This is a genomic window from Cohnella sp. CFH 77786 (genome assembly GCF_019400745.1).
Lineage (GTDB): Bacteria > Bacillota > Bacilli > Paenibacillales > Paenibacillaceae > Cohnella.
The window spans coordinates 1-115,343 of sequence record NZ_WJIB01000011.1; the positions used below are offsets into that span (position 1 = coordinate 1).

Annotated in this window: 91 protein-coding genes (1 of these 91 running past the window's edge); 64 read left to right on the plus strand and 27 right to left on the minus strand. The window is 56.1% G+C overall.

Translation table 11 applies throughout. From position 1 onward, the window contains the following. Positions 1–295: 295 nt before the first annotated feature. Together GE107_RS16740 and GE107_RS16745 are read right to left on the minus strand one after the other, a co-directional pair. Positions 296–1,069, minus strand: a complete 774-nt coding sequence (locus GE107_RS16740; RefSeq protein WP_219641140.1) for a hypothetical protein — start codon at positions 1,067–1,069, stop codon at positions 296–298. Positions 1,070–1,136: 67 nt separating this feature from the next. Further along, positions 1,137–2,021, minus strand: a complete 885-nt coding sequence (locus tag GE107_RS16745) for a LysR family transcriptional regulator (protein WP_219641141.1) — start codon at positions 2,019–2,021, stop codon at positions 1,137–1,139. A gap of 107 nt (positions 2,022–2,128) precedes the next feature. On the opposite strand from GE107_RS16745, the gene GE107_RS16750 reads away from it, so the two are divergent. The 12 genes from GE107_RS16750 (at position 2,129) to GE107_RS16805 (ending at position 13,252) form a co-directional block, all read left to right on the plus strand. After that, entirely contained in the window at positions 2,129–2,869 is a 741-nt protein-coding gene (locus GE107_RS16750) for an SDR family NAD(P)-dependent oxidoreductase (RefSeq protein ID WP_219641142.1), read from the plus strand. Positions 2,870–3,016: 147 nt separating this feature from the next. Beyond that, positions 3,017–4,255, plus strand: a complete 1,239-nt coding sequence (locus GE107_RS16755; RefSeq protein WP_255570557.1) for an MFS transporter — start codon at positions 3,017–3,019, stop codon at positions 4,253–4,255. Positions 4,256–4,335: 80 nt separating this feature from the next. Continuing rightward, positions 4,336–5,214, plus strand: a complete 879-nt coding sequence (locus tag GE107_RS16760) for an ROK family protein (protein WP_219641143.1) — start codon at positions 4,336–4,338, stop codon at positions 5,212–5,214. Between the two features lie 750 nt (positions 5,215–5,964). Further along, positions 5,965–6,654: a hypothetical protein gene (locus GE107_RS16765; RefSeq protein WP_219641144.1), complete on the plus strand. Its 690-nt coding sequence runs from the start codon at positions 5,965–5,967 to the stop codon at positions 6,652–6,654. A gap of 121 nt (positions 6,655–6,775) precedes the next feature. After that, positions 6,776–7,051, plus strand: coding sequence for a GNAT family N-acetyltransferase (locus tag GE107_RS27210; protein ID WP_219641145.1), 276 nt, complete (start codon positions 6,776–6,778; stop codon positions 7,049–7,051). 77 nt (positions 7,052–7,128) lie between these two features. After that, a complete protein-coding gene (locus tag GE107_RS16775; RefSeq protein WP_219641146.1) occupies positions 7,129–7,908 on the plus strand; it encodes a phosphotransferase in 780 nt (259 codons plus the stop codon). Positions 7,909–7,953: 45 nt separating this feature from the next. Beyond that, the gene (locus GE107_RS16780) at positions 7,954–8,316 is read left to right on the plus strand and encodes a hypothetical protein (RefSeq protein WP_219641147.1); all 363 of its coding nucleotides are present in this window, start codon (positions 7,954–7,956) and stop codon (positions 8,314–8,316) included. A gap of 139 nt (positions 8,317–8,455) precedes the next feature. After that, positions 8,456–8,731: a hypothetical protein gene (locus GE107_RS16785; protein ID WP_219641364.1), complete on the plus strand. Its 276-nt coding sequence runs from the start codon at positions 8,456–8,458 to the stop codon at positions 8,729–8,731. Positions 8,732–8,805: 74 nt separating this feature from the next. After that, a complete protein-coding gene (locus GE107_RS16790; RefSeq protein ID WP_219641148.1) occupies positions 8,806–10,053 on the plus strand; it encodes an ATP-binding protein in 1,248 nt (415 codons plus the stop codon). Between the two features lie 114 nt (positions 10,054–10,167). Next, positions 10,168–10,953 carry an alpha/beta fold hydrolase gene (locus tag GE107_RS16795; RefSeq protein ID WP_219641149.1) on the plus strand — a complete coding sequence of 262 codons (786 nt, stop codon included), beginning with the start codon at positions 10,168–10,170 and terminating at the stop codon, positions 10,951–10,953. An 87-nt stretch (positions 10,954–11,040) separates the two neighbouring features. Next, the gene (locus GE107_RS16800; RefSeq protein WP_219641150.1) at positions 11,041–11,973 is read left to right on the plus strand and encodes an S-layer homology domain-containing protein; all 933 of its coding nucleotides are present in this window, start codon (positions 11,041–11,043) and stop codon (positions 11,971–11,973) included. A 169-nt stretch (positions 11,974–12,142) separates the two neighbouring features. After that, on the plus strand, positions 12,143–13,252 hold the full coding sequence (locus tag GE107_RS16805) for an S-layer homology domain-containing protein (RefSeq protein ID WP_219641151.1): 1,110 nt from the start codon (positions 12,143–12,145) through the stop codon (positions 13,250–13,252). A gap of 135 nt (positions 13,253–13,387) precedes the next feature. Here the strand turns inward: GE107_RS16805 and GE107_RS16810 are convergent, their stop codons facing one another. Next, positions 13,388–14,287, minus strand: coding sequence for an AraC family transcriptional regulator (locus GE107_RS16810; protein WP_219641152.1), 900 nt, complete (start codon positions 14,285–14,287; stop codon positions 13,388–13,390). 175 nt (positions 14,288–14,462) lie between these two features. Here GE107_RS16810 and GE107_RS16815 point away from each other — a divergent pair, with 175 nt between their 5' ends. The 3 genes from GE107_RS16815 (at position 14,463) to GE107_RS16825 (ending at position 19,913) form a co-directional block, all read left to right on the plus strand. After that, complete coding sequence (locus GE107_RS16815; protein ID WP_219641153.1) at positions 14,463–16,589, plus strand: glycoside hydrolase family 52 protein; 2,127 nt, start codon at positions 14,463–14,465, stop codon at positions 16,587–16,589. Positions 16,590–16,651: 62 nt separating this feature from the next. Then, entirely contained in the window at positions 16,652–17,653 is a 1,002-nt protein-coding gene (locus GE107_RS16820) for an endo-1,4-beta-xylanase (RefSeq protein ID WP_219641154.1), read from the plus strand. 508 nt (positions 17,654–18,161) lie between these two features. Continuing rightward, complete coding sequence (locus tag GE107_RS16825) at positions 18,162–19,913, plus strand: AAA family ATPase (RefSeq protein ID WP_219641155.1); 1,752 nt, start codon at positions 18,162–18,164, stop codon at positions 19,911–19,913. A 23-nt stretch (positions 19,914–19,936) separates the two neighbouring features. Here the strand turns inward: GE107_RS16825 and nikE are convergent, their stop codons facing one another. The 6 genes from nikE to nikA are packed head-to-tail and all read right to left on the minus strand — an operon-like array spanning position 19,937 to position 26,225. Then, positions 19,937–20,758 carry a nickel import ATP-binding protein NikE gene (nikE, locus tag GE107_RS16830; protein ID WP_219641156.1) on the minus strand — a complete coding sequence of 274 codons (822 nt, stop codon included), beginning with the start codon at positions 20,756–20,758 and terminating at the stop codon, positions 19,937–19,939. After that, positions 20,758–21,957 carry a staphylopine family metallophore export MFS transporter CntE gene (gene cntE / locus GE107_RS16835; protein WP_219641157.1) on the minus strand — a complete coding sequence of 400 codons (1,200 nt, stop codon included), beginning with the start codon at positions 21,955–21,957 and terminating at the stop codon, positions 20,758–20,760. Before cntE (GE107_RS16835) ends, nikE begins: the two co-directional genes overlap by 1 nt. Next, on the minus strand, positions 21,954–22,787 hold the full coding sequence (locus tag GE107_RS16840; RefSeq protein ID WP_219641158.1) for an ABC transporter ATP-binding protein: 834 nt from the start codon (positions 22,785–22,787) through the stop codon (positions 21,954–21,956). Before GE107_RS16840 ends, cntE (GE107_RS16835) begins: the two co-directional genes overlap by 4 nt. Continuing rightward, complete coding sequence (gene nikC, locus GE107_RS16845) at positions 22,750–23,622, minus strand: nickel ABC transporter permease subunit NikC (protein ID WP_219641343.1); 873 nt, start codon at positions 23,620–23,622, stop codon at positions 22,750–22,752. Before nikC ends, GE107_RS16840 begins: the two co-directional genes overlap by 38 nt. An 11-nt stretch (positions 23,623–23,633) precedes the next feature. Then, positions 23,634–24,578 (minus strand): nickel ABC transporter permease subunit NikB, encoded by a 945-nt coding sequence (gene nikB / locus GE107_RS16850; protein WP_219641159.1) that lies wholly within the window; start codon positions 24,576–24,578, stop codon positions 23,634–23,636. 18 nt (positions 24,579–24,596) lie between these two features. Next, positions 24,597–26,225: a nickel ABC transporter substrate-binding protein gene (gene nikA / locus GE107_RS16855; RefSeq protein WP_219641160.1), complete on the minus strand. Its 1,629-nt coding sequence runs from the start codon at positions 26,223–26,225 to the stop codon at positions 24,597–24,599. Positions 26,226–26,362: 137 nt separating this feature from the next. On the opposite strand from nikA, the gene cntE (GE107_RS16860) reads away from it, so the two are divergent. The 6 genes from cntE (GE107_RS16860) (at position 26,363) to GE107_RS16885 (ending at position 30,858) form a co-directional block, all read left to right on the plus strand. Continuing rightward, positions 26,363–27,559: a staphylopine family metallophore export MFS transporter CntE gene (gene cntE / locus GE107_RS16860; RefSeq protein ID WP_219641161.1), complete on the plus strand. Its 1,197-nt coding sequence runs from the start codon at positions 26,363–26,365 to the stop codon at positions 27,557–27,559. 136 nt (positions 27,560–27,695) lie between these two features. Next, entirely contained in the window at positions 27,696–28,457 is a 762-nt protein-coding gene (locus tag GE107_RS16865; protein ID WP_219641162.1) for a YheC/YheD family protein, read from the plus strand. Next, entirely contained in the window at positions 28,454–28,774 is a 321-nt protein-coding gene (locus GE107_RS16870; RefSeq protein ID WP_219641163.1) for a cyclic-phosphate processing receiver domain-containing protein, read from the plus strand. Before GE107_RS16865 ends, GE107_RS16870 begins: the two co-directional genes overlap by 4 nt. 128 nt (positions 28,775–28,902) lie before the next feature. Beyond that, entirely contained in the window at positions 28,903–29,832 is a 930-nt protein-coding gene (locus GE107_RS16875; RefSeq protein WP_219641164.1) for a nucleoside hydrolase, read from the plus strand. A 156-nt stretch (positions 29,833–29,988) separates the two neighbouring features. Continuing rightward, on the plus strand, positions 29,989–30,327 hold the full coding sequence (locus GE107_RS16880) for an ArsR/SmtB family transcription factor (RefSeq protein ID WP_219641165.1): 339 nt from the start codon (positions 29,989–29,991) through the stop codon (positions 30,325–30,327). 21 nt (positions 30,328–30,348) lie between these two features. After that, positions 30,349–30,858, plus strand: a complete 510-nt coding sequence (locus GE107_RS16885; protein ID WP_219641166.1) for an SRPBCC domain-containing protein — start codon at positions 30,349–30,351, stop codon at positions 30,856–30,858. Positions 30,859–30,928: 70 nt separating this feature from the next. Here the strand turns inward: GE107_RS16885 and GE107_RS16890 are convergent, their stop codons facing one another. Both GE107_RS16890 and GE107_RS16895 read right to left on the minus strand, forming a co-directional pair. Further along, on the minus strand, positions 30,929–31,348 hold the full coding sequence (locus tag GE107_RS16890; protein ID WP_219641167.1) for an exosporium protein C: 420 nt from the start codon (positions 31,346–31,348) through the stop codon (positions 30,929–30,931). Positions 31,349–31,606: 258 nt separating this feature from the next. Beyond that, complete coding sequence (locus GE107_RS16895) at positions 31,607–32,971, minus strand: hypothetical protein (protein WP_219641168.1); 1,365 nt, start codon at positions 32,969–32,971, stop codon at positions 31,607–31,609. A gap of 216 nt (positions 32,972–33,187) precedes the next feature. Between GE107_RS16895 and rpoZ the strand changes: the two genes are divergently transcribed. Continuing rightward, a complete protein-coding gene (rpoZ, locus tag GE107_RS16900; RefSeq protein WP_219641169.1) occupies positions 33,188–33,382 on the plus strand; it encodes a DNA-directed RNA polymerase subunit omega in 195 nt (64 codons plus the stop codon). A gap of 83 nt (positions 33,383–33,465) precedes the next feature. Here rpoZ and GE107_RS16905 read toward each other — a convergent pair whose 3' ends face one another. Then, entirely contained in the window at positions 33,466–33,753 is a 288-nt protein-coding gene (locus GE107_RS16905; protein WP_219641344.1) for a hypothetical protein, read from the minus strand. A gap of 233 nt (positions 33,754–33,986) precedes the next feature. Here GE107_RS16905 and GE107_RS16910 point away from each other — a divergent pair, with 233 nt between their 5' ends. Next, positions 33,987–34,187: a cold-shock protein gene (locus tag GE107_RS16910; RefSeq protein ID WP_219641170.1), complete on the plus strand. Its 201-nt coding sequence runs from the start codon at positions 33,987–33,989 to the stop codon at positions 34,185–34,187. 62 nt (positions 34,188–34,249) lie between these two features. Further along, on the plus strand, positions 34,250–34,480 hold the full coding sequence (locus tag GE107_RS16915) for a cold-shock protein (RefSeq protein WP_219641171.1): 231 nt from the start codon (positions 34,250–34,252) through the stop codon (positions 34,478–34,480). Between the two features lie 232 nt (positions 34,481–34,712). Here GE107_RS16915 and GE107_RS16920 read toward each other — a convergent pair whose 3' ends face one another. Beyond that, positions 34,713–35,609, minus strand: a complete 897-nt coding sequence (locus GE107_RS16920; RefSeq protein ID WP_219641172.1) for an AraC family transcriptional regulator — start codon at positions 35,607–35,609, stop codon at positions 34,713–34,715. Positions 35,610–35,782: 173 nt separating this feature from the next. Between GE107_RS16920 and GE107_RS16925 the strand changes: the two genes are divergently transcribed. From GE107_RS16925 to GE107_RS16990, 14 genes are all read left to right on the plus strand, one after another. Beyond that, a complete protein-coding gene (locus tag GE107_RS16925; protein ID WP_219641173.1) occupies positions 35,783–36,640 on the plus strand; it encodes a sugar phosphate isomerase/epimerase family protein in 858 nt (285 codons plus the stop codon). Further along, positions 36,637–37,638, plus strand: a complete 1,002-nt coding sequence (locus GE107_RS16930) for a hydroxyacid dehydrogenase (RefSeq protein WP_219641174.1) — start codon at positions 36,637–36,639, stop codon at positions 37,636–37,638. The genes GE107_RS16925 and GE107_RS16930 overlap by 4 nt, the downstream gene beginning before the upstream one ends. 80 nt (positions 37,639–37,718) lie before the next feature. After that, positions 37,719–39,932 carry a helix-turn-helix domain-containing protein gene (locus GE107_RS16935; protein ID WP_219641175.1) on the plus strand — a complete coding sequence of 738 codons (2,214 nt, stop codon included), beginning with the start codon at positions 37,719–37,721 and terminating at the stop codon, positions 39,930–39,932. Then, the gene (locus GE107_RS16940; RefSeq protein WP_255570560.1) at positions 39,929–43,051 is read left to right on the plus strand and encodes a glycosyl hydrolase; all 3,123 of its coding nucleotides are present in this window, start codon (positions 39,929–39,931) and stop codon (positions 43,049–43,051) included. The genes GE107_RS16935 and GE107_RS16940 overlap by 4 nt, the downstream gene beginning before the upstream one ends. 38 nt (positions 43,052–43,089) lie before the next feature. Further along, entirely contained in the window at positions 43,090–44,049 is a 960-nt protein-coding gene (locus GE107_RS16945) for a PLP-dependent cysteine synthase family protein (protein WP_219641176.1), read from the plus strand. 1,348 nt (positions 44,050–45,397) lie between these two features. Next, a complete protein-coding gene (locus GE107_RS16950; RefSeq protein ID WP_219641177.1) occupies positions 45,398–49,903 on the plus strand; it encodes a DUF4962 domain-containing protein in 4,506 nt (1,501 codons plus the stop codon). A 299-nt stretch (positions 49,904–50,202) separates the two neighbouring features. After that, entirely contained in the window at positions 50,203–55,788 is a 5,586-nt protein-coding gene (locus GE107_RS16955) for a DUF4962 domain-containing protein (RefSeq protein ID WP_219641178.1), read from the plus strand. Positions 55,789–56,001: 213 nt separating this feature from the next. Beyond that, complete coding sequence (locus tag GE107_RS16960; RefSeq protein WP_219641179.1) at positions 56,002–57,582, plus strand: extracellular solute-binding protein; 1,581 nt, start codon at positions 56,002–56,004, stop codon at positions 57,580–57,582. 71 nt (positions 57,583–57,653) lie between these two features. After that, the gene (locus GE107_RS16965) at positions 57,654–58,562 is read left to right on the plus strand and encodes an ABC transporter permease (protein WP_255570561.1); all 909 of its coding nucleotides are present in this window, start codon (positions 57,654–57,656) and stop codon (positions 58,560–58,562) included. Positions 58,563–58,577: 15 nt separating this feature from the next. Further along, complete coding sequence (locus tag GE107_RS16970; RefSeq protein WP_255570562.1) at positions 58,578–59,444, plus strand: carbohydrate ABC transporter permease; 867 nt, start codon at positions 58,578–58,580, stop codon at positions 59,442–59,444. A 30-nt stretch (positions 59,445–59,474) separates the two neighbouring features. Then, entirely contained in the window at positions 59,475–60,488 is a 1,014-nt protein-coding gene (locus GE107_RS16975) for a M14 family zinc carboxypeptidase (RefSeq protein ID WP_219641180.1), read from the plus strand. 126 nt (positions 60,489–60,614) lie between these two features. Continuing rightward, positions 60,615–61,808: a glycine C-acetyltransferase gene (locus tag GE107_RS16980; RefSeq protein ID WP_219641181.1), complete on the plus strand. Its 1,194-nt coding sequence runs from the start codon at positions 60,615–60,617 to the stop codon at positions 61,806–61,808. A gap of 78 nt (positions 61,809–61,886) precedes the next feature. Then, the gene (locus GE107_RS16985) at positions 61,887–62,858 is read left to right on the plus strand and encodes an NAD-dependent epimerase/dehydratase family protein (protein ID WP_219641182.1); all 972 of its coding nucleotides are present in this window, start codon (positions 61,887–61,889) and stop codon (positions 62,856–62,858) included. Positions 62,859–63,129: 271 nt separating this feature from the next. Then, a complete protein-coding gene (locus GE107_RS16990) occupies positions 63,130–64,875 on the plus strand; it encodes a DUF4091 domain-containing protein (protein ID WP_219641183.1) in 1,746 nt (581 codons plus the stop codon). 513 nt (positions 64,876–65,388) lie between these two features. Here the strand turns inward: GE107_RS16990 and GE107_RS16995 are convergent. Next, positions 65,389–66,270 (minus strand): AraC family transcriptional regulator, encoded by an 882-nt coding sequence (locus GE107_RS16995; RefSeq protein WP_219641184.1) that lies wholly within the window; start codon positions 66,268–66,270, stop codon positions 65,389–65,391. Positions 66,271–66,421: 151 nt separating this feature from the next. On the opposite strand from GE107_RS16995, the gene GE107_RS17000 reads away from it, so the two are divergent. Next, on the plus strand, positions 66,422–69,076 hold the full coding sequence (locus GE107_RS17000) for a glycoside hydrolase family 78 protein (RefSeq protein WP_219641185.1): 2,655 nt from the start codon (positions 66,422–66,424) through the stop codon (positions 69,074–69,076). Positions 69,077–69,099: 23 nt separating this feature from the next. Here the strand turns inward: GE107_RS17000 and GE107_RS17005 are convergent, their stop codons facing one another. From GE107_RS17005 to GE107_RS17015, 3 genes are read right to left on the minus strand one after another with little or no spacing between them, the layout of a single operon-like run. Continuing rightward, positions 69,100–69,954 (minus strand): SDR family oxidoreductase, encoded by an 855-nt coding sequence (locus GE107_RS17005; protein WP_219641186.1) that lies wholly within the window; start codon positions 69,952–69,954, stop codon positions 69,100–69,102. A gap of 15 nt (positions 69,955–69,969) precedes the next feature. Further along, positions 69,970–71,046: a mannonate dehydratase gene (gene uxuA, locus GE107_RS17010; protein WP_219641187.1), complete on the minus strand. Its 1,077-nt coding sequence runs from the start codon at positions 71,044–71,046 to the stop codon at positions 69,970–69,972. Between the two features lie 14 nt (positions 71,047–71,060). Then, entirely contained in the window at positions 71,061–71,741 is a 681-nt protein-coding gene (locus GE107_RS17015) for a GntR family transcriptional regulator (protein WP_219641188.1), read from the minus strand. 219 nt (positions 71,742–71,960) lie between these two features. Between GE107_RS17015 and GE107_RS17020 the strand changes: the two genes are divergently transcribed. Then, entirely contained in the window at positions 71,961–72,908 is a 948-nt protein-coding gene (locus GE107_RS17020; protein WP_219641189.1) for a cell wall hydrolase, read from the plus strand. Between the two features lie 65 nt (positions 72,909–72,973). Here GE107_RS17020 and GE107_RS17025 read toward each other — a convergent pair whose 3' ends face one another. Then, positions 72,974–73,615, minus strand: coding sequence for a hypothetical protein (locus tag GE107_RS17025; RefSeq protein WP_219641190.1), 642 nt, complete (start codon positions 73,613–73,615; stop codon positions 72,974–72,976). Positions 73,616–73,794: 179 nt separating this feature from the next. Here GE107_RS17025 and GE107_RS17030 point away from each other — a divergent pair, with 179 nt between their 5' ends. The 11 genes from GE107_RS17030 (at position 73,795) to GE107_RS17080 (ending at position 91,841) form a co-directional block, all read left to right on the plus strand. Then, a complete protein-coding gene (locus GE107_RS17030; protein ID WP_219641191.1) occupies positions 73,795–74,841 on the plus strand; it encodes a LacI family DNA-binding transcriptional regulator in 1,047 nt (348 codons plus the stop codon). Between the two features lie 224 nt (positions 74,842–75,065). After that, positions 75,066–77,876 (plus strand): beta-galactosidase, encoded by a 2,811-nt coding sequence (locus tag GE107_RS17035; RefSeq protein WP_219641192.1) that lies wholly within the window; start codon positions 75,066–75,068, stop codon positions 77,874–77,876. Between the two features lie 114 nt (positions 77,877–77,990). Beyond that, positions 77,991–78,860 carry an ABC transporter permease gene (locus tag GE107_RS17040; protein WP_255570580.1) on the plus strand — a complete coding sequence of 290 codons (870 nt, stop codon included), beginning with the start codon at positions 77,991–77,993 and terminating at the stop codon, positions 78,858–78,860. A gap of 32 nt (positions 78,861–78,892) precedes the next feature. Continuing rightward, positions 78,893–79,789 carry a carbohydrate ABC transporter permease gene (locus GE107_RS17045; RefSeq protein WP_219641348.1) on the plus strand — a complete coding sequence of 299 codons (897 nt, stop codon included), beginning with the start codon at positions 78,893–78,895 and terminating at the stop codon, positions 79,787–79,789. A 73-nt stretch (positions 79,790–79,862) separates the two neighbouring features. Continuing rightward, complete coding sequence (locus tag GE107_RS17050) at positions 79,863–81,470, plus strand: ABC transporter substrate-binding protein (protein WP_219641194.1); 1,608 nt, start codon at positions 79,863–79,865, stop codon at positions 81,468–81,470. Between the two features lie 90 nt (positions 81,471–81,560). Continuing rightward, entirely contained in the window at positions 81,561–85,250 is a 3,690-nt protein-coding gene (locus GE107_RS17055) for a glycoside hydrolase (RefSeq protein ID WP_255570563.1), read from the plus strand. Between the two features lie 188 nt (positions 85,251–85,438). Continuing rightward, positions 85,439–86,122, plus strand: a complete 684-nt coding sequence (locus tag GE107_RS17060; RefSeq protein WP_219641195.1) for a serine/threonine protein kinase — start codon at positions 85,439–85,441, stop codon at positions 86,120–86,122. A 239-nt stretch (positions 86,123–86,361) separates the two neighbouring features. Next, positions 86,362–87,072, plus strand: coding sequence for a response regulator transcription factor (locus GE107_RS17065; protein ID WP_219641196.1), 711 nt, complete (start codon positions 86,362–86,364; stop codon positions 87,070–87,072). A gap of 19 nt (positions 87,073–87,091) precedes the next feature. After that, positions 87,092–88,546, plus strand: a complete 1,455-nt coding sequence (locus GE107_RS27215) for a sensor histidine kinase (RefSeq protein ID WP_219641197.1) — start codon at positions 87,092–87,094, stop codon at positions 88,544–88,546. Between the two features lie 104 nt (positions 88,547–88,650). Continuing rightward, positions 88,651–89,421 carry an ABC transporter ATP-binding protein gene (locus GE107_RS17075; RefSeq protein ID WP_219641198.1) on the plus strand — a complete coding sequence of 257 codons (771 nt, stop codon included), beginning with the start codon at positions 88,651–88,653 and terminating at the stop codon, positions 89,419–89,421. Continuing rightward, complete coding sequence (locus GE107_RS17080; protein ID WP_219641199.1) at positions 89,418–91,841, plus strand: ABC transporter permease; 2,424 nt, start codon at positions 89,418–89,420, stop codon at positions 91,839–91,841. Before GE107_RS17075 ends, GE107_RS17080 begins: the two co-directional genes overlap by 4 nt. Positions 91,842–91,942: 101 nt before the next feature. Here the strand turns inward: GE107_RS17080 and GE107_RS17085 are convergent, their stop codons facing one another. Together GE107_RS17085 and yhbH are read right to left on the minus strand one after the other, a co-directional pair. Continuing rightward, the gene (locus GE107_RS17085) at positions 91,943–92,122 is read right to left on the minus strand and encodes a hypothetical protein (protein WP_219641200.1); all 180 of its coding nucleotides are present in this window, start codon (positions 92,120–92,122) and stop codon (positions 91,943–91,945) included. Between the two features lie 63 nt (positions 92,123–92,185). After that, a complete protein-coding gene (gene yhbH / locus GE107_RS17090) occupies positions 92,186–93,328 on the minus strand; it encodes a sporulation protein YhbH (protein WP_219641201.1) in 1,143 nt (380 codons plus the stop codon). 287 nt (positions 93,329–93,615) lie between these two features. Between yhbH and GE107_RS17095 the strand changes: the two genes are divergently transcribed. Together GE107_RS17095 and GE107_RS17100 are read left to right on the plus strand one after the other, a co-directional pair. Beyond that, a complete protein-coding gene (locus tag GE107_RS17095; RefSeq protein ID WP_219641202.1) occupies positions 93,616–93,909 on the plus strand; it encodes a hypothetical protein in 294 nt (97 codons plus the stop codon). 769 nt (positions 93,910–94,678) lie between these two features. Then, positions 94,679–95,053, plus strand: a complete 375-nt coding sequence (locus tag GE107_RS17100; RefSeq protein ID WP_219641203.1) for a DUF423 domain-containing protein — start codon at positions 94,679–94,681, stop codon at positions 95,051–95,053. A gap of 142 nt (positions 95,054–95,195) precedes the next feature. Here GE107_RS17100 and GE107_RS17105 read toward each other — a convergent pair whose 3' ends face one another. After that, complete coding sequence (locus GE107_RS17105; RefSeq protein WP_219641204.1) at positions 95,196–95,744, minus strand: hypothetical protein; 549 nt, start codon at positions 95,742–95,744, stop codon at positions 95,196–95,198. 173 nt (positions 95,745–95,917) lie between these two features. Here GE107_RS17105 and GE107_RS17110 point away from each other — a divergent pair, with 173 nt between their 5' ends. After that, positions 95,918–96,238, plus strand: coding sequence for a YunC family protein (locus GE107_RS17110; RefSeq protein WP_219641205.1), 321 nt, complete (start codon positions 95,918–95,920; stop codon positions 96,236–96,238). A gap of 2 nt (positions 96,239–96,240) precedes the next feature. On the opposite strand, the gene mtnA is transcribed toward GE107_RS17110, so the two are convergent. The 4 genes from mtnA to GE107_RS17130 form a co-directional block, all read right to left on the minus strand. Continuing rightward, a complete protein-coding gene (mtnA, locus tag GE107_RS17115) occupies positions 96,241–97,314 on the minus strand; it encodes an S-methyl-5-thioribose-1-phosphate isomerase (protein WP_219641206.1) in 1,074 nt (357 codons plus the stop codon). A 21-nt stretch (positions 97,315–97,335) separates the two neighbouring features. Further along, the gene (mtnK, locus tag GE107_RS17120; RefSeq protein WP_219641207.1) at positions 97,336–98,553 is read right to left on the minus strand and encodes an S-methyl-5-thioribose kinase; all 1,218 of its coding nucleotides are present in this window, start codon (positions 98,551–98,553) and stop codon (positions 97,336–97,338) included. A gap of 174 nt (positions 98,554–98,727) precedes the next feature. After that, positions 98,728–100,710, minus strand: a complete 1,983-nt coding sequence (locus GE107_RS17125; protein WP_219641208.1) for a glycoside hydrolase family 15 protein — start codon at positions 100,708–100,710, stop codon at positions 98,728–98,730. A gap of 5 nt (positions 100,711–100,715) precedes the next feature. Continuing rightward, positions 100,716–101,744, minus strand: coding sequence for a LacI family DNA-binding transcriptional regulator (locus tag GE107_RS17130; RefSeq protein ID WP_219641209.1), 1,029 nt, complete (start codon positions 101,742–101,744; stop codon positions 100,716–100,718). Positions 101,745–102,160: 416 nt separating this feature from the next. Between GE107_RS17130 and GE107_RS17135 the strand changes: the two genes are divergently transcribed. The 4 genes from GE107_RS17135 to GE107_RS17150 all read left to right on the plus strand — a co-directional run bounded on the left by GE107_RS17135 (position 102,161) and on the right by GE107_RS17150 (position 107,399). Next, positions 102,161–103,501 (plus strand): sugar ABC transporter substrate-binding protein, encoded by a 1,341-nt coding sequence (locus GE107_RS17135; RefSeq protein WP_219641210.1) that lies wholly within the window; start codon positions 102,161–102,163, stop codon positions 103,499–103,501. Between the two features lie 84 nt (positions 103,502–103,585). Next, complete coding sequence (locus GE107_RS17140; RefSeq protein WP_219641211.1) at positions 103,586–104,896, plus strand: carbohydrate ABC transporter permease; 1,311 nt, start codon at positions 103,586–103,588, stop codon at positions 104,894–104,896. Continuing rightward, complete coding sequence (locus tag GE107_RS17145; RefSeq protein WP_219641212.1) at positions 104,893–105,729, plus strand: sugar ABC transporter permease; 837 nt, start codon at positions 104,893–104,895, stop codon at positions 105,727–105,729. Before GE107_RS17140 ends, GE107_RS17145 begins: the two co-directional genes overlap by 4 nt. Continuing rightward, on the plus strand, positions 105,726–107,399 hold the full coding sequence (locus GE107_RS17150) for an alpha-amylase family glycosyl hydrolase (RefSeq protein ID WP_219641213.1): 1,674 nt from the start codon (positions 105,726–105,728) through the stop codon (positions 107,397–107,399). The genes GE107_RS17145 and GE107_RS17150 overlap by 4 nt, the downstream gene beginning before the upstream one ends. Before the next feature lie 377 nt (positions 107,400–107,776). Here the strand turns inward: GE107_RS17150 and GE107_RS17155 are convergent, their stop codons facing one another. Together GE107_RS17155 and GE107_RS17160 are read right to left on the minus strand one after the other, a co-directional pair. Further along, positions 107,777–108,082: a hypothetical protein gene (locus GE107_RS17155; protein WP_219641214.1), complete on the minus strand. Its 306-nt coding sequence runs from the start codon at positions 108,080–108,082 to the stop codon at positions 107,777–107,779. 18 nt (positions 108,083–108,100) lie between these two features. Beyond that, complete coding sequence (locus GE107_RS17160; protein ID WP_219641215.1) at positions 108,101–109,843, minus strand: alpha-glycosidase; 1,743 nt, start codon at positions 109,841–109,843, stop codon at positions 108,101–108,103. A gap of 215 nt (positions 109,844–110,058) precedes the next feature. Between GE107_RS17160 and GE107_RS17165 the strand changes: the two genes are divergently transcribed. The 6 genes from GE107_RS17165 to GE107_RS17190 all read left to right on the plus strand — a co-directional run. After that, complete coding sequence (locus tag GE107_RS17165) at positions 110,059–110,598, plus strand: sigma-70 family RNA polymerase sigma factor (protein ID WP_219641216.1); 540 nt, start codon at positions 110,059–110,061, stop codon at positions 110,596–110,598. Continuing rightward, entirely contained in the window at positions 110,585–111,919 is a 1,335-nt protein-coding gene (locus tag GE107_RS17170; protein WP_219641217.1) for a DUF4179 domain-containing protein, read from the plus strand. Before GE107_RS17165 ends, GE107_RS17170 begins: the two co-directional genes overlap by 14 nt. 47 nt (positions 111,920–111,966) lie before the next feature. Then, on the plus strand, positions 111,967–112,545 hold the full coding sequence (locus GE107_RS17175; RefSeq protein ID WP_219641218.1) for a DUF1802 family protein: 579 nt from the start codon (positions 111,967–111,969) through the stop codon (positions 112,543–112,545). Positions 112,546–112,756: 211 nt separating this feature from the next. Then, a complete protein-coding gene (sufC, locus tag GE107_RS17180; protein ID WP_219641219.1) occupies positions 112,757–113,536 on the plus strand; it encodes a Fe-S cluster assembly ATPase SufC in 780 nt (259 codons plus the stop codon). Between the two features lie 24 nt (positions 113,537–113,560). Next, positions 113,561–114,865: a Fe-S cluster assembly protein SufD gene (gene sufD, locus GE107_RS17185; RefSeq protein ID WP_219641220.1), complete on the plus strand. Its 1,305-nt coding sequence runs from the start codon at positions 113,561–113,563 to the stop codon at positions 114,863–114,865. 1 nt (position 114,866) lies between these two features. Beyond that, positions 114,867–115,343, plus strand: partial view of a cysteine desulfurase gene (locus GE107_RS17190; RefSeq protein WP_219641221.1) — the 5' portion only. The gene runs 738 nt beyond the window's last position; 477 of the gene's 1,215 nt are visible here — the first part of the coding sequence; its start codon is at positions 114,867–114,869; its stop codon lies beyond the right edge, outside the window.

The following is a 115,343-nucleotide window of genomic DNA, read 5'->3' on the forward strand; positions in this document are numbered from 1 at the left end:
AGAAGAAGTACATTGAAATGAACGACTACTACGAACAAAAGAGAGCTAAGGAAAAACAAACCAGCAAGGTTGTATCTATCCGTTAGACAACCCGCCGGGGATTTTACACACAATATTGGACTTGACCGAAACGGGAGAAGCTAAGTGTATTCTTGCCATTAGATGTCGAATATGACTTGGATTTTAGGGGAATGAATTGTACTTTTGCTGTTAGATTCCGGAGACCCAGGGGCAAGCACACCCGATTTGTGCGTTGAAATCATGCCATTCAACGAACAAAGAATCCCGACCATCGTCAGGATTCTTTCTGTATTTTCGAAGGGTTATTGATCTTGTAAGGGACGGGATGCTTGGTGAGCTTCTTGGCGACGATCTTGCCTTCGAACCGGATCTTGTCCCCGATCTGAAGCTCCAGCTTCTTGAGCGTGGCGCTATGGCTCGACCAGGCGTCACCGACTTCGGTTTCCGGATCCTCGATCCAGACGGCTTCGTAGACGATCACTTCGTCTTCCGTTTCGGTAAAGTGGTTCGGCACCGTGGCGAATTCCTTCACGGTCGCGCGCATTCTCACTTTATCCTCGGGCAGCTGCAGCTTCGCGGTTTTTCCCTTCTTGGCGGGCTCCTTCGGCGGCGTTGCCGCCTTGACCGGCTCGGGTTCCGGTTTCTCTGCGGGCGGATCGGCGGGTTCGTTCCCGATTTCCGGCGGCGTCGACGCTGACGTATCCGAAGTTGACGGTTCCGCGTTGTCCGCATGCGGAGCTTCAGAGTCGGAGGTTTCTTCCGCCCCCGTTAACGTCTTCTGGCCGTAGGAGGAAGCCTGCATTTCTTTCAGGTAAGAGGGATGAATGCAGTGGCGCTGCCCGTTGTCGAATTCGATGACGGAGGTCATCCGGTCGACGTATCCGACGATGCTGCAGGGCAGATTCATGCCGTTTCCTTTGTAATAGAACGTTTTGGCTTTGGACGCTTTCTCCGAAAGCAGTCCCCATTCCTTGCATTTGCCGATCATCTCCGCCTCGTCATCGAACGCGCGAAAGCTTTCCGGCTGAATGGTGAACGAATACGTCATGGACGGGTCCGCCTTTCCTGGGACAGGGATCGTTATGAAAATACGATAACAAGAATGTCCGGCCGATTCAACCGCTTAGCTCTCTTTTCAGATGTTCGTACAGCTTCGCTCCGGCCGCCTGCAGGGGGAATTCCGACGCTTTGCAGAGAAGGCCGACGGTCATGTCGACGTCTGCGTGCTTCAGGATCCGGACCGCGGTTCCGGGAGGTTCCGGTTGCAGCGCGATCCTAGGAACGAGCGCGATGCCGAGACCCTGAGCCGCATAATAAGGCAGGGCGGTCATGCTGCCGATTTCCATCGTCTCCACCTCTGCGCACGCCGTTTCCTGCAGGATCGTGCCCAATTTTCTCCGATACGGACAGCCCGCCGCCGTCACCAGCAACCGGTGGCCCGGCAAGTCTGCCGGCGCGATGTCCGGTTTGGCCGCCAAGGGGTGCGATTCCGGCATCAGCACGACGAACTCCTCGGCATAGACCGGGTGAAAGTACAATTCGCTCGTCCACTCCGGAGCGGAGCTTAGCGCCACATCCAATTCGCCCCGGAGAATCCGGTCCCCGAGCGTAGGGGTATTGGCGATTTCGATCGATACCCGGACATTCGGAAGCCGCCGTTTGAAACGTTCCAGAATGGCCGGCAAACGGTGACTGGCCACCGGCTCAATCGCGCCAAGCCGGACGGATCCGGCTTCCCCGGCTTTCGTATCGGCCATGCTCGATTGCAGGCGTTCGATGTCTTGGACGATCCTCAGGCTCCGTTCCCGAAACAGCCTGCCCGCTTCCGTCAGCCGTACCGATTTGTGCGCCCGCTCGAACAACGGAACGCCGAGCTCGGACTCCAGTTTTTGGATTTGCATCGTAACCGTGGATTGCGCGTAGTTCAATTGCTCGGCCGCCCGGATGAAGCTGCCCGAGTCGACAATTCGATGGAACGTTCGGACGGCTTTGATGTCCATGCCGGCACCTCCGATCCGTGATTCAAAAATATTGAATGTTCTGTTCTATTCATTCAATTATACACGAATGCTAAAAGGCGGTAACCTGAAAAGAGGAGGGATTCAGAATGAACTTGAACGATAAGGTTGCGCTTGTCACGGGCGGAGGTACGGGAATCGGAAGAGCGGTTTCTCTCGCTTTGGCGGACAAGGGAGCGGCGGTTGCGGTGAATTATTCCCGTTCGCGGGACGAGGCGGAGGAAACCGTGCGGTGCATCGCGGAAAAAGGGGGGCGAGCCGTCGCCATCCAAGCGGACGTTTCCAAAGACGCCGAAGTGCGGAAGATGGTTGGCTCGGTCGCGGAACGGTTCGGAACCGTGGACCTTCTCGTCAACAATGCGAGCATCACGCGCCACATTCCCCTTGGGGATTTGGAAGCCGCCGAGGAAGTCGTATGGGACGAGCTGTTCGCGGTGAACGTGAAGGGAATGTTCCACTGCGCCAGAGCCGTGGCCCCTTGGATGAAGCGGAACAAAGGCGGAGCGATCATTAACTTGGGGAGTATCGCGGGCATTACGGGCGTGGGCTCCTCGCTCCCCTACGCCGTTTCCAAAGCCGCTGTTCACGGCCTCACGAGATCGCTGGCGCACGCTCTTGCGCCGGAAATCCGCGTCAGCGGCGTGGCGCCCGGAGCCGTCGCGACGAGATGGTGGGCGGGGAGGGAGGAGCAGATGGAGCGGCTGAGCCCGAATTTGCCGCTTCGGAGGGTCTCGACGCCGGAGGATATCGCGCATCTGATTTGCGCAGTGTTGGAGCAAGAAGCCCTGACGGGTCAGACGATCACGGTCGATTCCGGCCAAACCTTGTGACCGCAAGCATATCACCCGGGTTCCGAGACCGAACCGAATGGCAAAGTGAAGGTCATAACGTTTTTTTTGCAAACGAAAAGAATCCACTAATAATAAATTATGCTACAATAGGGTGTGGTTTCCAATCGATAAGGAGTGTTGACAATCTTGACTACGCAATCGAGCGCCGTGAAAGCCCCCAGCTTGTTCGGCAACCGGTTTCTCCAAACGATCTTGATGTCCAACGTACTGCTGCAGATTGGGATCTGGGTCCGCAATTTCGCGATTCTTCTCTACGTAGCGGACGTGACGGACAAAGATCCGTATGCGATCTCGCTTATCAGCGTCGCGGAATTTGCCCCCATTTTCGTCTTCTCGTTCATCGGGGGGACGTTCGCGGACCGCTGGAGGCCGAAGCGGACGATGATCTGGTGCGACTTGCTGTCCGCGGTATCGGTGTTCGTCGTGCTGCTGACGATCCATTACGGATCATGGCAATCGGTTTATCTGGTCACGTTCATCTCGGCCATTCTGTCTCAGTTCTCTCAGCCTTCCGGTATGCGGCTGTTCAAGCAGCACGTGCCCGAAGCGCAGCTGCAGCAGGGAATGGCGATGTTCCAGTCGCTGATGGCGATCTTCATGGTACTTGGGCCGATGCTCGGCACGTTCGCCTTCAGCACGTTCGGACTCGAAATCTCCATCGCTGTCATGGGCGTCGCGTTCCTGCTATCCGCTCTGGTGCTGGTTCGTCTGCCTAAGGATAAAGAAGAGCCGCGGCCGGCTGCGGAGAAGGGCCAATTTCGCAAAGAGCTATCAGAGGGATTTCGCTACGTATGGAAAAGTCCCGTACTGCGGACGCTCGGAGCGGTATTCATGCTGGCAGGACTCGCGGTCGGCATCGCTCAGGCGCTCGGCTTGTTCATCGTTACGGATCGGCTCGGAAAGCCGGAGGACTTCCTTCAGTACATCCTTATGGTGAACGGAGCGGCCATGCTGGTCGGCGGAGGCCTCGTCGCCGCATTCGCGAAGAAGGTGCCGGCACCGCTTTTGCTGGCGATCGGCATGCTGGTGAGCGCCCTCTGCACGGTCATCGTCGGTTACTCGACGAACGTTCCGCTTACCCTCGTCGTCCAATTTTTGAATGGGCTCGTCTTCCCTTGCATCCATATCGGGATCAGCACGATGATGTTGAAATGGTCGGACCCGTCCATCGTCGGGAGGGTAAACGGGGTGATGAGTCCTATGTTCGCCGGCATGATGGTCATTTCCATGTCGTTTGCCGGCGCGCTGAAGGACGCGTTCTCTCTTGTTTCGATCTATACCGGCTCTGGAGTCCTGTTCCTGATCGGGGCGCTGGCCATGCTGCCGACCATGCGGCATAGAGCGCCCGAGTTGGCGCAAAGCTAACGAGACAGGAAGGAAGAAGAGCGGCACTTGCCGAATAAGTAGAGGGCAACAGTTATTATCGCGGATAGGGAGTAGACGAAATGAGAATTGGCGCAATCGAAGCCGGCGGAACGAAGTTCGTTTGCGGAATCGGCAATGAGAAAGGCGAGATCGCGGAGAGAATCAGTTTCCCGACGGAACAACCGGAGCCGACGCTCCGCCAAGCTGTCGACTTTTTCCGGGATAAAGGCGTGGAAGCGATCGGGGTCGGCTCTTTCGGCCCGCTTGATATCGATCCGGCAAGTCCAACCTACGGGTACGTCACGACGACCCCGAAACCGGGCTGGTCCGGCTACTCGTTCTTGGGAGCTCTTCGGGAAGCGTTCGACGTTCCGTTCGGGTGGGATACGGACGTTAACGCGGCGGCGTTGGGAGAAGCCACGTGGGGCGCGGCGAAGGGCCTCGACAGCTGCGTCTATTACACGATCGGCACCGGCGTTGGCGTAGGTGTCTACGCGGAGGGGAAACTCGTGCACGGACTCGTGCACCCGGAAGGCGGCCACGTCCTGACCCGGCGTCACGCCAAAGATGATTTCGCGGGCTGCTGCCCCTACCACGGGGATTGCCTGGAAGGCATGGCGGCAGGACCGGCCATCGAGAAGAGATGGGGCAAGAAAGGAAGCGAGCTTCCTTCCGACCATCCCGCATGGGAAATCGAAGCCTTCTACATCGGTCAGGCTCTCGCGGGCACGATTCTCCTGCTCTCTCCGAAGAAAGTGATCCTGGGTGGAGGCGTCATGCACCAGAAGCAGCTATTCCCGCTGATCCATGCCGAAGTGAAGAAGAATTTAAACGGATATGTCAATTCGAAAACGGTGCTGGAGCAGATCGAAGATTATATCGTGCCGCCCGGACTGGGAGACAATGCCGGTTTGGCCGGCTCGCTGGCGCTTGGCCTGGCCGCGCTGCAAAGAGGATAACTAACGAACGCAAAAAACAAAACGATAAACCCGCAATCATGCCGCTGATTGTGGGTTTATTGTTTCATTCATGGTGGAATGTGCCGGTGTTGTTTTGCGTTAGAGGGAAATATAGGATAAATAGCGAATTCGTTTTAGAAGCCGAAAATGGTATTATCAAGAAGCATGTTCGTGAAATAGACGTTAGATGAAATCCTTGTAAAAAGTTAAAAGGATGATAAAACCTGAAAATAACATACGAGATCAAATCATATAAGGAATTCAAAGGACTACCGCGGATGAGTAAGTTCGGTCTTGTTATTTCTGTATTAAGTGCTCTTTGCTTTATTGGTTCTATAATATCTTATGGCTCGGAGACATACTTCATTAAGAAAGAAGTTATGAAGGCAGTACCGTATTATTCAATTGGAACCTTTATCTTAGGATTCATTACAACAATTATTTTTGATAAGAATCGAAAAGAACGAACTAAGATAGGACCATTAAAGGGGCATTAAAGAACTGCCTTGGAATGATTTTGTAGGGAATATGAGAAGACAAGGACTTCATCTAAACATCACATTCACGCATCGCAGCCTTAAGGCTGCTCAGTCCGCTTGAGGATTTCGATGAAGCCGGTGCCAGGCGGACAACCCTGCGCACCTAACCGCGTCGCGGCGGCTTCCGAAGCCTTAAGGTTCCCGGGTTCGTGAATCCGAGAGACGGTAGACGAAATGGATGTTAACACCATGAGAGAAAAGAGGACATAGCATGGACAACCTGGTCATGTTCTTAGTGTTTTTAGCATTCTTTTTTATTTACTTCTTTTATATTCGAACAAAGAATAAGGGGAACGTTATAAGGCTGCTTAAGAAGAAAGAACCTACAGCGTTAATTAACGTCTTTTCAAAAGAATTAAAACGAATAAAGAATAAAAATGTGAGAGAAGCATTCACGGCTTACAACACCGTATTAGTTCTTATTCTTTATGGGCGATTAAATGAAGCAAAGTCTACAATTTCTCGAATGGAATGGGCTAACTCAGAACCTTTATGCCAAGCACTAAACTTTAGCGCTCAAAGTTTAATTTACTATTTTGAAGGAAACATTGTTGAGGGGTTGGCAATGGCAAGGAAAGCAAGAGCCGTTCAAAGTTACTCTACTCCCATCCAAGGAGTGAGAGTTGATGAGAATGTGTTGAATGCATATGTTGACATCGGTGAATTATTATATGGACAAAATAGCAATGAAAAAATTAGCAAGCTGAGAACTGTATTTCGAGGCTTCCCTATCATTGTTCAATTGTTTGTGGCCTGGGCATTAATGAAAGGTTACCACGAGATAAACAACATGGAAAAATATGAAGAAATGAAACAGTTTTGTATGAAGAACGCTCCTAATTTTTTGCTGCAAATTGAGGATAACAAGTCAACACGACAGACCTTAAAATCGTATGTTTAATCGCTTGACATTTCGAGCAGACGTTGACTTCCGGTAACCTTTATCAAGGGGGGGAGTTTGATGAAGAAAATAAAAGAAATATTCTCATCCAAATTAGTCCTGTTCGGTTTAGGGCTCTTTAATGCAGAGTGGTCCGTACGTAAACCCAGACAACACGGATTATGTAGTAAACTCTTTTTTCATTTTAAAGAAATACCGTCGAAGAGGATTAGGCAAAGAGGCATGTAAAGAGCTTTTTCGCAAACTGCCTGGTCGATATGCTATCGGTCAATTATCTAACAATGTTCCAGCCATTCAGTTTTGGAAGAATTTATACCACTCTTTCAAAATAGATTTCGATGAGAGAGAAAATATCGAAGACCATCAAATCATATTATATCAATACTTTAAGGTTTAGCTTGAACACGGATAGGTGTATGGCAAAATCATCCTATGTTCACGCGGCGAGCCGGCTGGCGGAAGAGGAGAAACCCAATGGACGTACAAGACATTCCAGTCGAAATCGTGGATCAAATAGGAGCGATTCAGAACCTCTCATTCCCTCGACAAGGGTATACTTCGCTTGTTGCAAAAATCCAAACTCGTGATCATCAGTTCATTATTAAAAAGACTGAGCATGCGTTATTTAATGAATGGTTATCCGAGGAATACCTAGCGTTACAATATCTTTCGACTACCGGACTACCGGTTCCAAAGCCATATGCTTTCCATATTCAGGACAGATCGAGATGGCTGCTGATGGATTACATAGATGGAATTAGTTTGAGACATTACTTGGGGAGCAAACCTGATCTTAGGGATAGAGAAAAAGTGATCTCTCATTACGGTTTATGTTTAAAGAAAATCCATGAAAGCCAATGCCCTGTTGAATTGCGCAAGAATGATCAATCTTGGTTAGATACGATGCTTATGAAGGCAAGCCGCAATCTTACAAATTATCATGTGGAAGGCACTGAAGAATTACTTATACGACTGAAAAATAATAGGCCCAAACCGATCGAGAATACTCTGATCCATGGCGATTTTCACACGAATAACGTATTGGTTAACAACAATAAAGTAATAGGCATTATTGATTGGCCCAGAGCTGCGTTCGGTGACCCTCGATTTGATATTGCGCTGGCTATCAGACCTAAGCAAGATGTTTTTGATCAAGAAGGGGATCAAGACGTATTCTTTGAATCCTATGGCAGAGTTAGGATAACGGATGAAGAATACAGGTATTTCCAAGAAGGCTTATATAAGTTCTTTTAAGCATCACTTTGAGCGATATCTAAATTAGCCAAGGCGGGAAATCCAATGGATATTCGGCATACCATTGAAATAATCGAGAAAGAAATAACGATAACACTTGATGAATATAACAAATGGTTCGTAGTTGATAAAAATCTTATGAATTTTTCACCACAATATGGATGGAGAATCGATCAAATTCTCGAACATGTTACTTTGACTAACCATTTCTTATTGATATTAATTCGTAAAGGCAAGAGAACAGCGATCGAGCTCTCTTCAAAGAAGAATTTAGGGAAAGAGCTTGAGAATTATCAGTTTAACTTAGACAAACTTCATGATATTTCAAAGCATAAGTCGTTTGCATGGATTCGGCCAGAGCATATGGAGCCAAAAGGTGAAGCAGGTTTGTCCGAAATACAAACATGATTAGAATCTCAATTCAACGAATGCAAAGCCATACTAAAAGAACTGTAATGACCCGCCTCACATACAGACACGCGCCTCCAACTTTCAAAATCAAATTTTCAATGGAAAGGATGCGTTCCCCATAGAGTCGTCTCCATCCATGTCGACAGTCGAAATCTTCTCCATCTTCGCGCTTATTGGCAACGGCTTGTTGTGGCTGCTCGGCATCTACAGCCTGTATTTGTTCATTAAACTTGCGCACCGAGGCATTCAAGCGCTGGACAATTTACTTGGACGAAAAGAGAAACGGCCGCCGATGAAACCCCGTGCATTTAAAAGAGACATACTGGGGCGCCACCATGACGCTGGAAGGGGAAAACGGGACGCCGTTGATCCGCAAAATCGCAAAGTTTATCGAGAGATACCGTTAACCTAGAGGAATTTGCCGTTCATCGACGAATTAACCAATGGATGTAATCCTACATCTCGATGAATAGCAGAGGTCGTAGCATGCTCAACGATTACAAGGATTTTCTGCTGAACATGTTCTTTGTCGCCTCTCCCCTCGTTTTTTACCCCTACATTCTCAAAACCAAGAACAAGCCGTTGCTTTACGGCCTGTTCCTGTACCTCGTATTAGCCGTTTCGCTCATCTGCACGATGTCTTTTTCCGTCCAAATCGAAGGATTGTCTTACGATTTCCGATCCGTTCTGCTGACGGTCAGCTTCATCTACGCGGGGCCGTTCGTCTCGTTATTGCTCTACTTCACCCTGATCGTTTGCCGTTTCGCGTTGGGCAATCCCAACAATTTGCTATATGCGGTTTCCTTGCTGCCTTCCGTTATCTTGTTTTTGCTGCTCCGGAAGCATTACGCCAGCGTCAGCGCCAAAAGAAAAACGTTTTCGGCGGCATTGATCTGCACCTTCATCAAATTTCTGACCATATTCGCCTATCTCGGATTCCTCGGGGATTTGGTGCTGTGGTTCAAATCTCCGCTAGACACGCTCGGGACTTACCTCGTTCAAGCACTTACCGCCGCCGCATTCGTCTGTCTCATGGAACTCGCGAACAAATACTTCGTGATGCAGGAAGAAATCGTCGCCAGCGAAAAAATGAAAATCGTAAGCGATATCGCGGCCTCGGTCGCCCACGAAATCCGGAATCCGCTAACCTCGGTGAGAGGGTTCATCCAACTGCTGGGAAACGGCGATTTGCCGCTCCAGCGACGGGAGTATTACCGGAATATTTGCCTGGACGAGCTGGATCGGGCACAAAATATCATCTCCGATTATCTGACGTTGGCGAAACCGGATCCGGAAGTCGTGGAACGGATCGATCTGAAGGAGGAAGTGGAGTATGTCTCTCAAATTCTGCTGGCCTACGCCAATTACAATAACGTGGTCATCCAAACCCAGTTATGCGACGAAGCTTACGCCGAAGGAGATCGGCACAAGCTGCGGCAGGCGTTGATCAACATCGGTAAAAACGTGATCGAAGCGATGCCGGGCGGCGGACAATTGCTGTTCGCGTTGAAGAAGACAAACGGAGGGGTGGTCTTGACCGTGAGCGATACGGGAGTCGGGATGACCCCGGAGCAAATCAGCCGGCTCGGAACGCCGTACTATTCCACGAAAGAGAAAGGGACCGGGCTCGGGACGATGGTGTCATTCGGGATCATCAAGAAGATGCACGGAAAAATCGAAATCAAAAGCGAGCTCGGCGTGGGAACGGAGTATCATATTATCTTTGCCGCATAGTTGCACAGCCGATTTCCGACAGGGGGCCGGCTTTCGCGTTTTCTAGGCTTTCACCTAAGGGTTCCTCCGTGAGTATCCTATCGTATCACTCATGGAATAGATGGAGGAAACGTGATGGGGTATTTCGTTGGCGTAGAGCCGGGGGTCAATCTGTACGTAGAGGACCTGAATCCCGGGGGCGGCAAGACGATCGTGTTTATCCACGGCTGGCCATTAAACCATAAGCAGTTCGAGTATCAATTCGACGTCCTTCCGGCCATGGGATACCGCTGCATCGGCATCGACTGGAGAGGATTCGGCAAGTCGGACAAACCGGCGGGCGGCTACAACTATGACCGCTTGGCGGATGACCTCCGCGTCGTCATCGGCGCGCTTGGGCTGAACGACTTCACGCTCGCGGGGCACTCTACGGGCGGCGCCATCGCGATCCGTTATATGGCCCGTCACCAAGGCTTCGGCGTATCCAAGCTAGTTCTCATCAGCGCTGCGGCACCCGCCGGCTTTACCCCCGAGACCGCGGGCAGGCTGCTGTCCGAAACGTTTAACGACCGTCCCAACATGATGCGGGGCGTAACGGACGAATTTTTCTTCCGGTCCGTATCCCGCCCGTTTGCGGACTGGTTCCGGCTTTTGGGGCTCGAAGCGGCGGGCTGGTCTACGGCGGCGGTCATCGTCATGCTCAGGGACGAGAAGCTGGATGCCGATCTGCCCCGGATCGCCAGTCCGACCTTAATCGTTCACGGCATTCACGACCAAGTGATCCCTTTCACGCAGGCGCAGGTTCTGAACGAGAAAATCAGAAATTCCCGGCTTGTCCCCTTTCCCTACAGCGGCCATGGTCCCTTCTGGGAAGAACGCGACCGCTTTAATCGGTTGTTGGCGCAATTCGTCGGACGCTAAGGATTCGTCTCTCTACAATCCCGGATGAAATCTGCCGATAGCAATGGATAAAGGGACTTTATTCCTAATCCAACGGGAGGGGCATACGTGAAGGCGAGAGCGATCTGGAAATGGGTGATACCGGCCATCGTGCTGGCGGCCGTCTTCCTACCGTACACGGTATCGGCAAACAATGGCATCGACAAGAACGAGCAGCAGGAAGCGGCGAAGAGAATGCAGGGTTTACAGTTGATTGCGGGTAGGAAAGACGGCGATCTGGCGCTGGATGCCAATATCACCCGCGCCGAATTGGTGACGATCATCGTTCGCGCATTCGGGAATGACACCGAAGCTAAGCTATTGAAAGGAGCGCCTTCTTTCCCGGACGTCGGATCCCACTGGGCAAGCGGCTACATCGCGGTAGCCAAAAATCTGGCCAAGCAAACCGGAGAGGTGTTGGGACGGCCGGACGGCACCTTCAACCCGGACGGCAACGTCACGCAGGCCGAGGCGCTGGCTTTCGTCATGAAGTTTATGGGCATCAAACCGGAAGAAGGCTCCAAATGGCCGGATAATTATATCAATGGTGCCGTCAACGCGGGGCTGATCACAGAGGAGGATGGGAAGGCCGTTTCGGCGGGCAAGAATACGGCTGCCAATCGCGGCTTGGTATTCTACCTTGCGGACTCGGGATTCTCCACCTATAAGCTTGCGAACGGCAAAACGGTCTACACGACTTATGTCGACTCGAAGCCGCCCAGCCTGACGGTCGAAACGCCTCCGTCCGAATCGGCGGAGAATCAAGTCGCGCTCAAAGGTACTGCCGAAGGCGCCGCTTTCGTCACGCTTGACGGCAAGAAGGTAAGCGTGGGCGCGGACGGCAAATGGACGGGAACGCTGGAGCTGGGCACTTGCGGCGATACCTATCCGATCGTGGCGTCCGATTTGGCGGGCAATACCGTTACGAAAGAAGTCACGATCAAATGGAAGGGAGCGCCCAAAGGCGTGTCCAAAGACGTGTACGCGTGCAAGGCGAACTAATTCGCGGATTCCTTGATGCGCCGGCGCGATTCCTCGTGGGATTCATCGCCGCTATCGTCGTTGCTTTTTAAGGTAGCCGTTCTTCCATGATTTATACATTTACTCTATGCCCATTCCTGATAGAATCAGGGATTGAAGTGCTTCTATTAGGAAGGGGAATAGGAAGAAAGTGAAGAAGTTGATCATCGCGGCGGTCGCATTTGCGTTCATGGCCGCAGGGTTTGCGGGGAGCGCATGGGCGGCCGACCAGCAGAAACGCGAGTTGTTCGAGTATTTTGTGGAAGACAGCTTGGATCATTGGGCAAGCGCGGATTTGGCGGATTTCATTCAGGCTGACATTCTTGCCGGATATCAGGAAGACGGGGCTGTTTCGATCAAACCGCAAGGCAACGTGACCCGTGCCGAGTTCGTGGCGATCCTGCTGCGCGCGGCCGATGTTCCCGTCCAATCCGGCGAATCGAAATTTACCGACGTCAGCGAGAAAGATTGGTTCCATGACACGGTCGTGACAGCCAGTTCCATGAACCTGATTTATGGTCAGAAGGCTGACGTTTTTGCGCCGAACGCGAAAATCACGCGTGCGGAAATCGCCGCCATTCTGAACCGTTTCTTCCAAGCTACGCTTGCGTTTGACGGGCAAGCCAAAACGTTCACGGACATCGAAGGCCACTGGGCGAAAGCCGATATCGAGAAGATCAGTGAGGCCGGTGTCGTCGCGGGTTATGGCAATGAATTCAAGCCGAACAAAAACGCGACGAGAGCGGAAGCGGCCAGCATGGTGCGCAGAGCTCTCCATCAGGAAACGAAGGCAGCGCCGGCCGAGCAGGATTTGATCCAAGTCGTGAAGGACTACAACGATAAGGGCAACGAGTTGATGCAGGCGCTGAAGTTTGACGAACTGGCGGCTCTGAATAACGAGAAATCGGTCGGTTTTGAACAAGCGTTTGTCCTTGCGTCCGTCGATTCCTTGAAACAAGCCTTGGAGCAGATTCAAGCGACGGGAGCGACTTTCGAAATCAAAGTGAACGGCGATGCGAATTATCAAGTGAAGTTTGCCAGCGATCGTTATGCGGCCGTTGCCGTTACGGGTCAAACGGGCGAAATCATCTTCGCCAAAGACGGCCAATCCCATTCCGAGAAAGTGAGCTCCGACGAGACCTATCTCCTGCGCAAGATCGGCGGGACCTGGAAGATCTACGGCGGGGAAACGTCGTACCAGGATTTCATCGGAATGATCCTGAATCCGGACGGCGCAAGTTCGGAAGCAAGCGCAAACTGATTTCAACACCGAAAAAGCGATCATTCTCCCATTCGGGGAATGGTCGCTTTGTCGATTCAATTGTCCGGCTGTAAATCCATGATCGCTCCGGTATATGGCGAGGCGGTCCAGGAAGCGTTGCCCGCTTGACCGTCTTTATTGCTCGTGCGACAGCTGCCGGTAGGCCGAAGGAGACAGACCCAGCCAGCGCTTGAACTGCTTGCTGAATTGGGAGACGTCGCGGTAGCCGAGCGCCTCGGATACTTGCTCCACCGTCAAGGAACGGTCCAGCAGAAGCTCCTTCGCCCGGCGCTGCTTCAGCGATGTCAAATATTGGCGCGGCGAAATGCCGAAAACATGCCGGAATATCCGGGTGCAGGACGCCGGCGTGTAGCCCATTTCTTTAGCCAGCGCCACAAGGCCTCGTTTGTCGTCCGCTCCCGCGTCTTGCCGGACGAGACGCTCGATCGCGGCGGCAAGTCTCGCGGCGACCGGATCGGCGGCGCCCGGGCCTGCCGCGTCCGTCGCGTCCGTCGCGTTGCCATGGGCGTACCCGAGCAGTCGGGCGAACAACTCGAACCCCGTCATCAGCGTATCGGTCCGGCTTTCATCGCCGGAGCCTTCCCGGGCGTTGCGGACGAAACGGTCCAGTACCGGCTTCAGGGCGCGCACAAGCTCCGAATCCGCGCGGTACAATGCGGAACCGAGTCCGTTCAGCTTCTTCCGCAAGCCCAAATCGCCGACCTCGAAATGCAGGCAGAAGTACTCCATCGCGGCGCCGTCCGCCGAGCCCATGCTCTCGTGCCGGACGCCCGGCTGCACCCAGACAAGGTCGCCGAGACGCTGAGTCCACACTTTCCCCGCCGCCTTGATCCGCTGGGCCCCTTCCGTCACCCAGTTGATCTCGTAAAGCGAATGCTCGTGTTCCGGATAGGACCACCGAGCATCCACCTTCCGCAAATGAACCCCGAACAATCGGAACGCGAAGTCGGCATCCGGCATCGTCCGGTTTTCGATGACGTTCTCCGTTCCCGCTGGCAGCACCGTTTTCGGCACCTTTGCCTTCCTCCTTCTCCTTATTCCGCCCGTTCTCCCATTATAGCATAGGACCCTCGGACCTCTGTTCGTTTTGCCCAAAAGCGGGAGCGGTTTGCCCATGTCGGCCCTTCAGCGTCCGGGCTATGATGAAGCTGATCGGAACAGCAAATCGCAAAGGAGTCGGTACGAGAACATGGTCCAACCCTTTTTCAACGCGCATCATTCTCCCATCGGGGCATTCGCGAGCTTCACGTTGGGATTTCCGGGGGGAAGCGGCGGCTTCGACCTGGAGCTGGGGCGTCCTCCGAGACAAAGCGTCTATATCGGCTTGGAATCGGAAACGGGCGGGTACGAGGCGCTTCCGTTCTTCACGGGAGGGGATGACGAGAGCAAACGCTACGACGTCGAGAATGCCGCGGGGGCTCAGCCGGCCGAAGCCGTATCGGGACCGCGGGTCGTCTCCTTCGCGCGCGACCGCGTCAAGCGCGATTTCCGATTGTCAACGGATACCTGGCAGGCCGGGGACCTCACTTTCACGCTCTACTCGCCGGTCCAGCCGGTTCCCGACCCGACCGGGGCGAACGAAGCGGAGTTGAAGCAAGCGCTCGCCCCCGCGATCGCGGCTGAGCTGACCGTCGACAATACCGCGGGCCGCAAGGCGCGCAGAGCCTTCTTCGGCTATCAGGGAGGCGATCCGTATAGCTCGCTGCGGCGGATGGACGATACGATGAACGGCTCTTCGGGCGTCGGCCAAGGCCGGCTGACGGCGATCGTAACGAAGGATCCGGACGTTCGTTCGGCCCTTCATTTCAGCATCGAAGATATCCTGAACAACCCGCTCGAGGAGAACTGGACGTTCGGCCTTGGCACGGTCGGCGCCCTCGTCATGGACGTGCCGGCTGGGGAGAAGCGAACGTACCGGTTCGCGCTATGCTTCCATCGGGCGGGTACGGTCACGGCGGGGATGGACGCATCTTATCTGTACACGCGCTGGTTCCCGAGCCTGGAATCGGTCGCCGAGTACGCGCTGGAAAGATGGGACTCCTGGGCGGCCAGGTCGCGCGAAGCGAACCGGATGATCGACGAAACCGCGTTAAGCGAGGACCAGAAATTCATGATGGCCCACGCGATCCGAAGCTATTACGGCTCCACGCAGCTGCTGGAGGCGGACGGCGAGCCCGCATGGATCGTGAACGAGGGCGAGTACCGGATGATGAACACGTTCGACCTGACCGTCGACCAGCTGTTCTACGAGCTGAAGATGAACCCATGGACGGTGCGGGCCGAGCTCGACCTGTTCACCCGCCGCTACAGCTACCGCGACCGCGTTCGTTTCCCGGGCGAGGAGAAGGAATACGAAGGCGGCATCAGCTTCACGCACGACATGGGCGTCGCGAACACGTTTTCCCGGCCCGGCTATTCCGCCTATGAGCTTTACGGGCTGAAGGGCTGTTTCTCGCACATGACGCATGAGCAGCTGGTCAACTGGATCCTGTGCGCCTCCGTATACGTGGAGCAGATTGGAGACCGCGCCTGGCTGAGCCGCAACCTGGGCGTGCTGCAGGAGTGTCTGGCCAGCATGCTGAACCGCGACCATCCGGACCCGGACAAGCGGAACGGCATGATGGGGCTCGACAGCACGCGCACGATGGGCGGCGCCGAGATCACGACGTACGACAGTCTCGACGTGTCGCTGGGCCAGGCGCGCAACAACATTTATTTGGCCGGGAAATGCTGGGCGGCGTACTTGGCGATGGAGAAGCTGTTCCGCGAGGAAGGTTTGACGGAGCTGTCCGTTACGGCGGGTGAGCAAGCGGAGCGATGCGCCCGCACGATCGCGGCGCATGTCACGGAGGAAGGGTACGTTCCCGCCGTTATCGGCGAGGGCAACGATTCCCGCATCATTCCCGCGATCGAGGGGCTCGTATTCCCTTATTATACGAACTGCCGGGACGCGCTGAGTCCGGACGGCCGCTTCGGCGATTACATCCGCGTACTGAAACGCCATTTGGACACGGTGCTGAAAGAAGGCGTCTGCCTGTTCCCGGACGGCGGCTGGAAAATCTCGTCCACGAGCAACAACTCCTGGCTCAGCAAAATTTATCTGTGCCAGTTCATCGCGCGCCATCTTCTTGGTTGCGAATGGGATGAACGGGGGCGCGCCGCGGACGCCGCGCACGCCGCCTGGCTGACGCATCCGACGCTTTCGATCTGGAGCTGGAGCGACCAGATCCTCGCCGGCGAAATCATCGGCAGCAAGTACTATCCGCGGGGCGTGACCAGCATTCTCTGGCTGGAAGAAGCGATTGCGCGGGGATAGAAAGATAGAGAAGCGAAAGAGAAGCGAAAGAGAAGCGAAAGAGAAGCGAGGAGGATGGCAGCATGACCGAAAAACCGGATGAGGCGCCTTCGCTGTGCCGGGTTTACGAGGATCGGTTCCGCATCGGCGCGGCCGTGAATCCCTGGACGCTGGCAAAGCAACAAGCTTTGCTGCGCCGGCATTTCAACAGCCTGACCGCCGAGAACGAAATGAAATTCGAACGCATCCATCCGCTGGAGGATAGGTACGACTTCACCGCGGCGGATGCTCTGATGGCCTTCGCGGAAGAAGGCGGAATGGCCGTCCGCGGGCATACGCTCGTCTGGCATAACCAGACGCCGGCTTGGGTCTTCAAGGGACCGGACGGGGAGCCCGTCGACCGGACGACGCTGCTGGGGAGAATGCGATCTCATATCCACGCCGTCGTCGGCCGTTACAAGGGCAGGATTTACGCCTGGGATGCCGTCAACGAAGCGGTTGCGGACGAAGGCGACGATCTGCTCCGGGAGTCTCCCTGGCGGTCGATCGCCGGCGACGATTACATCGGCAAAGCGTTCGAATACGCGCACGAAGCCGATCCCGATTGCAGGCTGTTCTACAACGATTACAACGAATCGTTTCCCGCCAAGCGGGAGAAGATTTACCGGTTGGTCGAAGAATTGAAGCGGGACAACGTTCCCATTCACGGCGTCGGGATGCAAGCGCATTGGAATCTCTTCTCGCCGGGGTTGGACGACATCCGGGAGGCGATCGAACGGTATGCCTCATTGGGCTTGGAGATCCACATCACCGAGCTGGACATGTCCGTCTTCGCCTTCGAAGACCGGCGGACCGATCTGCAGCGGCCGACGGAGGAAATGCAGCGGCTGCAGGAAGAACGTTACGCTTCCGTTTTCGCGTTGTTCAGAGAGTACGCTGCCTATATCAAGAGCGTCACCTTCTGGGGGGCGGCGGACGATTATACGTGGCTGGACGGCTTCCCGGTCAAAGGAAGGAAGAACTGGCCGTTCCTGTTCGACGAGTTGCACCGGCCCAAAGGGGCTTTTTGGGACGTATTGCCGTGAACGGCATGCCATGCCGCCAGCGAGAAGGAGCTGTACCGAACGCCAACCTGATGGCGGAAGGGCCAGCTCCTTTCGCCACGTGCGCGCCCGTTAAGCCTGCGTCGCAAGCTTAACTCCACCCCCGCGCCACTGTGCCGTCCGTTAAGCCTGCGTCGCAAGCTTAACTTCACCCCCGCGCCACTGTGCCGTCCGTTAAGCCTGCGTCGCAAGCTTAACTTCACCCCCGCGCCTCTATGCCATCCGTTACGCCTGCGCCGCAAGCTTAACTCCACCCCCGCGCCTCTATGCCGTCCGTTAAGCCCGTCCCGCAGTCTTATTACTCCGCTGTTCCCTAGCCATGCCCGATTGAACACGCTAGCGTTCCGAGTCTCCGCGAAGGCCATGTTGCGGCCGAATGACAAACGCGTTACAGTTCGGCAACTAAATTCTCCGGCCCCGCAGAGCAGGCAACTCTCCCGCCAACGGCTCATACAATATCTTCACATCTCTCGCAAAGGAAGTGCGGGCCGTGAGGAGATACCATTGGATCAGGTGGAGAAGGTTCCTCCTCAGGTTCGCCGTCGTCGCGACGCTCGGCGTACTGCTCTGGCGGGGCGGACCGCAAGCCTGGTCGATTGCGCTGAGCGTGCTCGGCCTCTTGCTGCAGCTGCTGTTCGCGGTCCTGTTCATCATCATCCAGTTCGTCGCCCTCTTCTGGTTTCTCGCGAGGGGAAGAACCTATTGGATCCTGCCCGGCGAGACCGGAGCGACTTGGGAGGATTACCGCGGGAACCCCGAAATCGTGGAAAACGCGAAACGGATCGTCACGCTGCTGAAGGGCGTCAAAGCGTTCAAGGCAATGGGCGGCGAAGCGATCCGCGGGCTGCTGCTCTGCGGTCCTCCGGGAACGGGGAAATCGTATTTGGCGCAAGTCATCGCCAACGAGGCGCAGGTGCCGTTCGCGTACGCGTCGGCTCCCAGCTTCCAGAACATGTTCTTCGGAGTCGGCAACCTGAAGGTGATGCGGATCTACAAGAAAGCCCGCAAGCTGGCCAGGGTATACGGCGCCTGCATCATTTTCATCGACGAGATCGACGCCATCGGCATGAAGCGGCAGGCGGGAGGGGGCGGCGGGTTCGGAATGTTCAATATGGGCGGCTCCGGGCTGCTCAACGAGCTGCTCCTGCAGATGGATCCGCCGAACATCGACGGTTCCCGTATCCACAAGCTGCTACGCCTGCTCGGTCTGCGGCGCCGCAAAGCCGACCGGCCGGCCGTGCTTACGGTCGCGGCGACGAACCTCCCCGACGTGCTTGATTCGGCGCTGCTGCGGCCGGGACGGTTCGACCGGCAGCTGTGGGTCGACTCCCCGGATTACGACGGGCGGGTGGACGTGTTCCGTTATTACCTGCGGAAAGTGAAGAAGGACGATACGCTGACCCCGGAGAAAGCCGCGCTCGATACGGTCGGTTACAGTCCGGCGCAGATCAAGCATATTGTCAACGAGGCGGTCGTCATCGCACACCAGCGGGGCGCTCCGCTTGCCGGCTACGAGGATTTCCGCGCCGCCATGGAGACGTACGAGTGGGGACTGAAGCAGCCGCTCCGCTCGATGAGCGAGGACGAGAAGCGGAACGTCGCTTACCATGAAGCCGGACACGCGGTGGCCCAGTATATGCTCAAGCCGCACGAACGGGTCTGGAAGGTGACGATCGTCCGACGGGGAGGCGCGCTGGGCCTTGCCGCGACGAAGCCGGTGAACGAGCGGTACAACCGGAGCGACAGCGAGATTCTGGCGGAAATCCAGGTCTGCCTGGCGGCTCGGGCGGCGGAAGAAGCGTTCCTGGGCAAGAAACTGAACGGCGTCACCTCCGACCTGCAGCAAGCCACGGCGCTCGCCGGAGCCTACCTCGGCCTGGTCGGCATGGGTGACGAGCTGTTCAGCTGGCGGGCCGCGGGATCAACCGGCGAAGGGCTCAAAACGCTCCGGCCCAAAATCAACGAGCTGCTGAAGGACCAGATGTCCCAGGTGAAGCAGCTGCTGCGGGAGCATGCCGATTTCGTGCACGTGATCGCGGAGGAGCTTCTCGAACGGGAGGATCTGACCGGCGAGGAGATCGAGCATATCCACATCCGGTTGTACGGCCATGGACGGCCCAAACCGCCGGCCATCCGGTCCTCGGCGTTTCCCGATGCGCCCGTTCAGGCAGATCCGGACGATGAGCAGCCGGATGCGGCGGTTAAGGATGAGGGGCATTCCGAATCGAACGGGGATCGCTAACGGATGCCCGCTTCCCCGGGAGGTCAGGAAGGATTTGACGAGGAGGCGAGCGACCGGTAACGGGGATGCTCGGAAAGAACGGATGAAATCAGTTTGTTGACGACGGGGTGCGGCGAGGAGAACAATTGATCTTTATCGCCGCACCTCTCGATTAACGCTCCTTTCTCCATCACGGCCAAAGCGTCGGAAATGGAATAAGCCGCTTTCACGTCATGCGTGATAAAAAGATAAGACAGGCCGAATATCGATTTTAAATCGCCCAGAAGCGCCAATATGTTCGTCTGATTCACCATGTCCAAGCTGCTGACCGCCTCGTCCAGCACGATCAGCTTCGGCTTTAAGGCAATCGCCCTGGCGATGCTGATTCTTTGGAGCTGGCCCCCGCTGAATTGATGCGGGTACTTCCGCGCATCCTCCGCCTTCAGCCCGACCCTCTCCAGCAGTTCCCCCACGGTTCGATGAAGCTCTCGCGCGGAAAGACGCTCGTAGTTTTCCAGCGGTTCCCCTACGATTTGCCCGGCCGTCATTCGAGGGTTCACCGAAGAAGTATAGTCCTGAAACACCGCTTGAAGGTCTCGGCGAAGTTGTCGGCGCGTACTCGCGTCGGCTCGGTACAGATCTTGCCCTTGAAAGAGGACTTGACCTTGCCGCGGTCTTTCCAGCCCGAGGATCACTCTTCCCAGCGTGCTTTTTCCCGCCCCGCTCGCGCCCAGAAGTCCCAGCCCCATCCCCTGCTCGATGGATAACGACACGCCCGTCAGCACCGGTGTTTGCCTGCCGGCCCGACGGAAAAGCCGGGAACCGGCATAGGTATGGGTGACGCCTATAACCTCCAGCAAGCTCATCACGCCACCCCCCGTTTCTTGGACCCTAGTAAAATAAGCAGAGCCGCTGCTCCAATCCAGATGCAGCCGGCAAACATCGCATGATAGGAATAGGCGTCCGCGACGAGACTCAGCGCCCATGTGCCGACCGACGTTCCGAAATCGGCCGCCGCGATGAACAGTCCGATGCCTCTGCCCCGGAAGCGTTCCGGCACGATAAACGAAACATAAGTGACCAGTGTCGGATACAGCATCGACAACGCCAAACCGTTGCAAACGGCTGCCGTCAATAGAATAGGCAAAGAGTCCGCCGAACGGATCAGCATGACGGCTGCCGTCATGAGAACCAGCAGAACGGCCGCCGTGCCCGCCGGAAACCGCCCGTCCGTCGGAACGAACTTCCGCCCGAAGAAGCGGACGGTGACGAGAACGGCGGTCTCGGTCATAAAGTACAAGCCTGCGTAAGGAAGCCCCCGCTTCTCCAGGTACAGAGGAAGAAAAGAAGCGACCGTGCCGATGATCGCCGATGCCAGCAACATGATCACGGAAGGGAAAATCAGCTTCCGATCCTTCCACCACCGGTAAGTCTCCCCTCCGTAAACGCTCCCTTCCGGGGGACGGTCCGCCGCAGGCCGTTCGGGAGGCTTAACGGTCAAGCCGATGAGAAGCGTGGCCAAACCGACCGGAATTAACGCCGCGAACAGGTACGGCATCGGCACGCGATCCGCAAAATACAGAGCAAGGAACGGCCCGTAGGTGTACGGGAGCATGGACGAAAGCGAGAAAAGGGACAGCCCTTGCCCGCGGGATTTGTCCGGCAGCGCTTCGATGATCATGAGATGCGCGACCATGGAGAAGAAGGACAGGATCACCCCCTGCGCCATTCGCAGCAGGGCGAAAACCCAGAGCTCGCGGATGAGGTACAAGGATAAGACCGCGACATGAAGCACGAGAACCGTCGTGAAGACCCGCGACGTGCCGAACTTGTCGACGATTCTGCCCGCAACGGGACGCAGAAACATCGACGTAAACATGTACGCGCCCATAATCAAACCGATCTGCGATGGGCTCGCCCCCAGCGCATTCGCGTTCAGCGGAAGCAGGACGAGAAGAATATGGCTGGCGGTATAAAATAAGAGAGATAATAAATAAATCCGGATCGATTTCGCTCCGATCGGACGGTCCTGCGAAACCGCTGCAGGCTGCTGGACGGCATTCATGAGGATAACCGCTCCTTGGTCCGCGGGCCGGCAGGGAAGGCGGGTCTGGCCTGAAGGAGCTGTTTTGTATACTCCTGCTGCGGATGATCGAACAGCCGGTATACGTCCGCTTTTTCTACGATCCGTCCGTGCTGCATGACGGCGACCTCGTCCGCCATTTCCGCAATGACCCCCAAGTCGTGGGAAATGAGCAAGATCGCCGTGCCGTATTCGCGGCGGAGGCGGTCCAGTTGGCGGAGTACCTGCAGTTGGTTGACCGCGTCCAGGGCCGTGGTCGGTTCATCCGCGATGAGCACGGAAGGACGAAGGCACATGGAAACGGCGATCATGACCCGTTGAAGCATGCCCCCGCTCAGTTGAAACGGATAGCGCCGCATCAGTTCGGAAGCGTTCGGCAAATTCACGCCCTCCAGAGAGGCGGCTGCCAGCTCGGCCGCTTGTTTCTTGGTGAGATCCGTGTGGGTGCGGATCGACTCGACGAATTGATCGCCGATCGTGAACACGGGAGAGAAAGCGTTCATCGGATTTTGCATGATGAGGGCGATTTCTTTCCCCCGAAGGCGACGCATCTCCTCGGCCCGGATCCCGTTCAGCTCGCGGCCGTTTAATCGGATGCTGCCTTCCACGGAAGTCGTTTTCCGGTTCAGCAGCTGCAGGAGGGACAAGCTGGTCACCGTTTTGCCGCAGCCGCTTTCCCCCACAAGTCCGAGCACCTCGCCGGGCTTCAGTTCGAAATCGAGATGACGGACAAGGGAAGCCGTTCCCTCCGCCGACTTTACTTGTACATGCAGGTCACTTACCCGCAATGCGCTGCGCGGTTTTTCCGTCATGAATCCTTCCCCTTTCAAAAGCGCCGTTTACGCCGTACCGATCCGCCAACGCCTCACCCAGGATATTGAACGTCACGACCACCAGCAGAATCATCAATCCCGGATACAGCATGAGCTCCGGATGGCTCCGGATATATCCCTTGCCTTCGTGGATCATGGCTCCCCACTCCGGCATGGGCGGCTGGATGCCGAGACCGAGAAACGACATGGCGGCGATGTCCATGATCGCCCAGCCGATTTCGAGCGTGCCCATCACGACGATCGGGGGCAGCACGTTCGGAATGATGTGGCGTCTGATGATTTTCCAAGTCGAAGATCCGCTTATTTTGGCCGCCGTAATAAAGTTCCGTTCCTTCAGATCGAGAACCATGCCCCGGAACATCCGGGCGTAGTACACCCATTGCACCATCACCATGGCCAGGACGACCTGCGCCAGTCCGGGGCCGAAGATCCCGACGAGCCCGAGAACGAGCACGAGGGACGGAAACGCCATGACCCCCTCGCAGAACCGCATCAGCACGGAATCTACGATGCCTCCTTTATACCCGGCAACCGTTCCGATAAGCAGGCCGATCCCCAGAGCCGAAAGGAAAATCAGGGACGCAAAGCCGAGCGAATACCGAGCACCATACAACAAACGGGAAAGCGTATCGCGGCCCAAATGATCGGTTCCGAGCGGGTGTTCCCAGGAAGGAGGCTGCAGCTTGTGCGCCAGATTCACTTGAATCGGATCATGAGGAGCGATCCATGGGGCCAGAACGGTCACCAGAATAAAAAAGCCTAGAACGACCGTGACTGCCAGTGCGGTCTTCCGGCTCTTCAGGCCGATCCGCATCCTTCTCGCGATCAAGATTCGGTTCTTCCTTTCCAGGAAATTCGAGGGTTCAGATACATCTGCAGAAGATCGACGATCAGATTGCACAAAATGAAGAGACAGGCGGAAAGCAGCACATAACACTGGATGACCGGAATATCCCGATTAAAAATCGCTTCGATGAAATACCTTCCGAACCCCGGCCAGGAAAAAACCTCCTCGACGATGATCGTCCCGGCCAGCAATTTTCCCATGTTCATTCCCAATCCGGTGAGCATCGGGGAAAAGGCGATTTTGAGCACGTGCTTGCCCATGATGAGCTTCTCCTTCAACCCTCTTGTTCTGGCATACAAGACATAAGGCTCCCGCAATTGTTCCAACACGCTGGTGCGCAGAAGGCGGGAATAGACGGCGATCAGTCCCATGGCGAGCGTGAGCGACGGAAGCACGAGATTCGCCAAGGTTCCTTTTCCCTGAACGGGAAGCAGATCGAGTTTGACGGCGAAGAAATAAATCAATAGGTAGCCGAGCCAGAACTGCGGAATGGAAGCCCCGAAGAAAGCGAGCAGCCGGCTGATTTGATCGATGACGCCGTTCTTGTACAACGCCGACAAGAACCCGAGCGGCACGCTGACGATTACGGCCAGCAGGAGGCTGCTGAAAGCGAGCTGGATCGTGGCGGGCATCCGAAGCATCACCTCGTCCCAAACCGGTTGATTCGAAATATAAGATGTGCCGAAGTCCAGCCGGCACATCTTCATCAAGGCTTGGGCGTATTGTACGAGCAGCGGCTGATCCAGGCCGAATTCCTGTCTTTTCTGGGCGATCAGCTCCTCGGTCGGCTGGATATGCGACGCGGCCAAATAGGCTTCGGCGGGGTCGACCGGCGAGAGATGGATCAGCAAGAACGTGAGGAACGTAGCGAAAAGAAAGATAGGGAGGACGGCGAGAAGCCGTCTCCCGATATAGCTGCCCATGACATGCCTCCCAGCCTGTTACCTTGCGATGTCGAGACTGTTGAACGGATGTTCTTCCCGGTTCGCCGGGAACTGAAACCCGCTTACGTTTTTGTGATAGACAACCGTCTTTTTGATGTAGGAAATCGGTACGAGCGACGCTTGCTCCTGCAGCGTAGTCAGGATGGAAGCGTACAATTCCGCGCGCTTCTTCTCGTCCGTGGAGGAGAGAGCGTCCTGGATTTGCTTCACGAGATGATCTTTCTCCGGCAAGTTCGACAGCGCCGCCGAGAAACCGAAGTCATTCTCGGCAACGACGTGGATGAACGAGTGCGGATCGTACGGAGCTCCGTAGTTGCTGGAGAAGTTCAAGTCGAACTCCTTGGCGCGGAACCGTTTGATTTGCTCGGTCAAATCGAGGCCGGTAATGGTCAGCTTCACGCCGATGGCCGCCCACTCGGCTTGCAGCGTTTCCGCCATCGGCTTCAAAATTTGGTCCGATTTCTCGTAGATCAATTCCAGTTCAAGAGGTTTGCCTTCTTTCTCGCGGACCGTTTTTCCGTCCGGCAGCTTCCAGCCGGCCTCGTCGAGATAAGCTTTCGCTTTCTCCACGTCATAGCCGATCGGCGTGACGCTGATATCGGTGTAAGGGAAGTTCGTGGAGAGAATGTTGTCCGCTTTCTCTTCCAAGCCTGCGGTTACGCCGTCAACCATGGCCTGTTTGTTGAAGCCATGCTGCAGGGCCAGACGCACCCGCAAGTCCGAGAGCGCTGCGTTCGCCGTATTCATCACCATCAGCCTGGTGCCGACCGGCTCGGACACACCCGTTTCGTATTTGCCCGAATCTTTCAATTGCTGGAACGCATCCATGCTGATGACGCCTTCGCCGTAGATCAGATCCAAGTCGCCTTTCTCGAAGGCGAGCACGCGCGTCTCTCCGTCCGGGATCACCTTGATGACGATTTTGTCGGCTTTCGGCTGTTCTCCCCAGTAATTCGGATTGCGGGTGAACTCGGCGTATTCGTCCTTCTTGTAATCCGCGAGCATCCACGGTCCGGTGCCGACGGGCTTCTTCACGCCTTTGGACGTATCCCCGTCGTCCGGAAACCCGGCTTCGCCTAGAAACCGCACCGGACGGACGACCGCAAGTTCTTGCAAGGTCGGATAATAAGCTTGCTTCAACGTCAGTTTGAACGTATATTCGTCAACCGCTTCCGTTTTGTCCAGCGCGGCGATAAACCCAAGCCAGCTGTGATTCTCGGCTTTCCTCATGATCGCATCGAAATTCTTTTTGACGATGGCCGCGTTAAACGCCGTTCCGTCCGAAAACTTGACGTTTTGGCGAAGCTTGAACGTGTATGCTTTGCCGTCCGGGGAAATCGTCCACGATTCCGCCAGATGGGGCTCCAGCTTACCTCCGTCCGCGTACCGGACCAGAGGTTCGTATATCATCGATTGGGCGATCAGTTGCGACGGATTGTAGACATGCGGGTTCATCTCTCCGATATCGCGCGCCCAGGAGAAAGTAATGACCTTATCGCCCTGACCCGCTGCTTGGCTGGAAGCCGGTGCGGAGTCCGAGTTGGACGAACAAGCCGACAGAATGGCGGAAAGAATCAGTAAAAGTGCGGAAATCCAAGCGATGGCTTTACCTTTTGCTGCAAACATAACGAAAGCGGTCCCCTCTCGGCCAATTTGGTGCAAATGATATTCATTCTCAACGAAATGATAAGAGAAGGACTGAGAAAAGTCAACCTTTAATTTTCATTTAGGAGGTTGTCGATTCCATGTGATAAGATGGCGCTATGAAAACCGATCATCCTCTATCGCGATCTTTCATCCGATTATATCTGCTGTCTTTTTGTTTCTTCAGCGCGAATTCCATTCTTACCGTGATTCTTCCGCTGCGAAGCGATGCGCAGGGAATCGGCGAAACGGAAATCGGGCTGATGATGGGGGCGTACATGCTCACTTGCTTGCTCCTCCGTCCTTGGGCAGGCCAAACGGTCGCCAAATACGGAGCGCTCCAGGCGATGCGGACGCTTCTCCTCCTTCATGCAGCCGTGCTTATCCTCTATGCGGTTTCCGGCGTCGAAACCTACTTGCCCCTTCGCGCGCTTCAAGGAGCCGTTACGGCATTTTTCTCGATGGCCATGCAGATCGGTCTTGTCGACACGCTTCCGGAGAGAGAGCGGGCGCAGGGATTATCGCTGTATACGTTATCCACCATGCTTCCTCAGCTTTTCGGTCCCATGACCGCCTTGTATATATGGGAGCAGGGGCAGCCGCAAATCTTCACGGCAGGGATGATCTTCCTCGCCATCTTTACATGGCTGTGCGGCTTGTCGGTACCGCTTCCGTCTTCCTCCACTAAGGGTCAATCGTACACCTTCATCGACTTGATGAAATCGGGGAAACAGTTGTGGACCCATCGCGCTCTGAGGATTTGTTCCGCGGTCATGCTGCTCGGAGCCGCCGTGTTCGGGTCGATCATGACCTTTCTTCCTTTGTATTTGGAAAGGGAAGACAGGGGGAATGCCGGACTTTATTTGATGATTCAGGGAGCGGTCGTCGTACTTTGCCGGTTTGCTCTCCGCAAGAAAATACCGTCCGACGGCCGCTGGAACGCGTCGCTCATTGCAGGACTTCTGCTGCTTTTCGCAGCGGGCTCGCAGGCGCTCGCATGGCTGCCCGTTACGGATTACGGCCTCTATCCGGCAGCCGTTTGCAATGGGATCGCCATCGCACTGCTTTATCCGACGCTGCTCACTTATTTGACCTTTGTTTTGCCGGCGGAATCCCGCAATCTATTGATCGGCCTCTTCATTTCTTCGTACGATCTCGGTTTTTCGCTCGGCGGATTTCTGATGGGAGCATTGGCGGACTTGTTCTCCTATTCGGCGATCTACGTTTGCTGCACGTTCCTCAGTATCGCGGCTTTCGCGATGGTGATCGGCAACCGGAACGGAATGCCGACGACGGATGAAACGGATAAGGGGTAGCCTACGACCCGACAAATACGCGTTTGGACCAGTCGGGCCTCCGAGTCTTCCCGTATGATGTAGCAATCTTTCCCGGCAAACCGCCATGCATGGCGGTCATCCCCCGGGGCCATACGCCGACAAGGAGTGATGAGGCTTGAAAGGTGCCGGCTCGCGGCATGTCAGCAGCAAGCTGTTGAAAACGAAGGCGCTGCTGAATAATAAGCGGCTGATCCCCCATATCCCGCGCACGAAACGGTTCAACCGGAAGACGCTGCAAAGAATGCTGCGCCGATACCGAATGGTCTATCTGAAGCCCGTGCACGGTCTCAAAGGAATCGGCATTATGAAAGCGGAGAAACGAGGGAAGAAATGGGAGCTCCGGCACGAGACGAAGGCGGACTTATTTAAGGACGTTCCGGCGTTATACCGGTCCATTCGCAGGCGGATCCGCAAGAAGGCTTATTTGGTCCAAAAAGGGATCCGGACGCTTCGGTATCAAGGTCGTCCGTTCGATTTCCGGATCATGGTGCAGAAGAACGAGCAGCGCGAATGGGAGGTGACCGGGATCGTCGGGCGGGTCGCGCCGCCGAACCGGATCGTAACGAACCGGAGCCAGGGCGGGACGTGTATGCCGGCGCGCAAGGTGCTGCGTCCGTCGATGAAGAAATCCGAAATCGGGCCGTACGTGGATCATCTGTACCGGCTGAGCAGGAGAATCGGGCGGCAGTTCCGGAAGTCCTACCCGAACGTATGGCAGCTGGGCGTCGACATCGCGGTCAGCCGCAAGTTAAAGCCTTGGATTCTGGAGGTCAACACGAGCCCGGCCGTTACGCCTTTCCTGATGCTGAGCAACCGGAGCATGTACCGCCGGATTGCCCGTCTGGTCCAGTGGAACAGGAGTCGAAACGCAAAATGAGGACGGCAGGGAAGCTTTTTCTGGACGACAGACGCCCTGCCCCGGGCGGGTTCCGGTTGGTCACGTCCGCCAAGCAGTGCATCGAATGGATGGATCGGCATCGTTTCCGGGTCGTTTCGCTGGACTATAACCTGGGGCTGGGGAAACCGACCGGGTACCAAGTCGTTCGGCACATGGTCAGGCGGAACCGGTTTCCCGATCAAATCATCATCCACAGCAACAGCCGACTCGGCAGAGAGAAGATGTACCGGCTGCTGCTCCGCCGCAAGCCCGAACAGGTTCGCGTACGGATTCGGCCCTTGCCGGCCCCGCGTTGAATCGTGCAACGCTCAACATGCAGATGCCCTCACCTCAGGTACCAGGTGGGGGCTATTTTACGCCAATACGGAATGTTCCCAGTCTATCCTACATACGCATACTAAAAAATAGACTAGAGGATGATGGAATGAGAAAAAAAGTTCTTGTTTTCTGCGATGCAGGTATAGATGATGCCATTGCCCTTATCTATGCGCATTATTCAGGTCAAATAGAGCTTGTAGGAATTGTTTCTGATTATGGAAATGTTCCTGGGGATTATGTGCTTCGAAATGTGCATTATCTTCTTTCTATTCTTGGATTACAACATGTGTTGGTTTTTGAGGGAGCAAAGCGACCCATGACGGGAATTGAACCTGCTTTTTCCTTTGATATTATGGGTTCTCATGGTCTAGGCCCCATTGTTCCACCTGAAATGCCTATGGTCAAAACGTATCGCTTTTGTGAAATTCATAAGTTGATTGAGCACTACAAGCATGACTTATCTATTATTTGTACGGGCCCTTTAACCTCTTTGGCCTCCTTATTTTTATTTCATGGGGAGGTTGCTGATTTAGTTAATGGATTTCATGTGATGGGGGGAGCCTTTATGGTTCCCGGAAATAGTAGTCCAGCAGCGGAAGCCAATTTCTTCAACGATCCCTATGCAGTCAACCTCGTTTTTCGCTATGCGAAAAAGCTGACCCTTTTTCCTTTGAACGTAACGATGAGGGCCCTCGTTACACCTGAAATGACAGAGTCTATTCATTTCAAGGGTAAGTCCAGATTAATCAAACCTTTATTAGAGCATTACTATAGCTACCATAAAAAAGTCAATCCTGCGATTACGGGAATCCCTATACATGACCTTCCGCCATTTATGGCGTTGATCCATCCACAGATGTTTTCCTATATGACATTACCTGTAGAAATGGTCGTAGATAAAGGAGTTGCTTTTGGGCAAAGTATAGCTGATTTTAGGGTGCCCAAGGGTGAAAAGAAAGAGGAGCATTTCGCTACAATCGCGTTGAATATGGATAAGGAATTATTTGATAAGGATTTTATGAGGGTCATGACTTAAAATATTCGTTGACAGGAATATTCCTTAGATGGTATATTTAATTTGCGAGTAGGGGAAGCCCGATGGAATCGAGGTGAGAAAGATGACCGAAACAGGTGAAAACATCCGCCCCGTACCGGAGGCAAACATTCGACTCGACAGAGGAACATCGGGATTATGGACATAACGACTTTCAGCGCTTTGGCCGAACCCAACCGCATGCGCATCGTGGATCTTCTGCTGGACGGTCCGCTGACCGTAGGGGAGATCGCCGAGCGGGTGGGGATGCGCCAGCCCCAAGCGTCGAAACATCTTCGCGTTCTGCTGGAGGCCGGGCTCGTGGAGGTGCAGGCAATCGCCAACCGCCGGAATTACAAGCTCCGCTTGGAACCCTTTCAACAGCTGGACGCATGGCTCGAAACGTACCGCGACATTTGGGACGAACGGTTCGACGCTTTGGAGAGTTACTTGCAGAAACTGAGGGCCAAGGAAAACAAGCAAGACCCATCCGATTGACCATTTGAGGAGGAACGATTCATGACGAACAAAATGTTGACCAAGGTAGAGGGCAATGTCCTGATTTTGGAACGGGTATTCGATGCGCCGCGCGAGCTGGTTTTCGAAGCGTTCACCAAGCCCGAGCATCTGAAGCGCTGGTGGGGGCCCCGCGGATGGACGCTGACGGTTTGCGAAGTCGATTTCCGTCCGGGCGGCGTCTGGCACTACTGCATGAAGTGCGAAGACGAGAAGCAGGGGGATTTCTACGGCATGGAATCTTGGGGCAAGGGAATCTACCATGAGATTGAGGCACCCGGGATGTTCACTTATACCGACTATTTCTCCGATGCGGAAGGCAACGAAAATACGGCCATGCCGTCCACCGAAGTCACGAATTCGTTCCTCGAGCAAGACGGCAAGACGAAGCTCGTCAGCCGGGCCGAATACGCTTCCGAGGAAGCGCTCAAAACCGTCCTGTCGATGGGCATGGAACAAGGCATCACGGAAACGTGGGACCGTCTGGCCGAGCATCTGCAGTCGATTCGATAACGGCGGCATCATCACAACAAAAGCGATCGCGCTCTTCGGAGCACGATCGCTTTTTTGGCGCGGCGCCCGCTCAGATTTGAACGGCCAACGCGCTGAAGGAAACGGGGCCCACGACGTCCACTCGGGTATTCGCGGTAAGGTTCGACGCCAATACCTGGTAAACGTGGCGCCCGGTTGCCACGTTGCGGTCGATTGCCTGAAAGGTGATTACGTAGTTTTGCTCCGAACCGCTCGATTCGACGCCTTGCACCGTGCTGAAAATCTCCATGCCGTCCCGGGTAACCTGAAACAGCACTTGAGCGATTCCGGTAACGCCTCTGACACCGACCGTGGCGACCAATTCGACCCGATTCGGCTGTGCGTTGGCGGGAATCGTGAGCACTAAACTGGCAACCAGAGAAGTGTTGGGGGACCGCCGGATCGTATAAGCGGTTGTCAGGTCGAAGGCGCGCCGGGGTTCCACGGCGCTTTTGTTGAGAAGACGAGCCATTGCCTACATCTCCCTTCTTTTTGAAGTCATGAACAAGTTATGACCGGGAGACGGAATAAGCGTGGACGACTTGTCCCTGTTCGGAAAATCAGGCCAAAGACTTGCAGTAGACGTCCCGTAATAAGTAAAAACGACTTCGTCGTCCTCCAGGAACGGAGGATGTCGTTTTTATCGAAGATCATTCGAAAATGCTTATAAGTTCCGAATGATAGAAAAAGCTTTGCCAGGAGGAGTTCCTCCGGGCAAAGCCTCTCTTGGTTACTTGCTGTCTCCGTTCAAGTAGTTGAAGAAGGGAACGTCCGTCCAGAAATCGTAATGTTCGACTTCTACTTTCGGATCGACTTTCTTGAACCCGTCGATAACGGCCTGCGATTGTTCCTTCAACGAGAAGGACTGCGCGTAGTAATGGCCGGCCGTGATTTTGTTGTTCGTGATCTGCTTATAATCCGGCAACTCGGTCAGCGAGTAGTACAGCGGTTGCCACCACGAGCCCGCGATCAGGCCGGGTTGGTCTTCGCTGTTCTTCTTGGCGTAAGCGAGAATGATTTGATTAAACCGTTCTTTGTCCGCCGCGTTACGGAATTCGAAGGCGAGGTCGTACTCTTTGGCGTATTCGATATAATTGCCGTTGGCGATTTGGCGCACTTCGAAGAGATCGGACGTTCCCGGGTCGCCCCAGTCTTTCAAATAAACGAAGGCGGACGTTTTCGGTTCGAATTGCACTTTGGCGTCGATGCCTTCGCTGCGCAGCAAGCCGATGAGCTGCAGCGCGTGTTTCCAGTCCGAATGGCCGTAGACGAGCGACAGGGATTCGACGAAGTTGGCGTCGTAACGGGCGTCCTTCAGGTTGTAGCCCGTAACCAGGTTCTGCTCCAGCGCGGCGTCTACGACTTTCTGAAGGGAATCCGACCGGATGATGTCCGAAGCGGTGTACGCGTCAGTCAGCTTGTTGTAGATATCCGGATCGCTGACGTATCCGACGTAATGCTTATAAAGTCCTTTCAGCGAGAGGACTTTCCCGATCAGGACGACGGACAGCGGCTCGGACGCGGCTAGCTTCCCTCTCAATTCGCCGTAGTATTCGGCGGGCAGAAGGCCGGTGTCCGCCGCCGCCGCGATGACTTGGGCCGACCGCGGGGTGAAGCGGACCGGGTTCAGTTTCAATTTGGCGAACGCTTGCTCCACCTTAGCGGCTGGATAGGTATCGGCAAGTTCCTGCAAGCCGGCCGCCTTGACGGCGATTTGGACGGCGTTCTCCGCGGTCAGGCGCACGGAGGCTTGGACGTTCTCCGTCGTGATGATGCCGTGCTGGAACAGCGCCTTCGCGTCGTCGAAGTAAGGGCTCGAGGCCGGGAGGTCCTTGAAAGCGACAGGCTCAGCGGTCGGTTCGATCCGCAGGGCGTCCGCCAGCGCGGCGAGGAAGTCGCCTTTTTTAGGCTCTTCGGGAAGGTCGATGCCGAGTTTTTCTTTCAGGAAAAGGCCGTACTCGTTCGATGTCTCCGCTGGCGCCACGGCGGCGGATCGGGACGGATCGGCGGCCTGGGCGACGCTCGCGGATACGGTTACGGCGCCTAGCGCTCCGACGAGCAGCAGCTTGGCGAGAATGATGGGCTTTTTTTTCATAGGCAGAATCTCTCCTTCTAAATATTCATATTAATCCTGTCGGATTTAATAAATTTGTGGAAAATGTTAACACCTCTCTATGGGCGTGTCAATCGTTTTGAAGAAAATCGCAGGCAGATGAGCATGCTTCAGTGTGAATTTAGCAACTTTTATTCACATGGGAGAAATAAAATGGTAAGGTAAATGGACGTCTTCACTTGAAGGAGGTATAGAGCCATGCTATATCCGTCGATCGATGAATTGGCGCACAAGGTGGACAGCAAATATACGCTGGTCGTCGCCGCATCTTTAAGAGCACGGGACCTAAGGACCGGCAAGAAATCCGAAATGATGGCTCCGCAATCGTCGAAAGCGGTCGGGATCGCTTTGGAAGAGATCTACCGCGACTATATTGCCATCGAACGCCTTTGATCCCGAAACGGCTGAAAAGCATGAAAAAAACGATCGCTCCCCATCCTGGGGTTCGATCGTTTTGGTATCATGACGCCTTTCGGTTATCCGGCCGCATGTTCGGCATGCGCTTGATTGAGCATCGATTTCCAATCGCGAAAATCGGTTTCCCTATTCACGTGCCGGTCGAACAGTTCGTCGGGAATATTGTCGATGTCCGCTTGGGTTTTCACGTCAAAGTTCCCTTTTCGGAGAAACTCCTCGAAGCTTTTGAAGGAAGACCAGCGCCGCATGAAGGTTTCATCGAATAACGTCTCCAAGGAAATAGGGTCTTGCGTGCCTTCGTTTGCCTTTTGGCCCTGCAGCTCCCTAAGCAGTTCGTCGAAGGAAATCGGCTTGTTTTTTCTTTTCAGTTCCATCACTCCTGAAACATTTGATCCCTTATGATAACATAATCGTTTGCTTCGTGCTTGCCGATATGGTATGCTTGGTCTCCAAACCGATAAAAAACCTTGAAATCACCTATTGAAGAGGGTTCGCATTATCCAATGGTACCTTTCTCAATATGTGATTTTTGTTTATAACAGAAAAAACATGTTAATCTATTTCAGGAGGCATATCGATTATGCAAACGGGAACGGTAAAATGGTTTAACGCGGACAAAGGTTTCGGATTTATCGAAGTGGAAGGCGGAAGCGACGTATTCGTCCATTTCTCCGCCATTCAAGGCGACGGTTTCAAATCGCTCGACGAAGGCCAGCGCGTTCAGTTCAATATCGTGCAAGGAAATCGCGGGCCCCAAGCGGAAGGCGTTATCAAACTGTAAACGAACGAAACTGCCCTTAACGTCAGGTTAAGGGCAGTTTTTATGGGAAGAAGGGTGTTGCCTTGGCCTATCGAGGGAAACCGGTTGAAGAACTCCCCTTGGAAGAGACGGTGATTTGGACCTGCGGGAACGAGGATTGCAATGTGTGGATCAGGGATAATTTCTCGTTCGCCACGGTGCCCGTTTGCCATCGATGTCACTCTCCGATGATCAGCGGGGTCAAGATGCTTCCGCCGCTGATGAACACGAACAAAGACATGAAGTCCATCAAAGAAGGCATTCGAATCTTGTAGTCGCGCGCTCGCGCGGCTTTTTTTCTACCGTTGACCAATCATGCAACAGCAAGGTCAACCCTTATTGGATTGATCCCCTATCTAGATTCGGCAACTTTTGCTCCCGTTCCCTCGTCAGCACTCCATTCTGGCTCGAATGGCAAGATTCTGTCGGCCAATTCCGTCGCCACAGCCCTCGGGCAACGTCACGTCATTGAGCCGAAACGCCTCATTGCGCTCCGTGAGGCTGCCATTATGCGTGATGCTTGCGGAAGTCTCCCGGCGTGACTCCAGTGTGCTTCTTGAACGTCCGGTTGAAATGGCTGATATGGTTATAGCCTACCCGCGTCGCGATCTCGGTCACGCTAAGATCCGTTGCCCCGAGCAGTTCCATCGAGGCTTGAATGCGTATGGCCGATAGGTACTCGATATAGGACTTCCCTCTCACCAGCCTCAACATGTGGCTGAAATAGGAAGGAGCCATCAGCGCTTTGGCCGCTACCTCCTCCAAATGCAGATCCTCCTGATAATGCGATTCCATGTAAGCGATCGCTTCGTAGAAGGCTTCCCGGTGCAGCGCGACCTTCTGATGCTCTTGCCGGCTTTGCGTCCCTGCATAACGTTTGTACTGTCGGCTGGTAATGACGAGAAGCTTGAGCAGATCGGCCTTGATGGCCAGCCGGTAGCCTTCCTCTTGCTCCTCCCATTCGGAGAGGATGGCGTTCAGCAAATGCTCGACCTCGGTCTGGACGGAGGAGGGAAGCGCCATTTTGGGCAGCAGATCGGCTTCGGAAATGAGCGGACGGATATACGCGAAATCGACGAACGTCTGCATCCTCCCCAGGTCCCGGAAGCCTTCGTTGATCGCATGAGGCATGAAATCGACTTGGATCAGGGTGAAATCCATCGAATCGCGGGGACCGAGGCGATGCTCCTGAAAAGGAGGGATCGAGAAGAGATCGCCTTTGGTCAGCACGTACTGCCGGCCCGCCGCCCAATGAAAACAGCTGCCGGACTTCATGTAGCAGAGCTGCAGGTGCTCGTGCGCGTGCACGGACCGATTCATGTTGAGGGGCGTCCGGACCTCGATTTTGAACGGGAAATCCTCGTCCAGTACCTCTTTGTACGCATAAACCGGATATTCGGGCATGACGTCCTCCTCTTTTCGGGGCTCGTTCGCGCCTTGTTCTCTTAAGACAAGGTTACAAGGATTCTCGGAAATGTGCAAAAAAAACGCGGAAAAGGGAAAGCGTGACCGGAAACCCCTTGCCATAATAGGAAGCAAGCCTGAGCAGCCCGCGCGAGGAGGAGGGGAAAAGAGGCATGAACCGTCTGGCATTCAGCACGCTGCCTTGCGAGGGTTGGACCTTGGAGGAGATGGCGGCGATCGCGAAGGCATGCGGTTATGGCGGAATCGAGCTGAGAGAAGGGGAGGCCTGGGGGATATCCGCCGGGATGACGCCCCAAGAACGGGAAGCCGCGCTTCGCGTTTTCGAGGAACAAGGCATCCGCGTTACGAATATCGGCTCAAGCGTAAGCTTTACGGGCGGCGAAGGGGACGAAGCGGAATTCGGCCATTTCCGGAATGCCGTCCTGCTGGCACGGGATTTGAAGGCTGCCGGGGTTCGGATTTTTCTCGGTTATTTCAATACCCGGAAGAACAACCCGATGCCGGACATTCCCTATCCCGCGATCGTGGCCCGGATCCGAACCGCATGCGATTTTGCCGCCGCCCGCGGCGTGCAAGTGTGGATCGAAACGCATAACGAATTCGCCGCCGGCCGTTCGCTTCGCCAGCTGCTGGATGACGTAGAGAAGCCGAATTGCGCGGTCATCTACGATGTCATCCACCCGCTCGAAGAAGGAGAAACGCCGGAAGAGACGATCGCGCTGCTCGGCTCGCAGTGCGTTCATGTGCATGTCAAAGATGGCGTTCCTCATGAGGATCCGCTGGAGGCGAGCTGGAAATATACGAAGGTCGGAGCGGGGCGGGTACCCATCTCCTCCATCGTCCGCCTCTTGGAACAAACGGGTTATGCCGGTTATTACTCTCTCGAGTGGGAAACCAAATGGCGGACGGAGCTGAGGGTGTGCGGCGCGGAGCCGGCGGTCGTTATTCCCCGGTATGTCGAATACATGAAGGACGTGTTCCGCTCTGACGAAATGAGGATTCCACGGTGAAAACATTGGTTGCGATCGCGAACGCGGATTTGCGGGAATTGTTTTGGCGAAAGCTTACGATTCATAAGCTGGCCGGCATTTCCGAGACGGATTTCATCCCCTTGAATGAGCCGTTCTCGAGCCGGGATCTCGCCGAACGGATCGGCGATTACGACGCCTGCATCACATCGTGGGGATCCCCGGTCTTTACCCCCGAGGTGCTGGCGCGCGCCGGAAAATTGAAGTTCATCGGTCACGGAGCGGGCAGCGTGGCGTCCATCGTGAACGAGGACGTGTTCGATACCGCCATTGCCGTCACGTCGGCCAACAAAGTGCTCGCGCTCTCGACCGCCGAATGTGCGGTCGCCCTGATGCTGGCGGGAGCATGGCGCATGAAGGAGTACAGCGCAAGGATCGCGAGGGGGGAGTGGAGCAACAACAATCGGGAAACGGTTCTCGGCGTAACGAGAAGGGTGATCGGTCTCGTAGGATATGGCGAAATCTCCAAGCAAGTCATCCGGATGCTTCGCCCTTTCAACGCGACCGTCCTGCTGTACTCCGGTTACTGCACGCAAGAGGAAGCGGCCGCGCGCGGCGTGGAGCTGTGCGGGCTCGACGAGCTGTTCGAGCGCTGCGACATCGTCTCGCTGCATAATACGTGGACGCCCCGAACGGAAGGAATGATCGGAGCCGAACAATTGAAGCGGCTTCGCGACGGCGCGCTCTTCGTGAATACGGCGCGAGGTCCGATCGTGCAGGAGCGGGCGCTGTTGGAGGAGCTCCGCACGGGACGTTTCCATGCTGCCCTCGACGTTTACGACCGGGAGCCGCTGCCCTCGGACCATGAGCTTTCGGAGATGCCGAACGTCCTGTGTCTGCCGCATATCGGCGGGTTTCACGGCTTGCTGAAGCGCGAGCTTTGCGATTTTATCGTCGACGAGCTGTACCGTTTCGCGAAAGGCGAAAGCTTGCTCGGAAAAGTTACGGTTGAACACTACCGCAGGTTGACGCCGAGATAATCTATACACGGCTTCGCCGGCTTTGATAAGATATGGAAAACCGGCGACAGCCGGTAAGCCATACCGGAGGCGGGGACGGCATGAGGAAGATACAACCGATTCTTTTCATCCGAAACGGAATGAATTCCCTGTTCGCAAGGCTCATAGCGGGGTTTTTGTTCATCGTGCTGCTGCTGGCTTCCCTTACTTTGTATTCCGTCTCCGTATCGAAAAACGACTTGAAGCAAGAGATCGTCAAGTACAACACGAACCTGCTCGACCATTCGAAGGACAGCTATGAAAAGCATCTGAATCTCGTTAAGCAGCAGATGCTTCTTTTTTTTACGAGCGAAGAGATAATCAGGCTGCAGAAGAAACCCGATAACGTGGACTATCCGCTCATCGTCCGGGAAATCGCGCGATGGACGACCGTTCCTTACTTGTACATCAACAATATCGTTTTCTATTCGAAGAAGGACGACCTTGTGTTGGAGAAAGGGACGAGCACGAATGCGGAATCGATGTTCGAAGTCTTCTCCTCAAGCAAGGAATACCCGTTGGCATTCTGGAGGCGGCAATTCGCGGAGTCCTACACGTACCGGATCTTTCCGTCCGCGGTGATGGCCAATACGATGTTTCGCGACAGTCCGCAGCTGCTCGGCGAGCTCAAGCCGATCGTGATCAAGAGCATCGACAACCCGGATTTCTATATGGTCGTATTGCTAGATGCCGGCAAAATGTACGACGCGTTCCACCAGAGCGTGTATAAGGACTTCATGATCTACGACGATCATGGTCAGCCGATATTCGCCAGAACGGGACAGGAGCCTTTCCTTGATTTCGAACAATTGCGCGAGCTCGGTGCGGGAGGCGCGTTCATCCGGGACGGGAAGTATTACTTTCTGAATCAGGGCGAACAAACCGGGTTTACCTACGTCTCCCGCGTGCCCGCCGACCGGATCGCCGCCCAGACGAGGATCAACATCACGCTCCTGGTCATTATCCTGGCGGCCATCGCGCTCAGCGTCCTGTTCTCGTTCCTCTTCGCGGCGCGAATCAACAACCCGCTGAAGAAAGTGATCGAGTCGATCCGGAGGATGAACGACGAACCGCCTTACCGATCGAAAATCAAGGAGTTCAACATCATCAGCGGCCAAATCCACGGCAACCGGATGTTATACCGGCAGCTGTCCTTCATCAACCACCTGAAGGCCATCCGCGGCCATGAGTCCGATGCTCCGGAGCTCGATTTCAAGGGCAAGCCGTTCGTATTCGTTCTCTTCCAAGTCCAGCCCGACCGCAGCGAGCTCCATTCGCCGGAAGTCGTGCAGAACTGGCTTTATTATTTGAGGATATTCATAGACAGTAAACTGAAGCCGGGTTTCCCGGACGCTTTGACGTTCCAGATCGAACGGGATCAGATTCTTAGCCTTGTGTTCACGGAACGGTCGGAGGAAGTCATCGAGCAGCTGAGCCAAATAAAGCACGTGTTCGATCAGGACTTGGAGCACGGCGTCGTTACGATGGCCGTCACGTCAGCGTATTCGGCATCGGATCAATTGACCGCGGCCTATGAGGAGGCCCAGGAGCTGGCGGGCGAACGGCTGATGACGGGCGAGACGCAAATCATCCTTCGCCGCGGCGAAGCGCCCGTCGCGCTCGGCTTTTCGCCGGATCAGGAGAAGGAGCTGGAAGCGAACCTGAAAGCGGGGAATGCCCCCCAGCTTGCCGCCTTGGTGGAACAACACTTCGCCAGGTGGCATCGCGACGTTCCGACGGCGGCATCGCTGGCGAGGTTTGCCGAATCCGCCGCCGGAAAAATCCGCAACGCGGTAACGCCTTTCCCCCTGGAGCCCGAGGAAGCCGATGCCTTGTTGGGCAAAACGGGGGAGCGGATCGGGCGATGCCGAACGGTGAAGGAATTGGAGAGGGTATTGGTCGAATGGGTGACGAAGTCGGCGGAAGCCGTAAGGGAGAAGAAGGAAGAGAAACATCCGATTACGTCCCAAGTCGTCGATTACATTCACGAACATTTGGCGGACGAGATCTACCTGGACGTACTGTCGGCCAAGCTCAAGATGAGCAGCGGTTATTTGTCTTCCTATTTCAAGGCCAAAACCGGAATCAATATCGTGGATTATATCAACGAAACCCGGATCGCGAAGGCGGCAAGCCTGCTCGACGACGACCGCCTCAAAATCCGGGACGCCGCGCAGGCCGTCGGTTACCGGAACATCACTTCGTTTAACCGGATGTTCAAGAAATACACGGGGCTGACGCCAAGCGAATACCGAAAAAGGAACGAATCGAATTGAACAAGCCGGGATTGACGTATGAGGGGCTCCTTGACAAATTCGCGAATCCTCCCGCGGCGTTTCGCTCCGTGCCGTTCTGGTCTTGGAACGGCAAGCTGGAGCAGGAAGAACTGAATGCCCAAATCGAAGGCTTCAGGGAGCAGGGAATGGGCGGGTTCATGATGCATGTCCGGGAAGGGCTCGAGACGCCTTATTTGGGCGATGAATTCATGGAACGCGTCAAGGATACGGTCGCCAAAGCGAAAGCCGAGGGGATGCATGCGTGGTTATACGATGAAGACAAGTATTCCTCCGGCATGGGAGGCGGCATGGTGCCCCGCATCGGCGGAGACGCGGTGCGCGCCAAAGCGTTGTCGCTGACAGTATGTCGGCGCTTCGAGCAGGCAGACGAGTCGGTGCTGGCCGTCTATCTCGCGAGAATAAGCGCGGACGGAAATGAGCTGCTGAGCTGCGTGCGGTTGAAGGAAGCGGATGCCGACGATCGAGGTGTTCAAGACGATGAAGTCTATTTGGTTATGCGCCGGCATGTCGCTTCCCCGAACGAGTGGTGCCATGGCGACACGTATCCGGACCACTTGAACCCCGAATCGACCGCGATTTTTCTGGAGACGACTTACGAGCGGTATAAGTCGGCCGTCGGCGAAGAATTCGGACGGACGATTCCCGGGATCTTCACCGACGAGCCCAGCATTCTCGGGTTCAAGGAAGGGCTGGATCAGCCGGAGATGACTTGGATCCCCTGGTCGGACGTGCTGCCCGGGGTATTCGCCGATAAGCGCGGCTATGAAATATGGGATCGTCTTCCGTATTTCTTCTTCCATGGCCGGCCTTCGTCCAAAATCCGCTTCGATTTCTGGAAGACCGTCACCGAGCAGTTCTGCGAAAGTTATTCGAAAGCAATCGGCGACTGGTGCCGGGAGAATGGGCTTGCTTTCGCCGGCCACTATTGCGAAGTTGACGTAGTAGGGGCGACCCGGCATTGCGGTGCCGTCATGCCGAATTACCGCTATTTGGATATTCCCGGCATCGATACGCTGTGCGAGCAGACGGACGAAAGCTTGACGGTCAAGCAGGTGTCGAGCGTAGCGAACCAATACGGGAAGAAGAGAGTCATCTCGGAAACCTACGGCGTGACGGGCTGGGATTTTTCATTCGAAAGCCGCAAATGGATCGGGGATTGGCAGTTCGCGCTCGGGGTGAACCTTCTCACCTACCACCTCGCGTTATACTCCCTTCGCGGATGCCGCAAGCGGGACTATCCGCCTTCGTTCAATTACAACGTGAACTGGTGGGAGCATAACCGCGTCATGGAAGATTATTTCGCCCGGCTTGGCACGGTATTGAGCGAAGGGAACGTCGTCCGGGACGTGTTGGTCCTTCACCGGGCGACGTCGGTCTGGGCCCTGCTCGGCCAGGATGTGAAGGCGAAGGATTGGCTTGGTCAAGGCGGGAATAACGAAGCGCTTGGCCGGTACGATCAAGAATTTAACGATTTCGTCCGCCGGCTGCTGGGCGAACATTACGATTTCGATTTGGGAGACGAGCTGATCCTGCAGGAGATCGGAAACGTCGATGGCGGGCGGTTGCGGGTCGGCGAAGCCGAATACCGGGTGGTCGTGCTGCCTTCTCTCGTGAATCTGCTGGGATCTACGCTCGAATTGCTGCTTGAGTATCTGAACTCGGGCGGGCGAGTGCTGTCGTACGGCCAGGTTCCGACGATGATGGAAGGAGAACCGGCCGAAGCGCGGCTGCGGGAAATGCTCCGGCATCCGCGCTTGAAGCACTTTCGGTCCGTGGACGGCCTTGTCGCGGAATTGGAAGCCGGCTTATCCCGTTCCGTCAGCTTGACGCTGCCGGACGGACGGCAGGCGGACCGGCTGCTGTATATGCGCCGGGAGCTGCGCGATTGCACGGTCGTGTTCGTCGTCAACAACGACAGGGAGAATGCGCATGACGTCGAAGTCCGGTTACAGGGCGGCGGCCGTCTGGAAGCGTGGGATCCGTTGACGGGCGGGAAGGCCGAAGTGCCGGTCGTGTCAAAGGACGACAGCGTCTTGTTCCGGGAACGGTTCGGTCCGGCGGAATCCAAGCTCTACGTCTTGTCCGGCGACGAGGCGGGGCATACGGGAACGATTCGGCGAGACCCCGGAGCTCTTACGCAATCCGCGTATTTCGCTGTGGGACTCGGAGAGCCGGTCTCGTTCGCGCGGACGGCACCGAACGCCCTCGTACTGGACCGGTGCCAATACCGGTTTGAGGGAGAAGCCTGGTCGGAGACGATGGACGTTTGGCGTGCCCAGAAGGAAATCCGCGCGAGGTTGGGCATGAGACAGGTGTACGCGAACGGCAAGCTCCAGCGGTACTTCTGGGTGCACGAGCCGCACGGGAATGACGGGAAGCCGGTCGACTTCCGTTTCGTCTTCCACGTGCAGGACATTCCCCCGACGGATACGTTCGTCGCGTTCGAGCAGGCGGAACGGTTCCGGTTCCGGCTGAACGGCGAGCCGATCGTCGAGGGGCCGCAAGGGTGGTACCTCGACCGCTGCATGTCGACCGTCAAGCTGCCGGTGCCGGTGTCCGGAGAGAACGTGCTCGAAATCGGCTGCGAATACATTCACGATATGGAAATCGAGGACGCTTTCCTGATCGGCGATTTCGCGGTTGACGGCAGCCGCCGGTTGGTCCGGGAGCCCGGGAATCTTCGTCTCGGAGACTGGTGCCCGCAAGGGTATCCGCATTACTGCGGCAGCATGGTCTATCGTTTCGAATTCGAGGCGGATCTGTCGGCGGGGAACCCGATCGTGATGGAAATGGGCGCCTATGAGGCGGTTACGTTGAATCTGACCGTAAACGGACGGCACGGTAAGGCGATCCCTTGGCGTGCGGCGGGAACCGTCGAGCTGACGGAATGGCTTGTCCCGGGGAAGAACCGGATCGAGGTCGAGGTCGTCGGGAGCCCCCGCAACCTGCTTGGCCCTCTGCACGTGAACAGGCCGGACGGTGCCTGGCTCGATTGGTGGTCGTTCCATCCGACGGAGCGGGAGTATACGGGGGAATACGTGCTGCGTCCTTACGGCTTGATGGGGGAGATTCGGCTTTACCGTATAGAGAGCAATTGATTCCTCAAACAGAGGATTTCGAGGAGGAAGAAACGGCGATGTATGACAAAGCGCTGAATCATGCTTACGAAACCATAGGGAATACGCCTATGGTTCGCTTATCGCGAATGACGGAAGGTCTTGATGGCCATATTTACGCGAAGTTGGAATACTTGAATCCGGGATTCAGCAAGAAGGATCGGGCCGCTTTGCAGATGATCATCGAGGGCGAGCAAAGCGGGGCATTGGTTCCCGGACAAACGGTGATCGAGCTGACGAGCGGGAATACCGGAACCGGCTTAGCCATCGTTTGTGCAGGGAAAGGGTATCCTTTCATCGCGGTCATGTCGAAGGGGAATTCGCCGGAAAGAGCCAGTATGATGAAAGCCTTGGGTGCGGAGGTCGTGCTGGTCGATCAGGCTCCCGGATCCGTCCCCGGCCAAGTATCGGGTCAAGATCTTGCGTTAGTGGAGGAGACGGTGCGGCGATTAACGGTGGAAAGACAAGCTTTTCGCGCGGATCAGTTCAACCGTTGGGGAAATGTGCATGCCCATCAGTTTTTTACGGCGGAAGAAATGTGGAATCAAACGGAAGGGAACATCGATGTATTCGTCGATTTCGCCGGCAGCGGAGGGACATTCGCCGGATGTGCCAAAGGCTTGAAAAAGCATAAGCCGTCTATTCGATGTTATCTGGTCGAACCGGAAACCGCGCCGTATCTGGCCGGCAAACCCGTGACGAATCCCGGCCATCGCATTCAAGGCGCAGGGTACTCCATGGATTTGCCCTTTCTTCGGGAACCGGAACTGATCGAAGATTACTTGCAGGTTTCCGACGGAGAAGCGATTCAAGCGGCGAGGGATCTGGCGAGGAAAGAAGGCATCTTCGCCGGTTTCTCATCGGGAGCCAACGTGGCCGCCGCTTTGAAATTGTTGCAAGGCAAGGAACGCGGCTCGAACATCGTGCTGACGATCAACGATTCCGGCTTGAAATATTTGAGTACGGATCTGTTCGAATAGCGAAAGAGGAATGGGTGACGAAAAAACGTCCTATTCTGCTCCGAGGAGTGGAGTTAGGACGTTTTTCTTTTGAACATCCAGAATTTATAAATATCTGCTATTCATTTCTGATTGATCTCGATCAAACGTTTATCCGCCCGAAAAAGGACGACGTAGCCGTTTTACTTTTGAAATGATAGAGGTTATAAGTTTTCGGGGTGAAGGTAATGGTCGTGATTGTTTGCGGGAGGAGCTTAACGTGGGGCGCGGGTGTACCGGGGATGAGATAAGCTCGCGAGAGAAACTTAACGTAGGGGCGCGGGAGTGCCTGGGGATGAGATAAGCTCGCGAGAGGAGTTTAACGTGGGGCGCGGGTGTACCGGGGATAAGATAAGCTCGCGAGAGGAGCTTAACGTGGGGCGCGGGTGTACCGGGGATAAGATAAGCTCGCGAGAGAAACTTAATGTAGGAGTAGAGAGGTACCAGGGGGCAGGAGAAACGGATACGAAGGATGTGTTTGGGGTAATGTGGAACGAACGCTATCCAGGGTAAAGGACTATTCTCGCTCCCGCGCCTTCGCTTGGACTACGCCCTCAAGCAGAACGAAATAAAATCGGGCGTTGAGCAGCGAGAGGGAGCTGGTTACGGTATTGGCGCTCCTGTTCATGCTCTCTTCATCTTGTGAAGCGGATTTTGTGACTCGTACTCATTTAAGTGGATAGATGTATCTGGTCTCGGTAGTCTCCGGTCTGGGTGCCTAAGAGGGGGCGGGTGCCGTGCAGTCAAGGCGATGAAAGGGAAAACTTCCCTCTATTTATGCGTATTGGCCACAAGCGTGTGATTAGAAGGAAAACCTCCCACTAATTCCGGCTATATACCCTCAATTGAAGTTTTTCACCGATATTAGTGGGAGGTTTTCCCACTAAACATCCCAAATCCGAGAAATTATCTAAATTAATGGGGGGTTTTCCTTCTAAAGCTGAGAGGCGGGGCGAATCCGGCATACGGTTTCGAGAAACGGCCATATGCGGACGGTATCCCAACCAAGGTATGCTGTCGCAAAGACCTTTCTAGGAATTCATGATTTGGCGGAACGTGTTGCGGTACCCTCACCGTTTACACGCATAGCGGTTTAGGACGCCGTCAGGCGTTTTTCTTTTTGATAGAAGCGTATACTGAGCACTTTTCAAGAAAGTGATTATATTTTTATTTTTCTGAAATTTGTAGCCATTTTGTCGTATTTGTTCATTTCCATTCAAACTCGAATTCGGTTCCATGAAGAAGAAGGGGACTTACGCAGACAAGATTCGGAAAGGAGAGACTTTGAGCGCTAACATTCAGGGAGAACGCTCCCGGAGAGAGGTGTACGATGATAAAGGCGGTATTGTGGCGCAAACCGGCGGTTCTGATTTTGATCCTCGCGCTTATATTCGGCTTGTCGCCCCTAAGTTTCAAGGAACGGGTCGCGCAAGCGGCGATCTGGCCTTACGGGACGGAATTGGTGGCTAACGGCAATTTCGAAAAAATTGTAAACGGTTTCCCCGTGAACTGGACACCTATGAATGCCGTACCGGAAGGCTCTTTGACGATGATAGAGGATAATTCCGCAGCAGCCTCCGGCATAAAAACATTAAAGATTTTCGATAACGGCGAGGGAGGAGCCCGCGAGGTCGGCGTGAAATCGGATCCGATCTCGATCGTCTACGGCCAAACGTACACGGCGAAGGTGAAGGCCAAAGTGAGTCTAGGAAGGGTCCATCTGTTGGTTCGAACTTATGACTCAAACGGAAACCCGAGCACGCAGCAATATATTGCCGATTCCACATCGACCGCAGGCGTGTGGGAAACGTTGTCGGTTACCTTTTCCCCTCCGCAAAGTCACAGCGCGACCGCCGTCATTCACGTGTACGAAAGAACGACGACGGCGTACACCACGGCGACGATCGATGATGTCACGATGAGCCTTTCGGGCAATCTGGTGCCGAACGGGGGCTTCGAGATCGATCCCGGGCCGACCGACAACTTTCCGGTCGGCTGGCTTCCGATGGCCGAGGCGAAAAAATCCTTCGTAACGACGGAGACCTCTTTGGCTAACGTCAGCGCCGGCAAACGGAGCGTGAAGTTCACCGATGACATCAACAATATTTCCGCGGTCGGTCAGATCGGCATTCAGACCGGTTTCATTTCCATTCGGCCCGGCGAAACATTCGACATTCAAGTAAAGGTTAAGGTTCCGCAAGGGAAAGTCGGGGTAATGGCCCGATCCTTCGACAGCAACGGCAATTGGGTTCAGCACCTGGTCGAAACCCCATTCGAGTCATCCGACGAATGGCAGAAGATTTCGTTCTCGTATACGCCGAAAGCTCCGTATACGTCTACCTTTCGCCTGATGATTTACGAGCGAAGCGAAATGAAGGCGACAACCGCTTACGTCGACGAAGTTTCCGTCACGAGCAGCGAGCTGCTCTTTAACCCCAGCTTCGAGTCCGGAACGGGAACCGCAATCGAAGGATGGACCGTTGTCCCTGCCGGAGGCGTAACTTGGGTAACCGCCCAGACAGATCCGATCGATCAAGGCAGCAAGGCGGTCAAATTCACGAATACAGCGTCGGCGCTGCAAAGCATTCCCGTCAGGCACGAACGCGGCTACGCCTTTACCGCATCGGTGAAGGCATACGTGACTTCAGGGAAGGCGAAACTGACCCTTCAATCCTTGAACTGGGCGGGAGCCCCCCTGCCGGATTCTGTCGCGACCGTTCAATCCGATACCGGACAATCGGGCTGGCAAACCTTGAAGGTAACGCTAGCGCCGCCCAACTGGGCTGCGAAGGTAAGGGTCGTCCTTACCACCGACTCCGCTTCCGACACGGTGGTTTTCGATTCGGCCCAGCTGCGGTTCGGTTGGCCGATCACTTCGCCCGGGGATCAAACGATGCCATTCCGACCCGCCGATCGGGCGGCCTCCGAGCAGAATCCGCCGGATTTCTCTTGGACCTATGTGGACGGAGCCGATCAGTACGAGCTTCAGATTGCTTCGGACGCTTCCTTCGCTACGATCGTTTACTCGAAGGATGGGATTCCCGTCAATTTATTCAACCTCCCGAGCACATTAACCGCAGGCACGAGCTATTATTGGCGCGTGCGCTATCACTACCCGCAAGGCTGGTCGGCATGGAGCGATACGCGGCAGTTCCGGATCAAGCAGGGCGCAGTCGCTTTTACGGTTCCCGATATCGAGACTTTGATAAACAGCGTACTGGACGTACGTCCACGAATATTAACCACCCCGAGTACGCTGAATGTATTCAAAGTCTTGAAGGATAATGAAGGAAAGCCGATTTACGATTTTGCCAAATCCAGGGTGGACGACATAATCGCAAGCCCATCCTCTCACCCCATTCAAGAGCCGTCAGCAGGGGACTCGGTCGCTGCGGTGAACGATGTCGTCCTCAGAGAGATGACGAACATTCTGTCCGGCGCGTTGGTGTACATGATTACGGACGACGCGCAATACAAAGTCTCGATACTCGATGTCACGAAACCGCGCCTCATGGCGATTGCCGGTTGGAACCCGAACGGTTCTACGAGCTATCAGACTGCGGACCAAGCGTCCCGTGATATCGCATTGCTCATGGCCGTCGCTTACGACTGGTTGAAGGTTCCAAGTAATGGAGCGTTCTCCGATACCGAAAGACAGACTCTGGTTTCGGCCATTCATGCGAGGACCAAAACGATCTACGACGACATTTTGGATGCCGCTTCCTCCGCATACTTGTATAAAGATCCCTATCACTCCCACGGCTGGACGGCGGCCGGCTACGTTGCGATCATCGCGACGGCGATGATGCACGAGCCGAAAACCGTTAACGGCGTCGCCATGGCCGAGCATGCGAAAAAATGGTTCCGACAGGCGGTTCCCGTCCGAATCAACATGTATCCTCCGATCGGAGGAGAAGAGGGAGGCTGGGCGACCGGGACCGGCTATTGGGAAGTTTCGCACCTGGCGGACAAACGAGTGGCGGATGTCCTGAAGGAGGCCACCCAAGTGAACTTATACCAAAAGGCGTTCTCCAGAAACGAACATAATATGGTGACTTATTTCATGCCGGTCGGGTCGCCCGGCGGTCAATTCGGGGACGGCTCGGAAAAACCGATGAAGCAAGAAACCGTCAATCTGCTGAGACGTCAAGCGCAGGTGTACGACCCTAACCCGATTTCCCAGTGGGCCAAGTGGTCCGAGGCGGCAGCTCCGGTTTCCCTTGATCCTTACAAGTTGTTCAGTTACGGCTATGGCAAAAATTCCGTTCGGCCGCGGCCGCCGTTCGAGCTTCCTTCGGCCCGCTGGCAGAAGGACGTCGGCTGGGTGGCCATGCATTCCAGCCTGTACGATCCCGAGCGGATCTCGTTGTACTTCAAATCCAGCGGATACGGCAGCTACAATCATAGCCATGCCGACCAGAACAGCTTCACGATCAATGCCTTCGGCGAAAAACTGGCGATCGACGCCGGATATTTCGACGGATACGAGACTCCATTTCACAATCAATACTACCGGACGACACTGGCCCACAATGCCATCACGTACGTCGACAATACAACAGGCCAGAAAATAGGCCAGAAAATCAACCATATGAAAGCGTCCGGACGTATCGCCGGGTTCGCGTCCATCGGAGCGTTCGATGGAACCGTAGGTGACGCGACGCAGGCGTACAACCAGGATTCCGCGCTCCCGGGCTTGGACTTGGCTAGACGGGGGATCATCTACGTCAAACCGAACGCCTTCGTCGTCATCGACAAGCTCGATGCCAAAGGAGCGGCCAGCGTACCATTCGAGTACTTGCTTCATTCGGACAGCTACAGCAGCATAATGATCGATGGGCATAAGCAAGAAGCGACGATCCGGAAGAATCAAGCGGCCATGAAAGTCCAAATTCAATATCCTGCTGTCTTAAACGCAACAAAAGACGACAAATTCAGGACGGTGTCGGACACGGAGATTTCGCCTAATCCGGACCCGTCAACGCCAATGCCATTGCAGTGGCACGCCAAGTTTACGTTCCCATCCGCTCAGGAGCAGACGATTATCTCCACCTACCAGCCGTATCGGCAATCGACGCCTTCTGCGATTACGACTCAAACGGATACGAATAAGACTTATCAGAGCCTTGCTTTCGCCGATGGGACTATGGTCTATGTGCGCTTGGCGGGCAGCGGTCTCGTCACGGTGAACAGCAACTTCAAATTCGACGGCATGGCCGCCGTCGTCCGCGGGAGCGACGTCCTGCTCCTGGACGGAGTTCGTCTGGAGAAAAACGGAGTTACCTTGATTCAATCGATGGATCATATCCCTGCGACCATCGCGCTCAGCGGATCGGAGGTCTCCATCTCCGGCGATACGCCCGAGCTGGGGGTCCAAGTCAACACCGCGGCAACGAAACTCTATGACGAGACGTACGCCAAAGTAACTTCCGGCGGAACGGCGGCGGCTGGCATGGGCGCGAGAGGCGTTTATTGGACCAAGACCGGCAACGTGATGACCATCCAGTCGGAATCGGGCCGCCGATTCATGCTCCGTGGCGCCAACGACCCAGCGCCGACGGCGCCGGGCTCACAGGGTACCGTGAACCTCACCGTCAAACTGAACAACACGGTAATTGACACGTATTCGTTGGCGGGTCATGGTACCTATGCCGGCGGTACGGCCAGCTATGGCCAATTAACCGGCTTGCAGGCAGGCACCTACACCATCGTCAGCGCGCCTGCAGGGCTTAAATTCGAAAAAGGAGGAGCGGCGACACCAGGGTTGAAGACGCTCGGCGCATCACCCTGGGTCATCTTGGACGGAGGCGGCGGAACGCTCGAATTGACGAACTGATCCAAGATGCCGCAGCAGCAGTGAAGCTTCGGCAATAAAGAATCGCCTTTCCGCTTGCTAAGCACGCAAGCTGAAGGGCGATTATGGTTTCGGGCTACTCCTTACATTGCAGCGCATGGAATATGCATTCCTAGTCGTTTTTGCGAAAGTTGATATTAATATCCGAAAATCGCAAGGGAGTTTCAATCGAATCATTTGTGCTGATTTCCCGTATTCTCGGGATGCCTTATGATGAGGGCGTTTCCAGGCGTCGCGTTTTTGTAAGCGGATTCATTTTCGATGAAAAAAGGAGCTGGTCGATGGTGTGGGTGGACAGGAAAACGAATGCGAAAACGCGTAAAAGTTTGATCTGGGTAATGGCGGTGGTGCTGGCGTTCGGATGTTTCGGCGGGTTGCCCTTCTCCCGGCTTCCCGCGGCCCACGCCGCGCCGGCATGGCCGGCCTCATCGCTCACGGGACTGAATATTCCGTTCGGGCCGGCAGACGGGCTCGTCACGACGCAAAACCCGCCCGATTTCCACTGGCCGGCGATCGCCGGAGCGGATCAATACGATCTTCAAGTCAGCCGCAGCAGCACCGTGACCGACGTCGTCTATGAGAACGATTCGTTGACCGCGAACTATTACAACTTTCCCCATGTGTTCGATGCCGGCACCTGGTACTGGCGCGTGAAGTATCACAAGTCCGCGGAGGGCTGGTCGGAGTGGAGCGCCGTCCGGAAATTCCGCATCGAGGAGCAGAACGTTCCGTTCCCCGTTCCTCCCGTCGAAGACATCATGGGCAGCATCAGCTCGGCCCATCCGCGGATCTGGACGACGTCCGATACGCTCGACGATTTCCAGGGTCTGGCCCAGACGACGGGGAGGACGATTTACGAATCCAAACTGGCGTCGGTTACGGCGAACTTGAACGCCGCGCTGCCGCCCGAGCCCGACTTTCCCTATGACCCTTCGCATCCTCGCGATAAAGAATACATGGACGCGCTGACCAAACTGCGCGCGGAATCCGACCGTGCCGTCAACATGATGGCGGACGCCGCCTTCCTGTATCTCGTGACGGGCAAGGAGAAATACGGTAGAGAGGCGAGAAGACGCCTGAACAGCATCGCCGCCTGGAATCCGGACGGCGATACGGGTTACGTGATCAACGATCAGGTCCACCGCTACATTGCGCTCAGGTCCGCCATGGCCTACGACTGGATTTACGATTTCCCCGAGCTGACGGATGGAGAAAAAACGTCGATCCGAAACATGATCGTGTCCCGAACGAACACGATGGTGACGGATCTGACCAGCGCGCATAAGATCTGGGAAAATCCTTACGACTCGCACGGTTGGACCAATTTCGGGTACATCGGCATCATCGCGATCGCGCTGCTTCACGACGCGCCCGCTGCCGAGAATTGGTTCCGCTCCATCGTTCCCGCCTATATCAACATCATGCCTCCCTGGGGCGGAGAGGATGGCGGCTGGTCGCAGGGAACGGGGTATTGGCAATGGTCCTCCTTGTTCGGCAAGGAGTTTACCGATGTTCTGCTGAGCGCCAGCGGCTTTAACCTATACGATAAAGCCTACTCGCGCAACGAAGGATCGTTCCCGCTCTATATGTTCCCACACGGGAGTCCGGGCGGCGCGTTCGGGGACGGAAGCGAAGATTCTCCCGGCCGTCCCAGCGTGTCCATTTATAACCGCTTGGCCCAGATGTACGGCGATCCCAGGTTCAAATGGGCGGCCGAAGCGATCGGATCGGGGCCGGGCGACGAGCCGGCTAATTACTTCTACGGAGACGCCGGCCTTGCCGTCCGGCCGCCGGTGGACTTGCCGGACAGCCGGTGGTTCCGGGATACGGGAATGGTCGCCATGCATTCCAAGCTGTACGATCCCGACCGCGTCTCCCTGTATTTCAAGTCCAGTCCGTACGGCAGCTTCAACCACAGCCACGCGGACCAGAACAGCTTCGTCGTCAAAGCGTTCGGCGAGTCGCTTGCCGTCGAGAGCGGGTTCTATGATGAATATTTCACGGATCACGATAAGTTTTACGGCAAGCAAACGTTCGCCTCCAACGCGATTACGTTCGACGGGAAGCAGGGGCAGCCGATCAACAACATCGACGCGGACGGCCGGATCACCGGGTTCGTCACGCATCCCGATTTCGACGCGACGAGCGGCGACGCTTCTGCCGCCTACATGGGCGCGTTGACGCGAGCCGACCGGAAAATCATTTACGTGCGGCCGCAGGTGTTCGTGGTGATCGACCAGCTGGCTTCGGCGAATCCGGCGGGCTCGGAATTCGAATGGCGGCTGCACGCGGATAACGAGCTGGATCTCGACGGGGACAATGCGGGCGCGACGATCCTGAAGGGGGACGCGGCCTTGAAGGTACGGCTCCATTCTCCGGCAGGACTGCGGACAACCTATGAGGACAAGTTTCTCGATCAGAACGGAATCGAACGGCCGCCCGGCGGCAAATTTGCAGGCAAAGCGCAGAAGCATGCGGCTTTCATCACGCCCAAGACGACGGCAACGACGATCGTGTCGACGATGGAAGCTTACAAGCGGGACGGCGTTCCCCAGCAAGCGGCGGCGGAAAACCACGGCGACTACATGAAACTCCCGTTTGCGGACGGTTCCGTCGTGTATGTCCGGATGGGAACGAGCGGAGTCGTCAACGCGGATGGTCTTACGTTCGACGGAGCGGCCGTGGCCGTTAAGGGAGATACGGTGCTGCTCGTGGACGGCAAGAAGGTCGTGAAGGAAGGCGTCACGCTGATCGATAGCAGCCAGACCGCGACGATCGTATACGGCAAAGACCGGCTCTCGGTGTCGAGCCAAGCGGATACGGAGGTAGCCGTCCATGCGCCGGGGCTGACGCGGGTGCGCGAGGACGACAGCGGCGCGGACATCCCGCAAGGCGGAACGGCCGCAGAAGCGATGGCGTCGCGCGGCGCGTATTGGACCGTTACGGGTGACACGCTTAACCTTCAAGTGGAGCAAGGCCAGCGAGCCTTCAAGTTGAATAACGCCCCGGTGCCGGAGCCGATGGGACCCGTCACCCTGCAAACCGAAATCGACGGGGTTCCCGGAACGATCACGCTGCAGCGGCATAGCGACACGGAGGGCAACCCCGTCGCCTGGGGCAAGCTCGGCAACGCATCCGGCCTGTACCAGGTGCTGGAAGCGCCGCCCGGATTTCTGTTCGCGACCCATGGGAAACCGGACAGTGTCTACCTCGAAGCCGACGCCCCCATCCTTCTGCAAGGAGCTCCCGGCATCGTGAAGCTGAGGAAGATGGGCGCGGACACTCCTTCGCAAACGGTGCTGTGGGAAAATCCGGACGAGATGAGGGAAACGACGCCGACCGTTTGGCAGGAAGCGGAAGCTTACACGGCATCGGGTGATCAATCGTTTACCGTCTATACGACCCGGAAGTTCCTGTCGGGAGGCGCCGGCATCGCGAACTGGGTGACCGAAGGATCTTGGGGCAAGTGGCAAATCAACGTTCCGAAGGCGGGAACCTACGATCTCGTGTTGAAATACGTATCGGGTTGGGGACTGCCTCAAGGGGAGCTGACCAGCCGGCTCGCCATGATCGGCGACAAGCCCTATTACTTCGAGACGCCGACGACCGTCGATTGGGGTACGGTTCCCGAAAATTGGCGAGGGATTCGGGTGAAAACCGGCCAGCAGCTGAACGCGGGTCCGATCGATATTACGTTATGGACGGCTCTAGGCCCGATGAATATGGACTGGATCGGCCTCATCGAGGTGAAGGATGACGAGGTGTTGCCGAGCATTCCCGGCAATGTGCAGCTCGTTGGCCAGACGGATACGACCGCAACGATCTCTTGGACGGCTTCGACGGACAATGTTGAGGTGAAGGAATACGCCGTTTATGTGAATGGCGTACAGAATACGGTTGTGCCAAGCGGCAGCCTGACCGCGACGGTCACCGGCTTGACGACCGGACAGACGTATGCCATCACCTTAAGGGCGGTGGATTCGAGCGGCAACCGTTCGCAGGCCAGTGCGGCCGTAAGCGTGACGATGCGGGACGTGACGGCGCCCGTGTGGGGCGACGCGGTTTCGGTCCGGATCGTCCATCTGTTTCCCAAAATCGCGAAGCTGACGTGGGACTCCGCAACCGATAATTCCGGAACGGCAGCCGTCTATAAACTGTATCGGTCGGATCAACCGGGCCAAGCGGTCGAAGTGTCTGGCAATGCCTACGACGTAACGGGGCTGACGCCGGGTGCGACTTATGCGTTCAAAGTGGAGGCCAAGGATGCTCTCGGCAACGAATCGACGGACGGTCCGACCCTGACGCTAACCATGCCGTCCGCCGGCATCGCCGGCGAGTATTACGAGACGTTCGATAATTGGCCGAAGGAAGCGGCAAACGGAGACGGTTGGTCGTTCACCCGGAATTTCGGTACGATCGTCGAGACCGTGCCGCTGCCGGATCCGGCGAGCAGAGCGTTGAAGGTACTGGACAATTACGCCGATCCGAGCAACGAGTGGGCGGTCAGTCCGATCGTACAGAAAACCACCGCGCCTCTAAGCGGCAAAGTGACGTTCGAGACCCGATTCATCGCGAACAAGGTCGGTTTCTTCGAGCTCATGATCGGCGGCGCCGGAACGGATCTGATCCGTTTCACGGCTTACTCCGACGGAACGTTCGGCTATTGGAGGAATAATACGCCGATGAGAATTCCGAACCCCGGCGCCAAGCTTCCGACCGATCAGTGGATGACGCTTCGCTTCGATGCGGATATGGACGCGAAAAGGTACGACATTACCATGCAGACGGATGCTTTCAAGAACCTCGCCGGAGAGGCGGACTTCCCCGGAAATTTGGATAAGACGGCCGGCATCTACAAGATCAGCGGACTGAAGTTTTACAATGACAACGAGAGCGTCTCCACGCTGAATTCGTTCGTCTTCCGGCCGAGCCGCTACACGGGCCAATACCTCTTCGACTACGTGACCATGTACAAGACCAATATCGATGCCGTCGCCCCGACGACGACGGACAATGCACCGGCGGGCTGGGTCGGCGAGGATGTCACGGTAACGCTCACCCCCAGCGATAACGAAGGCGGTTCCGGCGTCGCTGCCACCTATTACAAGGTAGACGGAGGTCCGCAGCAAACCGGCACATCCGTGAACCTGACGTTGGAAGGCGTACACACGCTGACCTATTGGAGTACGGACCGGGCAGGGAACAAGGAAGCCGAACGCACGGTCGCCGTCAAGGTGGATAAGACTTCTCCGGTTACCGTTGCCTTTTTGAATCCCGGTGAACCGAACGGCGGCAACGGCTGGTATACGTCGGACGTAACGCTAAGCTTGTCGGCAAGCGACGACGGCGGCTCCGGCGCGGCGAAAACCGAGTACCGGGTGAACGAGGGGGACTGGATTCCCTACACCGGTTCCATTCCCTCGTTCGGCGGCGGGATCTACAAAGTCGATTACCGCAGCACGGATGTAACGGGCCATACGGAAGAGATTCATTCCACCGAATTCAAAATCGACAAAACGGCTCCGACGCTCACCGTCGAATTGGATCCAACGTCGATCTGGCCGCCAAATGGCCAAATGGTAACCGTGCATGCCGCGTTGCAATCGAAGGATGAAGGTTCCGGCGTGGCGTCCGTGGTTCTGACATCCATTACGAGCAATGAGCCGGACAGCGAACAGCACGATATCCAAGCCGATATCGGTACGGAGGCCGCTTCCTTCGGTTTGCGGGCCGAAAGATCGGGCGAAGGAACGGGACGAATTTACACGGTAACTTATACGGCTACGGATAAAGCAGGCAACCAAACGATCCTTTCCGCAACCGTCGAGGTGCCTCACGATCCGTCAGGCCAGCAGGATCCGGCATAATACGATAGGCGTTTTCTCGAAAACTGTTATGATTTTAAGAAAACCGCAAAGGAGTTGCAGCCGCGTCGGAACCGCCGATTTACCGACGCTCCCCTTGTGCCGTATGATCGCGGTATCAAGGGGGCTGCAACGTTTGTAAGCGAATTCACGAACCTTGATAATCGCCGGCAACGCAGAATCCAAAAATCGAAAAGGGACGGTGCATTCATTTTGATGCAGAAAAAGAAGACCGGAAACAGAGTTACGGCGTTCACCCTGTTAGCGGCGATCATGCTGCTAACCACGGTGCTTGCGGGGTGCTCGGGCAAAAATAACGGAGCGGAAGCCGAAACCCAATCCGCTTCGCCCAGCCCGAGCGCAAGCGGGAGCGCGTCCGCCAGCGCATCGGCGTCGTCCGATCTGCCTGAACCGGCGACTCTCCGGCTGTTGGTCGAGCTTTCCCCGATCGCGCCGGCCAACAATGATTGGGCCGTATGGAAGTGGATCAAGGAGAAAACGAATATCACGATCAAGGAGGAGACCCTGACGGGTGACCGCGATCCGTCTTTGGCGCTCGCCATCTCTTCCGGCGACATGCCGGATTTGATGGCCGTGTTCCCTCCCGAAGCCCAGAAGTACGGGGCGCAGGGCGCTTTCCTGGATTTGTCCCCGCATCTGGACCAAATGCCCCATCTGAAAGCTTTTTTGCAGGCCAGACCCGATGTCGCCCAAAGAATGACGTCGCCGGGCGGAGAAATCTACCAGGTGGTGAACGACGGCATGGGCGCGGGCAATCAGACCGTGTTTTTCTACCGGGACGACGTTTTCGCGAAGCATTCGCTCCAGGAGCCGAAAACCTGGGATGAGCTGTACGAAACGGCGAAGAAGTTGAAAGAGCTGTATCCGGACAGCTATCCTTTCGTTTTCCGCCACGGCATCAATACCTTGAAATATTTCGGTCCGTCGTTCGGCGTCTATCCGGAATTTTACGAGGATAAGGATACCGGCAAGATCAAGCACGGGGTGACCGATCCCGGCTTTAAGAAACTGGTCGAATATTTGAACAAGTTCTACAAGGAAGGCCTGACGCCGCCGGATTGGCTCTCGATGGACTATAAGGCGTGGACGCAATTCATCACCACGGGCAAATCGTTCATGACGATCCAATTTATCGGACAAATCGAAGTGATGAACGCGCAGCTTCAGAACGGCGCCCATTTGAAATTCATGGCGCCTCCGACCGGAACCGGGAGCAAAGGCTATATCCCGAACACGAACTACGAGGAATACGGTTTCGCCGTTTCTTCCAAAACGAAGAATTTGGACGCCGTGCTGCGTTATCTCGACTTCCTCTACTCCGACGAAGGCAAAGAGCTTCTCAGCTGGGGCAAAGAAGGGGAATCGTACACGGTCGTAGACGGCAAACGGAAGTTCCTGCCGCAGTTCAAAGAGCCGAACGATCTTCGCAAACAGCTGGGAATGTTTACGACGGGCGCGTACGGCGTAGCCGACTTCGAAGCGTCGAAATCGCTCAGCAACGAGAATGAGCAATATGCGTATACCGAAGCCGCCAAATATCAATTCCCCAGCATCAACGCGCTGCCTCCGCTGACCAGCGAAGAGAAAAGCGCCATCGCGAACACGGAAGAGCAGGTTAAAAAATATTACGATACGTCCGTCGCCAAGTTCATCATGGGCCAAACGCCGATGACGGAATGGGACGCGTTCCTGGCCGAGCTGAAGAACCTGGGCTCGCAGAAGATCATCGACGCCTACCAAGTCGGATTGGACCGCCTGAAAAAGAACATGAAGTAAAGAGAATCGCGACAGGGCTGGACGCCTCTTGACGACGTTCAGCCTTGTCTTTTCGGGAAGGAGAACCGGCATTGAAGCCATCTATCATAGGGCAACTGAAACGCGACCGCATCTTTCTGCTGCTGCTGGCACCCGTCCTGGTCTACTACGTTCTGTTCAAGTACGTTCCCATGTTCGGAATCGTGATCTCATTCATGGACTACAACTTGTTTAAGGGCCTTGCGGGAAGTCCGTGGGTGGGTCTTAAATATTACAGGCAGTTCTTCGAAAACCGCGATGCCTTCGTCATCATCAAAAATACGGTGCTCCTCGGAGGATACAAGCTTCTGTTCGGATTTCCGGCGCCCATCATTCTCGCCCTGATGCTCAATGAACTGAAGGGCAAGATCTTTAAACGGTTCGTGCAGTCGGTCAGCTACCTGCCTTACTTCCTGTCCACCGTCGTGGTCTCGAGCATGATCGTGATGCTGTTGTCGCCCAGCACCGGCTGGCTCAACCATATGATTCAACGGATGGGGTTTCCGGCGATCAACTTCCTGCAGGAAGCCGAATGGTTCCGGACGATTTACGTCAGCTCGGAAATCTGGCAGCAGGCGGGCTGGAGTTCCATTATCTTTCTGGCGGCCATCACGACCATCGATCCGCAGCTGTACGAGGCGGCGACGGTGGACGGCGCTGGAAGGCTGAAACAGATCTGGCACGTGACGCTGCCCGGGATCGCGACGACCGTCGTCATCATGTTCATTCTACAGATCGGACAGGTGCTGGAAATCGGCTTCGAAAAGGTATTTTTACTGTCCAACGTGGCCACTTACGACACGTCGGACATTATCTCGACTTATGTGTACCGGGTGGGCCTTCTGCAAGGGGGATACAGCTACGGCACGGCGATCGATTTGTTCATGGGAGTCATCGGATTCGTGCTCGTCTATGCGAGCAACAAGCTCAGCCGCAGATATGGGGAAACGAGTCTATGGTAAGGGAGTGCATGCGGATTGAAAAAGCATACGGGTCTTTTCGACGTCGTTAACGTTCTGCTGCTGGGCATCTTCGCTTGCGCCATGCTGTTTCCCTTCGTCCACATGGCAGCGGTCTCGGTAAGCTCCGCCGAATATGTGGTCGGTAACCAGGTCGGTCTTTGGCCCAAAGGGATCAATTTCGATGCCTATACCGCCGTTTTTCAAGATCGCCGCATTCTGGTCGGTTACCAAAATACGCTCGTTTACGTCGCGTTGGGGACCACTCTATCGCTTATCTTCACGACCATGGGAGCCTATTCGTTGTCGAGGAGGAACCTCGTCTTCGGCAGAACGTTCATGCTGATGATCGTTTTCACTATGCTGTTCACGGGCGGGCTCATCCCGACTTATCTCGTGGTGCGGAGCTACGGTTTGCTGGATACGATCTGGGCCATGGTGCTGCCGGGGCTCGTTTCCTCGTGGTACCTGATCATCATGCGCACGTTCTTTCAAGGCATTCCGCGGGAGCTCGAGGAGTCCGGCACAATCGACGGGTTATCCGATCTGGGCATCCTGCTGAGAATCGTGCTTCCCCTGTCGAAGCCCGTGATTTTAACGATCTCGTTGTTCTACGCGGTGCAAATTTGGGGCAACTTCTTCTACGCGCTTATTTTCATTCGGGATGCCGGCTTGATGCCGCTTCAAGTGATCATTCGGAACATCGTCATGATCGGTCAGTACTCGGACACGACCGTTAGCTCTGCCATCGGCGACAAGAACGTGATATTGGAATCTTTGAAGTATGCGGTGATACTCGTCGGCACGCTGCCGATCATGCTGGTGTATCCGTTCATTCAGAAACATTTCGTCAAAGGCGCCATGATGGGGTCGGTAAAAGGATGATAGACGTCTGCATGGGAGGAGGGACCGCTTTTGGCCGCATCGTTCTGGAAAAGCAATTTGACGGAAATCGCGGAAGGCATGTCGAAGGTCGCGCGGGGACGAGCCGGAATCCTGGCTTCTTCGGCCGGAGGGCGGGACATCTGGATGGCCGAATACGGCGAGAAGGAGGACTTCGGCCGGAGAGCCAATTACAATTCGGCATGCGGCGCGGGAAATCCGGAATTTTACGCACGCAAAGGCGAAGACGCCAAACCCGTTCTGCTGCTCGTCGGAGGCGTACACGGCGGGGAGCTCGAGGGGATTGCCGCCGTCATGAACCTCATCCGTTTGCTTGAAACCGGAACGGATTATCGGGGGAGACGGCACGATTACGTATATGATTATGCCCATCGATTCCGGCTGCTCCTCATCCCCTGCCTGAATCCCGACGGCCGGGCCAGGCTGCCGGTCGATACGCTGATCGATGCCCCTTACGAGAAATTCGTTTATTGGATGCAAGGGACGTGGAAAGACGGAACGCTCTGCGCGTGGCCGGACTGCAAGGCGGTTCATCCGATCAAGGATGCTTCCGGTTTTCTGGGATCCTACTTCAACGATGACGGGGTCAACTTCATGCATGACAACTTCTTCGCTCCCATGGCGCGGGAAACGGCAGCGCTGCTTGAATTGTCGGAGCGGGAAGCGGTCGATTTCCACGTCTCGCTGCACGGAGGAGCGAACTCGCCGATTCATTTTCCGGCGATTCCTTACTTGCCCGCGTCCGTCAAACGGAAGCACCAGGCGTTCAACGAGCGGATGGAAGCGGCTTGCCGGAGGAGGGGCCTTCCGTTCGCCCTGGTGGATCAAGCCGCGGCGGACGGAGCGGGTCGCCCGTTTCCGTCCTTCAATTTGACGTCGGCGGTCCATCATACCTGCGGCGGAATGAGCATGACTTTCGAGTCCAATATGGGGCTTGACGCGCCGGGAGACAAATTGACGGAGGAAGAGATTTTGGACAGTCATTTCGTTTTGTTCGAAGAGATGTTCCGGTTTGCCTTGCGGTAGTCCATGGGGGAGTGTCGCTACCGGGTAACGTATTTATGTATACGATAACATATGTATGTGATGGCGTAATTTCATGCGTTTTATTGCACGACCCACGTCAATGAATCTAGCGCGGGAGGAACCGCCATGGCAAACCAAACGTTATCCGCTTTACTGCGGGCTCAATTAAAAGAGCTGAAAGACCGCGGGCTTTACAATAAGATCGAACCGCTGGACAGTCCGAACGGCCCCGTCGTCCGCATGAACGGCCGGGAGTTCGTGAACCTGTCTTCCAACAACTATTTGGGCTTGGCTGCGGACAAGAGGCTGGTGGACGCCGCGATCGAGGCGACGATTCGGTTCGGGGTGGGAAGCGGAGCCGTTCGAACCATTAACGGGACGCTCTCTTTGCATGTCGCATTGGAAGAGAAACTGGCCGCTTTCAAAGGAACAGAAGCCGCCGTAACCTATCAATCGGGCTTTAACTGCAACATGGCGGCCATCTCCGCGGTGATGGGCGAGGGAGATGCCATCCTGTCGGATGAGCTGAATCACGCTTCCATTATCGACGGCTGCCGGTTGACGAAAGCCAAAGTCATTCGATACCGCCACTCCGACATGGACGACTTGCGGGAGAAGGCGAAGGAAGCCAGGGAATCCGGCTCGTTCCGGAAAATCATGGTCATCACGGACGGCGTATTCTCGATGGACGGCGACATCGCGAAGCTTCCTGAAATCGTGGGCATCGCGGAGGAGTTTGATCTGATTACCTACGTGGACGATGCGCACGGTTCCGGGGTGCTCGGAGGCGGAGCGGGCACCGCCAAGCATTTTGGCCTGTCGGGAAAGATCGATTTTCAAATCGGTACGTTATCGAAGGCCGTCGGCGTCGTAGGGGGTTACGTGGCGGGAACGCGCGAAGTCGTCGAGTGGCTCAAGGCGCGCAGCCGTCCATTCCTCTTCTCGACCGCGCTGCCGCCGGGGACGGTCGCGGCATGCATCGCGGCGATCGACGTCCTGAAAGCAAGCAAGCAGCTTCAAGACCGCCTTTGGGCAAACGCCGCGTACCTGCAAACGGGACTCCGGGCGCTCGGCTTCTCTACGGGTCAAACCGCCACGCCGATTACCCCTTGTCTCATCGGCGACGAGGAGACCACTCAGCGCTTCAGCAAGCGATTGTACGAGGAAGGCATTAACGCGAAAGCGATCGTCTTCCCGACCGTGCCGAAGGGGACCGGAAGAATCCGGAACATGCCTACCGCCGAGCATACGACGGAGATGCTGGATCGCGCGCTGGCCGCTTACGGGAAAATCGGCCGCGAGCTCGGCATCATACGATAATGTAAGGAGAGACTTTGAGCTTTGCTCAAAGATCCCTATGTAGTGCTCAAAGATCCCTATGTCAGGAGGGAAATCAACATGAGGCGGATTCTCGTGACCGGCGCGCTTGGCCAGATCGGGCGGGATTTGACGGCCCGGCTGCGCGGAATATACGGCCATGATGCGGTTTTGGCGAGCGACATCCGCGGCGATCATGGCGAGGCTTCGTCCGGACCGTTCCGGCTGGTGGACGTTGCCGACGGCGATGCACTCTGCGAAGCGGCCAAAGATCACGGAGCCGATACGATCATCCATCTGGCGGCTTTGCTGTCCGCAACGGCGGAATCGAAGCCGATGCTCGCCTGGCAGTTGAACATAGGGGGACTGTTGAACGCGTTGGAAGCGGCAAGAGTTCTCGGCTGCCGGCTCTTTACGCCGAGTTCGATCGCCGCCTTCGGAGCCGGTACGCCCAAAAAAGGCACGCCGCAGGATACGCTCCAGCGCCCCTCCACGATGTACGGCATTAGCAAAGTGTCGGGCGAGCTGCTCTGCGATTACTATTTTCATAAATACGGAGTGGACACGAGAGGCCTTCGCTTTCCCGGGTTGATCTCGCACGCCGCTCCCCCGGGAGGCGGGACGACCGATTATGCCGTGGACATGTACGTTAGCGCCGTGAAGTCCGGCCAATATAGGTCATACCTCGGTCCAGGGACCTTTCTCGACATGATGTACATGCCGGATGCGGTCGAATCGGTTATCCGGCTCATGGAAGCGGACGCTACCCGGCTGAAGCATCGGAACGCCTTTAACGTAACGGCGATGAGCGTCGATCCGGAAGCAATCGCGTCCAGCATCCGCAGACGCATCCCGGATTTCCGGCTCGAATACGACATCGATCCGGTTCGTCAGGCCATCGCGGACGGGTGGCCAGACGCGCTTGACGCGTCGGCGGCGCGGGAAGAGTGGGGGTTTCGGGCGAAATACGATTTGGACGGCATGACCGACGACATGCTGTCGAACCTGTCCGGAAAGCCGTTATACGGCGGTAATGAGGCGATTTTGCAATGATACGCTTAACGGTCAAGGAGAATGCTGCAAAACCCGGTGTTATGGCGTATCGTAAACGGGCTGCGCATCTCGTTCGCCACGCTGATCGAAGAGGCGGATTCGAAGTGACGGTTGCGAAGCCCGACGAGCTGGAGCCGTTCTTGGAAGAACAAGTCGGTTATCGCGCCTATCCGTGCTGGCGCCAGTCTGCGAGCACGGCTCCTAGCCGCATCATGACGGGGTGGCTGAACGCTCGATTTCGTTTGCCAATTCGGGTTTCGGAGGCGATAAGATGTCAATCGTTGCAGGACTGGAGCATGAAAGCTATAAATACGTTTTCGGCGTCTATCAACGCTTCGGGGTTCCGTTCGACGAGAAGAAAGAGATTTCCCTCGTGTGCGGGAGGAACGACCGTGCCGCGGTCCAGCTTCTTCTGTATTCGGAAGAGGAAATGCTCGTATCCGTGAACGGGGAGGCTTGCTTCCATGAGCGCGGTCCCATCGACATCGTGCGCGTAGAGGTCGAAGTCCCGGGACTTGCGAACGGCCGAATCCAAGCGAACCTGATCGGTCTCGTAGAAGACGACGACCGGCAATGGAAGTCGGATATGATCTTGCAGCAGCCATACGTTCACGTGGAGAGAAGAAAGGTGCAGCCGGTATGGATCGAAGCGGAGCTCGGCGCCGACGTGGAACCCGGTGCCTATTATCCGCGGATTCGCGTATTCCGGCATCGAATGTTCGAGGATGAGACCCTGGTTCGCACGCTGACCTTCGAATTGAAGGTGATGGACGTCGCCTTAAGCGATCCGCGGGATCATCGGTTTTATCTCGATTTGTGGCAGCATAACGCCAATATCGCCCGCAAATACGACGTGGAGCTGTGGAGCGAGCCGCATTTCGCCATCCTGGAGAACTACGTTTCCTCGTTGGCCGATCTCGGGCAGAAAGCGATCACGGTCGTCGTCTCCGAGATTCCGTGGTCCGGGCAGGCTTCCTGCTACGACCGGGTCGATCCCGCCAACCTGTTCGAGTACAGCATCGTGAATGTAACGCATCACGGGAATGACGAATGGACGTACGACTTCCGCTCCTTGAACCGGTACGTGGGGCTGTGCATGAAATACGGAATCGATTCGGAAATCGAAGTGTTCGGGCTGCTCAACATTTGGGTGCTCGAGGACGCGGGCTACGGCGGCGTCATCCGGGACCATGACGATGCCATCCGGATCCGATATTATGACGAAAGGAGCCAGACCTACAAGTACATCCGGGAAAAACGGCATCTGGAGCGGTACGTGGCCGCATTGGAGAAGAACTTCATCGAACGGGGATGGGCGGATAAAGTCCGAATCGCGGCGGATGAACCCGCGGACATCGAACGGTTCCGAAACCGCCTGAAATCGCTGCAAGCGATGGCGCCATCTTTCCAGTACAAGGTCGCGATCAACCATGCCGCGTTTATCGCGGAGGAAGGGCTCCTGGATCATGTGCCCAATCTGGACTGCGTCGCCCAAGAATACGATCGGATCGCCGCCCTGATGCCGGAGAAGAGAGGAAAAACGCTCTATTACGTCGCTTGCGAGAATCCGTATCCCAACACCTTTATCGGCTCTCATCTATTGGAAAGCAGGCTCATCCCCTGGCTGGCATGGTTCTGGAATCTGGACGGATTTCTACGCTGGAACTATACGGTTTGGCCGAACGATCCGCTTCATCGAATCTCCTATCATTATCCGCTGTTTCCGGCCGGAGACACGAATTTCGTGTACCCGGGCCGGGACGGGAAGCCGATGCTGACTCTCCGCTACAAGATGCTGCGCAAAGGAATCCGCGACTTCGGAATCATGGAGCGCTATGTCGGTTTGGGCGGGGATCGGGAGAAGCTCGCCGAGCGCATGCGCAAAGTTTTTCTGTGGACCGACGAGAAGGAGCTTCACCGGAACGCGAGACGGAAAAGGGAAGAGCTCTTCTCGCTCGATCATCAAGAATACGAAGCCATCATCGAAGAAATCCTGTCCGAACTGGAAAAGCCGTAAAGTTATAGATTGGATGATACTCGAAGATGCTGTTGAATCCGTTTAAATCTTTGAATCCGGGGCTTTTCCGATCACTGGGGAAGCCCGTTCTGCTGTTTGGCTGGCAGACGGCCCGGGGCATGATGACGTGCGCCCGGGCCGTTTGTGTTTACATTTGTTACATGTTAGAGAGTATAAGTTTCCAGAGAGTGGTTTTGGGGAAGCAAAGTACAACCCGGAGGTTCGGAGCATGCCCGAAGTCGCACGCATAAGCGTCATGTTTCTGATTTCGGCAAGCTGCGACTAGGTAACCGATATTAGCGGGAGCTTTTCCCTCTAAATCTCCCAAATCCTTGAAATGATCGGATTTAGAGGGAGGTTTTTCCTCTAAAGTTGACCGGCGCGGCGAATCCGGCATACCGTTTCGAGAAACTGCCTATCCGCACGGAATCCCAACAAAGGTATCCTATCGTGAAGACCTTCCAGGAGATCGATAACTTACCTTTCAAACTTACCGTTCCGGAAACTCAGCCTTTAATCGAAACCGTTTCTTTTTCGGAATTCGCCCGGCGTCTTTCCGACGCAGCGTTTGAAGAGGGCGGTGAAGGTATCGATGTCCCGATAACCTACCTGCTCCGCGACGGTCCCGATTTTCAGATCCGTGTTCCGGAGGAGCACGCAGCTCTTCTCGATCCGCAGGTTTTGCCGGTAACGTTGAAGGGATTGCCCGGTATGCATGTGGAACAACCGCCGCAGATGGCGTTCGCTGTACCCGCTCACCTGCGCCAGCCTGCTCATCGTCAACTCTTCCTCGATATGCTGGTCCAAATATTGGAGCACGCGGATAAAAGGCGCCGGGTGCGGTTCTTGCGTTCCTTCCACCGAGGGTTCGGCGAGAATCAAGCGGTGGACCGTAATGAGAAGCTGTATGACCAAGGCGTTCAGGTAGTCGACGGAACCTTGCCGCCGGAGCGTATATTCGCGGTGCAAAGCTTGAAACAGCTTGTCCAGCTCGTCCCCCGGGTCTTGCAAGGAATATCCCGGACAATCATCCCGATCGAGGGAGCGAATGAAGTCCCCGAAGGTCTCATCCTTGATGTTTGGATGGATTTGATGCAGCAGCCGCGGGGAAATGACGCAGTTGTAGACGGCCAGAGGATGCTTGGCCGCGTCGGCGGCGGAAGGCCGGAACACATGGGGAACGCCGATGGGAATGACGAACAGCTCGCCTTTGGCGACTCGGCAGACGCGTTCGCCGATGTGGTGAAAGCCCGATCCTTCGGTCACGAAGGCGATTTCCACGAAATCATGGTCGTGCAGCGGAACGGCGAAATTCTCGTCGGCCCGGTTCACGTAAACGGACAAATCGTGCCGAAAAAACAGCTCGTCCCCATGAAAGGTTGCTATTGTACGCATAAGCGACACCTCGGCCGTCGGTGGATGTCCGTTCATCCGGGTACGCGAGTCCGTTCTCCCGGGCAAACATTTTCTGGCGCTCTTTATAATTATAAACGAACGGAATGCCGGCGTGCGTTCCGATATGGACCATCGATCGGAGGAATCGGAATTGTTTCGTGTAACGGGACTGAGCTGCGAGTACAAGATCAACCCGGTCGGCATCGACGTGGCCCGGCCGCGAATCGGATGGCGCCTGGAAGCGGACGAGAGAGCCGCGGTTCAAACGGCCTGCCGGATTCAGGTTGCCGATGATCCGCTATTCCAACGGATCGTCTGGGATTCGGGTAAAGTCGCGTCGGACCGAAGCGTGCACGTGGAATTGGGGGATTTCGCCTCCCCGTCGCGAAAGCGATTCCACTACCGCGTGATGGCATGGAACGGGCAGGATCGTCCATCCGGATGGTCCGAGCCGGGGTACTGGGAAACGGGGCTTCTGGACGCCTCGGAATGGTCGGCATCCTGGATCTCTCCGCCGGCGGAGCTGTCTTCCCGGGATCCGGACCGTTGTCCGATGCTCCGCAAATCGTTCCGCGTCGATGGGCGCATCCGGGAGGCGAGAATGTACGCCACCGCTCTCGGATTGTACGAATTGACGCTAAACGGAATCCGGGTAGGCGACCGCTATTTCACGCCGGGCTGGACGAGTTACCGGCAACGGCTTCAGTATCAGACCTACGACGTGACTTCTTTGTTGCGCAAAGGGGAGAACGTGGTGGGTTGCATGCTTGGCAAGGGCTGGTACAAAGGCGAAATCGGCTGGGAAGGAGAAAGCGGCAAATACGGCGATCGGCTCGCCTTGCTGCTGCAGATGCACATTACGCTGGAGGACGGCACGGAATGGACGCTGGAGACGGACGGCACGTGGAAAGCGGCGCCCAGTCCGATTCTGATGTCCGAAATCTACCATGGGGAAACTTACGATGCCAGGTTGGAGCAACCGGGCTGGAACGCCCCGGGATTCGATGACGGCAGCTGGAGCTTCGCGGAAATCATCGAGCATCCGAAAAGCATCTTGACGGCGCAGGAGAACGAGCCGGTTCAGGCCGTGGAGTCGATCGCCCCGATCGCCTTGATCACGACGCCCGAAGGGGACTCGGTGCTGGACTTCGGACAAAACATGGTCGGATGGGTGCGGTTTGCCGTAAGCGGAGAATCGGGCGACGAAGTGACGCTGCAGCACGCCGAGGTACTGGACCAGGACGGGAACTTCTACACGGATAACCTGCGCAAGGCGAAGCAAACCGTCCGGTACGCGCTCAGAGGCGGCGGCCGCGAAACGTTCGAGCCCCATTTTACGTTCCAGGGATTCCGTTATGTCCGTCTGACGGGCTTCCGGGCACCGATCTCGTTAGACGATTTCGAAGGCATCGTCCTGCACTCCCATATGAATCCGACCGGCCGTTTCGAATGCTCCGATCCGATGATCAACCAGCTGCAGCACAACATTTTGTGGGGATTAAAAGGGAATTTCCTGGACGTGCCCACGGACTGCCCCCAGAGGGACGAGCGGCTGGGCTGGACGGGAGACGCCCAAATGTTCATCCGAACGGCCGCGTATCTGGTGAACGTGAACCCGTTCTTCACCAAGTGGCTGCGGGATTTGAAAGCCGATCAGGCGCCCGACGGCGGGGTTCCGTTCGTCGTTCCCCACGTGCTGAAGCCGACCAGCCATTCCTCCGCCGCCTGGGGGGACGCGGCCGTCATTTGCCCGTGGACGTTGTACCTGGTCTACGGCGACACGCGGATCTTGGAGGAACAATACGACAGCATGAAGGCATGGGTGGAATACATCCGGCGGTCCGGAGACGACGAATGCCTCTGGAATACCGGCTTCCACTTCGGAGACTGGCTCGGGCTGGACGCGAAGCCGGACTCCTATATCGGAGCCACGGATAAAGACTACATCGCCACGGCCTTCTACGCGCACTCGGTCTCGCTTCTTCAGAAGACGGCCGCCGTATTGAACGAACAGGCGGACGCCGAAGCCTACTCCGTCTTGCGGGACCGGATCCAAGACGCCTTCGAACGCGAGTTCGTGACGCCTTCCGGACGGTTGTCCGTGCCGACCCAGACGGCTCAGGTCCTCGGTCTGACGTTCGGCTTGCTTCGCGGCAAGGCGAAGGAGAGAGCGGTTCGGAAGCTGACGGAATTGCTGGAGGAAAGCAAGTTTCACCTGACGACCGGCTTTGTCGGCACGCCGTATTTGAACCATGCGCTGAGCGAGAATGGCCTGACGGAAGCGGCTTACAAGCTGTTGTTCCAGCAAGATTATCCCTCGTGGCTGTACCAGGTGACCAAGGGAGCGACGACGATCTGGGAGCATTGGGACGGCATCCGGGAGGACGGAAGCTTCTGGAGCCGCGACATGAATTCATTTAACCACTATGCCTATGGAGCCATAGGCGACTGGTTGTACCGCTGCGTGGCGGGGATCGATACGGACGAGAGTTGCCCCGGCTACAAAAAAATCCGGATCCGTCCGCAGCCGCCCGCGCAAGGGTTGGACTGGGCCGACGGCCGGCTGGATACGATGTACGGAACGGTCCGATCGGCGTGGCGCAGGCGGGAGGACGGGAAGATGGAACTGCAGGCCACCATCCCGCCGAACACGACGGCCGAGATCCGGCTGCCCGGAGCCGCGGCGGCAACGGCAACCGAATCGGGCAAGCCGATTCGGTCGGCTGCCGGAATCTCCTCGGCTTGGGAGAGCGGCTGCGATTTGATTCTGGCGGCGGGCTCCGGAAGTTATGAGTTCGTTTGGTAAAGTGGTAAATCTTATCGCCGCGGCTACACCCCGGAATAAGCCAGAAATCCGCCGTCGACCGGAATCGTCGCGCCCGTCACGAAGCCGGACGCCGTCTCGTCCGCCAGCCACAGCAGCGTGCCGAGCAGGTCCTCCGGCTTGCCGAAACGCCTCATCGGCGTATGGGTCAAGATTTTATGCGACCGCTCCGTCAGGGAACCGTCTTCGTTCGTCAGCAGGCTCCGGTTCTGCTCCGTCAGGAAGAAGCCGGGCGCGATCGCGTTGACCCGGATGCCGGCTTCGGCCAGATGGACCGCGAGCCATTGCGTGAAGTTGACGATCGCCGCTTTGGCCGCGCTGTACGCGGGCACCTTCGTCATCGGGGAAGGGGCGCTCATGGAGGCCAGATTGATGATGACGGCTCCGGGGCGTCCGGCCATCGATTTGGCGAACGTCTGCGTCGGAATCAGCGTGCCGATCATGTTCAGATCGAGTACGCTGCGAAATCCTTGGACGCTGAGATCGAAGAAGGTCGTGACGTCCGGATTCTCCAAATCCTCCGGGCGGAAGATCTCGCGGGTCGTATTCGCGCTCGGATGGTTGCCGCCGGCCCCGTTGATCAGGATGTCGCAAGGACCCAGACGTTCGCGAACGATCCGTTCGGCTTCCGACACGCTTTCCGGCAGCGTCACGTCGCACGCTGCCGCGATCGCTTCGCCTCCGGCGTCGCGGATCGAGCGGGCGAGCTCTTCCCCCTTCTCCAGCGTCCGGTTCAAAATGGCGATTTTCGCGCCTTGACGGGCGAGCTCTCCGGCCATCACGCGGCAGAGCACGCCGGATCCGCCGGTCACGACGGCTACTTTCCCCTGCAGCGCGGGATGCTTCGGCAATTCGGTCATGGAGATCACCTGTCCTTATTTTACGATCGGTTGGCTCCCGCGGCTGTACGCGTCCCACAGTCCCCATAAATACATGATGCCTAGCGCCCTGTCGTACAGACCGTATCCCGGCCGGCATTGCTCGCCCCACAGATGCCGGCCGTGGTCGGGCCTGACGTATCCCCGGAACCCGATCTCCCGGTAGGCTTCAACGATGCCGGCTATATCCACGGTACCGTCCTGCGTACGGTGCGAAGTTTCGATGAAATCGCCGTTCTCGTACACGCGGACGTTGCGGATGTGGGCGAACGGAATCCGGTCCGCGAATTCCCGGATCATCGAAACGATGTCGTTATCCGGACTCGCGCCCAGCGAACCGCTGCAGAGCGTGATTCCGTTCGCCGGGTCGTCGTGCAGCGAGAGGAGCCTTCGCAGGCTGGCCGCGTTCGTGATAATGCGGGGCAATCCGAACACCGGCCACGGCGGATCGTCGGGGTGGATGGCCATCCGGATGCCGCAACGCGCGGCGACGGGTACGATCTCGTTCAGAAAATGCTCCAGGTTGCGCCACATGTCTTCCGCGGTGACGCCCCGGTACGCCTCGAACAGCTCCGCCAGATGCGCCAGCCGCTCCGGTTCCCAGCCCGGCATCGACAGCTCCGAGTTCTCTTGAATCCGTTTCACCAGCTCGAACGGATCCACGTCCGCGATGAGGCTGTTCTCATAGAACAGCGCCGTTGAACCGTCGGCCATCGGTTTGCGCAGGTCGGTCCGGAGCCAGTCGAACACGGGCATGAAATTGTAGCAGATCACCTTGACGCCGACCCGGCTCAATTTCTCGATCGTCCGTTTGTAGTTCTCGATGTAACGCTCCCGGCTCGGAAGGCCGAGCTTGATGTCTTCGTGGACGTTCACGCTTTCGACCACGTCGAGGTGGAAGCCGGCCCGATCCGCTTGCTCGCGGACGGCCAGGATGTCCTCCATCGGCCATTCCTCGCCGGCGGGAACGTGGTGCAGCGACCAGACGATGCCTTCCACGCCCGGGATCTGCTTGATTTGGTCCAGCGATACCGTGTCGTTGCCTTCGCCGAACCAGCGGAAAACCATGCGCATGCGAGCAACCTCCCTTATTTGAAATAGTGGGGATACTGTTCCTTCAATACCGCCAAATCCGCGATCGGCAGGCTCAAATGCTCTCGCATCACCCTTTCCCCGCCGTCAGGATCGCGGCGGATGATGGCATCCGCCATTCGCCTGTGCTGCGCGTAGAGATGTTCCCAGCGGTGATCGGCAACGAGCCTGAGCATGCGGGCCCGGTTCAGCTGCGCGTTCATTTTCTGGATGAGAGCCCACGTGTTGCGTTTGCGGCAGCCTTCGAAAATCGTCCGGTGGAACGCCTCGTCCAGCTCGAACATGCGTTTGTCATCCTGCTTTCCGATGCAGTCGAGTTGATCGCGGAGGTTGCGTTCCAGCTCGGCTAGCCCCTCTTCCGGGAATTTCGCGCAAGCGAGGCGGATGACCGCGCTCTCCAGCTGCTCCCTCATGAAGCGGGATTCCTCCACGAGCTCCGTGTCGATCAAGGAGACGTAGGTGCCGCGCTGGGGCAGGATGAACAGCAGGCCTTCCTCGGCCAGGCGGAGGAAGCTTTCCCGCACCGGCGTTCGGCTCACGTTGTACCGCAGGGACATTTCCTTCTCGGACAAGGACGCGCCCGGAGCCAGCTCCAGGCTCAAAATCCGCTCTCTTAGGGAGACGTATACCGCATCGCGGGTGGAAGCCGGCGGCCAGCTCCCGAAATTCGAATCCATTTTCTCACCTCTTGATACCATGCTACCATACAAGTATGGCAGTTAGAAAGCGAAATCCTGCTAACCGCGGATAGATGATAAAAATAAAAAAACGCTCATATTCCATATCTTTCTTTTCGGAGGATGTATAATAGCGGCAAACTTAGCATCCACGATTGGAGATGACGGAAGATCATACGGCTAACGAGAGTAGCGGCGGCGACCCTGGGTTTATTCCTGATGGCGGGCATCGGATCGGCGTTCGCGGGTTCGGACAACAACGTGTCAATCGAAGGGCAACCCATCGAGTGGACCCAAGCGTTGTGGATCGACGGCGGCTGGACGTACGTTCCGGTCAGGGAGTTCTCGGAGCGCATGGGATGGACGCTCTCTTATGACAAGCAGTCGGGTCTCATTACCGTCTCGAACCAAATCGGCGGCACGCTCTCCTTCCGGACGGGATCCCCTGCGGTTACGTTCAACGATAAGAAATACGAATTGCCCGAACCGGTCGCGGTCCGGAACGATAACGCCTACTTGCCGGTGCGTCTCCTCGCAGAAGCGATGCACGCCCGAGTGAAATGGAATGATGAGACGAACACGGCCGACATCGTTGCGGTGCCGGAACACATCGTGGCGGAGGGGGAGACGCTTTCCGGCATTGCGCAAGCCTACGATACGACGGTCGAATTGCTCAAGCTCCGTAACGGGATCGGTGACGAGTCTCTGCAAATCGGACAGCGGCTGAAAGTAATCGTTCCCGAGTTCCTGGATCCCGCCTCCCGGAAAACCGCCGTCGCCCCCAAAGCCGCTGCCAAAGCCGCTCCGGAAATCGACCCGGCCGATTTGGAGCTGCTGGCCAAGCTGGTGCAGGTCGAAGCGGGGAACGAGCCTTACGAGGGGAAGCTGGCGGTAGCGAGCGTCGTGATGAACCGCGTGCGCGATCCGGATTTTCCGAACACCGTCAAGGGCGTGATTTACGCGCCGTATCAATTTCCCCCGGCAGGCAACGGCCTTCTGGCGAAGGCCAAGCCTTCCAAGGACAGCACCCGGGCGGCGAAGGCCGCGCTGTCCGGCGAGAACAACGTGCCCGGCGCCGTGTATTTCTTCAACGCGAAGCTGGAGCCGGCAAAAAAGAAAAAAGTGACGGTCGTCAAAGTCATCGGCAGCCATACGTTCGCGAAATAACGATGCATAAGCAAATAACCCGTCCCCCTTTGAAGTCAAGGGGAACGGGTTATTTTGACATTCCGCTAGGTCTCGATCTGGTCATTGCTCATGCCCAGGTTCGACGCTTGAGCCCCCGGGCCGCCTCCGACGGCTTGCTGTTGTTTCGTATTCGAACTTTCGATCGCCGCGTTGGTTCCGCTTGCGCTGAACGATTCTCCTCCGCTGGCGACTTGGGTCGCGGCGGATTGCGATTCGTTGCCGGAACGATGGACCTGATTATTCAGGACGATCACGATTTCGTTTTTCTTCCTGCGGCTGAGCTTGCAGAATTTTCGATGTTTGCAGCATTTTCGATGCTTGCAGATCTTGCAAAGCCTGCGGTGCTTGCAGATTCCCGGATCCTTCAAGTGCCTGCGATGCGGCTCCGACTGCGTGCCCTCCATTCCCGAGTTCGTCGCCGTGCCGCCTGCGCCCACGCCTTGCTGCTGCTCGGTATTGGAGGAGGCGATGGCGGCGTTGTTGCCGGCCGCGCTGCTTCTTCCGGCGCCGCTGGCGAGCTGCGTGGCGTTGGCTGCATTCGTGAATTGATTGTTGACGATGACGATGATTTTCAGCTTCTTGAGCAAGGGATGCCAGATTCGGGTTTGGATTTTGTCGACCCGTACCGTAACCAAGACCTTCTGCCGACGCTTCAGCCTTCTTCTCATCCGGCGTTTTCCGTACATAAACGACCTGCTTTCCATATGTTGTTGTCCACACCCTATGAATATGCATGATCTCTATGCGTGGAGTGGACATTCCCCCCGACGTCATAAGTGGAAAGGACATCATTCTTTGTTTTCAAACTTCGTTTATTTTGCTATGCTTGTGATTGCTATGCATCAACTGCAAGAAAGGTGGTTTTATGAAAGCGGTTACGGTTTACGATATTGCCAAGGAAGCGAACGTATCGGTCGCGACGGTTTCCAGGGTGCTGAATAATACGGCGCCGGTCAAGAAGGAAACCAAGGAGCGGATTCTGGAGCTGATCAACAAATACCAGTTCCAGCCGAACGCACTCGCGAGAAGCTTGATCAAGAAAGAAACGGGCATGATCGGAATCATCCTTCCCGACATCACCAACCCTTTTTTCCCGGAAGTGTTGTCCGGATTCGACCAACAAGCCAGAAACTACGGGTATACCTTCTTTCTGTGCGATACGATGTCCGCGAATATCGACACGGCGGATCAGTACGTCAGGGAATCGGAATACTTGAACGTCTTAACGGAAAAGCAAGTGGACGGGATCGTCATGCTCGGCGGAAGGATCGACTTGGCCAAACCGGGCAGCGAACTCGTATCGGAGGTTCTGGAGGTCAGCAAAAGACTGCCCGTGCTGCTAATCAACGGCAATTTGCCGGGATCCTTCTACAGGGTCGCGATGGATGAACGTCTCGGCGCGGAACTGGCCGCCCGTCATCTCATCGAATTGGGACACCGGGATATCGCCATCGTCGGCGGATACCGTACACTCAGGAATACGATTCAACGCACGGCGAGTTTTACGAAGACCATGGAGCAATACGGCTTGAAAGTGCGCAAGGAGTGGGTGCTCGGCGAAGGCTTCTCGGTCCGAAACGGGGAAGATTGCATCCGCCAACTGCTTGAGATGCCGCAGAGGCCAACCGCTGTCCTGTGCATGAACGATTTGGTCGCGATCGGAGTGTTGAAAGGGGCGACCAAAGCGGGACTCAAGGTGCCGGAGGACCTGTCCATCGTGGGCTACGACGACATTCCGTTCGCCTCCCACTGCGTCCCCGAGCTGACATCGGTATCCTTGAAGGTCAATGAACTCGGACAAAAGGCGGCGGAAATCCTGCACAAACTGATCACGAGGAGCAAAGTGCCCAAGACGACCCTGCTTGAACCGGAATTGATCATCCGGGAGTCCACCTGCGCATTCCGAAAATGATAATCGGCGATCTTTAGGTGATTGACAATACCACAAAGCTCGTATAAAATTTTCCTGTAAGCACTTTCAATTTGCCTTTTCTTCATGCACAGCAGGGTTCGTCCCGAAAATGGCCACTAGCTTGTTTCGATTCAAACAGCGCGGCCTTTTTATTTCCGGTTGAATGAAATGGGTTTCATGAAATGGGTTTCACTGGCTTGGCCCATCTGAAAGGAGCGACCTCCATGAGTGAGAGCGTAAGCACCGCGTCCACGGTCGGCTTCGCGCCGGATGCCGTTCGAATTGGCGGAGAGTCCGTGATCCTGCTGAGCGCTTCGCTGTTTTACTTCCGGATCCCCCGCGAGTCGTGGCGCGAGCGGATGAACCAGGTCAAAGCGATGGGCTATAACAGCATCGACGTTTATTTTCCCTGGAATTACCATGAACGCAGAGAAGGAGAATGGGACTTCAGCGGCGACCGGGACGTGGAAACGTTCCTTCGACAAGCGGCGGAGGCGGGATTGTGGGTCATTGCAAGGCCGGGGCCCTACATTTGTTCCGAGTGGGACGGGGGCGCGCTGCCTGCCTATCTGTTCGCCAAACCGGGCATGAAGCTGAGGGACAACGATCCGCAATTCTTGCGATACGTATCGGAATGGTTCGGCCGGATTCTTCCGATTCTGAAGCGGTTTGAGGTTGGCAGCGGGGGGAGCGTGATCTGCGCCCAGCTGGATAATGAACTGGACTTCTACGGATGTTCCGATCCTCATGGGTACATCAAAGGGCTTCGCGACCTAGCGGTCGCATGCGGGATCTCCGTGCCCTTGATCGCCTGCGCGGGACAAGGGGGGTTGTTGGAGGCATCCGGGCTTACCGACGGCGTGGTGCCGACCTGCAATTTTTACCCGGATGACCGGGATCCGGAGTTCGAGCGGAAGGTTCTCCACTATCGCGGGGTCTTGGCGGAACGCGGTTATCCGCTGCTGGTCACGGAAACGAACCGAAGCCACTTCCTGCTCCGCAGATTATTGTCCTCAGGAGCGAAGCTGCTCGGACCGTATTTGCAGGTTTCGGGCACGAACTTCGGGTTCACGAATGCGACCAACAATTGGGGGAATCCGCTGGCGTTTCTGACCTCGGATTACGACTTTGGCGGCATGGTCTCCCCGGACGGTCAAATCCGGGAAGAGGCCTATGAAGGACGGCTCCTCGGCAGGTTGATCGGAACGTACGGATCCGCACTGGCCGAGGCGCTGCCCGAGCCGATTACGGGGTGGCAATTCGCCGATACCCCGGACGCAGGCCTGTTCGGTCCGTTCGAGCTTCGATTGAAGGGGGGAGGAAGTCTTCTCTTCGTTACGAACGGCAGCGGTGCGATGAAGGAAGCCGTTCTCGTTGAAGCGGCCGGAAGGCGCATTCCTGACAGCGGTTTCATCACGCTCGCCGAAGACCGCTCGTTGGCTCTGCCGGTCGATGTCCCTATGGCGAGATGGGGGATGCGCGGCAGCTTGGTCTATTCCACGGCCGAATTGTTTATGGCCGAAGGCCGGGAAGAGGGAACCATGCTTGCGTTCCACGCCGAAGGCTCCGGAGACATGATGCTTGCCCTTCCATCGCCGTTCGAGTTTGCGGAAGACGGCTTGAGCGCCGAACGGCAGGAAGGCGGAATTCGCATTCGGTTCAGCGGCGCCGGAACGCAAAGCTGCACGATCTCCATGGCGGACGGAAAGAAATTGATCCTCGTCATCGCGGAGCGATTCAAAGCGCTTCAGTGCGAAGGGATTTCTTCGTCGGGTACGCTTGCCTTCCGGGAGCAGACGCTTGAAGCTCCGGATGACGAATCTTGGGCCGTGTCGGACTGGAGAATGACGGAAATCGATGCAGCCGCGCCTTTCGGTGAAGCCGTCGCGGTTGCACAAGACCTGGAAAAGGCCGACCACCTGGAACGACTGGGGGTGTACCGCGGCTATGCCTGGTACGAATCCGCCGCGGCGCTCCCTGCCGGCAAGCGGGTGCATGGCATACTCGTGCGCGGGGCGAGCGACATTCTGTCGCTTTACGTTGGCGGCAGATATGCCGGAACCGCCGTTCCGGGCGGAGTCAGCGTGTTCATGCCGATCGACGGACCGATGGAGGCATCGAAATCGCAGAAATCGCGGTTGAACGCGAAAGTCGAAATCTGGGGGCATACGAATTTCGACGATATCCGGCTGCCGGGACTTCGGTTGAACGCCCTGAAGGGTTTGCGCGGCATGGCCGCCGTCACGCGGGTTCTCGATATCACTTCCAATTGGAGCGTCTCCCGCGCGGCCGACTCCGCCTACGAGACCGGGGAAGAAGGGATGGGCGGCAGCTTGCGGCCGATCGTCAGCTTCGGAGGATGGTTGTCGGCCGATCATCCCGCTAACGAGATCTACCGGCGGGTTTTCGATACCGCATCCGACGCGAATACCTGGACGGTCCATTTCAAGGGCATACAGTCGTTGGCAAGGATAATCGTGAACGGCCGCGACGCGGGCGAAGTCAACCCGTTTGATCCCTATGTCGATATTACTTCGTTCGTTGTTCCCGGAGAGCGAGTGGAGCTCGTCGTCTATCTGCAACGGTTGCTGGGATTGCCTGCCGGGCGCGTACTGGTTTACGAGGGAACGGAGGTTCAGGGATTCACGGTATCGGCGGCGGAAGAACGGGAATTGGCAACGGGCGCTCAGGCGGCGCAGCGCGACGGACTTGCCGCGGCGCTGCCGCTGGAGCTTGCGCCGGGCGGTGCCGCCTGGCTATCGGGTTCGGTTCGCAACTCGCGCGGAGGCAATGGTTGGCGCGTGAAGGCGGTCGGCACCGGTTTGAAGCTGACCGCGATCTTCGCGGAACGGATCGTCGGCCGAATATGGCTGCCGGGAGGCGCCGCCAGACCCGTCATGACCGGCGGCAGTCCCGACTCGTTCTGCTTGCCGGGCCCATGGTTCGGAGCAAATCCGGAAAACGTGACGATTCTGCTGGAAGCAGTCGATGCGGAATCGCCCGGACGGCTTACATCCCTCGAATTTATCCCTTGAGCAAAGGAGAGTTCCCGCATGGAATCCGTTGCCCGACCGTTAGCGCAAAGCAAGCCCAAAACGACGCTCGGCACGAAAGTCAAACTTCTATGGAGCGACAGGACGCTGCTGCTGATGTGCCTGCCCGCGATCGTGTTCTTTCTCGTCATGTCGTACTTGCCGATGCCGGGACTATACATCGCGTTCGTCAACTTCAATTACTCGGCGGGGATGTTCCGCAGCCCTTTCGTTGGCTTCGACAATTTCGAATTTCTCATCCATTCGGGCACGTTGTGGAAGCTCACCTTCAATACGATCGCTTATAACCTGGCTTTTATCGTATTCGGCAACGCGCTTCAAATTCTGATCGCGATCCTGTTGAATGAACTGCGGACGAAATGGTTCAAGAAAATCACGCAATCGCTCATGTTCCTTCCCTATTTCATCTCCTTCGTGCTCGTCGGGTTGATCGCCTATAACATCCTGAGCTATGAGTACGGACTGCTCAACTCTCTGCTCAAGTCGTTCGGCATGGATCCGATCCAGACGTATTCCAACGCCAAAATCTGGCCGTTCATCATCGTCATCACCTACTTGTGGCAATCGACCGGTTACGGCTCCATCGTGTATTTCGCGGCCATCATGGGCCTCGATTCCGAAATTCTCGAAGCGGCCGAAATCGATGGGGCGAACGCGTTGCAACGAATCCGCTATATCGTGTTGCCCTGGCTGAAGCCGACGTTTATCATCTTGCTCCTCTTCTCGCTGGGCGGCATTCTACGGGGGAATTTCGGCCTCATTTACAACCTGGTCGGCGCGAACAATTCCGCTCTTTTCAATTCGACGGACATTATCGAAACCTTCGTCTTCCGTTCGCTGATGAACAACTTCAACTTCCCTCTCGGAAGTGCCGTCAGCCTCTATCAGTCGATTTTCGGCTTTATTATCGTCGTTTCCGCGAACTGGTTCATGAAGAAGGTATCTCCGGAAAATACGTTGTTCTAGTCCGGAAGGAGGGGTGACTTTTGGAAACCACAATGGCCCGCACTCGGGGACAAGACGGTACGTCCACGTTCGTACGGGTATTCGGCTACACCGTGATCAGCCTGTTCGCCCTTTTCTGCGTCGTTCCGTTTTTCCTGGTGCTCGGTACATCGTTTACCGCCGAAAAATCGATCACGTTGCACGGTTATAATTTATGGCCGCGGGAATTCAGCCTGTTCGCCTACGATATCGTGTTCCAAAATCCCAGGCTGATCACGGGGGCTTACGTCGTGACGATTTGCATCACGCTCGTCGGAACGGCGGTCGGGCTGTTCATCGTCGCGATGACCGGTTACGCGCTTCAACGCCCGGATTTCCGAGCCCGCAACACCATTTCATTCCTGATCTATTTCACGACCCTGTTTCAAGGCGGTGTCGTACCGTTCTACATCATCATGACCACGTGGTTTCAGCTCAAGGACAACTACTTGTCCGTCTTGCTTCCCGGTTTGATGACGCCTTTTCTCATCATCATGATGAAGAGCTTCGTCAGGTCGATTCCCCACGATATCACCGAATCGGCGAAGATGGACGGAGCCGGCGATTTCCGAATCTTTCTCCAATTGATCCTGCCGATGACGACCCCTGCGCTGGCCACGATCGGATTGTTCATCGCCATCGGATACTGGAACGAGTGGTACAACGCGATGCTGTTCCTTTCGCCGAACATGGACTTCCGTCCCTTGCAGCTTTTCTTGTACAACGTCGTGACGAGCGCCGATTTCGTGCGGAATTCTTCCGTCGCATCGAACGTACAGCCTCAGGATATGCCGATGGAATCGATGAAAATGGCGACCGCGGTCGTCGCGACGGGGCCCGTCATTCTGTTCTACCCCCTCGTGCAGCGGTTTTTCATCAAAGGCATCACCGTGGGCGCGGTAAAGGGTTAGGTTGTCTCAGGCAAGGAGTGATCCTCGCCTGTTCCATACAACGCAAATCAAGATAAAGGGAGGCAATCGGAAGATGTACAAATCGATTCGCAAAATGATGGGCATCGCCTTGACGGGCGTGCTCGCCGTAAGCCTTGCGGCGTGCGGTTCGGGCAGCAAGAACGAGGCCAGCCCGTCGGACAACGGAAGCCAAGCAAGTTCGTCTCCGTCCGCATCCGCGTCCGGGGACAGCGGCAAGATCGACACCTCCAAGTTCGTCAAGGTTTCCTACGTCATGCTCGGCAACAAGCCCACGAATGGTCAATTCGAGAAAGTGATGGAGAAGGTTAACGCGCTGCTCAAGCAGAAAGCGAACGCGGAACTCGAAGTCAAGTGGGTCGAATGGGCTGACTGGCAAACGAAATATAACCTGTTGCTCGCTTCCGGCGAACCGCTCGATTTGATCACGACGGCTACGGACTGGCTGGATGCCTGGCCGAACGCCCAGAAAGGCGCCTTCATGCCGCTGGACGACCTGCTGCCGAAATACGCGCCGCAAACCTGGGCAGACGTTCCCCAGGATCACTGGGCGGAAACGAAATACAACAACCAGATCGTCATGATTCCGGAAGACAGCTACACGCAATGGGTCAACCATGGATTCATGTACCGCGGCGACTGGGCGAAGGAGTTCGGCATCACGTCGCCGATCAAGGATTTCGAGACCTTGGGCAAATACTTCCAGGGCGTGAAGGACAAGAAACCCGGCGTCATTCCTTGGGATTCGGAAGGCACCAACATGGAAATGTTCAACGGTTACGTCACGACGACGACCGATGCCATTGGCTTGCCGGTCAGCACCGGATTGTATCCGATCTTCTATGCTCCTTCGTATGACCAGCGGTTTACAGCTATGAGCCCCGTATTCGAGGACACGTTCGTCAATTTCGCGAAGCTGATGAAAGATTGGGGAGACAAGGGCTACTGGCGCCAAGACGTGCTCAGCAACAAAGGCGACGCAAGAACCGCCATGCAAGCGGGCAAATCCGGCGGACTTCAGCATCATACGCAATCCTTCCTGACCGACAGATACAAGATGGACCAGCTGCAGCCGGGGTCCGAATTGCAATTCTTCCCGTGGTCCGCTACAAAGAATAATCTGATCTCGATGTCGATCACCCACGGCGCTACCGCGCTCGGCGCGCACAGCAAAAATCCGGAACGGGCCTTGATGGTGTACGATCTCATTCGCAACGATCAGGAGATTTACCGTTTATTCAACTACGGCATCGAAGGCGTGCAATACGTCGTGAAAGACGGCAAACGCTATCGTCCGGAAGGCTATGACGTACAACGCGACGACTTCTACTCCGACTTCTGGGGCGGACGCGTCGACAAGAACGAAATTCCGGACGGCACGTGGTGGGACGGCTGGAAGGACTTGTACGCTTCCTACGACCAAATCAAGAAACCGTACCCGTACGGCCGGTTCGTCTTCAACAAAGATCCGGTCAACAACGAACTCACGGCCATCTCGCAGGTGGTCAGCCAATCGCTCCCGGCCATCGTGTTCGGCAAAGCCGGCGATCCGGAGAAAGCGGTGAACGATTTCCGCAGCCAGCTCAAGTCCGCAGGCTATGACAAAGTCGTAGCCGAGATTCAGAAGCAGTTGGACGAATACAAGAAGCTTGTAGGTGCGTAAGCCCGTAATCGCATAATGGCATCATGAAGCAATCGCGCCGCTGAGGTCCGTTCTCTCTCAGCGGCGCGTTCCATTCCGGAGAGGAGTTTGATGATGAACAGGAAATTCGGGAACAAGATCACGGCCATGATCCTGGCCTTCACGGGGTGTTTCACGTTGAATATCGGCGCTTCGGCTGCTGCCGCTCCATCGGAAGGCCAGCTTCCGATCGATGCTCAAGTCACGATCGATGCCTCGGTGAAATACCAGAAAATCGATAACTTCGGCGCTTCGGATGCCTGGTCGATGGATCCGCTCGGCAAGTACTGGACGGAAGAGAACAAATCGCGCGTGGCCGACCTGCTCTTCTCGCGGGACAAGGGAATCGGACTCTCCGCGTGGCGCTTCAATATCGGTGCGGGCTCGACCGAAACGGACCAGGCGATCATCACCAATCCTTGGCGGCGGGCGGAAGCGTTCAAATCCTCGGAAGACGGCGAATACGATTGGAGCAAGCAGGCGGGACAGCAATGGTTCCTGAAGGCAGCGAAGGAGAGAGGCGTCGATACGCTCATCGCCTTCGTCAACAGCCCGCCGGTCTGGATGACGAAGAACGGCCACGCCCAGCCGGATTCGACCGTGGGATCCACGAACTTGAAGGAGGGGTACGAGGGCAAATTCGCCGCGTATTTAACCGACGTGCTGAACCATTTCAAGCAGGAAGGATTCGATTTCGATTATATAAGCCCGATCAACGAGCCGACTTGGGATTGGAACAAGGCCGGCCAGGAAGGCAACCGATATAACAACGACGATATGAAGCGCGTGATTCTGGAGCTGTACCGGCAGCTTCAGGCCAAGGGGCTTCCCTCGCAAATCAGCGCGCCGGACGGCGTGGAAATTACCGCTCTGCTGGATGACGACCTGTACAAGGCATTTTCGGGTCAGGACCAATATAAGGGCGGCTCGAACGGTCTGGGCGTCGGCAAATACCGGGAATATATCAAGGACCTGCTGGGCGACCCGCTCTTGAAGGAAGCCGTGGGCAACAAAATCGCCTCGCATTCCTATTGGTCCGATTACAGCGCCCCGGGTGACGACCGTCTCGGGAAGCTGCGGGATCTTCTCGCGGAGAATCTGAAGCGGTACGATCCGGCCGCTACCTATTGGATGTCCGAATATTGCATTCTCGGTTCCTACGGTCCCGGGCGCGATTTGGGCATCGATCCGGCCTTGTACGTCGCCCGAACGATCCATTTCGACCTGACGCGGGCGAACGCTTCGGCCTGGCAATGGTGGACGGCGGTTTCGAAGGAAGATTACAAGGACGGCTTGATTTACACCGATTTCAACCTGCCGGGGGACGAGCAGAACATTCTGACTTCCAAAATCCTGTGGGCGCTCGGCAACTACAGTAAATTCATTCGGCCCGGCGCCGACCGCATCGCGCTGACGGGGCTGGATGAGCAGGCGAGAAGCGGTCTCTTCGGATCCGCTTATCGGCATGATGCGGAACAAACGGTGACGGCGGTCTTCGTCAACGACAGCCTGTCGGATCGACGCGTCAAGATCTCCTTAACCGGACTGGATCGGAAAGACGCCGTTTACGTGCTGAAGTCTTACGTGACGTCGGCTGCCCAAGATCTGGCCAGGGGAACCGACGTGCCGATCGGATCGGACGGAACGTTCGAAGCCGTCATCCCCGCACGCTCCGTCGTCACGTTGAACGGCGACCTGGTCAAGGCGAACAAGAAACCCGACGCTCCCGAGATCGTGAAGGTTACGCCGATGAACAAGGGATTGGAAGTCGAGTTCCGTGCGGCCAAGGGCGCTTCCGAATACTTGGTAAGCTACGGTGCGCAGAGCGACACCCGTGAACAGAAATTCACGCAGCTGTCGGGTGATCGCTTGATCTTGAGAGGGTTGGAGAACGGAAAATCCTACTTCGTGACGATCAGAGCCGGCAACGGGCACGGATTCGGACCGCCTTCGAAGCGGGCGTACGGCATTCCGGCGCTGCTCGCTCCGACGGGCGTTACGGCCTCGGGGACCGACGGAGGCTTCATCGTCCGCCATGCGGTTGAACCCGGGATACCGGCTTATCGGGTTCGCTACGGCACAGAGCCAGGCCGCTACGATCAAGAACAGTTGAGCGAAACGCCGAACGGAACGATTCGGATTGACGGAGCGGCGAACGGAACGACTTATTATGGCGTTGTCGAAGCCGTCGACGGTCAAGAGGCCAGTCCTCCGTCCGCTGAATTTCAAGTGATCCCCGATATGCCGGCTCCCGGCAAAATCATCGCGGTACCGGGGGATCGCCGCGCCCACCTGGAGATTTCTCCGTTGGAAGGCGCTTCCGGCTATTCCGTTCAAGTCCTTACCGGCACGCAGCTCCTATCGACACGGGAAAGCGATACAAGCTCGATCGAGATCGGCAATCTGGCGAATGACACGGTTTATACGGTTCGCGTTTCCGCCATCGGCAAAGGCGGGAAAGGGACCGGGTTCGCGGAAACGGCGGTAACGCCGGCCGGCGAGGAAGTGCGATGGGAAGACCGTTTCGATAACGGCGATATCGGTTCTTATCATCAGGATCTCAGCCAATGGACAGCCGCAGATGGCGTACTCAAGCATGTCTCCGGCGGGGATAACCGCGGGGAAATCGGCGTGAGCGGCTTGCATTTCATCGATGGAACGATCACGGCCGTCGCGAAACATGCGACGTTAGGGGCGGATTGGGGAATCGCTTTCCGCGGCAGCAGTTATTCGAACGGATATGTGTTCGGCTTCGAGAACGGGGCGTTGGTTCTTCGCCGGGACGGCCAAAACTTGGCGCCTGCCGTACCTTTCGCGGCCAAGTTGGGCGAATACTACCGATTGGAAGTGCGTCTGGAAGGTAAGCATATTCAGGCCTCGATTGACGGAACGCCGGTGTTTAGCCTTACCGACACGGTCTACACGGGCGGTCGAGTCGGTCTTCATAGCTGGGCAGACGCCCAATTCGCCTATTTGAAGATCGCCAGGGATCCCGGGCCGGTTCTTGCCCGTCCGGAAATCTACCAGGCCAAGGCTGGCGACGGGCAGGTCGCCTTGCATTACACCGAAGTCGACCGGGCGGAATCTTATGTGATCCGCTATAGAGCTCTTGCGGGAACGGATTCGCAAGTGACGGAAATGCCGGTAAATCCGGGATCCGCGATCGTAACGGGACTGAATAACGGCGTCGCTTACTCGTTCACGGTCGTCGCCCAACGGTCGGGAGAGGAGTCGGTATCGGAGCCGATCGAAGCAACCCCTGTTCCGAACGCCAATCCCGTTCTTTTCTACGTCGATGCCGGAGACGATACGCCTTACAGCTTGGAGGACGGTGAGTCGCTGGGAGCCTATCAGGGATTGGAGGAGCAGCCCTATGGAGTCGATCCGGTTACGGGCATCAAATGGGGCTACGAAGCGGATGACGGCCTGACGTGGGCACGCACCGGACTATCCGATCCCTACGAGACGATTCGCCAATATGACGGGAACGTGAACGGCAAAGGATTGACGTACCGTTTCCAAATCCCCAATGGCACGTATCGCGTTACGGTCGGCTTCTTCGATCCTTGGAGCGCGAGCGATCGGGTCATGAATCTGACGATCAATGGAGAATCGAAGCTGTCCGGCTACGTAATCGGGACGAAGAGGGAAGCGAAGACTTTCGACAATATTGCGGTCTCGGACGGGGAACTCGTGGTGAAAGCCGTTAAGGCTGGAGGATCCAAACCGATGGTGAGCTGGATCAAGGTGGAGAAGCAATAGCGTTACTTCAACGAAAAGCGATCGTCCCTCGAATGGAACGATCGCTTTTTCCTGCTTCCTTCCCGCATCATCATGTCTTAACGAGATGCTTACGAGAGGGGAAAAGTTGTAAAATATCGAATACTTATATAAGAATAGTAAGGAGCTGACAAACAAGGATCGGGAAAATAAGAATGAGGAGATTATCGATGATACCGGACTGGAAGTTAGCGGAGAATGCTTTGCAGAACATAAGGGTGATCGGAAATGACAACAACGAACCGGTAACGATAGAAGGCTTCGCGGATGGTTTGTATTGCATCGGGATCGGAACGGATGCAGCCGTATTCTATTATGCGGGTACTCCCCCCTATGCGTTCAAAGTTTATTCCGATCTTGCATTGGATAAAAAAGACGTAGAATTGGAGATCTATGAACGTATCCAGGGCTCGCCGTATTTCCCCCAATGTTATGGTGCCGGAAGTCATTATCTGGTATTAAGCCTGGAAGTAGGGCCTACCTTATACGACTGCCTGCTTCAAGGGATTCATATCCCCGAGCAAGTCATCCTCGACGTGGAGGCGGCCCGCGAATTTGTCCGAAGCCAAGGCTTGAATCCGAGGGATATCCATTTGAAAAATGTTTTGATGCAGGGAGACAGGGCGAAAGTGATCGATGTTTCCGAGTACATCAAAGAAGGAAACGATCATCGTTGGGAACATCTGGCGTGGGCGTATCGGCATATCTATCCCAGCATGAGTTCGGTCAAAGTTCCATTATGGATATTGGAGAGCATCAGGCACTGGTATAACCGGGTGGATAAAGCAAGCTTCGTTTTGGAAAATTTCTCATACCGGCTGCTCCGGTTGTTCGACTCGGAACGGAAGTCATGACTTTGTAGGAGAACCGGAATGGGATACAGAGCGATCGTCCTAGCGAGAGGACGGTCGCTTTATCTTTCTTCACGGCTCCGGGAATCGACATGCTTTCCGGAAGGGGATGATGTTTTTTTCCTTTTGTCGTTTCTCCATGCAGTAACTTGTAAAATGAAAAGGAAAAATGTACTGCTTATCGAATTTACTCGTTGAAACCGTCTATATCGTTTCATACATTTCTCCATGGGGGTGTGCCCATGAAAACCGCAAAAAAAATACTGATCGTAGAAGATGAGAAAGATATTTCTCGCATATTAACGAACTATTTGAACATCAGCGGCTACGAGACCGTCTGTGCGGACAATGGCGCCGATTGCTTGCGTCATCTGAGGTCCTGGCAACCCGATTATATTATTCTCGACATCATGCTCCCTGACATAGATGGTATTGAGCTATGCCAGCAAATCCGCGAACGCGTTCAAACGCCGATTCTCATCTTAAGCGCGCGAGGCAGTGACACGGATAAAGTGCTCGGACTAGGGTTGGGAGCAGACGATTATATGACGAAACCGTTCTCGCTGAGTGAGCTCGCGGCTCGAATTGGGGCCTATTTCCGCAGATATGACAGCATGGCGAAGCAATCGACTGCTTCAAGCGATAGAGAATTGTTGCAGTTCGGCGCCCTGACGATCGATAAGAGGGCATACAGCGTAAGTTTGAACGGACAAGAGGTGAGCTTGTCTGCGAAGGAGTTCGAACTGCTGCACTATTTGGCTTACCATCGAAACCAAGTGTTTACGAAAAGCCAACTGCTCGATGCGGTATGGGGGTATGAATCAATTGGCGATGACAACACCGTCACCGTGTACATACGCCGCATCCGAGAGAAAATCGAAGCGGATCCGTCCAACCCTGCGCTGCTAAAAACCGTATGGGGCGTCGGATATAAATTTAGCTCCAATACTTGAGCATTGAGGGGAGTTTAACGTGTCTTTAACCCGCTTGGCAAGGCGCTGGATGGTTGCCGCTCTGCTAGGTCTGGCGCTCGCCGCTTGCTGCGGAGCCTATTTACTTCATGCGATAATGGACAAGCACTCGTCTTCCAATGATTCAAGATGGGTCATTAATCAAGTTCGTGTACATGCAAGCGAAGTCATGTTCTATCTTGAGCAAAATGCAAACAGCGCTCTTGCCCCGGATTCCAACATGATCGCCGACCTTGTCCGATTATGCGAACAATATAACGTTCACCTTCAGCTCGTTCGGTTGGACGGCGCTGTCGTGTTTAATTCCTCTCCGACATGGACGGCTGCCGAGCATCGCACGGTCGACCTCAAACATGATTTGCACTACGATCTTTATGAGGCTCGTGATGCGCATAATCAATATTCCGTTGCATTTCCTGTCGTGAACGAGCATCGCCAGCAGGTTGGCAACGCCATTTTCACGGTACCGGCCAGCGATATATTCATCGAACCGGATCATACGAAACCGCTCATCGCTTACGTCTGCTTGATGGCTTCAATTTTATTGCTAAGCGTGTTCCTGATCGCGGCGGTCGTTCACCTGCGAAGGCGCGTAATCCAACCGATGGAACGACTGAAGCTGCATGCGGAAGCGATTGTAAAAGGGCGTTTCGAGGATAAGATCGACCTTGGCACCGGGCAGGACGAGATTGGACAGTTCGTTGCCTCCTTCGATTTAATGCGCGCCGAAATCCTTCACTTGAACAACCTGAGATCGGCGCATGCGCAAGCAAGCAAGGAGCTCATTTCAAATATTTCTCACGAAATCAAGACGCCGCTTACGACTGTTAAAGCCTACGTCGATGCGATTCGAGACGGTGCTTGCCCCGATATGGAGACGGTATTGGATTATATCGGGGTCATGCAGGCGAACACGGACAAAATGGTCCGGCTGGTTGACGATCTCCTTCTTCATGCGTTGAGGGAGTCCAACCACATCCCGCTGGAACTTCGGGAACATTATAGCGAAGAAGTTTTATCGACGATCCTGAAGCCGCTTGCCCATGTTGTTCGAACAAACGGGGTCGAATTTATCGAGCCTCCGCACATTCCGAACGTGCTGATCCGGGTGGACCCGGCGCGGTTGGAGCAAGTTTTCTCGAATCTCGTTATCAATGCGCTGAAGCATACGGCCGCCGGCGAGTCGATTCGGATCAGCATCGACCTAGAGCTGAATGGCTTGACCGTGATGATTGCCGACACGGGCGAAGGTATATTACCGCAGGATATGCCCTTCCTATTCGAGCGTTATTATAGAGGGCAGACGTCGGTCACATCTGCCGTTTCCCGTCAGGCTGGAACGGGTCTCGGACTGTCCATCTGCAAGATGATTATGGAGGCGCATGGCGGCGCCATTTCTTTCAAGAGCGTGCGGGGGGAAGGTACCGCGTTTTATCTGACGATTCCGCTTTGCTAGTCCCGACTGCTCTTCTCCTGTAAGACTTTATTCATAAATTGATAAGCGTCGTGCAAGATTGCCTTTATACAATAAAGGCAAGACACACTTTCAGGAGGAAGCAGATGGGAAAAAAGGCGATCATTCGGGCATCTAACCTGTGCAAAACCTATTTTACCGGTACCGAGCAGTACCATGCGATCCGCAATGTCGATTTGGAGATATACGAAGGCGATTTTACCGTAATTATGGGAAGTTCGGGATCCGGGAAGTCCACGCTGCTGTACTTGCTCAGCGGTCTGGACAGCGTTACGGCGGGTGAAATCTATTTTCAAGAACAGAACATGGATCGCTTCAACGAGCGTGAACTCGCGCAATTTCGGGCATCAAGCATTGGTTACATCTATCAAAGCATCAATCTCGTGCCGGATCTTACCCTATTCGATAATGTCGCACTGCCTGGCTATATCGCGGGCAGGAAAAAAACGTATGTCAAGCAAAAGGCGATGGCGCTCATGTCCGAGATGGGGATAGACCAGCAATGCAACCGGCTCCCCTCTCAAACCTCCGGCGGACAGCAGCAGCGGGCGGCGATCGCCCGTGCGCTCATAAACGATCCGGCCGTCATTTTCGCAGATGAACCGACGGGCAGCTTGAATTACGAGCATGGCGTATCCGTTCTGAATATTTTGACCCGGTTGAATCGATTAGGACAAACGGTCGTCATGGTCACACATGATATGAAAGCCGCATGCCGGGCTAACCGACTCATCCTGATCGGTGACGGCAAAATCAGACGGGTGATGGAATTCGGTCCATTCGATGACAACAGCAGCATCGAAGACAGGGAGAAGATGATTTTTGCCGTCGTGACAGAGAAGGAGCTCATCGGATGAACGCCGTCTGGTCGCTTTGTTTATCCTACTTGCGAAAACGCAAGGTGCAAAACGGATTTATTGCGCTGCTCATTCTGCTGTCCACCTTATCGATCACGACCGCGGCGTCGATTATGGTTAACTCAGGTAATCTGTTCTCCAAACTGCATGACCGAACGAACGGCTCCCATCTGTTGCTTACCCTGGAAAAAGGTCTTCATGATCCGCGAGCCGTTCACGATTGGTGGGCATCGCAGGCAGGTGTCAGGGCATCCAAGTTGCTTCAATACCGGACGCTCTCCGGCATTGTCCATAAGGGTAAGGATATTCCGAATCTTTATCTGTATATGATGAATACGCCGGCAATGCCGTTTGGCGTGGATGAACTCATTTTTGCTTCGAATAACGTTTCCCGGACATTGCCCGCTTCGGGGACGGTTTGGATCCCGACTTCTCTGGCCTATAACTACGGGATTCATGTCGGTGATATCCTTGGCGTAAAAAAATCAAGCGATTTGCTGGAATTCCGTGTATCCGAGATCGTCGTTGATATCCCGTATGGAGCTCCATTTTCGAATACCTCCAGAATTTGGATGAACCCGTCAGACTATGCGCGTGAGTTCCATTCGATGCCCGGAAACGATGCGTATATGCTCGGTCTTCGTTTTGACGACTATAGCAAGAGTGCGCAATACTGGAAACAATTCGAACAGCACTTGGGTACGGTTTATCTCGAATCGAAGAAGGGCTATGATGAAATTGCCGCTTTTTATCTCATCATAAACAAGTTGATCGGTTTTGTGATGATATTTCTCGGCGCCGTCATGATGCTAGTCGCGCTGCTGACGATCGGTTTCACGATCTACGACGCCATCCTGGCGAATTATGCAACGATCGGCGTATTGCAGGCGATCGGATTACGCTCACGTCACATAGTCGCCACTTATTTGATGCAATATGCGATTCTAGCGATCGTTGCCATTGTTCCCGGAACGCTGCTCAGCGAGGTTCTCTCCCGCTTCCTGATCGGGGTGTCCATGTCGTCCTTGAAGACGGAGTCAACAGCTCTTCAAGTGAACAGCGCCGGAATGGCTGTATCGGTCGGACTCGTTGTGCTGGCAGCGGTCATCCTATGCGTGTTGATCTATGCAGGCAAAGCGCGCCGCGTGATCCCCATGCAGGCGATCCGATATGGGATGTCCGAGTCGGAATATAACAAGGCTAATCGAATCCACGGCTCCAAAACGAAATCAGGTTTCGGCAGATTTCCTGCCTTCATGGTCATCGGGATCCGAAGTGTGATAACGAATAGGAAAGGCTCTTTGCTCATGCTTGTACTGGCCGTCTTGACATCAGCCGTTCTCGTGTTCGGCTTTGTCTTCGCGAACAGCATGGCTTCGATGCGGCAAACGGCAAGCCAATGGGGCTACGATTCTTCCGATGTCGTCGCGACCGTTTTCAACCCAACGTCCTTCTCGCGCAAAGAATTCGATCAAGCGTTAAAATCCGATCGGCGAATCCGTTCTTTCGCCTGGTCACGAAGCATCTCGGGTGTCATTCAGGGCGAAACTTTAAGGGACGCCGATATCGGCGCGGATGACCAAGACGTAACCGTCTCATCTGCCAGCGTCGTCATCGATATACTCGAGGGAAGCTACGACGAATATGGATTCTCTGCTCTAAGCGGCCGCAATCCGCGCAATGGAAATGAGATTGCAATCGGGGTTAACGTAGCGCGGAAGTTCAACAAGCAGGTGGGCGATACCGTCGTATTGTATTTGGAAGGACAACGCAAAACACTCCTCGTTACGGGCATTTATCAGTCAATTGCGAACATGTCCAATTCGGCCCGGATAACATCGTCTGCAGCAGCATCGGAAACGACGGATGAAGGCACGAATAATTGCTTCATTAATCTGTATGACAGCTTGCAAGCAAATGCCGTCGCCGACCAATGGCAGGAGAAGTTTAAAGACGCCGTAACGGTTGTGTCGCAGCAGACGCTTCTTGATTCGGTCTATCACGAGGCAACCATTCTCCTGCTTATCCCTACGGGTTTGATCGGCTTGCTGTTCCTGCTCGTCACATTTATCATCATTTACAGCACGTCTCGCATTTACATTCGCAAGCTTAGCAAAACATTCGGAATCTACAAGTCGCTTGGAATGACTTCCGGCCGAATCCGGCAGTCCATCACGATCGGCAACGCTGTGCTATGTATATTTGGTGCCGTGTTTGGCATTATCGTCGGCATAAACGTATTGCCTGCCATTCTCGAAAAAGTGCTCTCATCTTATGGTATTGTTCGATTCCCGATCGTATTAAACGGTACAGGAACGTTGGCTGTCGTTTTGATCAGCGTCGTAAATTCAACGCTTGGCGTTTGGATGTCTTCAAGTGTGATCAAGCGAACCACGGCAAGAATATTGGTCATAGAATAAGGGTCCGCATGAAAGAAGGCTAACAAAAATCGGAATAGGAAAAGCGATCGCCCCATTACCCTGGGAAGATCGCTTTTTCGCATGTTCGATCTTGCGCTCATTCAGGTTTTCGAACCCCCGATAAACTTGTTCACCAGCGTGTAGATCGGAGTCGGGTCGAACTCCGTCAGGCCGTTGACGTCAATTAACATGAAGACGAGCAGAAACGGCAGCAGTCCGATCCCGATGATCGACAAAACGATACCCACCGTCAGACAACGAGCGACTCTACCTATTGTCATTTACCTTCACCTCCCGGAGAAATAAAGCGACCGCTCCTCTCGGAAACGATCGCCGGACGTGCCTCACCCTGCCGCCTCCCGCTTGCGGAAGAACGTTTTGAGCGCGTTATAGATTTCGCCTTTTTCCCGGATGACGTAATACAGGAACTGCTGATGCTCCAAATGCTTGTAGGCCGACATCAGCGTGCTGCTGCGGTTGTACTGGTTCACTTCCCCGTAACCGAAAATGTTCGCGCGCGTCAGCATCTCCCTGATCAGCTTCACGCACCGCTCGTTGTCGCTCGTCAGGTTGTCGCCGTCGGAGAAGTGGAACGGGTAGATGTTGTACATCGACGGCGGATAACGCGAATCGATGATCTCCAGCGCCTTCAAATAAGCGGACGAGCAAATCGTTCCCCCGCTCTCGCCCCGCGTGAAGAACTCCTCCTCCGTCACTTCCTTCGCTTCCGTATGGTGCGCGATGAACACGATCTCCACTTTTTCGTACTGCCGCCGGAGGAACCGGTTCATCCAGAAGAAGAACGAGCGCGCGCAGTACTTCTCGAACGTGCCCATAGACCCCGACGTGTCCATCATGGCCAGAATGACCGCGTTGTTCTGCGGCTTGACGACTTCCTCCCACGTCTTGAACCGCAGATCGTCCGGCGAGATGCCGGCGATTTCCGGATGCCCTTCGCGCGCGTTGCGCCGCAGGTTCTCCAGGATCGTCCGTTTCTTGTCGATGTTGGAGAGAATTCCTTTGCGCCGCACGTCGTTGAACCTCACGTCGCGGACTTCGATCTGCTCTTTGTCTTTGCGCTTCATGTAGGGGAGCTCCAGCTCCTCGAAGAGCATGGTTTCCAGCTCGGCGATGGAGATTTCCGCTTCGACGACGTCGTCCCCGGGTTGGTCGCCGGCGCCTTCGCCCTTGCCGCTCTTGGGGGCGGGATCGGTGCCGATGACGTCTCCGACCTGGCTGTCGCCGTTTCCTTGTCCGACGTGCTTCTTCTTGCTGTTATTGAAAACAAACCGGTACTCGTCCAGGCTCCGGATCGGGATTTTGATGATCTGTCGTCCGTCGGAGAGAATGATGTTCTCCTCGGACAGCAGGTCGGGCAGGTTTTGCTTCAGGGCTTCGCGTACTTTCTGCTGATGGCGCGCCTGATCCTGGTAACCCTTGCGGTGCAAGGACCAATCTTCCCGCGACAAGATGAACGATGCATTCATGGCCGGCCCACCTCCTAAGTGAACAGAATGCAGTGTTTCATATCCAGTATATTCCGGCCGGTGCAAAGGATGAGCGGGAAAATCGGCAAAGGGCGCGGATCACGGCGATTTGTCCGCTTTTCGTGAACATTCGAAAAACAAAGCCCCCGGAGGGTAGAAGCCGGACGGCTGCTGATCGCGATTTCGGAATCGCTTGGCGGTTCGTTTTAGTGAAAGTAACGAAGGAACCGCAACCCCATCCCGGCATTTTCGTCTAATGGAAAGGAACAGGCGAAGGGAGCAGGATCATGAAGTTCAAATATTCGATCGTATTGGCGTTGATGCAAATCGTACTGGTCGTTCTCTCCGTAATCATTGATCAAAGCCGGCATAATGGATTCGGTGAAGGCGATAATCAAGTCGCAGCGAATCTGGTATCGAACATCGAATTTTTCTTTAAAGCCGGTTATGGGCTGAGCGACATCGTAAACTTCAAGTTTATTTTTGTGACGGCCTTTTTAGGCGTGATGATCTGGTTTGCGGTTGGTGTCTTGATCGATTACATCGTCTATCGCAAAAGAGTTGTAAATTACCGCGAATAGCGTAAACGGAGGGGGAAAGGTGTTTTTCTGTTAGTGTGTTTGATAATGGTCATGGTTTCAATCTTTATACTCAGAAAAGCGGGTGTTTCCAGCCCATTCTCTAAAAGTTTCATTCTTGCAGTCTTGCTTTCGATCGCGGCTTTGATTTGCCTTGCTCAAAACGATACGCAGAGCCTAATTCCGGAAGCAAATGATGGAATCGGAGTATCAAACCAAGTGGCGTACCGGATTGTTGGAGAGGATAACTGGTCAATCGAAAAATTTAGTAATCTTTTCGAGAAGTCCATATCTGTCACACTAGTCTTGATTATCTTATATCCTCTGGTTCTTGCAGTTGAAAAAAGGTTTGAAAAGCAAAAGGAACGAAATATTCCGGTCTGCTCTGATATAGATTCACATCGATATGAATGATATACGAATGGAATCCCAATTCCGTTCACGGGGAGGAAAATCATGAGCGGTTTACCTTTTTTCATCCATCTCGGAGGTCAAAGATAATTGGATGGATCCGTCCTCACGAGCCCGTCCTCCATTACGACAACGTTAACCGGTTTATGCAACTTGCAGAGCTGCATGAGCCTGAGCTCCTGCGAGAAGTAATGTCAACGTTCGAAAATCATGAGCCGAACAAAACTCCCTGATCCATGAAACGGTCAGGGAGTTTTGCTCGCGGAGCGACTTCGACGTCTACGCCCGCATCTGGAACCTTGATCTTCATGGCGCTATAATGGGAGGACGACAATGTTGGATCAGGAAGGGGAAGCCGCACATGTCAGCCTTTGTCAGAATCGGCGCAATCGCCGCCATGTTATCCGTCGCGATCGGGGCCTTCGGCGCCCATGCGCTGGAGGGACGGATTTCCGAACACGCGCTGGAAGTCTACCATAAGGGAGTGCAATACCACATGTTCCATGCGCTCGGCATCCTGCTGATCGCCGCGCTCGCGGACAAGCTCGGCTCTCCCAAGCTCGCTTTGCGGGCGGCCGGTCTGCTGCTTGCCGGAATCGTGCTGTTCTCGGGGAGCCTCTACGCGCTTGCCTTGAGCGGAGTGAACGCTCTGGGCGCCATCACCCCGCTCGGCGGCGTCGCCTTCCTGGCGGGATGGCTTTGTTTGGCTCTGGCTGCGCGAAAGCCGAAGGGATGAAGAGGGATAGCCAGGCTACAAAAAAGGATAGAGGATCAGATCGTATCTGATCTCTCTATCCTTTTTAGATCTCAAGAAGCAGGTTTCACCGACTGAACTCCACCCAGCACGGAGATAGGTGCCTTTCTTACGTACAGCCCTGTTATTCGACGAAATCGTCGATTTCGAACAGCTTGAAGCTGTGGACCTGTTTCTCGTCGACATGATACACCGTCAGAAGCTGACTGGCCTTATCGAAGCTGATCATCCGGCAAGGTATGTTCAGCTTGATGCCCCGGCCTTTGTTTACGTTCAGGCGGATCAGCTTGTTCGTTTCGATATATTGGCGGATTCGCTGCTCGAGCTCATCGGATGGGGGAGCCGCTTCCGGCGTTTTCGGCGGGACGGGGGCGTTCGCGTTCGCTTTGGCTACGGCGTCCTTGGCCTTGGCTACGGCAGCCGCGACTTTCGCTTGATCTGCCTGCGTTGCGGGGGAGCCCGCCGATTCGGTCTTCCTCTTCCCCTTCGCCAGCGCTTCCTCGATGACTTGTCCGAGCTGAATGCCCGAGCCGACGCGGAAGTCCGCGAATTCGCCGGCGTTCAGCACGTGAAGCAGCCGCTCCAAGGCTTCTCCGTTCGTTCTGGCAGAAACGAGAATATCGACTTGAAACAAGAAGGAGTTGTTGTCTGTTTCCGATCTGTCGTCTTTCATCCGCGCGTCCTCCTTGTTCGATCTGGTACTGGAAGTCTATGTCTTAATGCCTACTATAACATGGATGTTCTGCCTAAAAAAGATCCCGAATGGAGCAAGCGCCCGAAAAAAATGTCCTCCCGGCGCATATCATGTAGCGCACGATCCGGCGTATGCCGAGGAGGTGGTAAGGCATGGTGCGAATCGAACCGATCCGCATCGGGGAATGGACGGCCGTCGGGGTCGAGGTCCTCCTCCCGAAGACGACACTGCTGGCCGTAACGGCAGGAGACGGCTATATCATGTGCGGTGCGCTCGACGTTCATTTGCTGAACGAACGCCTGCGCGACCGGAAAGTGATTGCCGGGCGCGCCGTAGGCGTGCGAACGTTGGAGCAGCTGCTCGAAGCGCCGCTTGAATCCGTGACGGAATCGGCGCACGCGATGGGGATCACGGCCGGCATGAAAGGAAGAGAAGCGGTGCGGATGATGGCCGCAGCCGCTTCGGGAGCATAGAGTTACGGCCGCTCGAACAGTTGCGGGAGTCCTTCGTGGAATGGCGCGCGTACGATCCCTTTTTCGGTAATGATGGCCGTGACCAGCTCGTGCGGCGTTACGTCGAACGCCGGATTGTAGACGGCGACGCCTTCCGGCGCCGTACGTCGTCCGAATCCTTGGGTCACTTCGTCCGGATGGCGCTCCTCAATCGGAATGTCGGCGCCCGTTGGCGTCGACAGATCGATCGTCGACAGCGGACAAGCTACATAGAACGGAATGTTATGCGCTTTGGCCAGGACGGCTACGCCGTACGTGCCGATTTTGTTCGCGACGTCGCCATTGGCGGCAACCCGGTCCGTTCCCACGATGACGGCCTGCACCCAGCCTTTGGACATGACATGAGCGGCCATGTTGTCGGTAATGAGGGTCACGTCGACGCCGGCCTTGTGCAGCTCGAAAGCCGTAAGCCGGGCGCCCTGCAGCACCGGCCTCGTTTCGTCGGCGAACACTTTGAGGCGGATGCCTTTTTCCAGAGCCAAGTAGAAGGGAGCCAGAGCCGTCCCGTATTTGGACGTGGCCAATCCGCCGGCGTTGCAATGCGTGAGGACGCCCATTCCGTCTTGGAACAGGGTCAGCGAGTGTTCGCCGATCATTCGGTTCGTCTCTTCGTCCTCGGCCTGAATTTGCCGGGCTTCATCCAGCAAAGCGGCAATCGCTTGCTCTACGCCGAGGCCGGTATCCGCCAGCGTCCGGGCGCGGGCTTTCATCCGGTCCAGCGCCCAGAACAGATTGACGGCGGTGGGGCGCGAGGTGGCGAGGTATTCCGCGTGCCGCTCGACTTCCTCGAGGAGTCCGGTCATATTTCCCCGGTAATAAAGGATGCCCAGGACGACTCCGTACGCGGCGGAAATCCCAATCGCGGGGGCGCCGCGCACCTTAAGCTCACGGATCGCCTCCCACACGTCCTGCGGCGTCGTCAGACGCAAATACACGATTTCTTCCGGCAACAGCCTCTGGTCGAGCAGTCGTACCGCGTCGTCCGACCAAATGACCGGCTGCAGCATCTCATGGTTGTCGGGAGATTTCACGTTCATGCTGTTTTCCTGCTTTCCGCCTCAATCCTTGGCCGCTTTGACGGCCGAGTCGGCTATATCGATAAGATCCTGGATGGAACCGGCGCTTCGGTTCCGTCGAATGAGGCTCGCACCGATGGCGAGCGCGAGGCGCTGGGCCTTCTGCCGCACCCGGTCATCCGGAATTTTGTCGATATCGGCCACGTGGGCGAGACCGACGACTCTGCGGACCATCTTGCAGCCCGCGAAACCGAACGTATCCTGCAGCAGACGTTTCATGTAATCGTCCATATATCCGGGCGTGCGCGCCATGCGGTCCACGCCGCTCTCCAACCACAGCTTGCGGAATTTGCTTTCGAAGCCGGTCCAGACGTCCCGTACGGTATCCAGCAGGTACGTGCGGCGCGCGCCGCGCGCGGCTTCGTCCGCCGACCAATGCTCTTGTCCCGCGTAATTGAGCAGCAGATTGGCGATGACGGCCCCAATGTCGAAGCCCATCGGACCGTAATAGGCGAATTCCGGATCGATCACCTTGGTCGATTCCGGCGTGATGAAGATGCTCCCCGTGTGCAGATCTCCGTGCAGCAGCGCTTGCGCGTGCGTCAGGAATTTCTCCCGGAGCCGCGCCACTTCCAGGTGCAGGGCGGTATCGTTCCACAACGCTTCGGCGTCGGGCCGGAGATGTTCGTCGAAGCTGTTGTTGGGCGAATTCGTGTAAGGATCGTCGAAAATGAGATCTTCCGTGATTTTGCACAATTCCGGGTTGACGAAGGATTTGACGAGCTGCTTCTTCTCCTGCTGGTTCATGCCCAGATCGGAGGTGAAGAACAGCGTGCGGGCCAGGAATTCGGAGATATCCTCGGCGAATTTCGGATAGACGCCGCCTTCGATCAGTCCCTTGCGCATAATGACGTGGTCGCTCAAATCTTCCATGACCGTGAGCGCCAGCTCCGGATCATACCGGTAGACGACCGGGACAAGCCCCGGAGCGAGCTTGGCTTGGATGATCAACGCTTCGCTCTCGATGCGCGAACGGTCGAGCGTAAGCGGCCAGGATTCTCCGACCACTTTGGCGTAGGGGAGCGCTTGCTTCAGAATGAGACTGGCGCCCGTCTGCGGCTGGCTGACATGGAATACCAGATTCAGGTTCCCGTCGCCGATTTCGCGGCATTGCAGCTCTTTGCCGTCTTCGAATACGTTCGGTACGGATCGGGCGATTTCGATCGCTTCCGCTTCCGTTAAAGGGTGATAATGGCTCAAATTAGGGTCACCTCGATTTATAATGAAGGGTTGGCCCGTCCCGTCTTCGGGTGCGGCATATCTTTAGTCAGTATAAAGCAATTCGAACTCCGTTGAAAGGGTGCCTTCCGGCAAATGAAAAAGACCGTTTATCCCGCGGCGTAAGCGGAGAAAACGGTCTTGGTCGTTCGTGGATCAGGAGGTCGACGCGGGATCCGTTTTCTCCGCTTCCGCAAGCAGATGTACGGCCAGGATAAACATGGCGTGCGACCAAGTCAGCGGAACGACCCATGCCGTCTCTCCGCTCGTTTTGTCCACCTGCTCGGGGAGCAGCCCGAGCTCGGTGCGGTGGGCGACCGCCCAGTCGAGCAGCTTGCGGGCTTCGGCCGTTTCGCCGTTGGCGGCGCGGTATTGCGCGAGCCATAATGTCGTCAGGATCCAGGGATTGCCTCCGATGTAACGGTCGTCTTCGTAGCGTTTGATTCCGCCAACGCCCGGAACGGTCAGCCATCGCTCCACCGCTTCCGCCGTGCGGACGGCTTGCGGATGGGAGGGAGGGATGACGCCGAACGGAACGGAGATGCCCAGCAGGCTGACGTCTATGACCGGATCATAAGCTTTCCGGTACCGCTTGTATCCTTTGCCGTCCGTGCGAACGGAGACCGCAAGACCGGCCTGCGCGGCTTCCTCGTACGACTCCCGGCTTACGCGGAGCTCTACGCCCCGGTAGAAAACGCCCTTCTCCTCGTTCCAGCACAACGTCAAGATTTTCTCGGCGATCGAAGCGGCGATCCGGGACCATCTCTCCGACAGTTCCGGCTCCCGCGCCCGTTCGGCGAACGAAGCGGCCGCCCGGAGTCCCGCATAGACCGCGGAGGAAGAGTACGTGTGCTGGCCGAGCCGTTCCTCCCAAAGATCGCGGCTTGCCAGGGGCAAACCGTTCTCGGGATCGATCGAACGAACGAGGAATTCGGCGCCCCGGCGAACCGCGTCCCACACGAGGCGAAGAAACGATTCTTTTTCGCCGGAAGGCAAAGCCTCGAAGTGCTGATACATTCCCCACAAGATCGAGGAGCCTTCGTCAATCTGCAGTCCCCAGGAGGGAGCGAGCGATCCATCGTGGTAATGGCGCTGCTGCCACGCGCCGTCCTTGTCCTGCGCGGTCAGCGTCCATTCGTAGAAGCGCGTCGACATGTCCGTAAGTCCCGCTTTGTCGAGCGCGACCGTAATGAAGGCCGCATCCCGTCCCCAACAATACGCATATCCGCCGCAGCGGGAGAACCTCTCGTCGAACTCCGGAGCCGCGATAATGCTGCCGGTTTGTTCGTCGGACATCAATTTCATCGTCAGGATCGACCGTTCGTACAAGTCCCGGATGTCCGGGCGTTCGAACGGACAGTCGGCAGCGGACGCGAGCGTTTCGTTCCAATAGCGCGCCGTTCGGTCTCTCCAAACGCGGCAATCCGTTTCTTTGGCGCGGAGCACCAACTTTATCGAATCGTCCAGGGTGTTGGCGGCCGCCAAATAAACCGTATGCGAGACCGTCGCCCCGGGCGCGACATCCGTGAACGCCCATTCCATGGCCCCGTCCGGCGCCATTCGGATGTCCTCCCCGTCGAGGGCGCCTTCGCAGGCTGCTTCCCAAGCGTGACCCGGTTGATATTTGATGCACACGTTTGCACTAGAAAGCGAAAAATAATATTGCCGGCGGAAATGAACGAGGGCATCGGCTTCAGACCGGAACTGCGTCGTATGGTAAAACGGATTCTCCTCCGGCCTGATCGACGAGTATAGCAGAAAGGAGAACGAGACGGGCGAATTGCCCGTGTTGGTGAACCGATAATCGAAAACGAGCAAATCCTCGCCGGGAACGGCATAGATTTCGGATGACGCCCGTACGGGAAAGCCGGGGCAACCCGCCTTCACGGCAAAAATGTTCGTCCGCTCCGCATATCCGGATTCGTGCTGCCAGCCGTCCTCCGTGCCGTCGAACCACGTCGTGCGGTCCGAGTCCGACAAGCGCAGGCCGCTGCGGATCGTATCCGCATGCTGCGGAAAGTCCACATGCGGCCACCATAAACGGACAATCCGTCCTGTTCTCAGGACGGAAGCGAGGAAGCGGGAATTGCCGATGACGGCGTCGACGAGATACGGTTTGCGGAGCAAGTAATCGCTCATGGAAGTCAACTCCAGTTTCGTTTGATATTCAGCGACGATTCTCGGACGACCAGCCGGTGGGGCACGATGGTGCGAAGCTGCTGCGGCTTCTCGCCTTGAATGCGGCGGGTCAGCAGCTGCGAGGCCATGTAGCCGAGCTGGTAGATGCCGATATCGATGCTGCTGAGCGGGGGGGACGACAGTTCCGCTAGGTAGATGTTGTTGAAGCTTACCAGGCTGAGATCGTCCGGCACCTTGTAGCCGAGCTCCGACAGCCCCCGCAGGATGCCGAACGTGACGATGTCGTCGATGACCACGAGGGCGGTCGGCCGATCGGGCAGGTTCATGAAGAACGACATCGCCCGATAACCGCTCTCCTGCAGAAATTCGCCTTCCATGACCCACTCGGTTTCCAAACGGATACCGTTGTCCGTCAGCGCTTTCTTGTAACCCTCCAGCCGATCCCGGGAGACGGTCAAGTTCGGCGGACCGCTGACGAATCCGATCCGATGGTGGCCTTGGGAGATCAGATGCATCGTGGCGTCGTACGAAGCCTGCACGTTGTCGTTGTCCACGCACAGGATGTCGTTGTCTCCGTAGTTGCCGATCAGGATAAACGGGAAGTCTTCTTTTTTCAGGAAGGCGATGATCGGATCGTCTTTGCGGGATTGCAGCAAGATGATGCCGTCGACCCGCTTTCCTTTGACCAGCCGCGTAACCGCCTCCAGCTCTCCATGCTCGGAATGGCCTGCGGTCATCAGCACGTCGTACCCGTTTCGGGAGGCCTGCGTCGTGATCCCCCGGATGTTCTCGGCGAAAAAGTGGTTCTGGAACAGCTCCTCCGCGGGACGGGGCAAAATCATGCCGAGCGTGAATGTTTTATTGGAAACGAGGCTGCGCGCCATGATATTCGAATGGTAGCCGAGCTGCTTCATGATCTCCTTGACCCTGCGGGACGTTTCCGGGCTGATCCGCGGGTGGTTGGAAATGACCCGGGATACGGTTGACGGGGACACGCCGGCCTTGCGGGCTACGTCTTTAATGGTGACCGCCATATTTACCTCCGAATGGGTTCAAACGTTTGAACAGGCTATTTACAGTAGTATGTTACATGAACGGTATAAGTTTGTAAACGGTACCTCTTTAGGATGATGAAATATGAATCGTGCTTGATTGCACAGATTCCATAGTTAAAATAAGAAGAAATAATTATTGAGCAGATGAGTGAACGCATGAAAACGAGAGGAAATACGAGAAATAAAGAGTTACGGACCTTTTAAGTTTAAATATCGATTTGTGCAAACGTATTTACAAACTCTCCGATTGATGTAATACTAATATTGCTAAATCATGAAGCGCTTTCAAACGTTCGAAACGAGTGGCGAATGACTCGAAATTCATCTTCCGTTTGCCTAAAATTCAAACGTTTGCACAAGCGGAAACCAATCGCTCCAAAGAGAGGGGTAACCAAATGAAAAAAAGGTTTGTCATTCTCGCCGTCCTGTTCCTCCTGACGCTGACGCTCTCGGCATGCGGCGGCTCAGGCAGCAACTCGGGCGGCAGCGCATCCCCGTCCGCTTCGGACAACTCGGCGTCATCTCCGTCCGCGTCCGAGTCGGCGTCCGCTCCGGCTTCGGAAGCGGCTCAAGAAGAGCTGAAACCGGAAGACGGGGCCAAACTTGTCGTATGGGCCGCACAAGAGCAGAAAGAATTTCTGGAAGCGATGGGCAAGGAGTTCGAACAAAAGTACGGCGTTAAAGTGGAATACCAGAAGGTCGGCTCCGCCGACGCGCTTAACAAAATCAAAAAGGACGGACCTGCGGGCGTAGGCGCGGACGTGTTCATGCTGGCGCACGACCAGGTCAACCAGGCCGTCCAGGCCGGCGTCGTCCTTCCGAACGACTACTACGCCGAAGACACGAAAGCGAATTTCGTCGAAACGGCCGTGAACGCGGTAACGGGTACCGACGGCGTGCTCTACGGCTATCCGCGCAACATCGAAACCTACCTCCTCTTTTACAACAAAAACTTGGTGAAGCCGGAGAACGTCGCTTCCTGGGACGCGATCAAGGCGTTCGCCAAATCCTATAACGTACCGGCCGAGAAAAAATTCGGCATCATGTGGAAGCTGGACGATACTTATTTCAACTATGCGTTCATCGCGGGCAACGGCGGTTACGTATTCGGGAAAAACAACACCGACCCGAGCGACATCGGCCTTAACAACGAAGGCGCCGTCGAAGGCATGAAATTCATGAAGAGCATGCAGGAAGTCATGCCGTTCAAAGTGGCCGACGCTTCTTCGGACGTCAAGACCGATCTGTTCCAGAAAGGCAAACTGGCGATCGACCTGGACGGCATCTGGATGCTCGGATCGTTCACGAAAGAAAAGCTGGGCTTCGACGTAGGCGCCGTACCGATGCCTCCGATGCCGAACGGGAAATCTCCGAAGCCGTTCGCCGGCGTGCAAGCCTACTTCGTCAGCTCTTTCTCGCAGTATCCGCAGGCGGCGCGTCTGTTCGCGCATTATGTCTCCAGCCAGGAAGCGGCCGTGAAAATGTATCAGATGACCGGCGTCGTCTCGGCCCGCAAGGGACTGGACCAGGATCCGGCGTTCCAGAACGATCTCGTCAAAGCGTTCATGGAGCAATTCAAGAACGTCGAGCCGATGCCCTCCATTCCGGAAACGGGTTCGTTCTGGACCGCCATGGGGCCCGTGTATCCGGCGATCTGGGACAACAACACCGATCCGAAAGCCGCATTGGACAAAGCCGTCGCCGACATGAAGACGCTCATATCCCAAGCGAAGTAAGCATCAGGATCACGACCGAACGACAATCACCCGCAATGGCTTGTTGCGGGTGATTGTCCAATGGATGGAGAGGAGAGTCCGAACTTGCGCCAGTATCGGAGGACGGCAGCAGTACTCTCTGCTGTATTTATGGGGCTGGGCCAGCTGTATAACCGGCAATATGCCAAAGGAATCGCATTTATCGTCTTTTATGCCACGGCGCTTTTTTACGCGTTTACGAAGCTGGAACATGCCATTTGGGGAATCGTGACGCTTGGCGAAACGAAGCAGCATTTCGAGGTCGTCGGAAAAATCACCAAGAAAGTGCCGGGAGATCATTCGATTTTCCTGATGATCCAAGGCTTGATTACGATTTTCGTCGTCATCCTCGCCGTTTATCTGTTCATCATGAACATCCGCGACGCCTACCAAGGAGGCAAACTCCGCGAGGAAGGCAAGCCGCTGAACGGAATCGGGGCTACGCTCAAATTCATCGCGGACAAGAAATTCCCGCATCTCATCATCACGATACCGCTCGTTTTCGTGTTTTTCTTCAGCGTGCTGCCGATCCTCTTTTCCGTGCTGATTGCCTTTACGAACTACAACAATACGCACGAGCCGCCTGGCCAGCTTGTCGATTGGCAGGGCTTTCGCGCTTTCAAGGATTTGCTTGGCCTGAGCCAGTGGGCCCATACGTTCCTGGGCGTCTTCTCATGGACGATGCTTTGGGCGGTTTTGTCGACCTTTACGACGTTTTTCGGCGGCTTCGCCGTCGCGTTGCTCGTGCAGCAGAGAAATATCCGGTTCAAATCGTTCTTCCGCGCGATTTACATGATTCCGTTCGCGATTCCGGCTTTCCTGTCCTTGCTCATTATGCGCAACCTGTTCAACGCCGAGTTCGGGCCGATCAACTCGATGCTGCTGAAGTTCGGCATCGAAGGGCCGCAATGGCTGTCCGATCCGGTCTGGGCCAAGGTGACGATCGTCATCGTGAACTTATGGCTCGGCTTCCCGATCTCGATGCTGCTCATTATCGGCATCCTGACGACCATTCCGCGCGATCTGTACGAAGCCGCGGAGGTAGACGGCGCTTCGGCGTTCTATAAGTTCCGTAAAATCACGTTCCCCAGCGTCATGTTCTCCCTCGCGCCGATCGTCATCGGGCAATTCGCGGGGAACATCAACAACTTCAACGTCATTTATTTGATGTCCGGCGGCGGTCCCGTCAACAGCGAATACCAGTTCGCAGGACATACCGACATTTTGATCACATGGCTGTACAGCCTTTCCATAACGAACGGAAGATACAACTTCGCGGCCGTCGTCAGTATTTTCCTGTTCCTCATTATCGCGGGCTTCGCCATTCTGAGCTTCCGGCGTACGCGCTCGTTCAGAGAGGATGATATGTTGCGATGAGCGCTTATCGGTTTCGCAAAGGGCTGTGGCTCGTGATCAGCTATATTCTGTTGATCCTGATCGCGATCTTTACGATCTATCCGGCATTGTGGATCGTGTTCTCGTCGTTCCGGGAAGGAACTTCGCTGTTCAGCGAGACGCTCATCCCGGAAAAGTGGACGTTGGTGCATTACAAGGAGCTGTTCGAGCAGTTCGAGTTCGGCAAATGGTACGTGAACTCGCTGAAAATCTCCCTCATCACGATGGTGCTCAGCGTCCTGTTCCAATTGCTGTCCGGTTATGCGTTCTCGCGTTTCCGGTTCAAATCCCGGAAGTCGATCATGAGCGGTCTGTTCGTCATCGGCCTGTTTCCTTCGTTCCTTAGCCTCACGGCGGTCTACGTCTTGCTTCTGAACATGAAATTGCTCAATACGCATACCGCATTGATCATGGTGTCTTCGGCCGGCGCGGCCGTCGGATACCTGCTCGTCAAAGGTTATTTCGATACGATTCCGAAAAGCTTGGAAGAAGCGGCGATCATCGACGGAGCCAGCAACTGGGGCGTGTTCTTCCGCATTCTGCTGCCGCTGTCGAGGCCGCTTATCGTGTACATGGCGGTTACGACGTTCGCCGGCACGTTCAGCGAATTCATCTTCGCACAGACCGTTCTGCGCACGGAAGCGAAGCAGACGCTGGCCGTCGGTCTCTACAACATGGTCAGCGCCCAATTCTCGACGCAGTTTACCATTTTCGCGGCTGGCTCGGTGCTCGTCTCCATTCCGGTCGTGCTGATCTTCATCATTTTCCAACGCTTGCTGGTGGAAGGTCTGACGTCGGGAGCGGACAAAGGATGAGACGCCGCGGGATCGCAGGCCGAGTCGGTTGGTCGGCTTTGGCTATTGTCGCTGCGGTTGCTTTCCTTCTGGAGGGCTGTACCAAGGACGGGGCGGAGAAGGCTTCGCCGTCGGCTTCTTCCGCGGGGCCCTCCTCGTCCCCGGTCGCGTCCCCTGACGCAAGCAAGGGAAATTACAAGTTCACGGACAAGATCGCGCAGATGGGCCGGAGCAGCGGCGTTTGGTATGAGATATTCGTCCGGTCGTTCAGCGATTCGAACGGGGACGGGATCGGCGACCTGCAAGGGGCGGCGGGCAAGCTCGATTACTTGCAGGACCTGGGGATCAAAGGCATTTGGCTGATGCCGATCAACCCTTCGCCGTCCTACCACGGATATGACGTGACGGATTACTACGCGGTCAATCCGGATTACGGCACGCTGGACGATTTGAAGCATCTTCTGGAGGAGGCGCATAAAAGGGGAATCAAGGTGATCATGGACCTGGTCGTGAATCATACCAGCAGCAAGCACCCGTGGTTCCTCGATTCGGCCACTGGCCCCAAAAGCAAATACCGCAGCTGGTACGTGTGGGCCGACAGGCCGGGAACGGATACGGCGTCTCTCGGCCCATGGGGACAGACGGTGTGGCATGAATCCGGAGACTCATCCTACTTGGGCGTGTTCTGGGACGGCATGCCCGACCTGAACATGGACAATCCGGAAGTGCGCAACGAAATGGTGAACGTCGGCCAATTTTGGCTCAAGCTCGGGATGGACGGCTTCCGCCTCGACGCGGCCAAGCACGTCTATGAAGACTTCCAGTCTTCGGCGAACGACCCGGTGACCGGGGAGAAGAACAAGGCGTGGTGGCAGGAGTTCCGCCAAGGCATGGAGGCAGTCAACAAGGACGCCTACCTCGTCGGAGAAATCTGGGATTCCCCGGCGGTCGTCGGCCCTTTCCTCGACAAGGCCCTCGATTCCGGCTTCAACTTCGACCTGAGCAAGCTGCTGCTGGACACCGCGAAGAGCGAAAATGCGGGTCCGATCGGGTCGATCCTGAACAGGACGTACGAATACTTCAGCAAACAGTCGAACGGCGAATTCGTCGACGCTCCGTTTCTGACGAATCACGACTCCAATCGGGTGATGAGCGAGATGGACGGCAACGCAGACCATGCGAAGATGGCCGCGTCGCTGCTGCTGACGATGCCCGGTAACCCCTTCCTTTATTACGGAGAAGAAATTGGCATGCAGGGCGTCAAGCCGGACGAACGGATTCGCGGGCCGATGATCTGGGCGGCCGACCTCCGGTCCGACGGCCAGACGAGTTGGGAAGCCGCGGAAAGCAACGGGAACACCCCGTCGGTCGCAGAGCAGAAGAAGGATCCGAATTCGCTTTACAACCATTACAAGAAGCTGATCTCCTGGCGAAACGAGGAGCTGGCCCTTGGCGACGGGGGGATCGCTCCGTTCGGGACGGAGGAGGACGGCGTCTTGGCCTACGCCAGAATCAGCGGCGACGTCAAGCTTCTCGTGGTCCTCAACCTGACGGGGAGGGAGCAATCCGTCGAATTGAACGCGAACGGCAAAGTGCCGTTCGGGGAGGTGCGGTTCGCTAGCGCAGACGGGATCGTCCTGGAGAATGGCCGGCTGAAGATGCCTCCGTACAGCACGGCGGTTCTGCAATAATAGGAAGACCGGATTCCTGGGCCATGGAATCCGGTCTTTCCCATGATTGGAGCAATGTTAATTCGGCGCCCCAAGCAACGCAGCTTCGGCGAAATCATCGTCCTGACGTGATCCGTGTACTGGGCACGCTTAGATCGCACGAATAGGCGTCATAAGGGCACTTCATTTCGGCGGGTATCCGGTTTGGGGACCTTGACCGGTCGGCCGTCGCGCAGCAGAGGAAAATCCTCCCTCTATTTTGGGGCTTTGGCCGCAAGCGCATCATTAGCGGGAAAACCTCCCACTAATTTCGGCGAAACACGCTCAATTGGGGATTTTCCCCGATTTTAGCGGGGGTTTTCCTACTAAATATCCATAATAACAAAAAATGAACTGAATTAGTGGGAGATTTTCCAGCTAAAGTTGGCTGGTGGGCGAACCCGGCACGCTTCTCTTCTGGACACCTGTTCGGCGGAGGCGATGCCCTCGAGTGGAAGCTTGCAGCGCGGGCTGCTGGAACAAACCGGCGAAAGCGACGGCGAAGGTCGGTGCGAAAATAACATGGCGACGCTGTGGAAGCAGTTGCCGAACGTCGATAACGTATAACCGGAGAGCACGAGCAGGAAATTCCGGTTTTTCCGAAGCGACCGGGGAGCCGAAACGGGAAGGGCCGTTTCGGCTGCGGACAGTCCCGGGATGGACAAGGCGTCTCCCTCCCGTCGTTAACCTTGCTTCAAGACGGCGAAGCCGTATGCCGGAAGCGCGACGCTGATTTTGCCCCGCTCGGCACGGAAGGGCTCGCCTTTCAGCGCATCCGACCATTCTCCCGTCGCTTGCAGCGACAATTTCGCCTGACGTCGGCCGGCGTTCAGCGCGACGATGAACCGCTCGCCGTCCGCTTCCCGGATGTACGCCAACGTTGCGCGGCCCGGCTCGGCGGCCAGCAATCGGAGGCTGCCGTCCCGCAAAGCCCGGTGCGAACGCCGAAGCCTCGTCAATCCCGCGAAAAAGCCGAACAGCTCAAGGTCTTGTTTGCTCTCGTCCCATTCCATGCATTTGCGGCAGCCGGGGTCGTTGCCTCCGTCCAGGCCGATCTCGTCGCCGTAATAAACGCACGGCGTCCCCGGCATCGTGAATTGGATTGCCGATGCCAAGCGCACCCGGCGCTTGTCGTTCCCGGCGAGCGTGAGCAGCCGCGCGGTGTCGTGGCTGCCCAGCAGGTTAAACGCCGCTTCCGTCGCCTGTTGCGGATAGGCAGCCAGAAGGGAGCCGAGCTGATCGGCGAACTGACGACCATCTCGCGTGCCCTTCACCGCGAAGTCGAGAATCGCTTCCGTAAGCGGATAGTTCATGACCGCGTCGAATTGGTCGCCGCTGAGCCAGGGAAGGGAATCGTGCCAGATTTCCCCGAGGATATAAGCGTCCGGCTTCGCCGTCTTGACGACGTCTCGGAACTTCCGCCAGAAGCGATGGTCCACTTCGTTCGCGACATCCAGCCTCCAGCCGTCCACGCCGATTTCCTCGATCCAGTACCGCGCCACTTCGAGCAGATAAGCCTGCACGTCGGGATTTTCGGTGTTCAGCTTCGGCATCATTTCCGTAAACGCGAACGTGTCGAACGTCGGGATCCCTTCTTTTACCGTCAAGGGAAACTGCCGCACATGGAACCAGTCCGCGTACTTGGACGTTTGCCCCTTCTTCAGCACGTCCACGAACGGCGCGAAGGTTCGCCCGCTGTGGTTGAACACGGCGTCGAGCAGCACGCGGATGCCGCGGGCATGACAGGCGTCCACCAGCTCTTTCAGCTTCTCGTTCGTTCCGAAATGGGAATCGACTTTCCTATAGTCTTCGGTGTCGTATTTATGGTTCGTCGTCGCTTCGAATAACGGATTGAAATAGATCGCATTCACGCCCAAGCGCTCCAGATGGTCGAGATGATCGATGACGCCCTGCAAATCTCCCCCGAAGAAGTTAGCCGGCGTCGGCTCTCCGCCCCACGGCAGCACGCCTTCCGGATCGTTCGACGGATCGCCGTTCGCGAACCGCTCCGGGAAAATCTGATAGAACACCGCGTCCTTCACCCAGGCCGGCGGCTCGAAGACGTCGGCAGGATTCAGGAAGGGGTACTCGAAATACAGATAGGGGTTCTCGGGCTCTTGCTCATGGAAGCCTTGCTCGTTCAGCCACAACGTCTCTCTGCCCGCTTGCAAGCGAAATCCGTATTTCAACCTCCGGAACGCCGGACGAACTTCCGCTTGCCAATAATCGAACAGGGCGTCCTGCGCGAAAACGCGCATTTCCGTCGTTTCATGCCCGATTTCGTGCCAGTTGTACTTGTCGCCGTGCAGCAGGGTAACCCGCTCCGCATCCCCTCGTTTCGTGCGGATCCGGACATGGACCGTCTGCCGGTCGTACGCGTAGCACCAGTTGTTTTTCGGTCGATGGTAAATCGCTTCCCTTAACATGGAATCTCCTCCTTGGATGGACGGCCGCTTTCGCACGAGGAGCAACAAAAAAAGCACAACCCCCGCGCGATGCGCTCCGAGGTTGTGCCTTGCCTGATCAGGTAAGGTCAGCATGGCCTTCTAATTGATTTCATTATACCGCATGGGAACCGTTTGGGGAACTCCCGCATCTAACCTTTAGAAATAAAACGAGGACACAAGAAAGGAGGGCGAGTATGGCCGACTTGGTATGGACTACGGATGTTCAACTGGCCGTGGGCGGCGATCGGGAAGCGTTCGCCAGACTGATCGGCGATCTGCAAGGAGAAATGTACGGGATGGCGCGATCCATGCTTCAACGGGACGAGGACGTCGCGGACGCGATTCAGGACACGATCCTGAAGGCGTATCTGAATGTGACTCGCCTGCGGGAGCCGGCGTTTTTCCGCACGTGGCTGTTCCGGATCCTGATCCGGGAATGCCAGGCGGTTTATCGGAAAAAGAAGCGTATCGTGTTGTCGGACCGCGTGCCGGAAGCGGCCGCCTTCGCCTCAGGTCCGGACTTGGATTTGCGTGCCGCGGTCAACCGTCTGGGGGAGCCGGCCCGCACGATCGTGAAGCTGCATTATTATGCGGATCTGCCGCTCGCCGAAATCGCGGAGCTGCTGGACCTGTCCGAGGGGACGCTGAAATCGAAGCTTCACCGGGCGCGGCGGAAGCTGGCCCATGCATTGTCATCGCCAGGCGAAGGAGGGGTTGGATATGAGCTTCATTGATCTGGAGGGTGCGCTCCGAAGGCAGGCGGCAGTCCGTTCGGGCGAGATTCCGGCAAACGTCGCCCGGCGCATCGAAGAGACGCTGCGTGCGCTGCCGGATCGGAACGTTTTGCGCAAAAAAGCGACGATCCGCAAATGGACTTGCACGGCCGCAGCGGTTTGCATGCTGGGAGGAGGACTGTTCGTCTCGGCGGCCTTATCCGGTCCCTCTGTGAAGTCCGAAATCCGCAAAGTTCCGGTCGTCGGTTCGCTGATCCCGGCCGATCCGAGCGAAACGGGGCAAAGCGTTACCGATCACGGGATTACGTTCACGATCCGGGATGTGCTCTACGACGGAAGAGCGCTGTACATCGATTACGAGATCGAATCGGACCGGGATATGGATGGATATGCTCTCAACTTGGACTTGAAAATGGACGGCGTTTCCGTCGGGCGCGTCTTTCACGATAAAACGGGCAACCGCTCGTCCGTTTCCGTCACCGGCCAAACGGCAAGTCCCCGCCGGAGCAGCGGGATCATCAAGGCTTACCTTTCCGCGTATCGGCCCGGCGCATTCCGGATGGAGCTCGCCATCTCCCGGATCGGCAAGGAAAACGGAAAATGGTCGTTGACCCGAGACGTTAACATGACGTCCCGCATGACCGTAATCGAATCCGGCAAGAAGGTTGCGAGCGGCTTGTTCGACTTGGAGTTGGATCAGTTTTCATTATCGCCGGTATCGTCGGAAATTAGCTATAAAATATCGGCAAAGGATTCAAAGGCGGAGAAGCTGATGGTTGGATTCCAAGTCGTCGGCGACAGAGGTGAGGTCTTCGCGATTGAATCCGTCATGATTGGCAACGGCTTTCCCTGGTCGAACGAAACGCAGAAAAATATTTTCGGGCCTGTAAGCGAGGGAACCCGATATTTAACCATACGTCCGTTCTATCATATCTACAGCAAGTCGGAGCCCAACTATGGCGAAGTCACTCGAGTGGAGATGAAAAAAATTCCGTCCGAAGAAGAACCGATCGTCCTCTCCCAGGGAGAGGCGGGAAAGTTGTACGTGACGAAAGTGGAGTACTTTCAGGATCGGACGATCGTGCGCTATCGCACCGAGGGAACGAATCCCTTACAGCAATCGCAGCTGTTCTGGGCAGAACGGGAGAACGGCAGCCGGTTCGAAACGATTAACCAGACCTTGCCGAATCTCAATGGGAAAGAGAATATCTTGGAAATCGGACCTGTTTCCGCCGATGCCAAACTCTATTTTGCGACCCGTCCTTCCGTACCGCTGACTTTCCTTCCCGACATGCAGATCCGTGTCGACCTCCCCCAGTAACGGTTGTGCTATAATAGGTAAACACAACCGGAGGGGGGACGCCATGCATGAACGAACAAGAGAAACCGATCGCGCTGCGGGAATGGGCGGTCGCCGTCCGCGCGCTCGAAGAGGGCAGGCAGGCGATCGTGCTGCGCAAAGGCGGCATCGCCGAGGAAACCCGCGAATTCAGGCTGGAAAGCAACCGCTTCTACCTGTTCCCGTCGTTCGAGCACCAGAAGCCGCACCTGATCAAACCGGAAGCCTCGGAAACCCTCGCCGCGACCCAGGCCGAAGCGGCGGAATTTCCCGGCAAGGTTCGGATCACGTCCTACGCGGAAGTCGTAGAGGACATCGAAATCACGGATGCCGAGACGTTGAGACGACTGGACGGGTTGCATATCTGGACCGAAGACTACGCGGAAGAGCGGCTGAAGTGGAAAAGGACGAAGCCCCTCCACGTGCTGCTTCTGCGGGTGTACGGCCTATCGGCGCCGATCGACATTCCGATGCAAGAATCGTATGCCGGCTGCAAATCGTGGCTGCGTTTGGAGGAAGAGCTTCCCCCGCCCAAGGCGGAGCCGATTTTGGACGATGGAACGTTCGACCGGATCGCCGATTCCGTGCGCCAAGCCGTGAAAGGATAACCGAATAACGCCGGCACCGGACCTTTCCTTGCGATAGGCAGAGGTCCGGTTTGCTTTTTGCAGGCGGTTTTCATAAAATTGTGTTGAGAATCACTGAGAATCACTTTATAATTATTCTAAATAAGGATGCGACAGTTTCCGATTTTTCGGGCCGCCCGGCCGTGAAGGATTTCGAAATCGCACCCGAGAGAACACATGGAGGTTACCGCCAATGTCCACCGAGTTTGAGATTCGCGGCCTTACGGCAACGATTGAAGGCAAGGAAATCCTGAAAGGAATCGACCTGAAGATAAACGGAGGGGAGATTCACGCCATCATGGGACCGAACGGGACGGGCAAGAGCACGCTCGCTTCCACGCTGATGGGCCATCCCAAGTACGAGGTGACCGGGGGCGAAGTTTCGCTGAACGGCGAAGACGTTCTCGAGATGGAAGTCGACGAGCGCGCCCGCGCCGGCCTGTTCCTGGCCATGCAATACCCGAGCGAAATTACCGGCGTCACGAACGCCGACTTCCTCCGCAGCGCGATCAACGCCCGCCGCGGCGAAGGCAACGAAATTTCGCTGATCAAGTTCGTCCGCCAAATGGAGGGTAAAATGAAGGAGCTGGAGATGAACCCCGAGTTCATGCACCGCTACCTGAACGAAGGCTTCTCCGGCGGGGAGAAGAAGCGCAACGAGATCCTGCAGATGATGATGCTGGAGCCCAAACTCGTCATTCTGGACGAGATCGATTCCGGTCTCGACATCGACGCGCTCAAAATCGTCGCCGCCGGCGTCAACGCCATGCGTGCCGAAGACCGCGGATTCCTGATCATCACGCACTACCAGCGCTTGCTGAACTACGTGAAGCCGGACTTCGTTCACGTCATGATGCAGGGCCGCATCGTCAAATCCGGCGGACCGGAGCTGGCGGAGCGCCTGGAGGCGGAAGGCTACGATTGGGTGAAAGAAGAACTGGGCATCGTCGACGAGACGGTCGGCCAGGCGTAAGAGGACAAGGGAGGTAACACGAATATGAGCACACCGACCACCTCTTTCGGCCGGGAAGCGGCGGCTGCCGTCTCCCGCAGCAAGAACGAGCCCGCTTGGCTTGTCGCCTGGCGCGAGGAAGCGGGAGAACTGGCTTCCAGGCTGGAGCTGCCGAATCCGGAGAAAATGCCGCTGGCGCGCTGGACGCTGGATCAATACGGAACGAGCCGTCCGGGTACGCCCGTAAGCTCCACGGCGGACCTTCCGGCGGCGATCGCCGGTCTGCTGCCCGAGGATACGCAGGGCGCTTTGATCGTTCAGCATAATTCTTCCGTGATCTATACCCGTCTCTCCAACGAGCTGAAGGCGCAGGGCGTCGTGCTGACGAGTCTCGAGGAAGCGGCACGCACGCACGAGCAGCTGGTCCGCGACCACCTGATGACGGAATACAAGCAAGACGAGCATAAGCTTGCCGCCGTTCACGCGGCGTTGTGGAACGGCGGGGTGTTCCTGTACGTGCCGCGCAACGTCGACATCGAATTCCCGATCCAGGCGCTGCTGTTCGCGGACGACGCGGAAGCGACCTTCATGCCGCACATCCTGATCGTGGCGGACACGAACAGCCGCGTGTCGTTCGTCGAACAAGCGGCATCGCTGCTGGACGGCGAAGGCAAGGAACTCCTGCACAACAGTGCCGTCGAAATCTTCGCCAAGGCGGGCGCGCATGTCCGCTACGCGGCCGTGCATCATATGGATGCCGGCGTCGTCGACGTGGCTTACCGCCGGGCCGTTCTGGCGAACGACGCGCGGGTGGAGTGGATCGTCGGAGATCTGCACAACGGCAACACGCTGACCGACACAAAGTCGCTGCTCAAGGGCAACGGCTCCACGTCCGACACGAAGATCATTTCCGTCGGTACGGGCAGCCAGCGCATGAGCCTGACGACGGGCGCCGTTCATTTCGGCAAGTCTTCCGAGAGCGATATGGTGACCCGCGCGGTCATGAAGGAAGAAGCGACCGCCATCATCAACGGCATCACGAAGATCGAGCATGGCGCTACCAAAGCGAACGGCCAACAGACGGAGCGCGTGCTCATGCTGAGCCCCAAAGCGCGGGGAGACGCCAACCCGATCCTGCTCATCGACGAAGACGACGTCAAGGCGGGCCACGCGGCCAGCGTCGGACAGGTGAATGCCGAGCAGGTGTACTACCTGATGTCGCGCGGCGTCAGCCGCAAAGAGGCGGAACGCCTCATCATCCACGGGTTCCTGGATCCGGTCGTTTCCGAAATTCCGCTCGCGGGACTGCGCGAACAATTGCACAGCATCCTGGAGAGAAAGCTGGGATAATATGGACCCCACCCTGCTCAAGGCCGAATTTCCGATTCTCCATCAGGATATTAACGGACATCCGCTCGTATACTTGGATAATGCGGCGACGACGCAGAAACCGCGTGTCGTCCTGGAAGCGATCCGCAAATATTACGAATGGGACAACGCCAACGTGCACCGCGGCGTCCACACGCTCGGTTCCCGCGCGACGGACGCCTACGAGGGAGCGCGGGAGAAGGTCGCGAGGTTCCTGAACGCCGCAAGCGCCCGGGAGATCGTCTTCACCCGGGGAACGACGACCGCGCTGAACCTGGTCGCCGCCGGCTACGCCCGGACGGTGCTGCGGGAAGGCGACGAAGTCGTCATTACGCAGGCCGAGCACCATGCGAATCTGATCCCGTGGCAGCAGGCGGTGAAGGCGACGGGAGCCACCCTGAAATTCATCCCTCTGCAGCCGGACGGGACGATCGAATTGGCGGACGTGGAGAAAACGGTA

Bases quoted from the DNA above. Each gene is read 5' to 3' on its own strand.
- GE107_RS16980 (WP_219641181.1), top strand. From the start codon at position 60,615: ATGGCAAACCAAACGTTATCCGCTTTACTGCGGGCTCAATTAAAAGAG.
- GE107_RS16880 (WP_219641165.1), top strand. From the start codon at position 29,989: ATGGACATAACGACTTTCAGCGCTTTGGCCGAACCCAACCGCATGCGC.
- GE107_RS16890 (WP_219641167.1), bottom strand. From the start codon at position 31,348: ATGGCTCGTCTTCTCAACAAAAGCGCCGTGGAACCCCGGCGCGCCTTC.
- nikE (WP_219641156.1), bottom strand. From the start codon at position 20,758: ATGAGCTTGCTGGAGGTTATAGGCGTCACCCATACCTATGCCGGTTCC.
- GE107_RS17055 (WP_255570563.1), top strand. From the start codon at position 81,561: ATGATGAACAGGAAATTCGGGAACAAGATCACGGCCATGATCCTGGCC.
- GE107_RS16935 (WP_219641175.1), top strand. From the start codon at position 37,719: ATGAGGAAGATACAACCGATTCTTTTCATCCGAAACGGAATGAATTCC.
- GE107_RS17100 (WP_219641203.1), top strand. From the start codon at position 94,679: ATGTCAGCCTTTGTCAGAATCGGCGCAATCGCCGCCATGTTATCCGTC.
- GE107_RS16760 (WP_219641143.1), top strand. From the start codon at position 4,336: ATGAGAATTGGCGCAATCGAAGCCGGCGGAACGAAGTTCGTTTGCGGA.
- nikA (WP_219641160.1), bottom strand. From the start codon at position 26,225: ATGTTTGCAGCAAAAGGTAAAGCCATCGCTTGGATTTCCGCACTTTTA.
- GE107_RS16795 (WP_219641149.1), top strand. From the start codon at position 10,168: ATGGGGTATTTCGTTGGCGTAGAGCCGGGGGTCAATCTGTACGTAGAG.
- GE107_RS17060 (WP_219641195.1), top strand. From the start codon at position 85,439: ATGATACCGGACTGGAAGTTAGCGGAGAATGCTTTGCAGAACATAAGG.
- GE107_RS17165 (WP_219641216.1), top strand. From the start codon at position 110,059: ATGGCCGACTTGGTATGGACTACGGATGTTCAACTGGCCGTGGGCGGC.
- GE107_RS17085 (WP_219641200.1), bottom strand. From the start codon at position 92,122: ATGACAATAGGTAGAGTCGCTCGTTGTCTGACGGTGGGTATCGTTTTG.
- GE107_RS16990 (WP_219641183.1), top strand. From the start codon at position 63,130: ATGTCAATCGTTGCAGGACTGGAGCATGAAAGCTATAAATACGTTTTC.
- GE107_RS17005 (WP_219641186.1), bottom strand. From the start codon at position 69,954: ATGACCGAATTGCCGAAGCATCCCGCGCTGCAGGGGAAAGTAGCCGTC.
- yhbH (WP_219641201.1), bottom strand. From the start codon at position 93,328: ATGAATGCATCGTTCATCTTGTCGCGGGAAGATTGGTCCTTGCACCGC.
- GE107_RS17170 (WP_219641217.1), top strand. From the start codon at position 110,585: ATGAGCTTCATTGATCTGGAGGGTGCGCTCCGAAGGCAGGCGGCAGTC.
- GE107_RS16815 (WP_219641153.1), top strand. From the start codon at position 14,463: ATGGTCCAACCCTTTTTCAACGCGCATCATTCTCCCATCGGGGCATTC.
- GE107_RS17145 (WP_219641212.1), top strand. From the start codon at position 104,893: ATGAGCGCTTATCGGTTTCGCAAAGGGCTGTGGCTCGTGATCAGCTAT.
- cntE (WP_219641161.1), top strand. From the start codon at position 26,363: ATGAAAACCGATCATCCTCTATCGCGATCTTTCATCCGATTATATCTG.
- GE107_RS17035 (WP_219641192.1), top strand. From the start codon at position 75,066: ATGAGTGAGAGCGTAAGCACCGCGTCCACGGTCGGCTTCGCGCCGGAT.
- GE107_RS16775 (WP_219641146.1), top strand. From the start codon at position 7,129: ATGGACGTACAAGACATTCCAGTCGAAATCGTGGATCAAATAGGAGCG.
- nikB (WP_219641159.1), bottom strand. From the start codon at position 24,578: ATGGGCAGCTATATCGGGAGACGGCTTCTCGCCGTCCTCCCTATCTTT.
- rpoZ (WP_219641169.1), top strand. From the start codon at position 33,188: ATGCTATATCCGTCGATCGATGAATTGGCGCACAAGGTGGACAGCAAA.
- GE107_RS17065 (WP_219641196.1), top strand. From the start codon at position 86,362: ATGAAAACCGCAAAAAAAATACTGATCGTAGAAGATGAGAAAGATATT.
- GE107_RS16925 (WP_219641173.1), top strand. From the start codon at position 35,783: ATGAACCGTCTGGCATTCAGCACGCTGCCTTGCGAGGGTTGGACCTTG.
- GE107_RS17045 (WP_219641348.1), top strand. From the start codon at position 78,893: ATGGCCCGCACTCGGGGACAAGACGGTACGTCCACGTTCGTACGGGTA.
- GE107_RS16745 (WP_219641141.1), bottom strand. From the start codon at position 2,021: ATGGACATCAAAGCCGTCCGAACGTTCCATCGAATTGTCGACTCGGGC.
- GE107_RS16765 (WP_219641144.1), top strand. From the start codon at position 5,965: ATGGACAACCTGGTCATGTTCTTAGTGTTTTTAGCATTCTTTTTTATT.
- GE107_RS17050 (WP_219641194.1), top strand. From the start codon at position 79,863: ATGTACAAATCGATTCGCAAAATGATGGGCATCGCCTTGACGGGCGTG.
- GE107_RS17110 (WP_219641205.1), top strand. From the start codon at position 95,918: ATGGTGCGAATCGAACCGATCCGCATCGGGGAATGGACGGCCGTCGGG.
- GE107_RS16945 (WP_219641176.1), top strand. From the start codon at position 43,090: ATGTATGACAAAGCGCTGAATCATGCTTACGAAACCATAGGGAATACG.
- GE107_RS16955 (WP_219641178.1), top strand. From the start codon at position 50,203: ATGGTGTGGGTGGACAGGAAAACGAATGCGAAAACGCGTAAAAGTTTG.
- GE107_RS16960 (WP_219641179.1), top strand. From the start codon at position 56,002: ATGCAGAAAAAGAAGACCGGAAACAGAGTTACGGCGTTCACCCTGTTA.
- GE107_RS17175 (WP_219641218.1), top strand. From the start codon at position 111,967: ATGAACGAACAAGAGAAACCGATCGCGCTGCGGGAATGGGCGGTCGCC.
- GE107_RS16780 (WP_219641147.1), top strand. From the start codon at position 7,954: ATGGATATTCGGCATACCATTGAAATAATCGAGAAAGAAATAACGATA.
- GE107_RS17135 (WP_219641210.1), top strand. From the start codon at position 102,161: ATGAAAAAAAGGTTTGTCATTCTCGCCGTCCTGTTCCTCCTGACGCTG.
- GE107_RS17030 (WP_219641191.1), top strand. From the start codon at position 73,795: ATGAAAGCGGTTACGGTTTACGATATTGCCAAGGAAGCGAACGTATCG.
- cntE (WP_219641157.1), bottom strand. From the start codon at position 21,957: ATGAATGCCGTCCAGCAGCCTGCAGCGGTTTCGCAGGACCGTCCGATC.
- GE107_RS16820 (WP_219641154.1), top strand. From the start codon at position 16,652: ATGACCGAAAAACCGGATGAGGCGCCTTCGCTGTGCCGGGTTTACGAG.
- sufD (WP_219641220.1), top strand. From the start codon at position 113,561: ATGAGCACACCGACCACCTCTTTCGGCCGGGAAGCGGCGGCTGCCGTC.
- GE107_RS17080 (WP_219641199.1), top strand. From the start codon at position 89,418: ATGAACGCCGTCTGGTCGCTTTGTTTATCCTACTTGCGAAAACGCAAG.
- GE107_RS16920 (WP_219641172.1), bottom strand. From the start codon at position 35,609: ATGCCCGAATATCCGGTTTATGCGTACAAAGAGGTACTGGACGAGGAT.
- GE107_RS16870 (WP_219641163.1), top strand. From the start codon at position 28,454: ATGAGGACGGCAGGGAAGCTTTTTCTGGACGACAGACGCCCTGCCCCG.
- GE107_RS17095 (WP_219641202.1), top strand. From the start codon at position 93,616: ATGAAGTTCAAATATTCGATCGTATTGGCGTTGATGCAAATCGTACTG.
- GE107_RS17040 (WP_255570580.1), top strand. From the start codon at position 77,991: ATGTGCCTGCCCGCGATCGTGTTCTTTCTCGTCATGTCGTACTTGCCG.
- GE107_RS17015 (WP_219641188.1), bottom strand. From the start codon at position 71,741: ATGGATTCGAATTTCGGGAGCTGGCCGCCGGCTTCCACCCGCGATGCG.
- GE107_RS16950 (WP_219641177.1), top strand. From the start codon at position 45,398: ATGATAAAGGCGGTATTGTGGCGCAAACCGGCGGTTCTGATTTTGATC.
- GE107_RS16740 (WP_219641140.1), bottom strand. From the start codon at position 1,069: ATGACGTATTCGTTCACCATTCAGCCGGAAAGCTTTCGCGCGTTCGAT.
- GE107_RS16840 (WP_219641158.1), bottom strand. From the start codon at position 22,787: ATGACGGAAAAACCGCGCAGCGCATTGCGGGTAAGTGACCTGCATGTA.
- GE107_RS27210 (WP_219641145.1), top strand. From the start codon at position 6,776: ATGCAGAGTGGTCCGTACGTAAACCCAGACAACACGGATTATGTAGTA.
- GE107_RS16985 (WP_219641182.1), top strand. From the start codon at position 61,887: ATGAGGCGGATTCTCGTGACCGGCGCGCTTGGCCAGATCGGGCGGGAT.
- sufC (WP_219641219.1), top strand. From the start codon at position 112,757: ATGTCCACCGAGTTTGAGATTCGCGGCCTTACGGCAACGATTGAAGGC.
- GE107_RS17130 (WP_219641209.1), bottom strand. From the start codon at position 101,744: ATGGCGGTCACCATTAAAGACGTAGCCCGCAAGGCCGGCGTGTCCCCG.
- GE107_RS16885 (WP_219641166.1), top strand. From the start codon at position 30,349: ATGACGAACAAAATGTTGACCAAGGTAGAGGGCAATGTCCTGATTTTG.
- GE107_RS17020 (WP_219641189.1), top strand. From the start codon at position 71,961: ATGGCGGGCATCGGATCGGCGTTCGCGGGTTCGGACAACAACGTGTCA.
- mtnA (WP_219641206.1), bottom strand. From the start codon at position 97,314: ATGAACGTGAAATCTCCCGACAACCATGAGATGCTGCAGCCGGTCATT.
- GE107_RS17150 (WP_219641213.1), top strand. From the start codon at position 105,726: ATGAGACGCCGCGGGATCGCAGGCCGAGTCGGTTGGTCGGCTTTGGCT.
- GE107_RS16750 (WP_219641142.1), top strand. From the start codon at position 2,129: ATGAACTTGAACGATAAGGTTGCGCTTGTCACGGGCGGAGGTACGGGA.
- GE107_RS17025 (WP_219641190.1), bottom strand. From the start codon at position 73,615: ATGTACGGAAAACGCCGGATGAGAAGAAGGCTGAAGCGTCGGCAGAAG.
- GE107_RS17075 (WP_219641198.1), top strand. From the start codon at position 88,651: ATGGGAAAAAAGGCGATCATTCGGGCATCTAACCTGTGCAAAACCTAT.
- GE107_RS17125 (WP_219641208.1), bottom strand. From the start codon at position 100,710: ATGAGCGATTACTTGCTCCGCAAACCGTATCTCGTCGACGCCGTCATC.
- uxuA (WP_219641187.1), bottom strand. From the start codon at position 71,046: ATGCGCATGGTTTTCCGCTGGTTCGGCGAAGGCAACGACACGGTATCG.
- GE107_RS16910 (WP_219641170.1), top strand. From the start codon at position 33,987: ATGCAAACGGGAACGGTAAAATGGTTTAACGCGGACAAAGGTTTCGGA.
- GE107_RS16875 (WP_219641164.1), top strand. From the start codon at position 28,903: ATGAGAAAAAAAGTTCTTGTTTTCTGCGATGCAGGTATAGATGATGCC.
- GE107_RS16785 (WP_219641364.1), top strand. From the start codon at position 8,456: ATGTCGACAGTCGAAATCTTCTCCATCTTCGCGCTTATTGGCAACGGC.
- GE107_RS16790 (WP_219641148.1), top strand. From the start codon at position 8,806: ATGCTCAACGATTACAAGGATTTTCTGCTGAACATGTTCTTTGTCGCC.
- GE107_RS17105 (WP_219641204.1), bottom strand. From the start codon at position 95,744: ATGAAAGACGACAGATCGGAAACAGACAACAACTCCTTCTTGTTTCAA.
- GE107_RS17160 (WP_219641215.1), bottom strand. From the start codon at position 109,843: ATGTTAAGGGAAGCGATTTACCATCGACCGAAAAACAACTGGTGCTAC.
- nikC (WP_219641343.1), bottom strand. From the start codon at position 23,622: ATGCGGATCGGCCTGAAGAGCCGGAAGACCGCACTGGCAGTCACGGTC.
- GE107_RS16995 (WP_219641184.1), bottom strand. From the start codon at position 66,270: ATGCGTACAATAGCAACCTTTCATGGGGACGAGCTGTTTTTTCGGCAC.
- GE107_RS16895 (WP_219641168.1), bottom strand. From the start codon at position 32,971: ATGAAAAAAAAGCCCATCATTCTCGCCAAGCTGCTGCTCGTCGGAGCG.